This window comes from Paenibacillus sp. ALJ109b, from assembly GCF_010747435.1.
In the GTDB taxonomy this organism is placed as follows: domain Bacteria; phylum Bacillota; class Bacilli; order Paenibacillales; family Paenibacillaceae; genus Paenibacillus; species Paenibacillus taichungensis.
On sequence record NZ_JAAIFP010000004.1, the window covers coordinates 1 to 115,343 of the forward strand.

Annotated in this window: 103 protein-coding genes and 4 pseudogenes; 61 read left to right on the forward strand and 46 right to left on the reverse strand. The window is 41.8% G+C overall.

Annotation, left to right across the window (positions count from 1 at the left end):
- Positions 1 to 130: 130 nt before the first annotated feature.
- Positions 131 to 409, forward strand: a pseudogene (locus tag G3352_RS03080) (MarR family winged helix-turn-helix transcriptional regulator); the annotation flags it as partial.
- 501 nt (positions 410 to 910) lie between these two features.
- On the opposite strand, the gene G3352_RS03085 reads toward G3352_RS03080, so the two are convergent.
- The gene (locus G3352_RS03085; protein WP_163753687.1) at positions 911 to 1,186 is read right to left on the reverse strand and encodes a hypothetical protein; all 276 of its coding nucleotides are present in this window, start codon (positions 1,184 to 1,186) and stop codon (positions 911 to 913) included.
- Between the two features lie 404 nt (positions 1,187 to 1,590).
- Between G3352_RS03085 and G3352_RS03090 the strand changes: the two genes are divergently transcribed.
- The 3 genes from G3352_RS03090 (at position 1,591) to G3352_RS03100 (ending at position 7,780) form a co-directional block, all read left to right on the forward strand.
- On the forward strand, positions 1,591 to 4,050 hold the full coding sequence (locus tag G3352_RS03090) for a GH39 family glycosyl hydrolase (RefSeq protein ID WP_163753689.1): 2,460 nt from the start codon (positions 1,591 to 1,593) through the stop codon (positions 4,048 to 4,050).
- Positions 4,051 to 4,260: 210 nt separating this feature from the next.
- Complete coding sequence (locus tag G3352_RS03095; protein WP_163753691.1) at positions 4,261 to 5,493, forward strand: PTS sugar transporter subunit IIC; 1,233 nt, start codon at positions 4,261 to 4,263, stop codon at positions 5,491 to 5,493.
- Positions 5,494 to 5,512: 19 nt separating this feature from the next.
- Positions 5,513 to 7,780 carry a beta-glucosidase family protein gene (locus G3352_RS03100; protein WP_163753693.1) on the forward strand — a complete coding sequence of 756 codons (2,268 nt, stop codon included), beginning with the start codon at positions 5,513 to 5,515 and terminating at the stop codon, positions 7,778 to 7,780.
- Positions 7,781 to 7,839: 59 nt separating this feature from the next.
- Here G3352_RS03100 and G3352_RS03105 read toward each other — a convergent pair whose 3' ends face one another.
- From G3352_RS03105 to G3352_RS03125, 5 genes are all read right to left on the reverse strand, one after another.
- Positions 7,840 to 8,436, reverse strand: coding sequence for a class I SAM-dependent methyltransferase (locus tag G3352_RS03105; RefSeq protein ID WP_163753695.1), 597 nt, complete (start codon positions 8,434 to 8,436; stop codon positions 7,840 to 7,842).
- A gap of 34 nt (positions 8,437 to 8,470) precedes the next feature.
- Entirely contained in the window at positions 8,471 to 9,328 is an 858-nt protein-coding gene (locus tag G3352_RS03110) for a sensor histidine kinase (RefSeq protein ID WP_481856269.1), read from the reverse strand.
- A gap of 235 nt (positions 9,329 to 9,563) precedes the next feature.
- Positions 9,564 to 10,244 carry a response regulator gene (locus G3352_RS03115; RefSeq protein ID WP_163753700.1) on the reverse strand — a complete coding sequence of 227 codons (681 nt, stop codon included), beginning with the start codon at positions 10,242 to 10,244 and terminating at the stop codon, positions 9,564 to 9,566.
- An 89-nt stretch (positions 10,245 to 10,333) separates the two neighbouring features.
- Positions 10,334 to 10,900: a class I SAM-dependent methyltransferase gene (locus G3352_RS03120; protein ID WP_163753702.1), complete on the reverse strand. Its 567-nt coding sequence runs from the start codon at positions 10,898 to 10,900 to the stop codon at positions 10,334 to 10,336.
- A gap of 45 nt (positions 10,901 to 10,945) precedes the next feature.
- Positions 10,946 to 11,449, reverse strand: a complete 504-nt coding sequence (locus G3352_RS03125; RefSeq protein ID WP_163753704.1) for a DedA family protein — start codon at positions 11,447 to 11,449, stop codon at positions 10,946 to 10,948.
- A 317-nt stretch (positions 11,450 to 11,766) separates the two neighbouring features.
- Here G3352_RS03125 and G3352_RS03130 point away from each other — a divergent pair, with 317 nt between their 5' ends.
- On the forward strand, positions 11,767 to 12,240 hold the full coding sequence (locus G3352_RS03130) for an HIT family protein (RefSeq protein ID WP_163753706.1): 474 nt from the start codon (positions 11,767 to 11,769) through the stop codon (positions 12,238 to 12,240).
- 240 nt (positions 12,241 to 12,480) lie between these two features.
- Here G3352_RS03130 and G3352_RS03135 read toward each other — a convergent pair whose 3' ends face one another.
- On the reverse strand, positions 12,481 to 13,779 hold the full coding sequence (locus G3352_RS03135) for a hypothetical protein (protein ID WP_163753708.1): 1,299 nt from the start codon (positions 13,777 to 13,779) through the stop codon (positions 12,481 to 12,483).
- 368 nt (positions 13,780 to 14,147) lie between these two features.
- On the opposite strand from G3352_RS03135, the gene G3352_RS03140 reads away from it, so the two are divergent.
- Together G3352_RS03140 and G3352_RS03145 are read left to right on the forward strand one after the other, a co-directional pair.
- Positions 14,148 to 14,483, forward strand: coding sequence for a hypothetical protein (locus tag G3352_RS03140; RefSeq protein ID WP_163753710.1), 336 nt, complete (start codon positions 14,148 to 14,150; stop codon positions 14,481 to 14,483).
- A 367-nt stretch (positions 14,484 to 14,850) separates the two neighbouring features.
- Positions 14,851 to 16,350 carry an alpha/beta hydrolase family protein gene (locus G3352_RS03145; RefSeq protein WP_163753712.1) on the forward strand — a complete coding sequence of 500 codons (1,500 nt, stop codon included), beginning with the start codon at positions 14,851 to 14,853 and terminating at the stop codon, positions 16,348 to 16,350.
- 260 nt (positions 16,351 to 16,610) lie between these two features.
- Here G3352_RS03145 and G3352_RS03150 read toward each other — a convergent pair whose 3' ends face one another.
- Together G3352_RS03150 and G3352_RS03155 are read right to left on the reverse strand one after the other, a co-directional pair.
- Positions 16,611 to 18,374: a methyl-accepting chemotaxis protein gene (locus G3352_RS03150; protein ID WP_163753714.1), complete on the reverse strand. Its 1,764-nt coding sequence runs from the start codon at positions 18,372 to 18,374 to the stop codon at positions 16,611 to 16,613.
- A gap of 230 nt (positions 18,375 to 18,604) precedes the next feature.
- Positions 18,605 to 19,972, reverse strand: a complete 1,368-nt coding sequence (locus G3352_RS03155) for an MFS transporter (RefSeq protein ID WP_163753716.1) — start codon at positions 19,970 to 19,972, stop codon at positions 18,605 to 18,607.
- Positions 19,973 to 20,289: 317 nt separating this feature from the next.
- Between G3352_RS03155 and G3352_RS03160 the strand changes: the two genes are divergently transcribed.
- From G3352_RS03160 to G3352_RS03185, 6 genes and pseudogenes are all read left to right on the forward strand, one after another.
- Positions 20,290 to 20,601 carry a hypothetical protein gene (locus G3352_RS03160; RefSeq protein ID WP_163753718.1) on the forward strand — a complete coding sequence of 104 codons (312 nt, stop codon included), beginning with the start codon at positions 20,290 to 20,292 and terminating at the stop codon, positions 20,599 to 20,601.
- Between the two features lie 332 nt (positions 20,602 to 20,933).
- Entirely contained in the window at positions 20,934 to 21,575 is a 642-nt protein-coding gene (locus G3352_RS03165) for a hypothetical protein (protein WP_163753720.1), read from the forward strand.
- A gap of 268 nt (positions 21,576 to 21,843) precedes the next feature.
- Positions 21,844 to 22,285, forward strand: a pseudogene (gene fabZ, locus G3352_RS03170) (3-hydroxyacyl-ACP dehydratase FabZ).
- Between the two features lie 66 nt (positions 22,286 to 22,351).
- Positions 22,352 to 23,134, forward strand: coding sequence for an SDR family NAD(P)-dependent oxidoreductase (locus G3352_RS03175; protein WP_163753722.1), 783 nt, complete (start codon positions 22,352 to 22,354; stop codon positions 23,132 to 23,134).
- Between the two features lie 278 nt (positions 23,135 to 23,412).
- Positions 23,413 to 25,155 (forward strand): ABC-F family ATP-binding cassette domain-containing protein, encoded by a 1,743-nt coding sequence (locus tag G3352_RS03180; RefSeq protein WP_163753724.1) that lies wholly within the window; start codon positions 23,413 to 23,415, stop codon positions 25,153 to 25,155.
- A 789-nt stretch (positions 25,156 to 25,944) separates the two neighbouring features.
- Positions 25,945 to 26,415, forward strand: coding sequence for an NUDIX domain-containing protein (locus G3352_RS03185; protein WP_163753726.1), 471 nt, complete (start codon positions 25,945 to 25,947; stop codon positions 26,413 to 26,415).
- A gap of 343 nt (positions 26,416 to 26,758) precedes the next feature.
- On the opposite strand, the gene G3352_RS03190 is transcribed toward G3352_RS03185, so the two are convergent.
- Positions 26,759 to 27,631 carry a helix-turn-helix transcriptional regulator gene (locus G3352_RS03190; protein ID WP_163753727.1) on the reverse strand — a complete coding sequence of 291 codons (873 nt, stop codon included), beginning with the start codon at positions 27,629 to 27,631 and terminating at the stop codon, positions 26,759 to 26,761.
- 208 nt (positions 27,632 to 27,839) lie between these two features.
- On the opposite strand from G3352_RS03190, the gene G3352_RS03195 reads away from it, so the two are divergent.
- Complete coding sequence (locus tag G3352_RS03195) at positions 27,840 to 34,229, forward strand: rhamnogalacturonan lyase family protein (protein WP_163753729.1); 6,390 nt, start codon at positions 27,840 to 27,842, stop codon at positions 34,227 to 34,229.
- 128 nt (positions 34,230 to 34,357) lie between these two features.
- Here G3352_RS03195 and G3352_RS03200 read toward each other — a convergent pair whose 3' ends face one another.
- The 3 genes from G3352_RS03200 to G3352_RS03210 all read right to left on the reverse strand — a co-directional run bounded on the left by G3352_RS03200 (position 34,358) and on the right by G3352_RS03210 (position 37,626).
- Complete coding sequence (locus tag G3352_RS03200; RefSeq protein ID WP_240342914.1) at positions 34,358 to 35,761, reverse strand: serine hydrolase domain-containing protein; 1,404 nt, start codon at positions 35,759 to 35,761, stop codon at positions 34,358 to 34,360.
- 111 nt (positions 35,762 to 35,872) lie between these two features.
- Positions 35,873 to 36,922 carry a HAMP domain-containing sensor histidine kinase gene (locus tag G3352_RS03205; RefSeq protein WP_240342915.1) on the reverse strand — a complete coding sequence of 350 codons (1,050 nt, stop codon included), beginning with the start codon at positions 36,920 to 36,922 and terminating at the stop codon, positions 35,873 to 35,875.
- A gap of 29 nt (positions 36,923 to 36,951) precedes the next feature.
- Positions 36,952 to 37,626, reverse strand: coding sequence for a response regulator transcription factor (locus G3352_RS03210; protein ID WP_163753733.1), 675 nt, complete (start codon positions 37,624 to 37,626; stop codon positions 36,952 to 36,954).
- 372 nt (positions 37,627 to 37,998) lie between these two features.
- Here G3352_RS03210 and G3352_RS03215 point away from each other — a divergent pair, with 372 nt between their 5' ends.
- Positions 37,999 to 38,238 (forward strand): hypothetical protein, encoded by a 240-nt coding sequence (locus tag G3352_RS03215; protein ID WP_240342916.1) that lies wholly within the window; start codon positions 37,999 to 38,001, stop codon positions 38,236 to 38,238.
- A gap of 211 nt (positions 38,239 to 38,449) precedes the next feature.
- On the opposite strand, the gene G3352_RS03220 is transcribed toward G3352_RS03215, so the two are convergent.
- Positions 38,450 to 39,340 carry a hypothetical protein gene (locus G3352_RS03220; RefSeq protein WP_163753735.1) on the reverse strand — a complete coding sequence of 297 codons (891 nt, stop codon included), beginning with the start codon at positions 39,338 to 39,340 and terminating at the stop codon, positions 38,450 to 38,452.
- A gap of 593 nt (positions 39,341 to 39,933) precedes the next feature.
- Positions 39,934 to 40,485 (reverse strand): TetR/AcrR family transcriptional regulator, encoded by a 552-nt coding sequence (locus G3352_RS03225; protein WP_163753738.1) that lies wholly within the window; start codon positions 40,483 to 40,485, stop codon positions 39,934 to 39,936.
- 149 nt (positions 40,486 to 40,634) lie between these two features.
- Here G3352_RS03225 and G3352_RS03230 point away from each other — a divergent pair, with 149 nt between their 5' ends.
- Positions 40,635 to 41,555 carry a ketopantoate reductase family protein gene (locus tag G3352_RS03230; protein WP_163753741.1) on the forward strand — a complete coding sequence of 307 codons (921 nt, stop codon included), beginning with the start codon at positions 40,635 to 40,637 and terminating at the stop codon, positions 41,553 to 41,555.
- 497 nt (positions 41,556 to 42,052) lie between these two features.
- Here G3352_RS03230 and G3352_RS03235 read toward each other — a convergent pair whose 3' ends face one another.
- Together G3352_RS03235 and G3352_RS03240 are read right to left on the reverse strand one after the other, a co-directional pair.
- Positions 42,053 to 42,427: a collagen-like protein gene (locus G3352_RS03235; protein ID WP_163753743.1), complete on the reverse strand. Its 375-nt coding sequence runs from the start codon at positions 42,425 to 42,427 to the stop codon at positions 42,053 to 42,055.
- A gap of 530 nt (positions 42,428 to 42,957) precedes the next feature.
- Positions 42,958 to 44,244, reverse strand: coding sequence for a PepSY domain-containing protein (locus G3352_RS03240; RefSeq protein WP_163753744.1), 1,287 nt, complete (start codon positions 44,242 to 44,244; stop codon positions 42,958 to 42,960).
- A gap of 135 nt (positions 44,245 to 44,379) precedes the next feature.
- Between G3352_RS03240 and G3352_RS03245 the strand changes: the two are divergent.
- The 5 genes and pseudogenes from G3352_RS03245 to G3352_RS03265 form a co-directional block, all read left to right on the forward strand.
- Positions 44,380 to 44,628: pseudogene (locus G3352_RS03245) on the forward strand (aldo/keto reductase); the annotation flags it as partial.
- 792 nt (positions 44,629 to 45,420) lie between these two features.
- A complete protein-coding gene (locus G3352_RS03250; protein WP_163753746.1) occupies positions 45,421 to 45,582 on the forward strand; it encodes a hypothetical protein in 162 nt (53 codons plus the stop codon).
- A 60-nt stretch (positions 45,583 to 45,642) separates the two neighbouring features.
- The gene (locus G3352_RS03255; protein WP_163753748.1) at positions 45,643 to 47,142 is read left to right on the forward strand and encodes a monooxygenase; all 1,500 of its coding nucleotides are present in this window, start codon (positions 45,643 to 45,645) and stop codon (positions 47,140 to 47,142) included.
- 346 nt (positions 47,143 to 47,488) lie between these two features.
- Positions 47,489 to 47,974, forward strand: a complete 486-nt coding sequence (locus G3352_RS03260) for a MarR family transcriptional regulator (protein ID WP_163753750.1) — start codon at positions 47,489 to 47,491, stop codon at positions 47,972 to 47,974.
- Positions 47,975 to 48,151: 177 nt separating this feature from the next.
- On the forward strand, positions 48,152 to 48,817 hold the full coding sequence (locus G3352_RS03265) for a Type 1 glutamine amidotransferase-like domain-containing protein (RefSeq protein WP_163753752.1): 666 nt from the start codon (positions 48,152 to 48,154) through the stop codon (positions 48,815 to 48,817).
- Between the two features lie 133 nt (positions 48,818 to 48,950).
- Here the strand turns inward: G3352_RS03265 and G3352_RS03270 are convergent, their stop codons facing one another.
- Entirely contained in the window at positions 48,951 to 49,874 is a 924-nt protein-coding gene (locus G3352_RS03270) for a WYL domain-containing protein (protein ID WP_163753754.1), read from the reverse strand.
- Positions 49,875 to 49,991: 117 nt separating this feature from the next.
- Here G3352_RS03270 and G3352_RS03275 point away from each other — a divergent pair, with 117 nt between their 5' ends.
- From G3352_RS03275 to G3352_RS03285, 4 genes are all read left to right on the forward strand, one after another.
- A complete protein-coding gene (locus G3352_RS03275; protein WP_163753756.1) occupies positions 49,992 to 50,573 on the forward strand; it encodes an LOG family protein in 582 nt (193 codons plus the stop codon).
- 315 nt (positions 50,574 to 50,888) lie between these two features.
- Entirely contained in the window at positions 50,889 to 51,035 is a 147-nt protein-coding gene (locus G3352_RS30800) for a hypothetical protein (protein ID WP_181014158.1), read from the forward strand.
- Positions 51,036 to 51,396: 361 nt separating this feature from the next.
- Positions 51,397 to 52,626, forward strand: coding sequence for an MFS transporter (locus G3352_RS03280; protein WP_163753758.1), 1,230 nt, complete (start codon positions 51,397 to 51,399; stop codon positions 52,624 to 52,626).
- Positions 52,627 to 53,474: 848 nt separating this feature from the next.
- Positions 53,475 to 55,406, forward strand: a complete 1,932-nt coding sequence (locus G3352_RS03285) for a fructose-1,6-bisphosphatase (protein WP_163753760.1) — start codon at positions 53,475 to 53,477, stop codon at positions 55,404 to 55,406.
- Positions 55,407 to 55,551: 145 nt separating this feature from the next.
- Here the strand turns inward: G3352_RS03285 and G3352_RS03290 are convergent, their stop codons facing one another.
- Positions 55,552 to 56,445: a ketopantoate reductase family protein gene (locus G3352_RS03290; protein WP_163753762.1), complete on the reverse strand. Its 894-nt coding sequence runs from the start codon at positions 56,443 to 56,445 to the stop codon at positions 55,552 to 55,554.
- A 160-nt stretch (positions 56,446 to 56,605) separates the two neighbouring features.
- On the opposite strand from G3352_RS03290, the gene G3352_RS03295 reads away from it, so the two are divergent.
- Positions 56,606 to 57,190 carry a TetR/AcrR family transcriptional regulator gene (locus G3352_RS03295; protein ID WP_163753764.1) on the forward strand — a complete coding sequence of 195 codons (585 nt, stop codon included), beginning with the start codon at positions 56,606 to 56,608 and terminating at the stop codon, positions 57,188 to 57,190.
- A gap of 448 nt (positions 57,191 to 57,638) precedes the next feature.
- Here G3352_RS03295 and G3352_RS03300 read toward each other — a convergent pair whose 3' ends face one another.
- The 3 genes from G3352_RS03300 to G3352_RS03310 form a co-directional block, all read right to left on the reverse strand.
- Positions 57,639 to 57,926 (reverse strand): Dabb family protein, encoded by a 288-nt coding sequence (locus G3352_RS03300; RefSeq protein ID WP_163753767.1) that lies wholly within the window; start codon positions 57,924 to 57,926, stop codon positions 57,639 to 57,641.
- Between the two features lie 75 nt (positions 57,927 to 58,001).
- Positions 58,002 to 58,343, reverse strand: a complete 342-nt coding sequence (locus tag G3352_RS03305) for a nuclear transport factor 2 family protein (RefSeq protein WP_163753769.1) — start codon at positions 58,341 to 58,343, stop codon at positions 58,002 to 58,004.
- A 27-nt stretch (positions 58,344 to 58,370) separates the two neighbouring features.
- Positions 58,371 to 59,165, reverse strand: a complete 795-nt coding sequence (locus tag G3352_RS03310) for an SDR family oxidoreductase (protein ID WP_163753771.1) — start codon at positions 59,163 to 59,165, stop codon at positions 58,371 to 58,373.
- 175 nt (positions 59,166 to 59,340) lie between these two features.
- On the opposite strand from G3352_RS03310, the gene G3352_RS03315 reads away from it, so the two are divergent.
- Together G3352_RS03315 and G3352_RS03320 are read left to right on the forward strand one after the other, a co-directional pair.
- Positions 59,341 to 60,222 (forward strand): LysR family transcriptional regulator, encoded by an 882-nt coding sequence (locus G3352_RS03315; protein ID WP_163753774.1) that lies wholly within the window; start codon positions 59,341 to 59,343, stop codon positions 60,220 to 60,222.
- Positions 60,223 to 60,829: 607 nt separating this feature from the next.
- Complete coding sequence (locus tag G3352_RS03320) at positions 60,830 to 62,200, forward strand: MATE family efflux transporter (protein WP_163753776.1); 1,371 nt, start codon at positions 60,830 to 60,832, stop codon at positions 62,198 to 62,200.
- Between the two features lie 597 nt (positions 62,201 to 62,797).
- Here the strand turns inward: G3352_RS03320 and G3352_RS03325 are convergent.
- Together G3352_RS03325 and G3352_RS03330 are read right to left on the reverse strand one after the other, a co-directional pair.
- On the reverse strand, positions 62,798 to 63,643 hold the full coding sequence (locus G3352_RS03325; RefSeq protein WP_163753778.1) for an MBL fold metallo-hydrolase: 846 nt from the start codon (positions 63,641 to 63,643) through the stop codon (positions 62,798 to 62,800).
- A 119-nt stretch (positions 63,644 to 63,762) separates the two neighbouring features.
- The gene (locus G3352_RS03330; protein WP_163753780.1) at positions 63,763 to 64,032 is read right to left on the reverse strand and encodes a WGxxGxxG family protein; all 270 of its coding nucleotides are present in this window, start codon (positions 64,030 to 64,032) and stop codon (positions 63,763 to 63,765) included.
- Between the two features lie 151 nt (positions 64,033 to 64,183).
- Between G3352_RS03330 and G3352_RS03335 the strand changes: the two genes are divergently transcribed.
- A complete protein-coding gene (locus G3352_RS03335; protein WP_163753782.1) occupies positions 64,184 to 64,702 on the forward strand; it encodes a DUF3231 family protein in 519 nt (172 codons plus the stop codon).
- Positions 64,703 to 65,536: 834 nt separating this feature from the next.
- On the opposite strand, the gene G3352_RS03340 is transcribed toward G3352_RS03335, so the two are convergent.
- On the reverse strand, positions 65,537 to 66,142 hold the full coding sequence (locus tag G3352_RS03340; RefSeq protein ID WP_163753784.1) for a TetR/AcrR family transcriptional regulator: 606 nt from the start codon (positions 66,140 to 66,142) through the stop codon (positions 65,537 to 65,539).
- A gap of 192 nt (positions 66,143 to 66,334) precedes the next feature.
- Between G3352_RS03340 and G3352_RS03345 the strand changes: the two genes are divergently transcribed.
- Both G3352_RS03345 and G3352_RS03350 read left to right on the forward strand, forming a co-directional pair.
- Positions 66,335 to 67,114, forward strand: a complete 780-nt coding sequence (locus G3352_RS03345) for a nuclear transport factor 2 family protein (RefSeq protein WP_163753786.1) — start codon at positions 66,335 to 66,337, stop codon at positions 67,112 to 67,114.
- Between the two features lie 278 nt (positions 67,115 to 67,392).
- Positions 67,393 to 67,629, forward strand: a complete 237-nt coding sequence (locus tag G3352_RS03350; protein ID WP_163753788.1) for a DUF4367 domain-containing protein — start codon at positions 67,393 to 67,395, stop codon at positions 67,627 to 67,629.
- A 974-nt stretch (positions 67,630 to 68,603) separates the two neighbouring features.
- Here the strand turns inward: G3352_RS03350 and G3352_RS03355 are convergent.
- Positions 68,604 to 69,623: an alpha/beta fold hydrolase gene (locus G3352_RS03355; RefSeq protein ID WP_163753790.1), complete on the reverse strand. Its 1,020-nt coding sequence runs from the start codon at positions 69,621 to 69,623 to the stop codon at positions 68,604 to 68,606.
- Between the two features lie 144 nt (positions 69,624 to 69,767).
- Here G3352_RS03355 and G3352_RS03360 point away from each other — a divergent pair, with 144 nt between their 5' ends.
- Both G3352_RS03360 and G3352_RS03365 read left to right on the forward strand, forming a co-directional pair.
- A complete protein-coding gene (locus tag G3352_RS03360; protein WP_163753792.1) occupies positions 69,768 to 70,673 on the forward strand; it encodes a LysR family transcriptional regulator in 906 nt (301 codons plus the stop codon).
- A 536-nt stretch (positions 70,674 to 71,209) separates the two neighbouring features.
- Entirely contained in the window at positions 71,210 to 71,599 is a 390-nt protein-coding gene (locus G3352_RS03365; RefSeq protein ID WP_240342917.1) for an aminoglycoside phosphotransferase/kinase family protein, read from the forward strand.
- A 155-nt stretch (positions 71,600 to 71,754) separates the two neighbouring features.
- On the opposite strand, the gene G3352_RS03370 is transcribed toward G3352_RS03365, so the two are convergent.
- Positions 71,755 to 73,158, reverse strand: coding sequence for an MFS transporter (locus tag G3352_RS03370; RefSeq protein WP_163753794.1), 1,404 nt, complete (start codon positions 73,156 to 73,158; stop codon positions 71,755 to 71,757).
- A gap of 451 nt (positions 73,159 to 73,609) precedes the next feature.
- Positions 73,610 to 74,143: a YbhB/YbcL family Raf kinase inhibitor-like protein gene (locus G3352_RS03375; protein ID WP_076288791.1), complete on the reverse strand. Its 534-nt coding sequence runs from the start codon at positions 74,141 to 74,143 to the stop codon at positions 73,610 to 73,612.
- 179 nt (positions 74,144 to 74,322) lie between these two features.
- On the opposite strand from G3352_RS03375, the gene G3352_RS03380 reads away from it, so the two are divergent.
- The 6 genes from G3352_RS03380 to G3352_RS03405 all read left to right on the forward strand — a co-directional run bounded on the left by G3352_RS03380 (position 74,323) and on the right by G3352_RS03405 (position 81,369).
- Entirely contained in the window at positions 74,323 to 74,988 is a 666-nt protein-coding gene (locus G3352_RS03380) for a GntR family transcriptional regulator (RefSeq protein WP_163753796.1), read from the forward strand.
- Between the two features lie 473 nt (positions 74,989 to 75,461).
- Positions 75,462 to 76,544, forward strand: a complete 1,083-nt coding sequence (locus tag G3352_RS03385; protein ID WP_163753798.1) for a nucleotidyltransferase domain-containing protein — start codon at positions 75,462 to 75,464, stop codon at positions 76,542 to 76,544.
- Between the two features lie 211 nt (positions 76,545 to 76,755).
- On the forward strand, positions 76,756 to 78,729 hold the full coding sequence (locus tag G3352_RS03390) for an elongation factor G (RefSeq protein WP_205524684.1): 1,974 nt from the start codon (positions 76,756 to 76,758) through the stop codon (positions 78,727 to 78,729).
- A gap of 159 nt (positions 78,730 to 78,888) precedes the next feature.
- Positions 78,889 to 79,452, forward strand: a complete 564-nt coding sequence (locus tag G3352_RS03395; RefSeq protein WP_163753800.1) for a GNAT family N-acetyltransferase — start codon at positions 78,889 to 78,891, stop codon at positions 79,450 to 79,452.
- A 96-nt stretch (positions 79,453 to 79,548) separates the two neighbouring features.
- Positions 79,549 to 80,124, forward strand: a complete 576-nt coding sequence (locus G3352_RS03400; protein WP_163753802.1) for a TetR/AcrR family transcriptional regulator — start codon at positions 79,549 to 79,551, stop codon at positions 80,122 to 80,124.
- Positions 80,125 to 80,328: 204 nt separating this feature from the next.
- The gene (locus G3352_RS03405; RefSeq protein WP_205524685.1) at positions 80,329 to 81,369 is read left to right on the forward strand and encodes an NADH:flavin oxidoreductase; all 1,041 of its coding nucleotides are present in this window, start codon (positions 80,329 to 80,331) and stop codon (positions 81,367 to 81,369) included.
- 295 nt (positions 81,370 to 81,664) lie between these two features.
- On the opposite strand, the gene G3352_RS03410 is transcribed toward G3352_RS03405, so the two are convergent.
- From G3352_RS03410 to G3352_RS03420, 3 genes are all read right to left on the reverse strand, one after another.
- Positions 81,665 to 82,054 carry a winged helix-turn-helix transcriptional regulator gene (locus G3352_RS03410; RefSeq protein ID WP_163753804.1) on the reverse strand — a complete coding sequence of 130 codons (390 nt, stop codon included), beginning with the start codon at positions 82,052 to 82,054 and terminating at the stop codon, positions 81,665 to 81,667.
- A 261-nt stretch (positions 82,055 to 82,315) separates the two neighbouring features.
- A complete protein-coding gene (locus G3352_RS03415) occupies positions 82,316 to 83,275 on the reverse strand; it encodes a TIGR03571 family LLM class oxidoreductase (protein ID WP_163753806.1) in 960 nt (319 codons plus the stop codon).
- Between the two features lie 13 nt (positions 83,276 to 83,288).
- On the reverse strand, positions 83,289 to 84,500 hold the full coding sequence (locus G3352_RS03420; protein ID WP_163753808.1) for an MFS transporter: 1,212 nt from the start codon (positions 84,498 to 84,500) through the stop codon (positions 83,289 to 83,291).
- A 1,236-nt stretch (positions 84,501 to 85,736) separates the two neighbouring features.
- On the opposite strand from G3352_RS03420, the gene G3352_RS03425 reads away from it, so the two are divergent.
- From G3352_RS03425 to G3352_RS03455, 7 genes are all read left to right on the forward strand, one after another.
- Entirely contained in the window at positions 85,737 to 86,213 is a 477-nt protein-coding gene (locus G3352_RS03425; protein WP_163753810.1) for a heme-degrading domain-containing protein, read from the forward strand.
- Positions 86,214 to 86,337: 124 nt separating this feature from the next.
- A complete protein-coding gene (locus tag G3352_RS03430) occupies positions 86,338 to 87,180 on the forward strand; it encodes an aldo/keto reductase (protein WP_163753811.1) in 843 nt (280 codons plus the stop codon).
- Between the two features lie 119 nt (positions 87,181 to 87,299).
- Positions 87,300 to 88,094, forward strand: coding sequence for an SDR family NAD(P)-dependent oxidoreductase (locus G3352_RS03435; protein ID WP_163753813.1), 795 nt, complete (start codon positions 87,300 to 87,302; stop codon positions 88,092 to 88,094).
- A 743-nt stretch (positions 88,095 to 88,837) separates the two neighbouring features.
- A complete protein-coding gene (locus tag G3352_RS03440; protein ID WP_163753815.1) occupies positions 88,838 to 89,848 on the forward strand; it encodes an aldo/keto reductase in 1,011 nt (336 codons plus the stop codon).
- Positions 89,849 to 89,875: 27 nt separating this feature from the next.
- Positions 89,876 to 90,292, forward strand: a complete 417-nt coding sequence (locus G3352_RS03445; protein ID WP_163753816.1) for an SRPBCC family protein — start codon at positions 89,876 to 89,878, stop codon at positions 90,290 to 90,292.
- A 537-nt stretch (positions 90,293 to 90,829) separates the two neighbouring features.
- Positions 90,830 to 91,147, forward strand: a complete 318-nt coding sequence (locus G3352_RS03450; RefSeq protein WP_163753818.1) for an ArsR/SmtB family transcription factor — start codon at positions 90,830 to 90,832, stop codon at positions 91,145 to 91,147.
- Positions 91,148 to 91,960: 813 nt separating this feature from the next.
- Positions 91,961 to 92,287, forward strand: coding sequence for a hypothetical protein (locus tag G3352_RS03455; RefSeq protein WP_163753820.1), 327 nt, complete (start codon positions 91,961 to 91,963; stop codon positions 92,285 to 92,287).
- 129 nt (positions 92,288 to 92,416) lie between these two features.
- On the opposite strand, the gene G3352_RS03460 is transcribed toward G3352_RS03455, so the two are convergent.
- From G3352_RS03460 to G3352_RS03480, 5 genes are read right to left on the reverse strand one after another with little or no spacing between them, the layout of a single operon-like run.
- A complete protein-coding gene (locus G3352_RS03460; protein ID WP_163753822.1) occupies positions 92,417 to 92,713 on the reverse strand; it encodes a spore coat protein in 297 nt (98 codons plus the stop codon).
- Between the two features lie 11 nt (positions 92,714 to 92,724).
- Entirely contained in the window at positions 92,725 to 92,925 is a 201-nt protein-coding gene (locus G3352_RS03465; RefSeq protein ID WP_163753824.1) for a hypothetical protein, read from the reverse strand.
- Between the two features lie 31 nt (positions 92,926 to 92,956).
- Positions 92,957 to 94,093, reverse strand: coding sequence for a zinc-dependent alcohol dehydrogenase (locus G3352_RS03470; RefSeq protein WP_163753826.1), 1,137 nt, complete (start codon positions 94,091 to 94,093; stop codon positions 92,957 to 92,959).
- Positions 94,090 to 94,476: a spore coat protein gene (locus tag G3352_RS03475; RefSeq protein ID WP_163753828.1), complete on the reverse strand. Its 387-nt coding sequence runs from the start codon at positions 94,474 to 94,476 to the stop codon at positions 94,090 to 94,092. The genes G3352_RS03470 and G3352_RS03475 overlap by 4 nt, the downstream gene beginning before the upstream one ends.
- An 11-nt stretch (positions 94,477 to 94,487) precedes the next feature.
- Positions 94,488 to 94,730, reverse strand: coding sequence for a spore gernimation protein GerQ (locus G3352_RS03480; protein ID WP_163753830.1), 243 nt, complete (start codon positions 94,728 to 94,730; stop codon positions 94,488 to 94,490).
- Between the two features lie 189 nt (positions 94,731 to 94,919).
- Here G3352_RS03480 and G3352_RS03485 point away from each other — a divergent pair, with 189 nt between their 5' ends.
- Both G3352_RS03485 and G3352_RS03490 read left to right on the forward strand, forming a co-directional pair.
- Positions 94,920 to 95,201, forward strand: a complete 282-nt coding sequence (locus G3352_RS03485) for a hypothetical protein (protein ID WP_163753832.1) — start codon at positions 94,920 to 94,922, stop codon at positions 95,199 to 95,201.
- 329 nt (positions 95,202 to 95,530) lie between these two features.
- Complete coding sequence (locus tag G3352_RS03490; protein ID WP_205524686.1) at positions 95,531 to 96,643, forward strand: L-dopachrome tautomerase-related protein; 1,113 nt, start codon at positions 95,531 to 95,533, stop codon at positions 96,641 to 96,643.
- A gap of 151 nt (positions 96,644 to 96,794) precedes the next feature.
- Here G3352_RS03490 and G3352_RS03495 read toward each other — a convergent pair.
- A pseudogene (locus G3352_RS03495) lies at positions 96,795 to 97,325 on the reverse strand (MFS transporter); the annotation flags it as partial.
- Positions 97,326 to 97,813: 488 nt separating this feature from the next.
- Here G3352_RS03495 and G3352_RS03500 point away from each other — a divergent pair.
- From G3352_RS03500 to G3352_RS03515, 4 genes are all read left to right on the forward strand, one after another.
- Positions 97,814 to 98,134 (forward strand): PadR family transcriptional regulator, encoded by a 321-nt coding sequence (locus G3352_RS03500; RefSeq protein ID WP_163753834.1) that lies wholly within the window; start codon positions 97,814 to 97,816, stop codon positions 98,132 to 98,134.
- A gap of 71 nt (positions 98,135 to 98,205) precedes the next feature.
- Positions 98,206 to 98,547, forward strand: a complete 342-nt coding sequence (locus G3352_RS03505) for a DUF1048 domain-containing protein (protein WP_163753835.1) — start codon at positions 98,206 to 98,208, stop codon at positions 98,545 to 98,547.
- 216 nt (positions 98,548 to 98,763) lie between these two features.
- Positions 98,764 to 99,525: an ABC transporter ATP-binding protein gene (locus G3352_RS03510; RefSeq protein ID WP_163753837.1), complete on the forward strand. Its 762-nt coding sequence runs from the start codon at positions 98,764 to 98,766 to the stop codon at positions 99,523 to 99,525.
- Positions 99,526 to 100,275: an ABC transporter permease gene (locus G3352_RS03515; RefSeq protein ID WP_163753839.1), complete on the forward strand. Its 750-nt coding sequence runs from the start codon at positions 99,526 to 99,528 to the stop codon at positions 100,273 to 100,275. It begins immediately after the preceding gene.
- Between the two features lie 340 nt (positions 100,276 to 100,615).
- Here the strand turns inward: G3352_RS03515 and G3352_RS03520 are convergent, their stop codons facing one another.
- The 4 genes from G3352_RS03520 to G3352_RS03535 all read right to left on the reverse strand — a co-directional run bounded on the left by G3352_RS03520 (position 100,616) and on the right by G3352_RS03535 (position 103,997).
- Positions 100,616 to 101,527 (reverse strand): DMT family transporter, encoded by a 912-nt coding sequence (locus tag G3352_RS03520; protein WP_163753841.1) that lies wholly within the window; start codon positions 101,525 to 101,527, stop codon positions 100,616 to 100,618.
- 41 nt (positions 101,528 to 101,568) lie between these two features.
- On the reverse strand, positions 101,569 to 101,958 hold the full coding sequence (locus G3352_RS03525; RefSeq protein WP_163753843.1) for a Rid family detoxifying hydrolase: 390 nt from the start codon (positions 101,956 to 101,958) through the stop codon (positions 101,569 to 101,571).
- Positions 101,959 to 102,075: 117 nt separating this feature from the next.
- Positions 102,076 to 103,077 (reverse strand): alpha/beta hydrolase, encoded by a 1,002-nt coding sequence (locus G3352_RS03530; protein WP_163753845.1) that lies wholly within the window; start codon positions 103,075 to 103,077, stop codon positions 102,076 to 102,078.
- A 26-nt stretch (positions 103,078 to 103,103) separates the two neighbouring features.
- Entirely contained in the window at positions 103,104 to 103,997 is an 894-nt protein-coding gene (locus G3352_RS03535) for an MBL fold metallo-hydrolase (RefSeq protein WP_163753847.1), read from the reverse strand.
- A 258-nt stretch (positions 103,998 to 104,255) separates the two neighbouring features.
- Between G3352_RS03535 and G3352_RS03540 the strand changes: the two genes are divergently transcribed.
- The gene (locus G3352_RS03540; protein ID WP_163753850.1) at positions 104,256 to 104,801 is read left to right on the forward strand and encodes a helix-turn-helix domain-containing protein; all 546 of its coding nucleotides are present in this window, start codon (positions 104,256 to 104,258) and stop codon (positions 104,799 to 104,801) included.
- 617 nt (positions 104,802 to 105,418) lie between these two features.
- Here G3352_RS03540 and G3352_RS03545 read toward each other — a convergent pair.
- Entirely contained in the window at positions 105,419 to 105,778 is a 360-nt protein-coding gene (locus tag G3352_RS03545) for a MerR family transcriptional regulator (RefSeq protein WP_163753852.1), read from the reverse strand.
- Positions 105,779 to 105,899: 121 nt separating this feature from the next.
- Here G3352_RS03545 and G3352_RS03550 point away from each other — a divergent pair, with 121 nt between their 5' ends.
- The 3 genes from G3352_RS03550 to G3352_RS03560 all read left to right on the forward strand — a co-directional run bounded on the left by G3352_RS03550 (position 105,900) and on the right by G3352_RS03560 (position 108,668).
- Positions 105,900 to 106,538 carry a nitroreductase family protein gene (locus tag G3352_RS03550; protein WP_163753854.1) on the forward strand — a complete coding sequence of 213 codons (639 nt, stop codon included), beginning with the start codon at positions 105,900 to 105,902 and terminating at the stop codon, positions 106,536 to 106,538.
- 763 nt (positions 106,539 to 107,301) lie between these two features.
- Positions 107,302 to 107,568, forward strand: a complete 267-nt coding sequence (locus tag G3352_RS03555) for a CD3324 family protein (protein WP_163753856.1) — start codon at positions 107,302 to 107,304, stop codon at positions 107,566 to 107,568.
- A 125-nt stretch (positions 107,569 to 107,693) separates the two neighbouring features.
- Positions 107,694 to 108,668: a phosphotransferase enzyme family protein gene (locus G3352_RS03560; protein ID WP_163753858.1), complete on the forward strand. Its 975-nt coding sequence runs from the start codon at positions 107,694 to 107,696 to the stop codon at positions 108,666 to 108,668.
- 509 nt (positions 108,669 to 109,177) lie between these two features.
- Here the strand turns inward: G3352_RS03560 and G3352_RS03565 are convergent.
- Positions 109,178 to 110,068, reverse strand: a complete 891-nt coding sequence (locus tag G3352_RS03565; protein WP_163754738.1) for an alpha/beta hydrolase family protein — start codon at positions 110,066 to 110,068, stop codon at positions 109,178 to 109,180.
- A 131-nt stretch (positions 110,069 to 110,199) separates the two neighbouring features.
- Between G3352_RS03565 and G3352_RS03570 the strand changes: the two genes are divergently transcribed.
- Both G3352_RS03570 and G3352_RS03575 read left to right on the forward strand, forming a co-directional pair.
- Positions 110,200 to 110,709, forward strand: coding sequence for an SIKE family protein (locus tag G3352_RS03570; RefSeq protein ID WP_163753860.1), 510 nt, complete (start codon positions 110,200 to 110,202; stop codon positions 110,707 to 110,709).
- A gap of 166 nt (positions 110,710 to 110,875) precedes the next feature.
- On the forward strand, positions 110,876 to 111,016 hold the full coding sequence (locus G3352_RS03575) for a DUF2750 domain-containing protein (protein WP_163753863.1): 141 nt from the start codon (positions 110,876 to 110,878) through the stop codon (positions 111,014 to 111,016).
- Positions 111,017 to 111,611: 595 nt separating this feature from the next.
- On the opposite strand, the gene G3352_RS03580 is transcribed toward G3352_RS03575, so the two are convergent.
- Positions 111,612 to 111,812 (reverse strand): hypothetical protein, encoded by a 201-nt coding sequence (locus tag G3352_RS03580; RefSeq protein ID WP_024630061.1) that lies wholly within the window; start codon positions 111,810 to 111,812, stop codon positions 111,612 to 111,614.
- Positions 111,813 to 111,914: 102 nt separating this feature from the next.
- Complete coding sequence (locus G3352_RS30805; protein ID WP_205524688.1) at positions 111,915 to 112,103, reverse strand: hypothetical protein; 189 nt, start codon at positions 112,101 to 112,103, stop codon at positions 111,915 to 111,917.
- 601 nt (positions 112,104 to 112,704) lie between these two features.
- Here G3352_RS30805 and G3352_RS31030 point away from each other — a divergent pair.
- Entirely contained in the window at positions 112,705 to 113,025 is a 321-nt protein-coding gene (locus G3352_RS31030) for a hypothetical protein (protein WP_240342918.1), read from the forward strand.
- A gap of 172 nt (positions 113,026 to 113,197) precedes the next feature.
- Entirely contained in the window at positions 113,198 to 113,398 is a 201-nt protein-coding gene (locus tag G3352_RS03595) for an alpha/beta fold hydrolase (protein WP_240342919.1), read from the forward strand.
- Between the two features lie 301 nt (positions 113,399 to 113,699).
- On the opposite strand, the gene G3352_RS03600 is transcribed toward G3352_RS03595, so the two are convergent.
- Positions 113,700 to 114,488, reverse strand: a complete 789-nt coding sequence (locus G3352_RS03600; protein WP_163753865.1) for an SDR family NAD(P)-dependent oxidoreductase — start codon at positions 114,486 to 114,488, stop codon at positions 113,700 to 113,702.
- A gap of 224 nt (positions 114,489 to 114,712) precedes the next feature.
- Here G3352_RS03600 and G3352_RS03605 point away from each other — a divergent pair, with 224 nt between their 5' ends.
- Complete coding sequence (locus tag G3352_RS03605; RefSeq protein WP_163753867.1) at positions 114,713 to 115,096, forward strand: MerR family transcriptional regulator; 384 nt, start codon at positions 114,713 to 114,715, stop codon at positions 115,094 to 115,096.
- Positions 115,097 to 115,343: the final 247 nt, after the last annotated feature.

Below are 115,343 nucleotides of genomic sequence, written 5' to 3' on the forward strand. Positions count from 1 at the left end.
GATTGGCAAAATGTTGTCCTACATTCATCGTATTAACCAAAAAGAATTGGCTAGGATATTAAAACCATTTGATATCGGCGGGGGCGGGCACCACAATTATCTTAAGGCGATCTTGTAGAATCCCGGCCTCAACCAGGACCAGCTCACAAATGAAGTGAAGTTCGATAAAGCGACTACGACCCGTTGCGTCAAGCAGCTAGAGGATGCTGGATACATTTACCGTTCGGTGGACTCTCGCGATCGTCGTTCTTACCTGCTTTATCCAACGCAAAAGGCGAAAGATTTCGAACCTATATTGAAACGAATTTTGGATGAGTTCAGCCTTCAGATGACGAATTGTTTGTCCGAAAGCGATAAACAGCAGTTTGCCGATCTGCTGAAAAAAATTTACGACAGCAAACAGGGTTAGAGGGTCAAGGTCATAGCAACTGACGCGGATATTACCGGAAAGGAATGGACCATAACCAGAACGGGGTACCAGAAAATTGCCCGAGTGATTGCAATCATGATCCCGGATATGTCACTCGCAGCCGTGATTTGCCTGATAACCAGTAAACCAAGAACGGCTGAGACAATAAAACATTGAATCGATCAAGGTTCCTGCTGGTACACTTATAATCGTAGCTATCGAAATGCGTCCTGTGGATATAGCTACTGCCCGCCCCATTTTGTGTTTAAACACCAAACGAGCGCCTGTTGCAATAGAGATAGCCTAAAATCCGCCCGCACTAAATCCTAAAAGACTTTGCTTGAGTTGAGCTTCTGGCGATAAGGTATTATGCATGATGCAAAGTATTCTTCGAATTCAACAAAACTATGTATCTTCATTATCGTACTCAACATGAATTCAAACACAACACCACGAATAAGTGTCTCAGTATTTTGATTACTCCGCCTCTTTTAATTTGCTTTACATAGCAGCAGTTGATTCAGCTACATTGTTTTTCTTTGTAAGCGGCTTTTTCCTCATTGTTCGATCATATAAATAAGGTTTTCCGTGATATTCCCATGCATTCTTTTGCTTCTCCTTTTTATGTATATCAACTTTTATCTCCAAATTAGCAACATGACTCTGGAATTCAGAAGCAATTCGTTTACACCATTTTAATCCACTTTCTTCAGAGGCACTAAAATGAACGCGTAAAAGAAATCCGTTAACCGTTAATTCAAACTTAAATAAATTCATATTATGTAATCCTTTCTAAGTGGGAATATAATCTAGAACAAAACACTATAACTACATAATAACAGGAACATACGTTCTGTAAAAGTGGTATTTATATTAGCACTTAATTATTGAAAATAGGAGCATCACTATTTTTCATACTTATAGACACTTTGGAGGTCGATGGGTTGGGTTGATGGTCAGACGAAAAGTGGACTAGATTGTATGAGGGAATAGCGGGTTTTACTTTTGAAAATCAACATTATTTATCATGCCTTTATATTGATTCTATAGCACAGATGCTTACGATTAGGTGTAGTCTTTTGTTTTATTGTAAACGCTATGTCTATAATAATTTAATACGAGGGGAGGAGAAGTCGATTCGTTATCTATACGAGTTTATACAGCATCAGGACGACCTACCCATGAAGCTCTTTGTAAACAGCGTGAAACATGTTGATTTTCATTGGCATAAGGAAGTTGAAATTGTGTATGTCCTTCAAGGCTCAATCATCATGTATTTGGATCAAAAGCAATATACGCTTCATGAAGATGATGTAATCGTGGTAAATAGTATGTCTGTCCATAAGATTGAACGGACCAATCAAGACAATGTACTTCTGACATTGCAGTTCGGTCCAGAATTGTTGAACACTAATGCGTTTATCTCCTGCAATTCTGCTCTAAATAATGATGGGGATAAATTACGTTTAACTAGCATCAAACAAAACCTCGCTCAAATGGTATGGGAGATCAACAAAAAAACGAAGGGTTATCGAAGCTACACATTAGGCAGACTGCAGACGTTATGTGGATGCCTTTTGCGATATTTTTCCGATGGGACGAATCTGGATGTAGAAGAGAGCAGCAAGGAGTACGATTATAAAAGACTGAACAGGGTCCTTGCGTACATTGACAGCCACTTCAGTGAGAAGATTACGCTACAAGACATGGCTGCTTCCGAGCATTTGAGCTTGCATTATTTCTCCCATTTTTTTACGGATAAGATCGGAATCCCCTTCCAAAAATACTTGACGCTCATTCGCTTGGAGAAAGCCCAGGCTCAACTGGCAGGGAGTGAGAAAAAAATTTCGGAAATGGCGCTGGATTGTGGTTTCGCCAATGTAAAGCTGTTCAATAAATACTTCAAAGAAAAGTACGGTTGCACGCCTGGCTCCTACCGCGAAGCTTCGCTCGCGCCAGAATTCCCTAATCCGAACCAGAACCGAAAGCCCAAAACGTACGAGGAATCTTCAAGCGGAGATTATTATGAGATGGACACGTTAAACGCGATGGGATCGTTGTATCGGTATCTGGACGAGAAAACGGAAACGCAGCAGGTGCTGCTTCCACCAACGAAATCCCTGATGGAAGAGCAACACCTGATCGAGATACGGAAAGACCACACGACAGTAGTTTATGAGAAACACTGGAATATGACCATGACTGCAGGCAGAGCTGCAGAAGGTTTGCGCGAAGATTGGCGGATGCAGCTGATCGAATTGAGGGCACGAATTCCGTTTCGTTACATCCGGTTTCATGGCATATTCAATGATGAGATGATGGTGTACAGCGAGAATGAGGATGGAACACCAGTCTACAATTGGTCTTACGTGGACAAGCTCTATGATTTCCTATTGGATCAGGGGATCCGGCCATTTGTGGAGTTAAGTTTCATGCCGAGCCTACTTGCGAGGTCTAATGAAACGATATTTCAGTGGAAAGGGAATATCAGTCCACCGTCCGATCCCGCCCGGTGGGAAGCACTTGTAAGTGAATTCATTCGCCATTGTTTGAATCGATATGGAGCGCAAGAAGTGAAGAAATGGTATTTCGAAGTGTGGAACGAGCCTGACCTGGCAGGAGTCTGTTGGGCAGGGAGCAAGGAAGAATACTTTGCTTTTTATGAATCCACCGTTTGTGCCATCAAATCGGTGTTGATCGAACTGAAAACGGGAGGCCCTGCCATGGGTTATGGCTCCCTCTGGAACGATACTTGGACTGAAGAGTTTTTGGCATATTGCCAAAAGCGTGAAGTGCCCTTAGACTTCTTTTCGTTCCATATTTATTCAGAGTATCCAAAACTTAAAATAGATAAAGATCGTCTGACGAAGATTATGCCGCCTTCTTTTTATAAGGAAAGCATTGAACGTTTACGGAAAAAAATGAATGCGTCATCGTATGGCAATGTTGAGCTTCATGTGACGGAGTGGAATTTTTCACTGTATGACCGAAACTTGCTGCACGATACGATGTTTATGGCTCCTTTTGTTATCTACCACACCATGAATACGCTTGGCGACGTAAAGGCGATGGCTTTCTGGTCCTTTACTGACGTATTCGAAGAAAGCATTGTTCCTGCTTCTCCGTTCTACGGAGGATTTGGTCTAATCAATCGTGACGGGCTGAAAAAGCCGGCTTATTATGCGTTTGAGCTAATGCAGAAGCTGGGGGACGAGCTGCTTGTAAAGGGAAACGGTTATGTCGGAACTCGAAAAAGTGACGGAAGCATGCAGTTTCTGTTCTTTCACTACGTACATGTAGATCAGCTGTTTGCGAGTGGAGATTGGTCGGAATTATCTGATTCATCGCGTTATGACGTGTTTGAGGAAAAAGGAATCAAGGCATTCGAACTTTCGCTACATATGCTCTCAGGAACGTATAAATGCACCAGTTATCGACTGGATCGGGAGCACGGATCAGTATTTGACGAGTGGATCCGTATGGGTTCACCAGATTCTTTAACAGCAGAAGAGATCTCCTATTTAAACGGCAGAAGCGGTCCGGTAATCCGCTCAGAAATCGTGCAGGGTGAACATTGGCGCAGAGAAATTTTGCTCCCGCCGCATGGTATAACGCTGCTTACCCTCGATCGGCAGTACTAAATAATTGTGCAATCTTCAACTGAAGGCATCCTTTCCGAAAGGAAGGGGTGTTTTTTGTTGTTTAATTCCAGCAGAAGCAGACAAGATAGAACTAAAGGCATGAAGAGGACAAAAAACGAACCAAGATGCGGCAAGTTACAACAAGAAAGCGTTAACATAAAAATTTATACTATGGTTATGGCAGCTAAGAGGAAAGTAGGGGGAGTTTGGATGAAGCGTTTTATGAAATGGATGACAGAATCGTTTGCGCCCAGATTGGAGGCGTTTACGAACAATATTTGGGTTTCGTCGATTCAAGAAGCGATCATGGTCGCTATCCCGATGATTTTTATCGGTTCGATCATTACATTAATTTCGATTTTGCAGGATTTCATTCCGGGAATGCCGGACCTGACACCCATAACGACATTCAGTTTTGGTTTGTTGGGTCTGTTTATTGCTTTTTTGACGCCGTATGTAGTCATGGAAAAAAAGGATCGCCACAAAATTAAGCTGCTTGCGGGGATGTCTGGGGTCTCCCTATTCGTTATGCTTCTTAATCCGAGCGTGAATGATGATGGGACCATTCAGTTCATCCTTGAACGATTTGGTCCTTCCGGTATGATTACGGCGCTTTTGGTGGGGGTATTTGTTGCGCTTGTCATGAATGTATGCAATAAATTCTCGTTTTTCAAAAAAGGATCATCTCTTCCCGAGTTCATCATGGATTGGTTCGACTTTCTCGTCCCGATTGCTTTGGTGTTAACTTCTGGATGGTTGCTCGTATACCAGCTTCATTTCGATATCTTTGTACTGATCGTAAGCGTGTTTGAACCCATCAATGCCATGGGGCAAAGCCTGACTGGGTTTGTATTGTTTAACTTCATCGGGGTTGTTCTGTATTCCTTCGGCGTAAGTCCATGGGTCATGACACCGATCTGGTACGCCATATGGATACCTGCAATCGAAGAGAATGCCGCTCTTGTCGCAGCAGGACAAGATCCAGTCAATATCAACACCTTCGAAACCTTCTTCTCCGGCTGGCTTGGTATTGGGGGAATGGGTGCGACCTTGCCACTCGTCGTCTGGTTCCTGCTGGCAAGATCGAAAAAATTAAAGTCTGTCGGCAAGGCGACCATTATCCCGTCCTTGTTCAATATTAACGAGCCAGTCGTGTACGGAGCACCGATTGCTTTCAATCCGCTTCTCATGGTACCGATGTGGATCAACGGACTGATCACGCCGATTATTGTGTATTTGGCGTTAGATATGGGTTTTGCAAGAATTCCGAGCCAAATCTTTCAATTGTGGTATACGCCAATCGGACTGTCTACCTACATTATGTCTGGCGTCAACGGACTCATTTTGCTGGCGATAATCCTGCTGATTGTATTCGTTGTCTGGTTCCCGTTTTTCAAACTATATGATGCTCAAGAACTGAAAAAGGAACAGGAACAAAACTGATTAAAAAGGATGGATTGACATGAACAAATCGATTAATGAATTGCTTACGGAAATGACTCTTAGCGAAAAAGCCTCAATCTGCGCGGGATTAAATATGTGGATGACCAAAGGAATTGAGCGGTTAAATATCCCGCCCGTTCATATGTATGACGGAACTAACGGGATCCGTAAAACGAACAGTGACGAAGAAATGGGCATCACGACAGAGAACGTTCCCGCGACCTGTTACCCTACGGGTTCTGCGATAGGCTCCTCTTGGAATACGGATTTGTTGTATGAGGTTGGAGTCGCGCTAGGTCGTGAATCGAAGGCCATGGATGTCGAGTTACTGCTCGGACCGGGAGTCAACATGAAAAGAACACCGCTTGGCGGAAGAAATTTTGAGTACTATTCGGAAGATCCATGTTTGACGGGTGAACTTGGTGCATCATTCATCAACGGTATCCAAAGCGAGGGGGTGGGAGCTTCACTCAAACACTTTGCTGGTAACAATCAGGAGTTTGAGAAAATGGTAACCAGTTCGGAAATAGACGAGCGGACACTTCGCGAAATTTACCTTAGTGCTTTTGAACGTATCATCAAAAAATCTGATCCATGGACGGTTATGTGTTCCTATAACTTGTTGAATGGAACGTATACAAGCGAGAACGAACATCTGCTGAATGACATTTTGAGAGAAGAATGGGGTTACGAAGGTGTTGTCCTGTCCGACTGGACTGCCGTTAATGACCGGATTCGCGGCCTGAAGGCTGGACTTGATCTTGAAATGCCGGGTCCTGCTCATTACAATACGAAAGCGATCGTGGAAGCCATTCAGAACGGGACTCTTTCCGAAGAACAGCTGAATCGGAGTGTTGCCCGAATTTTGAAGCTGGTCGAGCGCGTAACGAGCAACCAAGCCACAGACTCTTACGGAGATCAAAACTATCATGCCCTTGCACGTAAAGCGGCAACCGAAAGTATTGTCCTTCTGAAAAACGAAAACGCGATTCTTCCGCTGCAGCCGGATGCGATCTCGTCGATTGCCGTGATTGGACGGTTTGCCAAGAAACCCAGAATTCAGGGGGCAGGCAGTGCAAAGGTAACCCCTACTAGAGTCGACATTCCTTGGGATGAAATAAAGGAGCTGGCCGGAGCCTCGGTAACATTGGGTTACGCTCAAGGTTACCCGGAGGATGACTCCATTCAGGAAGACTTGATTAAAGAAAGTGTATCTTTGGCCAAGAACTCCGATGTGGCAGTCCTGTTCGTTGGCCAACCGGAATATGCCGAATCGGAGATGCGCGATCTGAAGAGCATCGATCTTCCGGAGCATCAAGTGAAGTTGATTCAGGCGGTTGCAGCGGTTCAGCCTAAGTGCATCGTGGTAACAAGCAGTGGCTCTGCTCTTGTCATGCGTCCGTGGGTTCAGCTTGTGCCTGGTGTTGTTCATTCTTGGTTGTCGGGCCAAGGGATGGGTAGAGCGATCGCAGAAGTATTGTTTGGACAGGAGAACCCGTCAGGCAAATTATCCGAGACCTTCCCTGTGAAGTTGTCGGATAACCCGTCCCATATGCGGATTCGGGGAGAAAACGGCAAACTGTATTATCGCGAAGGTTTATTTGTAGGCTACCGTTATTATGACCGTAAAGAACTTGCACCGCAATTCCCGTTCGGTCATGGTTTGTCCTACACTTCGTTTTCATATATGGACCTCGAAGTAGCTCAAGTGGATAAAGGTGTTACGGTGTCCTTTCAACTGAATAACACGGGCAAGCGAAAAGGGAAGGAAGTTGTTCAATTGTACGTGCACGATGAGGAATGCAATTGGACCCGTCCAGAGAAGGAATTAAAAGCTTTTGCCAAAATCGAGCTTGAGCCAGGCGAAAAACGCAGAATCGTCTTTGAGCTTGAAGAGAGAGACTTCTCATACTACAACACCAAGTATAACCGTTGGGTTGCAGAGAGTGGATTTTTCCAAATCGCACTGGGTAGCTCATCCAGAGACATTCGGATCACCGAACGTTTGCATTGCAACTTCGGAAAGGAAGAAGTCACGTTCCACAAGTTCAGCCTGCTCAGCGAATGGTTGAGCGATTCTGCGGCAAAAAAAGTGTTAGAAGAGTGCCTGGATGAAATGAACAAGCACGTCACGGACAAGGTGTATCTAAACGAAGAATTCGTTGGATTCTGGGAGGACTTCCCTGTAGTGAAATTGTTCCAGATGTTTGGGCAAAATTGGATGATTGATCGGTCGCCTGACGAGGTGATTCAAGAACTTATTGCTCGTGTTGAGAAGGCACGGTAATGTTAATTTCTTTAAAAACCATCTTTTTATAGATGGTTTTTTTACAACGCTTCGTATGGTTAGTATACTGATTCCCTCGTTTCACTGTGTCCTTCATCTTTCTTTTTACGACAAGTATACACAAAAATAGGAGGGAAGCTGAGGGGCACAAATTTAATATTCTCAATATCGAATAAGTCAGCCAATCGTTTCTTCATATGAAGTGAGTACTGGTATAACACTAAAATCCCTCCAGGTCGGAGCGCTGTATGCATCTGTGAGAGGATGTTTTGTTTCATTTCTCTGGAAAAATTAAAAAAGGGTAGTCCGCAAATGATACTATCCAACTGATGCACATGTTCTTGATTGATCCTTTTCAAAAGATAGGATGCATTCGAATGGAACATGAATTCAGGATATGTTTTCTTCAGATTACTCCTCATTTTGGGGTCTCTTTCAAATAAAAACACGGTTGCAGATTTCGGCAATTCTGCTTTCATAAGACGTGTGATAGCACCTGTTCCCGGCCCCAGCTCTGCAATGGTTTTAACTTCATCCCATCGTACAGACTGGACGATTTTATGGGCTAGAAATTTGGAACTGGGCAGGAGACTGCCTACTCGTTTGGGGTTCCTCAGAAATCCTTGCAGGAAAAGAAGTGGTTCGGATGTTTTCATCGCGGTATCCTCCATAGTTGAATTCATTGATGTATCACTTGATGTTGGAAGGCAAGTTTAACTCGAATGTAAATACGTTATGCGTATGTTGAAGCGTTAAGGTACCCTGATGTAACTCCGCAATATTTCTTGCAATCGAAAGACCCAAACCAGACCCCGTTTGAATACCTTCGCTGCTTCTTGAATAATCAACTTTATAAAAGCGATCAAACAGCTTATCTTTTTGCTCTATTGTGAGTGGTTCACCTTTATTTTCGACTTTAATGGTAATGTGCTCATGACGTATACTCATTCGAATGTGAATCGCACCAGGTTTCACAGAATACTTCAGGGCGTTCATAAGAAGATTATCGATGGCCCGAGCAATCTTATCACTATCCACGCAGGCCATAACTGGGGCATCGCCAATCTCTTTCTCGATATGAATACCATTCTCTTGAGCTAAAGGTTCAAATTCAAACAACAACTGGTCCAATAGCTGATATAGGTCAACCTTTTTCAAATCCAATTGGGTATCCACTGAGGTTAGACGTGTGTATTCAAATAAGTCATCGAGCAGCTTCTTTAAATGCGTTGCTTTGTTATGGGTGTTCTGGATGAAGCGGTTATACTCTGCTTTGTCTTGAAATGATTCTGTTCTTAGAAGCTCAATATAGCCGATTATGCTGGTAAGCGGTGTGCGCAGGTCATGTGAAATGCCTGTGATCATGTCCATTTTGGATTTCTCCAGCTCACGCTCCTTAACCATCTGCAGCTGCAACTGTTCAGTCATGTGATTAATGTTGGAAGCGACTCTCCCAAGTTCATCTTGTCGACTAACGGGCACTCGGTAGTCCAGATTTCCTTCTGAAATGAATTGCAATCCTTGCTCCAATGTAATGAGATCTCGCACAATTTTTCGTGTGGAAAACAAAAAAATTAACGTGAAAATTACGATGAAGATTGGTGTTAGAACATAAGGAAAGATGTAGAAAAGCGAGGGCCATTCAAATCTTTCACTAATTTTTGCGGCACCTATGATCAACATATTATTTACACCTACAGAGCCAACAAACGAAATCAATAAACTGATCAACATTCGATATAGGATGTTAAACTGTATCTTTTTTTTAAAATGTGGTAATCGTCTAATCAAGTTTATAACCCACTCCCCATACCGTTTTAATATACTGAGGTTCTCGTGGATTCACTTCCAGTTTCTCTCGCAGATTGCGAATATGGACCATAACCGTATTATCCGAATACCCGTAAGGTTCTTTCCATACGGTTTCGTAAATCTTTTCGGAGCTGAATACTTGTCCGGGATGGCTGGCAAGCAACACCAGAATGGAAAACTCCAGTGGAGTTAGTGGAATGTCATTCTCCTTTAACTTCACTGAATGTTTACTTTTATCGATGACAAGGTCCTTGATCAGGATAAGTGAATTGAATTCTGCTTTGCCAATCAGTGTTTGACGTCGTAGCTGAGCCTTAACGCGAGCTAGTAATTCTAACGGGTTAAACGGTTTGACCATGTAATCGTCAGCACCGGTAGTCAGGCCTGTAATTTTATCAATGTCCTCTTCTTTGGCGGATAGCATAATAATGGGAGAGGTTGATACTTCTCTTATTTTGAAGCAGGCTTTGATTCCGTCCATAATGGGCATCATGACATCCAGTATAACGAGCTGGACCGATGTAGTTTTAATAATATTTAGTGCTTCTTCACCATTAGCTGCTTCAATGACCTGATATCCTTCGTTACGTAAATAGACATGAATGACATCACGGATGTCGGGTTCATCATCAACAACGAGAATGGTACTCACAATCCAACACTCCTTTTATGACTGTTATAAATAAAATTTTACATCCTTATAAAGAGGATAATATCAGTGTAAACCATAGCCTGAGTTGTTTAAATTGTTTCCTTTTTGCGACAGACATAAACGAAGGCAGGAGGGACATTCAAGGGCACTAATTCTATCTTTTCGATGATAAACTTTTCGGATAGTGTTTTTTTCATTTGAAGTGAATATTGAAAGGCGATAAATAACCCCTCTGGTTTGAGCGCCTTATGGATCTGGTCTACCAACGTATTCCTTAATTCAGACTCAAAGTTGAAGAAAGGCAACCCGCTAAATACACAGTCCAGTTTCTCAACGCCCTCTTGCTTCATGGATTCCACTAATCGGGAGGCATCTGGATAACAGGGGAATGAAGGGTATTCAGTCTTCAGATTATTCCTCATCGTCTCGTTCATTTCAAACAATAACACTTGGGTCGAATCTTGTGCCTGTTGATGAATATAACGAGTGATGGCACCTGTGCCCGATCCGAGTTCGGCGACAGCTTTTACGTCTAGCCAAGGCGCTTGGTTCACCATTTTGATAGCGAGAAACCGGGAACTGGGTATGATGCTGCCAACATGTTTTGGGCTTTGAAGAAAGCTTTTCAGAAATAAAATAGGTTCATTGGAATTCATGTTTGTGGTTCCTCCGTATATGTGATGGTATGTTATCAAAATCGATTAGAATTGTAATAAATGAAGCATTGATAGAATGGGAGCGCCGAAGTAGATTCCCGCTGTAAAATACGTTATGGTCCAAAGCAAAGCACTGGAATATGAAACGAGAGCAAATTTTTGATACTGAACGCCGCTCAGTCCAATGACCAGAGGGAGAACATATCGCACGATTGGAATGAATAAACCGATGCACATCGCCCAATTGCCACTCTTATTCAGAATCAGTTCAGCCTTAACGAAGTGTTTATTATATTGAAATCTCTGTTTTATCTTGGGTCCAAATAACTTCCCTGCAAAATAAGCAAAGGTAATGGCGGTTATTAGTCCTGTTAAAATGCAGAAGTATGTGATACATGAGTTGATAACACCCGTGTGACTCAAAATAGCACCGCTGATAATCGTGATCTCATTTGGAATTGGAATCCCGAAAGGGCCTAACGAAAAGGCAAAATAAAAAATCAGATATCCATACTGATGTAGTAGCTCTAAGATCGTATTACTGATCATTGTTTTGCCTCCTCTCTTGTCGATATAGAAATCATAATGAAAAAAACTTAGGAATTAATAAGCATAATTCTGAAGAAAATCTAAAGAATACATAAGCAAAGCGAAACTACGGTACGTTCAAGACAAAAAAGCCTTGCCAACTTACTGGCAAGACTTGATAAGGTGGATATATTCCGGAGCGGTGATCAAGAGAGCCGGGCATGACGGAATAAAAACGAGTCTAGATTGATTATCAATGTTGAGGATAACGCAACGAACAGAAGTTGCCTGCGTATAATGGCTGGTTGGAAAAATATGAAAGGAGTGGAATGAGAAAGATGACAACATCAATTTCACATAAGCCCGAAGGATACGAATGTCCATTTTGTTGTGTTTGGGGTATCGAGCGACCTAATCAGGGAACAAAAGAAAGGGATATCATCTATCAGAATGAAAAGGTAACGGCATTTATAGCGAGCAAATGGTGGCCAAACAATAAAGGACATGTTCTTGTCGTTCCTAATCAACATTTCGAGAACATCTTTGACCTTCCAGCGGATTACGCTGGTGAAATTCACCGCGCTGCTCAGCTTACAGCATTTGCAATGAAAAGTACATATGGTTGTGAAGGGATTTCTACGCGGCAACATAATGAGCCCGCTGGTAATCAAGACGTGTGGCATTATCATCTCCATGTTTACCCTAGATATATGAATGATCAACTTTATCTGTCAAAGGGTTCTCCATCCGATCCAGATGAACGCGCTTTCTATGCTGATAAGTTGCGTTCTTGGATAAAGGAAAACATTTAAGATCTGGCAGGCGAATGATAACTCTAGTAGGAAATGAATCTGAAATTACGTGGGCCCTACAAGAGAAAAATAAGGTTCTTTCAGTAAGCTAACAGGAAACGATATCTCAATAAAATTAATGAGCAGTCTGCAGTTCTGCAGGCTGCTCATTTGATAAATAAGAAACGACGTATGACTTCCCTCATGAGAAGGGGCTAGGCATACATCGTTAAAATGGGGGAATACTCCAGCCTGCATATGCTACTCTAGAACGTATTTGGCAATGGTTTCACTCATGTGGATATAGAATGTATTTGCATCGTGAAAACGAACATCGGCTTGGTGAAAAAGTGCGTCATCGATTACAAAAGAGTTTTTTATTTTTAGTGTATTAGAGTCCAGAATATAGTAGGCGGCTTTCTTAGGCTCCGGTTTAGATGAATCATACCAAGCTTGTGTTTTGTCGACGGCTCCGAAGACAATGCTCTGATCATTTAGTCGTTGTAACAGTCCTTGTGCAGGTAAATCAGTAAACGTCTTGGTCGCAATCAATTGATTGTTAGTATTGTACAGACTAAGCTTATTTTTCTCTTGAATCAGAAAGTTATTTCCTAAGGATACGTAAAAAGAATCGTACATATTATGCGCATACGTTGTACCGAAAACGGCATTCTGTGCTGGCTTAGGCAATGATCTGATCCATTTTTGTTCCCCGTTAGGCTTGTAGCCGTGCAAGGTTTCCACTTCCATCTTTGCATCGTAAATGGGAACAATCACAGTTCCGCCACTTAGAACTTCAAAGTCAGCATGCACAATATTGACGTGATCCTGCGGTTGGACAGCGGAAATAATCTTCTTTCCTGTAGGAATGGAGTAAATATCAATTGTCGTCGTGTTTCTCGGAGCATCAGAATTTAACAATCCGACGTAGTTCCCCTGAATATGTCGTACGTGGCCAGGAAACTCCCTTTTGATAAGCGTCTTGCCTTCCTTTGTATAAAGAGTAATCACACTGGTGTCTTTTGTGAAAGTAACCACGGCTATGCGCCCATCTTCTAGGACATTGAATTGAAAGTGCTCTTTGAATGTTTTGACCCAGCGTGGCTTGTTATTTGAATCCAGAGAGATCAACTGGTATACCTTCTTGTTACCGGAATTTACCTCATCGAAGTAGTAGACGTTACCGCTCTGATCTATTTCAAACGAATTGTAGGGCATAGGCGATTTATGAATCCACTTCTGTTTTCCAGTTTTGTCGTCTATCGCTAATAAGGAGTGTACGGATTTAGTTTTGCCGGTAGAGCGATCTGACTGATACAAGAATGTATATGCAGTTTGAGAGTTAGTCTGTTCTGACACGATAGGGTAGACGATATTTCCTGTGAAATAATAGTTCTTACTATGTATTTGGGTTGTCGTATCGGTAGGTACGTCATAGGTCCACTCTGGCTTTGGAAGTTGCTTGTAATCAGAAGCGAGAGTGGGGATAGGGGCTAAGGAAATAGTAAGGAACGCTGTTAGAGTAGTGATTAAAAGTGTAAGTTTGGTGATTCTTTTCATGATATGAGGTCCTCCTAGTCACGATGTAATGGCTGATATTCTTCTGAAAATTGGATGATCTTGTCTGGTTTATAGCTTGTCGCCACATCAATGGGAGATGTACCTCTTAAATCAGTGACATGGATATTTGCTCCGCGATCTATTAAGTACCTCTAAATATCTACTGGTTCTTTGCATGGAACCACCTGTTTGAAATAGTTCCATAATACAGCTAAAATCTTAAGCGAAAACTATTAACACTACAATGTTTATTTACATTCCTCCTTACTTTTGGTAAAATCAACCTTTCAATTATAACATATAATGTACATGCTTCCCCAATCCGGAACAAAAAGTGGTGATGATTAAAAAGAGGAGGGCAATGTAAAATGGAATTCAAATTTGGGGACGTTTCTATTCTTCTCCCCCCTTTATACATTACAATTATCGGAATCATTATTTTTTTCTTTTTAGTAAGGTGGAGCAAGCAATTAGAAACAAGACGTTTTACAGTTTTCTTTTACTTTTTGATCAGTACTTCCATTATTCCAATTTTTTCTCGCTATACAACAGAAGGTGTCTTTCAGCTGTGGATTCCCTTAGGATTTATAGTGATCTTTCTGTACTTGTTTCGCAGAGAAAGATATCATCCATCTAAAATGAAAGCGAGTATTTTAGGACTTTCCGTAGCAATATACCAGTTAATTCTTCAATATGTCGGATAGATTTGATATTTCTCCTCCACTATTAAGGCTCGTAAAAGCGATTATGTAGCAATAATTCATACATTTTAATGGGATGGATTGTTTGTTGGATAATTTCCGAATTGTGTATAAGTACACTGAAGAGAAAAAGGCATGCACTATCCTGTGTATGCTTGTCGCAGGACAAGAGCATTATTACATTCAAAGCCGCTAATTATAGCGGCTTTTTTGATTTAAGAAACTAAGTTCCTATCCAAAGATGAGCACAGTTACAAGGTAGAATTACAAATTTGTAAGGTAGATGTAAGTTGAATCGATGGCTTAGGTCAACCTACCAGGATAATATTGGAACAAACAAAAACAGAAATTTTCTAAAAGGAGAATCGAGATGAGGCTGTTTGAACTGTTGCTTTTATTGTCAAACATCGGCTTGTTTGCATTAACATTCTTATTAAAAAAAAGACGGCGTACGGTATTCATTGCAAGCGGGATCACCACACTTTTACTGATCATTCATTGGACCGTGGAAGGATACAGAGTTCAGCTATTTTTCCCATATTGCATAACAATCATTTTTTTAGCCACTTCAGGTTATAGCTATTTTAGAAAAAACGGCCCCAAAAAAATCCCACGATTCTTGTTGGGTTCAGCTTATACCGCTATAGCAATAATGCTGGTCGTAACAGCGGGTCTTATGTATGCTTTTCCAGTAGTATTTAATCTACCTGAACCGACAGGCGAATTTAAGGTAGGGACGCAAACTTTTCATCTCGTGGATACAAATAGGGAAGAGAATTTCGACAAAGCCAGAGATGGTAAGAGAGAGTTGATGGTTCAGGTATGGTATCCGGTTAAAGTTAGCGCCGACAAGTACGCTCCCTTTATTCCCGATACTCCAATTTTACGTTATATGGCCGCGAACTATGGCCTTCCTGAGTTTACTCTTCAGCACTTGAAGTACGTTTCCAGTCATTCTTATTCAGGGGCCGAAGTCTCTTCTGCTCAGACTTCATATCCGCTGATCCTTGCGAATCCCGGCTTTGGCTCGTCCAGGTTCCTCCATACGTCGCAAGCTGAGAATCTCGCGAGCCACGGATATATCGTGGCAGTGATTGATCATACCTACAATACATTTGCAACCGAGTTTCCGGATGGTCGAATCACGACCAGCACAACCAACGACTTATTCTCTTCCGATGATGATTACCGAACGGGAAGAGAAACTCGCGACAAGTTGGGAAAAGTGTTAACCAGCGATGTGGCGTTTACGCTGGACCAATTCGAGCTCATCCAATCGGGACAGATTTCAAGTCCTTTAAAAGGGAGGATTGATCTCGGTCATGTCGGGGTGTTCGGTCATTCTATCGGCGGAGCGACGGCCTACGACGCTTCTTTCGATCCACGAATCACGGTCGGAATAGACTTGGATGGAGGGCTCTATCGACTGCGTGACAGAGAGGATCTGAGAAAGCCGTTTTTGTTCATCAACTCTGAAAGCTATTTCGAAGAATTAAACAGGGTGATCAATAATCGGGTCTACACAGATGCAGAGCTTAACCGTATGGGATCAACAAGAGAGTGGATGGATCAAGTAACGGAAGATAAAAAGTTGGAGCTTGAACGGATGCGCGAAACGGTCGACGAAGGAGGACAAATCCTCTATATCGAAAATACAGAGCATTTGAATTTTACCGACGTACAGTTCATTTCTCCGGTTTTCAAATTGCTGGGCATTACAGGAAAGATTGCGCCAGAAAGAGCGAACTCCGTTATCAATGCTTATATGCTGGATTTCTTCGATATGTATCTGAAAAATCAAGGTGGGGACTTAATAAAAGGACCGGATAGCCGCTTTCCGGAGGTGAAGTTCGCAACCTCACTATTATAAATTACGGAACAGGCTACCGATTGTGAAATGCATTTACGTACAACTAGCTCTTCTTCTAAGACCAAAAGTTTTGCGATACCTATCCCATAACGCGACTATTTGGCTTTTGAAGAGACCTTCTTAATAAAACTGCAATCATTCCTGAGCCACCAGAATTTTTGGGATTGATCATAACCATATGAGTGTTTGAGGATGCCTCAAGGTAATTAGATAAAGCAAAACCCCGCCGTCTGAGTCAGCAGGAGCGGGGAGCTTCATTATTATGAATCTGATTTACGGAGTTCGATCTGAAATTGATCAGAATATGATTTGAGGTTCCCTGCAAGGCTGGCGAGCTGCCCGGAGATGTTCGACAATTCGTTCGCCGACCGCTGCTGCTCCTCAGCACTTGCCGTGACTTCTTCGGCCATGGCTGAAGTTTCCTCGGTTGCGGAAGCAATATAGCTCAAGTGCTGCTCCACTTCCTGACGAATAGAGTGCATATCCACCGTACGGCTTTCCAAACGTTGAGCCAGCTCATGCACTTCGTTCGATAAGCGGCTAACCTGTCTGAACGTCTGGAGGCAATCAGCGATCTGTTCTTCCTGTTCCTTGACCGCCACCATATTCGCATTAAAATGACTGCCCATACGATGTATCTCTTGAACAAATGAACTCAGGATCTCATCAATCTCCTGGATCGAACGTTCGGATTGCTGAGCGAGCTGTCCCATTTCACCAGCAACGACGGCAAAGCCTCTTCCCGCTTCGCCAGCGCGGGCTGCCTCGATTGAAGCATTCAGCGATAGAATTTGAGTTTGTTTTAAAATGTTGTGTATTTGTCCGCTAATGGAGGAAGCGAGTTCCGATTGAGTCGTCAGTGAACTGGAAATTTCCTGCTGATGCTCGACGCGCTTCGCATTCTCTCGGCTCTTTTCAAGCAGAACCTCATGTTCATGTGTAACTTGTATTTGCACGGCAGATAACTGCTCTGAAGTATGGGTAAACTGTTGCACATATGAACCTACTTCATCCATTATTTTGCCGAGACTCTCTGAGTGCTGGACGGATTGTTCTGTCTCTTCGGCCTGTTTCGTAGATCCTATGGCAATTTCTTCGATCGCTCTGGAAAGTTCTTCGGTCTGACGCAGGTTCGTTTGAGCCGTTTCCGCAATATTTTTCGAGGACTGCTGCAAGGTATTGGATCCTTGCTGTATTCCAATCAGAATGTTCGTCAATTGGGCAACCATGACATTTATCAAATCACTGATGTCACCGAGCTGATCGTTTGTCATATGTTTGGACACGACTTTGAGATTCCCATCAGCAACCTGTTCAAGGCTTGACTTAATATCGCGCACTTGTCCGAGAATGCCCTTTACTACGAATAGCATCATAACCAAAGAAAGAACGAGTACAACCACAAAAATCGGGATAATGGTCCGATAAGCATTATTCAAGGATGTCGCGGAGACTTGATTCACTGCTTCAGCAGAAATATCAATGCCCAGATAGCCAATAACAGTACCTTGCGAATCCTTGATTGGTGTAAAGGAGGACAATAGCTGTCCCCAGGTTGGATCATCTACAATGCCCGTTGTGACGACTTCACCGCTTAACAAGCGTTCCTGAATCTGGGGGTTAAATTCCATTGCAGTTCCGTACGGGCTGTATTCCTTATCGTCCCAATCCGCTCCATCGACGGTGTAGATCCACCCGTCTGAAGTTTTGTTATACATATAAACATATAAGGCTCCCGATTGAAGCCTAACTTTAACGAGTTCGTCTCTAAGACTTTTGTATTCGTTGCTCTCCTCCGAAGCAGTAGAGGATAATGTCTTGATTAATTCCGATTCCTGGCCTAGTTGAGAGGCAGTATTCACTGCCAGCTGCTGATTGTTATGCTGTATGGTCATTAATGATGCATTTTCACTAGAGTCGATGGTGGTCCACATGATTAGACCGCCCATGGCCAGTAGCGGAACCAGAATGATCAAATACAGTTTGAACCTTAAATCCATTTTTTTCTTGCGAGTCTGTCTCACGTTCTGTTCCCCCTTGGAAGTAGTAAAATAATATGGGTTATTCGTATAACCCCATACTATTTATCGTAAAATTGAAGAGGGAAATGAAGACTAATTCTAGATTTATATATACATATAGGATGATGGGCAGCACAATAAGCGTGAAGAAGCCTCCAGAACCATTATTGAAATGGATTTGGAGGCTTCACGTTCTAATTAATAAAGCTCCGGAAAATCCCTAGAGCAGTAAATCATTGACGATTGCGCTTGTACGACAGGGTGAACAGGAGGCCGCCAAACGTCATGAGCGCAATGAATATCAGCATCATATTGCTGTAAATCGCGCCTGCATGACTGGTTACGGTCGTGTTTATGGGGGAGTTTAGCCACGGCTTCGTCAGCAGTCCGCCGACACCGGCAATGCCAATACCTTCAGCAAGGAAACAGGCGAAGTTAAGCATGCCCATTCCGGAACCCGCTTCATCCGGCTCCAGTGTCTTAGCGACACTTGCCGAAATGACCGTTTTTACAAACGAAAGACCGCCAAAAGTCAGGATCATCGAACCTGTAATAAGCCAAGGCGCTCGGTCTGTGTAGAAGAGTACGATCAGAAAACCGGCGAAAATCATGCCAAGTCCGGACAACATAACGGCGATATGGCCCCGACGGTCAGCCAGTGTCCCACCGAGGATCCCGAACAAGATGACACTCAATGTGCCCGGGAACAGAATCGCGCTTCCGATGAGGCTGGTCGGCATATGATATACCGCTCTCATCAGATAAGGCACCATGGAAAAGAAACCGGCGATCGTGCCGAGCAGCAAGGCGCCGGTGAGCACACCGGTAATATATCTTTTCTTCCGAAATAGGAATGGTTCTAGGAACGGTGCCTGTTGCCGGCGGATGTGAAGAGCGAGAAGCCCGAACAGAAACAGACTTGCAGACAGGTAAAGCCAATGGTAAAGCGTCGTGAATAGCGCAAACAAGAGAATACCGACGGATAGCAGAATGGCCCCGGTAATATCGAATGATTTTTTTTCCGAAGTCTCGTCAGGCAGTGTCCGTAGTACAAAAGGAAGGGTTAGCAACGACAGCAACGGTAGTGCGAATAACAAGGACCAATGAATATAGTCGGAAATCGCACCTCCGATAACAGGGCCGATTCCCTCCCCAAATGCAACCACAGAGCCAATCAGGCCAAACGCCTTGCCCTGTTTTCCCGGTTCGACAATCTTGACGATGATTACCATAATAAGTGATGGAACTGCCGAAGCCCCAGCTCCCTGAAAAAAACGCGCGATCAGCACACCCGGATACCAGGTATGACATAGTAGGCCAGCAATCGAACCGAAACCGTAGATCAGCATACCCAATAATAGCAGCTTTTTCATGCCTGTATGTTCCGATATCTTGCCGTACACAGCGATGCCAATGGCAAAGGATAGGGAGAAGCAGGTATTGGTCCAATTGGCCGCAGATGGTGCAATATCAAAATAAGCGGCAATATCCGGCAATGATACGTTAAACATGGTTTCGTTCATAACGCTGAAAAACGTTAAAATGCTCAGCCAAAGGATGAATCGTGACGCATGAACTTCATTTTGATGTAACACTTGCATATAACCCCTTAAGATAAAGGGGAGTCGCAGTTTATAGGGTCAATTATGCGTCTTCCCCTAAATGTTGTACCCTTACAGAATTGTTTTGCCGCATGATATAACACGCCTCCAAATATGTGAAATAAAAACATTAAACCAATACGATTTTATCATACGATGTTAAAATACGTAAGCAATATTCATTGTTATGAATCGGCGATTTCTACGGAGGCGGTGGTCTGGCCGTCGAGGTGTTTCGGACAGTCGTTTACGATAATCATTTAGTTACATTAAGGTAGCAACGTTCACCAAAAAAATGATTGGGGTAGGTGGCAATCATGTTTCGTGAGTTTTCACATGAAGATAGGGTCATATTTGAATTGAAAGCCGAGGATTATAATTATGACCACATCATTCAGGCAATCGACTACATCTGTCCAGATGAATATAGTGAAGTAGAAATTACGAGTTACTATGAATGTTTAAATTTTACCAAAGACCAGATTGAAGTTAATTTTAGTTATGTATTTGGAAGTCCAGAGCTATATCAATTTGAATTGTTTCCATATGGCTCTCATTCAGTAGAAGATTTGAGTCAATTAAGAGTGTGGTTACAAGTAATGGAGCAATATTTGAAACAATTAAAGTGAATTAATCCAACGTATGATGTGGTATTTAACGAGAAAACTAGAATCTTTACTTCAGAAGCAACGCAACAAACGAGGCAACTTGGAAGCAATTAAATATTAGAGCGAGTAAAATTATGATGAAAACGAAAAATTAGATAGACGGTCTCGGGTGCAGAGACAGAGAGGTATTCTTACACTTTCTATTAGAGAAGTGTCGTTTTCACCATATCAGTTGAAATTATATTTTATTGGTGATATCAATATTTATTCCCTAAATTTATACAAGGAATAGTTATAATTCTGATATAATAGATACTTCATGATTTAGATGCTGAAGGGAATGATAGATGAGAATGAGTAGGTGGAATGTTGCGTTTTATTCCGTTGTATTTGTATTTGTGCTGGTGATGTTGTGGAATGAACAACCTGTTTTTCTTATAGTAGGAACGGTGATGGTCGCCACACTTATTGCGATTACGATTCACATTTTGTACCCAATGGCTTGGGAAACCCGGATGGACCGTGTGGAAGTTTTTTTACGTAAAAATCATCATACGCCCTATATTTATATTTATTATGTGACTGCCAACAGACTTGATGATGAAGTCGATATCACGATGGAGAAACTCATAAAACAGACGACGAAAAAATCGAGGCAAGCGATATATCAGGCTGCTTTCGGTGCTTATCGAAAGGACTTGACTGCCGTTCGGCAAGCGGTACTCCAGATGCGCAGATCAGATTTCCGTACATATTACGAGACGTTTTTGCTTTTGGAGGAAGAGAAGAGTGAGCAAGCAAGGGAGCACCTGAAATCGATTAGAAGACAATGGATGCGATCTGCGCTTCTTGCTGAAATAGAACGCCAAGCGGGTCCTCGCGAATTGGCTATCCAGCACGCTACGGAAGCGATGAATGCCTCCAAAGGTGTCGAGCGCTACACGCTGACTAAAGAATATGAAAGGTATTATGCAGTTGAGCAACAAGCACAATAAATGAACTGCAGTCGTGGAAGGCGTTGTAGTTATTAATGGAGTAATGGTGTAATTTATTTTAAGGTCGAGATAATGTCGATGGACAAGAAACGGTTCAACTTTGAAAAAGTGGCAATTTTGGAACTATCCCTTCGTTTGGCAAGATAAGTCCATCTAATTGTAACACGATATCTGTTTCTTTAAGCTAATGGGCAGGATAGTATAATAATGTATGATTTCTCCAAATGACATTAGAATGGTTATAAGCCAATAATAGAGGAGGAAATCCATGCTTGATATTAATCAAATTAAAGAGCTTGTTCCCCATAGATATCCCTTTCTTTTGGTCGATAAAATCTTAGAAATTGTTGAGGGGAAGAAAGCCGTTGGAATCAAAAATTTGACTTTCAATGAACCTTATTTCCTTGGGCACTTTCCCGATTATCCTGTCATGCCTGGAGTCTTGATTGTAGAAGCACTGGCACAGGTGGGTGGTACCGTTATGTCCAACGTAGAGAGCGATAACCATAAGATGGGTTTACTGACTGGTATTGATAATTGTCGGTTCAAAAAAGCAAGTAAAACCAGGGGATCAACTCCATCTTGAATTCAAAGTGACCCGAACCAAGGGACAGATTGTTAAAGGAACAGGTATCGCAATGGTAAACAATGAATTGGTTTGTGAAGCAGAAATTATGTTTGCATTTAATTCTATTGAGGCATTTAACTAACGGGAACGATAGTTGAATATAACCAGTTTAGTTCAATTATTGGAGACAATAAGGGAGGAAATACAAATGGATTTAGGGTTAAAGGATAAAATAGCACTAATTACAGGCGGCAGCAAAGGGATCGGGCTAGAGACAGCAATTGTTCTAGCATCGGAAGGTGCAAAGGTGGCAATCGTCGCACGCAACGACGAGGCGCTTCAAGCTGCGGCGAAACGTATTAAGCAAACTACAGGGACAGATGCACTAGTTATCTCTGCTGATATTTCAGTAGAAGCAGAGGTGCGAGGTGTGGTGGAGCAGACTGTACAGCATTTCGGTGGATTGGATATTTTGATTAACAATGCTGGAGCGGCTGCGGCTAATCCGTTTGAAGGGGTTAGCAGCGAAAGCTGGTATTCAGATCTGGATTTGAAATTGTTAGGAGCAGTCCACAGTTCTAAGGCAGCAGTTTCTCATATGCGTCAAAGAGGTGGCGGTTCCATCCTTAATGTGACGGCGATTGTAGGGAAGACACCATCTGCATCGTCTTTGCCAACATCAGTCAGTCGGGCGGCAGGACTTGCACTAACGAAGGCCATGAGCAAAGACCTCGCCAAGGACAATATTCGTGTTAACGCCGTGTGCATCGGTCTAATCCGTAGCGATCAGATTGAGCGGATGTGGAAGGCTTCAGCACCAGAGCAGAGTTGGGAGGAATTCTCTTCCAACCCCATTCACGGTATCCCACTCAAGAGAATAGGTCAAACAGAAGAGGCGGCAAAAGTGATTGCTTTTCTTGTGTCGGGTGCAGCCTCCTATGTAACAGGAACTGCCGTGAACATAGATGGTGGTACATCCACTGTATTATAAAATTGTAGAGGTATATGTTGAAAAGCGTGACTCAAAAAAATGCCCTAAATGAGGGCTTTTTTTGCTTGGAAATTAGTGGCGAGGGACAAGAACTTGTACTGATTGATTCTGAAAATCGTTCAACAAGCCACCATTCTATAGAAAGTATTAGAATTTCGTAGTGAGGATAAGAGAAACAATGGATTGTACTTGGTGGTAATCAGTGTTACTCTAAAAGTCTGTGTTCGACAATACATTACAAAATACTCACCATTTTAGTTATAAAGAAAGGTAACACTATGATAAAAGTTGATAACTTATCCTTCTCGTTTCCACAAAAAGAACTATATAACAACATTTCATTTACGTTTGAAGAGGCACAACATTGCGCTTTTATCGGAACAAGTGGCAGTGGGAAAAGTACACTGATCGATATACTCATGGATCCTGAAAGATATTTGTTCGAGGGCAAGTTAGAGATAGACCCGGATTGCAGAATCGGGTATGTGAGTCAGTTCTCGCAAGTAGATAAAACGAAAGAAATGACCGTTTTTGAATATATCGGAGAAGAATTCATCAAGATACAAGATGAAATCTCAGCCCTTTATGCGGAGATGGCCACCACGTCGGATATGGATTCGCTGCTAGAAAAGGTTCAATTGGCGTTGGATGCTTTTGAGGCGATGGATGGGGATAATTTCGAAAACACTATTAATAAGCAGCTAAACCTGGCCAACCTCATGAAGCTAAAAGATCTTAATGTATCCGAATTAAGCGGCGGGGAATTCAAACTTATTCAAGTGATGAAGGAAATGCTTAATCGTCCAGACTTAATGATTATGGACGAACCCGATGTATTTTTAGACTTTGAAAACCTAAATGCACTTAAAAAGCTTATTAATTCCCATAAGGGAATGCTGCTAGTTGTTACGCACAACCGATATCTATTGAATCATTGTTTCAACAAAATTATACACCTTGAAAACACAGAGATCCAAGAGTTTGACGGGCGATATATCGATTATAACTTCTCACTGCTTCAGACTAAGATCGAGCTGCAAGAAATCGCGGTTGCTGAAGCTGAAGAAATTGAGAGATACGATCAGATCATCGACAATCTTAGAGAGATCGCCACGTATAATTCGGAAGCCTCCAGAGGCAGAGCGTTAAAAGCCAGAGTCAAGTTTCAAGAGAGATTGGAAGCGCGTCGAATAAAAGAGCCATTTGTCGATATCAAGCAGCCGAATATCAGTTTTGGTATTGATAAAGAACTTGAAGACACTACTGTTATAAACGTCAATAATTATAGCGTTTCCTTTGACGAGTTGCTTTTGGAAAATGTGAATTTCGAGATCAAATCGACAGATAAAGTAGCCCTGATCGGTCCAAACGGTACCGGGAAAACGACTTTACTCCGAGAAATCTTTAAAAATAATCAGGATTCCATTGAAATAAATGCTGATGTTGTTAACGTGGCGTATTTATCTCAGGTTCAAGGCGAGATGCTAAAGGATTCCAATACAATATTAGATGAATTCATCGAGGCTGGGTTTGAAACTTATGATGAGATTAGATCATTTATTTCAAAATATGGCTTTGAAGGAGAAATTCTTGATCAAAAGATAGAGTCTTTATCTGGCGGAGAAAAAAACATGCTTCAATTGGCTAAAGTTTCTGCCAGTCAAGCAAATGTATTGCTTCTTGATGAACCGACAAGCCATTTAGATATCTATACACAAATCGCATTGGAGAAAGCTATTGAGGACTACAAAGGTGCGATTCTCATGATTTCTCATGATTTCTATTCTGTTGTTAATGGTATGGATTATGTTTTAATTATTGAGGACAAGACGATTAGTAAAATGAGTATACTAGAATTTAGACAGATGATTTATGCGAGTCATTTTAATGAAGACTATCTAGAAACTGAACAAAAGAAAAAGTCTGTTGAAATTAAAATAGAATTGGCTTTAAAAGATACTAATTTTGAACTTGCAAAAGGTTTGGTTGATGAGCTGGAAGAGCTGATTAAGTTGCTTTAATTACAGGTCTCTGATTGAAATGATTACAAGAACATTATTCCATTGAAAGTCGCTATTTTAGCGGCTTTTTTTTATTTTATCGGTACAAGTTCGTGTCCCGAGCTAACGGTGATTGGCTGCTTTCATTCAATTAAAGGGCAGGTTATTGTAACTTTCAACTTTTAGTTAACGTATAATTTAAACAGGATTCTAGACATGAATACATTCAATGGAGGGGCTAGATTGAACAAGTATGTGTTACATATCGTTGCAAGTGTAATTTGTATATTGACACCTGCTGTCGGTCTCTTATATGGTTTTTGGGATAGCCACCAACCCAAAATAGGACCTGTAGGGGACGGGAAACCGAATTATCCTACAATACCTCAATGGATATCTATTGTCTCTTCTTTTATCTGTGGAATAGTTAATCTACCTCTTGCCATAATTCGATACAGACAAAACATAAAGCCTAATAAAGATATTAAAAGTTAATGCCTGTTACGCTAACGGGATAATCCTCAATAAGCTATCAGGCGGGTACGTTATAGTAAATGAAGCAAAATTATATACTTGACTCTAGTGCATTATAGTGGGTATTATTTCCATACATTGATGATTAGGAGAATAGACGATGTTAATTTTAGAATTAAAACGATCTCATCATCATGGAAAGCGTTAATCCATTCCTTTAATAATTTGGGATGGGTTAACGCTATTCGCGCTTACCATCCTGCGATATGCAACGCGCAGGACTTAGGTCTAGCGCGTTTTTTTATTTTTTGTTACAAAAGAAATGGAGGAGTAAAAATGGCAATCGTGACAGATTCAAGAGGTAATATTTTTTTGGAATTTATTAATATCGAGTATGATAAGGTCACAACAATTACACTGGATGCACCACTAACACATGCTCTAATCGTGGCGAAGTACCAAGGAAAGTATCTCTTCATGCATAATAAGTGGAGAAAGAATTGGGAACTGCCGGGAGGTATTATTGAAGCTGGAGAGAATGCTCAACAATGTGTAATTAGAGAATTATTTGAGGAAACCAATCAAAATATTGATACGGTTGAATTCAAAGGTTTAATGAAGTTTAGACTTCAGCCAAGTTTTCATGGACCTGAACGGACGGAGTATGGAGCTCTGTTTGTGGGTGAACTGTACCAACTTGATGATTTTGTTGAAAATGATGAAGCTTCTTCAATTATCCTTTGGGACGGTACATCAGAGATTGGTGATATCGCTGAAATAGATAGGAAGTTAATTGAATTCGTGTGATACGAACATGGCCTTAAACTTACCGTTACATGCAGCGTGGAGAACCAATCGGTATCTCAATGGATTGCCCGCATCATGAAGAACGTGACAAAGAAGTAATTTAATCCGTGATTTCTCTTACATCTCAGAAAATCGAAATGTTCCTTATGAGCAACTCAGATGAAGAGAAAATAAAGCTGCAAAAGTCGGGTGATAAATATGTGTAAAATTGAACCTTTAATGTCGAGATACAAAAGACATTGTTCCACTTAAAGTCGCTATTTAGCGGCTTTTTTTATATATGAACGAAGCCGAAGATTAAACTTGAAGAGCTTGAAAGATTCCTCGCAAATAGCGAATTTGGCTATTCATAATAAATGGCCTCGTAAGGAAACTCTAACTTATTCATGCGATACTCTTTAGGCGACATGGACATATATTGCCGAAAAACTTTGCCGAAATAGCTGGGACTCTCAAAGCCGCATTGTTGACCAATTTGGGAAATCGGGAGTTCCGTTGTACGGAGTAGTCGGATTGCAACCTCAATACGTCTGTCTTTGAGATAGGCTAGCGGTGATGTTTTCTCGGATTTCTGAAATAACCTGCACAAGTAGTGTTTATTGATATCGCAGTGGCTGGCCAGCAGATCCAGCGTTAATGGAGCTGCATAATTCTCTCGGATGAATTTTTTACATTTCTCGATCGTTGTTATTGAAAGCGCACCGATATCCTTCTCTGCATCCCGACTCGTCTGCACTAGGATAAGCAACCACCGATAGATTTGCTCGGACAAGCGATACTTGTCCGTAACTTTCTCTTGATGAATTAAATGGATAATTTGCCATAACTCTTGAATCAAAGGAGAGTCCGCGTTTCGTCGAATGACATGTCCCTCATTATCATGGATCATATCCCAAATTCGGTTGGCTTCATCCCCTCGAATGTTTATCCATATAAATTCCCATGGTTCGTTGTTCTCTTGCTTATAGTAATAGCAATGTTCTCCGGAGATTTTAACAAGTAGTGCATGTCCCTTCGGTAAAGGAATCGTTTGATTTTCAATATCCAGATAACCCTGACCATTAAGCGTGTATTGAAAAACAACATGCCCCGGGTCCGGTCTATTGTCACTTGGACAACGATATTCCTCGCTTGAGACGATCTGCCATCCAATAGAGTCAAGTGTCATGATTGATGTATCGTCATTACGAAAAGCATAAGAGACCGTATGAACCATACTTTCATCCCCTGCCTAAAAAAGTCAATTATATTATATAATACGTCACATTTTTTAGATTGTCTGTCTTTTTTTAGAGCTGTAAGATAAATGTAAGCGGTAACATAAAAAAAGGGGGTGACTGCAGTTTGTGTTCATTTGACAACCAGAAGAGCAGATCGAACTTGTGATTCTAAAATGATTTTTTCGATAAGGAGGACTTAATCCGATGAACCGAAGAACTGTTTCCATCCAGAAATCGATATTTGTATCTTTATTAGCGCTCCTTATGGTTATCTCACTGGTCATACCCCCGGCGCCTGTGCGTGCAGAGTCACCAAGTAGCAGTAGCCTACCGGGTCGCCAAGGAGAATATCTTAACCGGGGTCTGGTTGCGGTTCTTGTAGACAACGGTGTTTTTTTAAGCTGGAGGTATTTAAATAATGATCCTGATGATATCTCTTTCAATATATATAAAAACGGAACCAAAGTGAACGCATCGCCCATAAGCGACGTGACGAACTATGTGGACACCACTGGTTTCGACAGTTCGCAGTACCAAATATCCACTATCGTTGCAGGAAAGGAGCAAATGCTGCCGGAAGTTGTCTCGGTCTGGCATAATGATTATCTGCCTATTCCGCTGGATAAACCGGCCGACGGTCGGACCAAAGACGGTGGAACCTATACGTATTATGCAGGTGACGCATCTGTAGCTGACTTGGACGGCGATGGCGAATATGAAATCGTCTTTCTGTGGAGTCCGAGCAATTCCAAGGACAATTCGCAGGCAGGTTATACCGGCAATGTCTATATCGATGCCATCAAAATGGACGGTACGAAGCTGTGGAGGATTGACCTGGGCGTTAACATCCGTGCCGGAGCTCACTACACGCAATTAATGGTGTATGACCTTGATGGCAACGGAAAGGCCGAAGTTGTGGTCAAGACGGCGGACGGTACGAAGGACGGCCAAGGCACGGTCATTGGCGACGGCACGAAAGATTACCGTAACGAGAGCGGATACATACTGTCAGGGCCTGAATATCTCACGCTGTTTGACGGTGAGACTGGCGCAGCCGTATCCACGGTGAATTATGATCCGCCAAGAGGAAACGTCAGCGATTGGGGTGATGGCTATGGCAACCGTGTAGACCGTTTCCTTGGTGCGATTGCTTATCTGGACGGCACAAAGCCAAGTGTCATAATGAGCCGGGGTTATTATACCCGCACAGTGCTTGTTGCTTATGATTATGTTGGTGGGGAACTCGTCAAGCGCTGGACTTTCGACACAAACGAAGCAGGAAAACAGTATGAAGGACAGGGCAATCATAATCTAAGTGTGCTGGATGTCGACAATGACGGAAAGGACGAAATCATGTTTGGCGCTCTAGCCATAGACGATGACGGCAGCTTGCTGTACAGCACCGGCCACGGCCACGGCGATGCCATGCACGCTGGTCAGCTCGATCCAAACCGAGAGGGCTATCAGATGGTAAGCGTGCATGAGCATTCAGATGCTGCATACGGACTGGAGATGCGCGATGCGGCAACAGGTGAAATTCTCTGGGGGGAGAAAACAGGTTTTGACACCGGTCGCGGGATGTCGGCGGATATTGATCCGAACTATCCGGGATACGAATCATGGGCCACAACCATTACCAATGGGCAGAGCGTTCCCGTAACCAATACCTATTCGGCTGCCGGAGAGGCTATCTACACGGTGGACGAAGGGCCCGAAACTGCCAATTTCGCCATCTGGTGGGACGGAGATCTTCAGCGTGAGCTGTTTGACCATGAGTGGGATAACAGTACAGCCAAAGGTATTCCTCTCATTTATAAATGGGATTACGAAAACAAAAAGCTAAATGAAATCTTCCGGGCGACGGGCACATTAACGAACAACCATACCAAAGGGAATCCGGCGCTTCAGGCGGACATTCTGGGCGACTGGAGAGAGGAAATTCTGCTGCGGAGCGAAGATAGTTCAGAGTATCGTCTCTATACAACGACCATTCCTACAGACTATCGCATCCCTACGCTGATGCAGGACCCTGTGTATCGACTTGGCGTAGCCTGGCAAAATGTAGCCTACAACCAGCCGCCTCATACCGGCTTTTATCTTGGAGCGGAAGCTATCGCATTCCCTAAAGCCGATTTGGCGCTGACTCGCGAAGCAGAAATGCCCGAGCCGGTCTATCGCTTTAATTTCGGAACAGAGACTGCGTCGGGAAGTACGAATATACAGGATACGCTCTACGCGCAAAATCCGGGATACGGCTTCAAGGATACAACCGGTGTTACCGTAGGAGCAAATGAAGTTTCGGTTGCGACAGGTACGACATTTGCTGTTGACCTGCCAAACGCCAACTATAAGGTTACGCTACGTTTGGGCAACGATACGCATGACTCAAACGTCGGGGTCAAATCCGAATTTGTGCAAAAGCTCGCCGTAACGAATGTGGCAGCCGGAGCACCGCTGGAGTATTCCTATGATGTTGCATTGGTGGATGGACAGCTCGATTTCTTATTCACCGGTACAGCCATAGACATCCAGGACATTCTCATCGAGAAATATCCGGAGAAAGTGGCCGGTGCGGCAACAACGATCTATATGGCTGGTGATTCAACCATGCAATCTTACAGTGAAATGCAGGCTCCTCAAGAAGGATGGGGCCAGCAGTTCGGACGTTATTTCTCGAATGGGGCAGTCATCGTGAATGATGCAATCGGTGGCCGAAGCAGCAAATCGTTTATGGTAGACGGTCGTCTGGATACGATTTTGCAGCGAATTAAGCCGGGGGACTTCTTCTTCATTTCCTTTGGTCATAACGACGCGAGTGTAGGTATACCGGATCGGTATGCATCACCGGAGGACTATAAGATTTACTTGGCTCGTTATGTAAACGGTGCCAAACAGCGCGGCGCTACACCGGTATTGCTCACTCCGGTTGGACGCAGAGATTTCAATACGGTAACTCAGGAATTCAACGTCAGCTTCCCGGCATACGTGCAGGCTGCCAAAGAAGTGGCAGAGGAGCTTGACGTGCCGCTAGTTGATCTCAGTGAGTTAAGTATTGCGTACTACGATAAAATTGGTAATACAGCTACGGAGAAAGTATTCCTATATGCTAATCCGGGTGAATATCCAAAATACCCGAATGGGATCAACGATAATACCCATTTCAGCAGCTATGGTGCGCAGAAAATTGCCGGACTCGTTGCTGGTGCGGTCAAAGACATGGAGCTGAGCATTTCATCGCTGGTCATCGACCCGGATATTTCCGAACCCGAACCAGAGCCGGAAATCCAGCTATATGAGGAGAATTTTGAAGGCGATGCTGCCGACTACCAGTTTGCGATGGTTAATGCCGCAGGTATTGCAGGAACCATGACGGGTACGGTGGTTGAACAGTCTGGAAATAAGGTACTGTCCGTTACGGGGTCAGGATCGGGCAATCGGGCCAAGGTATTCCGTCTGTTCGATGCCGTAAACGGCGATCAGGTGAAAGTGAACTTTGACTGGCAATCCGGTAATGTGAGTGCCTATCCGTCAGAAGGTCATCTCACGGTCCAGGATTCTAACGAAAATGCCCTTTTCACGCTGTATACGAAAACCGGAAGCACGAAAATTCATTATTTTGTCGGTGCATATAATCCGGACTACGGTACGGGCGATACGGCCATCCCCGAAGGGGGAACGGCTACAGAGATTTCCAAGAACCAGTGGGTCGATGTGGATGCAACCGTTAATTTTGCCAAGAGAACACTGGATCTGACATTGACGAATCTGGCGGATCCGACAGTTACACAAACGATTTCAGATATCCCGCTGAGTTCCGGTGTATATGCGGACAACGTCAGAGCCATTCGGTTTCTGGGGACGAGAAAAGGCGGCGGAGGCACGCTGAACTGGACTACGCAGATCGACAACGTGCGAATTGAAGGCACAGAGCTTCCTTCGGAGGGTGGCGATCAAGCTGCCTTAATCGCTCTGTACGATGAGATCAAAGCACTTGATCTGTCGGAATATACAGAAGCATCGAAGGCCGTGGTAAACCGTGCTTTGGCAGCTGCAGAAGCGATATTCAATACGGAAGCCACCCAAGCTCAAGTTGACCATGCGTTTAACATGTTAACTGTGGCGAAAGATTCATTGACAAGTGAACCGGGCGAAGAGATTAGCGAATACAAATTTGATTTTGGTTCAGGCGGCGCTGCCGAAGGATACACCAAGGTAGATGCCAAAAGAGCGTACATTGAAGGCAATGGGTATGGCTTTGCCGATACTACGCTAACCAAAGATGAGAACCGGGAAACCGGGGATGCGCTCAAGGAGGATTTCACACGGGTAAACGGCACCTCCTTCCTGGTGGAAATGGAGCCGGCCAATTACCGGGTAACGATGACCATCGGGGATGCCCAAGAATCGACCAGCGCGAATGTCGTTGTAGAGCAGATGACGAAGCTGCCGCTCACAACCATTGCCAAGGGAGAATTCAAAGAAATTACGTATGACATTGCTCTGATCGATGGCGTCTTTAATTTCGACTTCACCGGAAATGCACCGAAGATCAATGCACTGAAGCTGGAGCGCCTGCCAGATAACAGCGCAAGCGATGAACCTGTAATTTATTTGGCTAGTGATTCCACCGTGGCCAATTACGCGGAGAATTATCGTCCGCAAGCGGGTTGGGGCGAAACGTTGGGGAGATATTTTGATCAGAATGAGGTAAGCATTGATAACCGGGCAGTTGGAGGATTGAGCAGCAAAACCTTCCTGGTCGGCGGATATCTCAATGATATTTTGCTCGACATTCATGAAGGCGATTATCTGTTCATGCAGTGGTCTCATAACGATTCTACGCCGTCACGTCCGGAGCGTTATCTTACACCCGAGCAGTTTAAAGTATATTTGAAAGAATACATTAACGGTGCTGTGCAGAGAGGTGCAATTCCGGTTCTGGTCACGCCAGTGAACCGTCGCGATTTTACCGGAGAGGTGCTGAACAAGAGCTTCCCGGAATACGTGCAGGCGATGAAAGAAACGGCGCAGGAAACGGAAACACTCATCATTGATCTGAATCAGGCCAGTTGGGAGCATTTCCAGGAGCTTGGCACAGAAGGAACCAAATCGATATTCATGTGGGTAGGTACAACAGAGGACAATACGCATTTGCAGATGAACGGTGCAATCAAGGTAGCCGAACTCGTGGCACGTCTTGTGAAAGATTTGAATATGCCGCTATCTGATTTTGTCACGCTGGAAGGGGAGTCACCTGATCATGAAGCCCCGCATACTACGGCAACTGTGGAAGGAGAATCCCAGAACGACTGGTATACGACTCCAGTACAAGTAACCTTCACAGCAACCGATGAAGATTCCGAAATCGAAGGGACCTATTATCAAATCAATGGTGGCGAAACGGTGAGTGGTACGCAGTTGACCCTAACTGAAGAAGGAACACATACCATCACCTACTGGAGCGTCGATGTTGACGGTAACAAAGAGAGTGAACAGTCTTTGTCCATATCCATTGATCTCGTACCTCCAACCATTGAAATTCATGGTCAAACCGAGTACACCATTGATCAGCACGTGGAAATTGGCTATACAGCCTCCGATACGGTATCCGGTGTGGCAGAACCGACGGGTGTGCTCCTGGACACTCCGGCGTATACACTGGAACCCGGCCTGAACCAGGTTACGGCAACCGTCTCCGATTTGGCTGGTTGGGAACAGACGATAGAATATAGTTTCGGGGTTATTGCTACGTTCGACAGTCTGATCAATCTGACCAATTCCTTTGCGGATGAATCGATAGATCCTAATGCCGGTATTCTTGCTGATCAGCTTGCGAACACCTTACAGCAAGCCAACCAGGCAGCAAACGATCATGAAGGAGCAAAGGCGCGTCAACTGCTTGCAGCCTACGGTAATGATGTTCAAGCAGCTAGAGGAACCGTATTTACGGATGAGCAGGCAAATGTACTGCTTAAGTGGGAAGAATGGCTCAAGCAGGCAACCCCACTAGCAAACGGGGCCCCTGGCACTCCGGTGTTATCTGACAATAACGGTTACGACACAGGGCTCAAAGACGGAGACTACACTGTCACGATGAATTTGTGGTGGGGCAATAACGGCAATCAGTTCAAACTGTATGAGAATGGTGAATTGATCAAGGAAATTGCTTTGGTCGATCAATCCCCATCCGCTCAGTCTGTTAAAGTTGATATTACTGGAAAGAAAAATGGCACCTATATTTATACCGGTGAATTGATCAATGCACTGGGTACGACTATGAGTGTTCCGCTGACAGTCGTCGTCACGGATGCTTCCCCGGGGCAATCTGTTCTGTCGAACGACAACTGGGACGGTGACGGTAACTTTAATGTCACCATGAATCTGTGGTGGGGAACGAACGCAACCGTATACGAACTTTACGAAAATGGTGTTTTGATCGACACCCAATCGCTGCAAGCTCATACGCCGAGTGCACAGTCTGCGGTTACTGCAATCTCTGGAAGGGTACCTGGAATCTATGAGTATGAAGCTGTACTTCGTAATCCTTCAGGAGAAACCAAATCATCCAAATTAAATGTGACAGTACGAGAGTAAGCTGAAATGTTTGAGGCATTCCATTAACATTAAGTGATTAGAACCGAAGTAAGGTAAGCATATAAAAAGTGCTATTCCTCATCATTTTGAGGAGTAGCACTTTTGTTTTTTTTGAGAAATTGAAACGGCTATGCATAGCCGTTCTTTTTGTTCTTAACATAGATGTAATAATAGCAAGCCAAATGCACGAAATTGACTAACGACCATACAACAAGCCATATGATTGGAGACGACAGGGTAGTCCAGATGCCGAACCAAGGCAGCACACGTCCTCCGCCGATAAACGTCACCAGAGGGGATAGGGACAAGAGAACTAGAATCGGGATCAACCTTCCGACAGTAATTAGAATCAATTTGCTGATCGTTAGGCGTTTGTTCCTTCTACGGATGCGAAAATAGGCATGCACGCCCCATATAAGGGTAGCCAGGATCAGCGCAATTATTATTGTTTCCATATTTTTGCCGTTCAGAAAAGAGATTGTGGGCTTCTCACCCCTCATTATATTCGCGATTCCATCGATAAAAGCCGAGTAATCCACAAAAGCATTTAATCCGGAATTAAACATCACCGCGATACCCAACTGATCGTCCAAATAAACCATTTCTTCCGACTTGTACGTCCAGAAAATGCCGCTATGGGAGATCGTTCGGCGGCCGGACTCGTCTTGGTCTGCAAGCCAGCCTATACCGTACGGACCGATGGCTCCAGCTGTATGATATTGTTTCATCAACGCAGGGGAAAGCAAGCTGCCTTGATATTGGGCAAGCATCCATAGGGACATGTCTTCCGCAGTTGAAACAATGCCGGCGGGGCCATCAATGAACCAAAGCGGTTCCGATTGACCTATGGAACGTCCCAAACTCAAGTAATGTCCTAGCGGAATTGTTTTATTTTCATAGATTTGCTGCGTCGTGGTGACGCTAAAGGTATGGTTCATTCCTAACGGTTCAAAAATATTTTTTTTCAGGTAATCCGAAAAGAACTCACCGCTGACGCTCTCCACGAGGTTCGCCAGCAATACGTAATTGGGATTATGATAGCTGTAGGCTGTTCCTGGGTTATGGGCAAGTTGAACCTTATTTAATAATCGGTTCGTCTCATTCAGCGATTGGAATTGCGGATTTCTCGTCATATCGGGATTTACTTTGTCATTGAGACCACTGGTCTGATTCAATAAATGACGGATCGTGATGTCAAGAACACGGGGATCCTGAGGAGAAAGCTCTGGAAAATAGGAAGCGTAAGTCGCATCCAGATCAATCATGCCTTTGTCCGCCAGCTGCAGAACGGCCAATGCGGTAAAGGACTTACTTAACGAAGCAATAGGAAAAGGGGTGTCTTCCGTAACGCTTTGCCCATCTGCGAATGTCCCGTAGCCTTTTGCGTAGAAGACCTCATCGTTATTTGCAATCGCCAGTGAAGCAGCTTTAATGTGATTGGCTTTCATGCTCCGATTCATATATTCGTCGATCTCCTGCAAGACTTCTGTCCTGTCTCTGGCTTCATTGGCGGATACGACGTTTCCCCACATGGTAGATAACAACAATAAGCAGCTAATTGTGATATACATTCTATTTCTCAGTTTTAACATGATAACACTCCTTGAATTCAAGATAAGGAAATGCTATCAAATAATTTTCAACTATTTATCAACTTGGGTCCCAATACTTACCGTCACGCTTCCGCCGCCGTGAGGTCCGTTTGCGACCTGGAGACTTCCTTCATGTTTTTCGCAAAACGCCTTGCAAATGTAAAGACCCAACCCGCGATGTTCAGACGAATCCCACACTTCGCCACGGTAAAAAGGGAGTACAGCCTTAACCAGGGCTTCGTCCGAGAAACCAGGACCGTCGTCTGAAACGGTAATTTTCATCGTGCCTTCCTGAAGGTCATAACGAACGTTCACTTGACTGGATGCGTATCTCACCCCATTGGAGACCACATTTTCGAAAATCTGCATGACAAGATAGGGATCCACATGTATTGAGGCATTATCATATTTCAAAGAAGAGACGAAGCGTATACCGAACTGCCTTGCTATTTGTTCGCCGCTGCTATCCAGTAAAGTCGTCAATGAGATCGTATCCATCGACTTGAAGTTCAACAGGACATCCTCCAGTCTCTGAATCGAGTTCATGGCCTCGGCATAGCTCTCCAGACGCAAGATGTGAAGGTTCATGGTATGGATCAGGTCCAACACCTTTTCTTCCGATAACTTCTTCTCAGGCAGATAGGTGGCGAGAAACTCAGCGTTTCCTTTCAACACCGACAGGGGGGTTCTCAGATCATGGGCAAAAATCGCATTGAGCTGCTTCCGCTCCTCAACCGAACGCCAGAGCGTCTTTACGTTTTTCTCCAACTGTGAGCGCATGTTTTCAAATACCGCGATTAACTCGCCCATCTCGTCCCGGCTGTCATAGGAGATTCTGAAGCTTAGATCGTTGGCCGAAATGCTTTCGGATGCTTGCTTTAATAGCTCCAGCGGACGTTTTAGTTTCCATCTGTAAAATAGAACTGCCATGGTGACAATTCCAGTGGCCACAGTTAGAAGCACAGCCGCGACGAGGGAGGGCAGCACCCAATCCGTTTCTCCAAAACGCAGCCGCAGGTTCTCTGCCCAGGAGAACTCTATGGTTATGACGACCAGCACAGCAATGAGCGTGACCACGCACAACAGGATAAAAGACTGCAATAAGGTAAATCGCTTTAGCAGCAGCCTATTCATGAGCTTGGCCATTTGTATCCGACTCCCCAAACTGTTTCGATTCGGTTATCGCAGCTGTATTCCTTTAATTTGGAGCGAATACGCCGGATATGCTCCGCGATCACGCTGCTGTCGCCTTGATTGTCCATGCCCCAAATCGTTTCGTACATGCGTTCTTTTTCGAAAACCATGCCGGGATGCGTGGACAGCAATTCGATAATGTCGAACTCTTTTTTGGCCAGAGAAATTCGCTTCTCCCGGTAGTAGAGTTCCCGGGCTGTATAGTCAATGACCAAGTCTTCGTTAAACCTTACCGAGGATTTGCTTTGGATTCGCTGTTCCCTGCGCATATGAGCTTCGACCCTGGCCCCCAGTTCGTGAATACTGAAAGGTTTCAGGATATAGTCATCGCCTCCGGCCCGAAATCCGGCTATTTTATCTGCATCTTCGATTCGAGCCGTTAAAAATAAGATCGGGCAAGAGATGAAGTCACGAATTTTCTCGCACAATTGAAGGCCGTTTTGCTCAGGCATGTTGATATCTAGCAAAACGAGATCGGGTTGTTGTTCCACTTTCCGCAGCGCCTCCCGGCTGTCCTTGGCCGTCATGACAAAATATCCGTTTATTTCAAAGTAATCGGTCAGCAACTTTCGAAGATCTGCTTCATCGTCCACGATTAGTATTTTAGGCATCAATGCTCCGTCTCCCATATCTAAATGTTTGCATTCAGCATAGCAAAAATCTTCAAGCAATGTAATCTCCATTGAAATCGGATTTTTTATTCAGAAATCAATGAATATCCGGGAAATGGGTACAACGTTTTGATGGAATAGAAAAAGGTCCCATCCATTCTTCTGGCACGTTTACGCGAAAAGGCCGTCTTCGATAAAATTAACTCTGCAGAAGTCATGCAGCGGTTGATGAGATACGGAGTGGAGGCGGAGGCCTGGGTTCACAGATACTAGTATTTATACAATTCATATTATAGAATATTAAATAGAGGGAATTATTCCAAATATGGGTTATAATATTCTTGGGTGGAAGATACAATACTTTGAATTTCTATGAACAAGAGGTGGAGAACAGCTATGAAAAATAGAAACATAACAGGTATTGTAGTGGCCATAATTTATTGTGTTGTTCTTTATGTTTTTTTAACTGATGCCCCCACTGGTGAAGCTCCAAATAATCCTTTTTGGGTTTATTCATTGTTTCCACTTGGAGTTGTTGTAATTACGTCTCTTTTTGATTATGTGATCAAGTTCGATTTCTTCAGAAAAAAGAAGAGTAGTAGAAAAAAGTAAAGAATGAATGGTGTGGCGGGACAAGCACATTGTTCCATTCAAAGTCGCTATCATAGCGGCTTTTTTGTTTTAAGAAACCAAGTTCATGTCTCAATCTGAGGACAAGCACATTGTGTCAAGAACTTAAGCTGAGCCGTACCACAAGTGAGTTCAAAAATAATGGAGTGTTGAGGAAGGCCACCCGGACTCACGCTGCATCAGAGGCGTAAAATCAAGATTCCGGTGCGGCGTACTTCGTTACGTCCGGCTCGAATACCACTCCAATGGATAAGTCCAGCTCCACATGGGTGGTTCCGCGAACATCGGTCAGCACCAGTATGCGCGAGCCAACGACGGGAACGCGGTCGGCGCTGGTACGCATGTGCGCTGAGACGATAATAGGAGCATCGTTGAGGATATAGCTTACCTCGACCGTGAACATCGGGAAATTGAAGAGCCAGCGGTTAGTGAAGTTCACGGCAGTCAATGTCCCTGCGAATGACGAACCCTCCAAGCGGAGGCGCTGGATGTCCGCCTGACGTCGCGCGGCGTGGGCGATTGAGCCGGGTAACTGTACGAGCATGATAGCCGCCATAAGGGCGAAGCCAGCTCCGACGATGGCGCCGAGCTCTGGCGGGATCGTCGGCGACGTCGCTATGGCTGCGATGTCGAAGGGCCGCGCCGGATTGCTTGTCAGCGTCCAGAGCAGGAGGACTCCCGCCCCTGTAACCAGCCCTCCTGCGATCGCTAGTGTCGCGAAAAGGCCGGCGACCCTGGTCTGTCCGAACTGCTCGACTGCTCGCGAGTACACTCCACCGGTTGCACCGATCGCGAAAAGCAGCAGCACCACGGCAATGCTCACCGTGACCGGATGACCGAGGAAAATGCTGATCGCGGGTGTCGGCGCCAGACCGAGCAGTGCTCCGAACGGAACGGAGCCCGTCATTGCCCACAGTGTAGCAGCTGTGAGCAGCCATGGCAGTATCGGAGCCGCACGTCCGACACGACGTCCCGGCCGGAGCATAGTCATCCTTCCGTTCCTGTCCATGGTGGAGAACAACGGCATCGTCTCAATATGTTTTTGCTGCCCGTGCTTCTGTTGACCCTCCGCAGCATCCCTCATTGGCATGGCCCTCCTGAGGAAGATAATTTAAAAGCATATATTTGATAAGGGAAAGATGAGTAGTTGTTAGCGCTATCACAATCTAGGTGCCGTACTAAAAAGTTCAAATTTCTATTAACTTTATATTTAGCCATACACACCTTCACCTCCAGAAATTCTTGTCTATATTTTATCACCTATACGTTGTCTACTGTAGATAATCAATTCAAAACAAGGAGCAGATCAATAGTGATATCTGACTGATAAAAGGTCAATGTGATGGATTAAAAGAATATCTCGAATAAGCCATTCATAAGAAAATTAGAGAGAAACAACATCAACCTATAGGAGAACGATAGTTGTATAAAGCGAGATCAAAATCAGGGCCATCCGGCGAAGGGTGGCCTTTAACTTGCCGTTACAGACAGCCCGGAGGACCGTAGCACAAAAAGAGGCAATTTCTCTAAAGAAAAAACTTGGAGAAGTCTGTATTTACAGAATGCGGACCCTTAAGAGTAGGTTAGGTCAGTCTTTATGGAGTAAAATGTGTAAACAACTTATGCGCGCTTTTTTTTATTGTTATATAACATATGGATTTGGTTTGAATGACAGACTCATTCTTTAGAATAGGGCGTAATCCCTCTTGAATATAGGTTCTCCACTAACTTGAAAAATTCTTCTGATGATAAATCCTTTTGACGCTGGATCCAAAGACGGAATAAAGAAAGAGAAGTTGTCAGGTAAAACTCAATGAAGTATGGCGTTAAGGAATGGTTTTGCGGAACGTTTAATTCCAATTGATGTAAAGTAATTTCTTTTTTTAAGCGTTTTAAAAAACGCGAACTTCCATAATCACCCAAAAGGGCATTCAGAACCAGGAGGTGTTCTCTGTTATCCAGACAATAAAGCGTATCTTGAACCATATTCATCGAGAGCTCTTTATTCGCCATTTCTTTTTTCATGTCATTGAATAAGTCATTTTCAACAGAGTCTAACAGTTCGTAAATGTCAGTAAAGTATTGATAAAAGGTGCTGCGGTTATATCCCGACTTATTCGCAATTTCCTGAACCGAAATTTTCTCAATCGGCTTTTGGCTATATAACTCACAAAAAACTTCTATAAACTGTTGTCTTGTTTTCTCCGTTATTTGGGGTTGCTTTTTCATGTTTTCCTCCTACTAGCGAATAAGAATATCATCCGACAAATAATAAAAAACTGATGGTTGATCAAGGAATAATAAAGATTTACAATCACATCATACAACATGTTGTCGGATAATCAAAAAGTAAATGTTAATAAGTAGGAGTGGTTTATATGTCAGCAAAACAAGATAGAATTTTAATTTTTGGTGCAGGTGTCATCGGGAGCATGTACGCAATTAAGCTTATTGAAGCAGGGTTTGACGTTACCCTGTTTGCACATTCGAATAGATTTAAATCATTAAGAGAAAATGGCCTGCAATATAAAGAAAAAGATAAAGTTAGATCGATACAAGTGAATGTCCTTGATACGCTCGAAAATGACGATATATACGATTTTATTTTCGTTACCGTTCGTTATGATCGGTCCGAATCAGCGTTGTTAGCGCTAAAAGATAATCAAAGCAAAAATATAGTTACGATGACTAGTAATTCAATTGGATTTTCTTCGTGGCTGGATATCGTCGGGGATAGACTTTTACCCGCTTTTCCAGGCTTCGGCGGACAGATTAAAGATGGAGTATTGCATGCTCGATTTCTACCAAAGTTTATAGCGGCAACTGCTTTTGGAGAAATTAATGGTGTAGTGACAGAACGCATAGAAAACCTCGCAACATTATTTAAAACAGCAAAGCTTCCTTACGTTATTAAAAAGGATATGCAAGCGTATCTAATCACACATTCCGTATCAGACATTGCCATGTTAAGCTTTTTGCATTCTGAGAATAAGATCATTGACAATAACACTGCCAGAACCAGAAAGACTGCACGCAAAATAACAGTCACTTTAAAAGCGCATCTAAGGGCAATACAAAAAGCTGGCGTTTCAATTGATCCACCAATGCTTAGAATGGTACTTAAAATTCCAAACATATTTTTGGATCTTTTCTTTATGACATGGCTACGAACTAAAATGGTAAGGGATATGATGTTGCCGGATTATGCGAATAATGCTAACAATGAGATTGTGCAGCTAAGTAATGATTTAATGAAATTTTTAAGTCAAAATGATATCAAATCGGAAATCCTTGACTAAATTAACCGGAAACCATAATTGAACAACAACAGCGGCAGTCTAAGACTTTATTTTCACAGAACATCAATTATCTGTTTTGCCCAGTTGTGAATCCTACAAGGTCAACTATAACTGAAGGATTGACAGCAAAATTAGTGAAGGATCAATGGTATTCAAAAAAGATATGAAATTACAGCTTCTCTCTATTGAAAACGAATCTTCTGTTCATAAATTCTATAAGAATCTTAGGAATCTGAGATGGATCGAAGAATTGAGATTGAACAGAAGTCGATAAAGCTGCAAAAGTATGAAATGAGACCAGATTAAATACTCGAAGTATATCAACTGAAACTGTGATCTCAATTGAAATGGATAAAACAAGCTCGACAAAAAGCATTTTAGCAAATAAATGCAGATATATTTTCTTTGTTGCAAAACTCAGTGCTTGAAGTATCTAGAGGAATTGCAACGGTAAATCACCCTGTATGCGGATTGATCCGCATACAGGGTGATTAATTCTAGAAACAGCTAAACGAGCTGATTCGCTGCAGATCAATGCCGCTGTACAGCCAGAAGAAGCCATTCCAGCGGAAACCAGCCACCGAATTTCTGCCGACAAATACCGGGAACATCCAGAAGCCGGGACCGCGATTCGGCCAAATATATGTGTAGCGAAACAGACAGCCGGATATGGCTCTTGGATCTACCGCAAATAACGAAACGGGTTGCTGTGGAATGAATGATGGTGGCGGCCCGGTAGGTGCTTGCATGCCTTGTGGTCCGCCGCCTCCACCCCCAGGGAACGATGGAGGACCAGGCATTCCACCGGGTCCTCCGGGACCCCCAGGTCCGCCAAACCCTCCGCCAGGTCCAAAAGGAGGTAAAAATGTCATATAACATCACTCCTGTTCATTAGTCTAGTGCATTGTATGTAGACAATTGAGCAGGGGAATGGGTGGGAGCCCATAGAAGGGCGCTAAATTGGTCATAACCCTGTCGAGTAAAAAAGACACGCTCAAGCTGAGACCGTTTATCCTTGGGCGCGCGGAGTAATGAATGTGGGCGCATATTAATTTAGAATGGGCGTGTTGTATTCATTTTCATAGAGGAGTAGAGTGTATTGTGCTGGAAGAGGCTTTGTTGGACTTCTGGAATGTGAGCGGGAGGTGGATCGGGGTGATGATTAGCGGCTGTGATATCACACCTGAGGAATTGCGTTGCAAGGCGCAATGAAGGACAGCGACACATGGTATCTAATCGGTATTTTGCCCGTAAATTCACTAAGCTAACGGGCAGGTTTGTTGAATTTTAGTTGCGGAGAACCGTAACACAAACTAAAAAAAAGTGTTGGCTTTACATCGGCACACAAAAATCTAGGCTGCCCGCAGCGAGGTGTTTATGGGGTTGCCTAGTTTTGTAGTGGTTACAGGTTGTAATCAATGCCTTCGCCAGCGCCTGTGCGGGCGTTTACGTATACGTGAGAAACGCCTTCGATCCCAGTGACGGGAAATGCATATACGAGCTTGTCGTTGTGGAGCTCCAGCTTAGGCTTACCCGAGACGTTTACTTTTGGGCCAAGCTTCGCGGAGGCTTGCTCCTCTGTCAGCTTCGGGTGAATTGGGAAGGTTTTATTGTAATAGGAATAATAATTAGACGCATCAAAGCTCTTCAACGCACCGGTACGGCGATCAAATTGCCATACGACTTTCATCTGCGGAATGGAAACTTGCTCCCGGACCGGAATATACGTGAGATAAATGGAGGTTTCTTTTATCTCTTTCGCTACTAAAGTCAGACGTTCGGCAGACCAGCGCGCCATCCAGGTGTCCGCAACCGCGATAACCTGCATTAAGTCCATAGATTGCTCTACAGCTCCTTTTTCGGAGATTGAGCCCTTGCGTCTCACTTGGAGCACGTGTCCGCTTTTACTCAGTGTTGCAGTATAGGAGCTAGTTGGTTTTCCATCGGTGTCCGATAACTTGAAATCCATGACTTCTCCGAATTGGGGGCTGCTCCCGCCAGAGGCCATGTGGACGATTTGCTTACCTGCTCCTTTATTCCAAGGCTCGCCCATGAAGATTTTCGCTTTGGCCGCAAGCTCCGTAGCCGTATAAGTGGTTTCACCGGCGAAAACGGTTCCTGGCTTCGGAGGTATGTAAGGATTCTGGTTGTACAGAAATTCGTTAAAGGCTTTATTGCCGTGCGTGGACACCGAGTCGAGTTGAGACAAAGCCTCTTCCATTTCGGTCGAGATCTGTTGTATATCTGATAAAGAGGAATCAACAGCTTTCTTTCTCATCTGATCGAAATACGGTAGGGCGGTCCTCGCGAACGTTCTCAAACGCTGAATTTGTTCTAATTGATCCGGGTTGAGCGATATTCCCTTCTCGCTGGCGGGATAGGCCAAGTAGCGGCTGCCGTCCGTGATGAACGACTCATACGAGGACCAAGATGGAAAGTTCATTGTAGCGGATGCGCTCCTTACATATTGTAAGATATCATTGGCACTTTCAATCGCAGATTGAAGGGCTTCTTGCCGAACTGTAAACGTAGGTGCCGCAAGGGACTCCGCAAGCGCATAGTCGAATTCGCGCAAGTAGATCGATTGCATATGCGACCAGTATTGCGTATTACGCTGTTGTTGCTGCTCCCATTGTCGATTATTCTGATGCTCCCTATAGCTGTAATACGTGCCCGCTAATGTCGTCACGCAAAGCAGGCCAATGATGGATTTGGTAAGAACATTCATGTCTATTAAAACTCCAGTCTTTGTCTTCATAATGCTTATCCACTTTAACAAAGATGAGAACACAGTTTAATGAGTAAATATTGCCAATGCAAATCACTAGCCGAAATTGATAACAGTCTAAAACGGCTTGGATCGGACTCCGTCGATTTGCACCAGATTGATCGTTGGGATCTAATACACCAATCGAGGAAACAATGGAGGCTCTTCACGATTTAGTTGAGGCGGGAAAGGTTAGGTATATCGGGGCATCCTCCATGCTGGCATGGCAGTTTGCCAAAGCAGCATGTCGCGAAGTGCAATGGCTGGACACGTTTCGTTTCCATAGAAAAGAAATTATATTTTCTTTCCCTATCATTACAAGTTAATGAAGTGACGCAGGCACCCCGCAAAAATCTACTTTCCACTGAAAGAAGAGGAACAAAATGGATGGTAACAGCGGGGGTCATACTTGCTCTTATATCATTGATAATTTTCATTTGTGCAACGTCTCCTTGGATGTTATATCTCGCAAGGGCAGTAGAAGGGATTGCTTTAGGATTTTTTATGGGGACAAGTAATGCATTATTATTACACCACACTTCCCAGCAGTATATAAAACGTTCACTCGCAGGACTTTTACCGGCACTAATTATTTTCGAAACCATTGTTACATTAATCGGTGCAGGTATTATTGCAGTTCCGAAAATTTCAGAACGAAAAAAAGTATCATCAATGTAGTGTCTGAGTCTTTTGATTAATGATATCTGTGCCTGTAGCCATGTCTCAGGGTGGTATTATATCAAGTACAGAAAAAGTCTGCTTCTCTACCCAACGGAAATGATTATTAAATATAACAAGAAAGTAGCCGAACAACTTGATCGGCTGCTTTTGTTGATCTAACGCTAATCTACTATTGAAGTCGCTATTTTAGCGGATTATTCTGTTTCAAGGTACCAAATTCTATTTCCCTGCCGAGGAAAGAACGCAAGTCAAAGCTTAGAATATTACTTCATCATTTTAGATAATATTGTTTCAATCAAAACAATTTACAAAGTTTATATTGTTTAAATCTAATATTGATGATACTATAATTTTGTTTCGTGCAAAACAATGTATAGTTTTTGTTTTGTATAAAACAATAAAAAAAGGAGGCAGCGCATGGAAAGAATAAATCCGAGTACCGTCACACAAACAGAGACAGATCTCATTTCACAAATCGTCATAACCGCTTCTCCGTTAGCTTTTATTTCCGGACAAGTTGCTTTCAACGAAAAAGGCGAGCTACTCAAGAAGGATGACTATCTGTTTCAGGCAAAGTAAGTCTTTGCTAAATTGGATGCAATTGCATCGATTTTCAACTAAGAGAGGAGAAATATGAAAATGAATTATGATGTGATTATTATTGGAGGGGGACCTGTCGGCATGATGTTGGCAGGGGAACTCGCTTTGGCGGACGTCAAGGTTTGTATTTTGGAGAAATTAGAAGATACCACCCCATACTCTAGAGCACTTAGTATCCATCCTCGTACAATAGAAATGCTGGACTTGCGTGGTTTAAAAGCGGAATTGTTGAAGATCGGGAAACCGTTACCGACCGGGCATTTTGCAGGCTTGGAAACTCGGTTGGACTTTACGGTCATCGACTCTTCATCCAACTATTCATTGTTTATTGCCCAATCCGAAACCGAAAAGATACTGGAGCGCAGAGCCAGAGAGCTAGGTGCAGAAATACGGCGAGGAACGGAAGTATCGTCCATCTCATCAAATTCAGAATATGTAGAAGTGGTAGCCACTGGAACTGAAGGGGAAATGACATTAACAGCAACATATGTGGTTGGTGCAGACGGAGCCGGAAGCATTGTACGTAAACAGGCGAACATTCCTTTTAACGGAACGGATACAACACTTACTTCGGTCCAAGGCGATGTTGTGCTTAAACGCCCGCCTGCAACGAATGTCGTTTCCAGCTTTGACGAGAACGGAATGATCATGATCGTTCCTGTGTCTAAAGAGTTGCATCGTGTAGTTTTTATCGATCCGGATCGAAAATCTATTCCTAAGGATACACCGGTCACGCTGGAGGAACTACGCTCGGGAATGCTCCGCATGTTAGGGGATGACTATGGGATTTCAGATCCGTACTGGATGACTCGCTTTGGCAATGCTACCCGACAAGCTGACCGCTACAGGGAGGGAAGACTATTCCTTGCAGGGGATGCTGCTCATATTCATTTCCCTGCCGGAGGTCAAGGTATGAATGTAGGACTGCAAGAGGCTATGAATCTCGGGTGGAAATTGGCTGCGGAAGTGAAAGGATGGGCACCAGAAGGGTTGCTCGATAGTTACCATGAAGAGCGTTTTCCCGTCAATTCAGCATTGCTTAAAAATACACGTGTACAAACGCTGCTATTTGGTAACGATTTTTCATCGACTACGATCGATCTGCGGAGATTGATATCCAACTTATTGGAAATTCCTGAAGCAAACTACCGCTTAGCGAGTCAAATTGCAGCCGTGGATGTTAGCTATAAAGTGCTAGATACCGTTTCTGAACATCCGTTAAATGGTCGCAGACTTGCAGAGATCAAACTGCGTAAGGATAACGGCGATATCTTCAGCAGTTACGAACTTTTCCGGGAAGGCAAATACATATTGCTAAATCTCGTTAATGATCAACTCGTGGAAGGCATCACTCGCCGTTTGCCCAATCATCATTTCACATGTGTTACTGCGATATTGGCGGAACCAGCCCTGGACTGGAACAATGTGCACACAGCAATGATTCGTCCGGATGGATATATCGCATGGGCAATTTCCGATCAAGAAAGTGAACTGGAACAATGCATTAAGGAAGGTATTAAGAGCATCAGCAAAGGGTAATTTTTTTACTCTTATTGTTTTGTGAGAAACAAAAAATGTCCGGAAGCCTCTGAATCATCGCTTTCCGGGCTTTTTCTATGTGAGGTGTTGATATGAGAAAAGTTCTGTTTTCTTACCTTACACTCGCAATGTCAGCTACGTTTTGGGGCGCAAATTTCAATGTGGGGAAAATAGCTTTAGCCGTGAGGAGTCCCACCCAAGTTGTTCAAAGCCTTGGAAGCAACTAATCCCATTATTTCATGGATATTTTGGTCTATAAGTTTCCAATAATAAGCGTATCAAATGTTTTTTGCGAAACAATTATGTATAATGAGGAGAGATATGCGAATAGAGGAGACCAAAGAAAATGCAGCCAATGGATCATTCTAAACAATGGATTTTTAAAAGCTTTATTCATCTTATGAGTCAACAGGACGTAAGGGAAAGCAAGTTATCCGTCAGAATGAGTGAGGAACTACATAAATTCGAAAAGGAATTTGGCGAAAAAGTGAATTTGACCTTGTCGGAGATTCACCTCATCGCATGTATCGGAGATTTCTCACCGATTAATGTCACCTCCATTTCAGAAAAAACGGGATTAACCAAAGGGTCCATCACAAGAATTAGCAAAAAACTTCTAAAACTGACCTTGATTAAAAGACAGCAGATTAATGACAATAAAAAAGAAGTCTATTATAGTTTGACTTCAAAAGGCCAAAAAGTTTATGTTATCCATCATCGAGTCCATCAAGAAATTGAAGAACGATTCATGAATTTTCTAGATAAATATACTGCGGATGAACTTGTTTTTGCGAGCAAGTTCATCCAGGATTTAAAAGAGTGGGATTATTGAAAGATGTACGCCTGAATCGCCGATAAAATAAATGCCCATAGAGCTGGATTTATGAAAAGTGTACAAAGGTGTGTAAACGAAATGACTGAAGAACCGTTCATCTCTTTCTAGCGTGTATAATATGTTTTATCGTTAAGAATGGATGAATGTAAATAGTACATATGGAGGTAAGTAAGTTTGAGTACTCACTACTATTTCAGTTGGTTTAATAATTTTTTTCCAGAGAAGCTGGTCCATTGTTTGCATGAGGATATAACAAACAGAAAATCGCTTGTTATGATTAGCGCTGATCCGTCTGGTTATACAGGTGAGCAAATTAACTTTGATGATGTTTCTGAATGGACATGGTTGAATCAGGCTAATATTATTTTTGATGAATATCATTTCATTGATTACCGCATGCAGAAGGAAGAGGCCCGGCGATTCATTCAAAACGCCTCTGTCATTTTTTTATGCGGTGGATATCCTGTTTTACAGAACGATTTTTTGACGGAATATGAATTATCGGATGTTATTAAGAACAGCAATGCCGTTATCATTGGTGCCAGCGCCGGTGCGTTAAACATGGCTGCAAAATGGTTAAGCTTGAATAACACGGATGAAGTAGAAACAAGTACTATTTATGATGGTATTGGCTTTGATCAATTTGCCTATGAATCTCATTCTCAACGTGACTACGCCACGTTTGTTCAAGGCTACCTGTTCCCCTTGTCTGAAGAGATTGATGTTTATGCGGCTGAACAGGAGAGTGTTGTGCGTGTAAAGGATGGCAAAATAGAAATAATGGGTCCTGTATATTTAATTTCCCACTCCAAGATTCAGAAATTGGTTGAGACGCTCTAATCAGGGTGGGAAAACAATACAAAAGTGTGTTATATCTGATCACAAAAGCCTCACCATCCCATAAATGTATATTGAAAAATTGATACAACTTGCGCCAATCTAGAAAACTTAGATATATACTTTTACCGATTTTCTAAGTGGAATAGACTTTGTAAATACCCTCAATTCGTTTGGTTAACTCGCTTCTTACATGTTCAGGCTCGATACATTCGCATTTGTCCCCAAAGCTAAGTAAATGAGTATATCCATGGTCATTTGCAATGAAGGGGAACTTTGCTATCCAATTAGCACCTTCATAGAAGCGAATGTTGTTCTCTCCACAGTACTCGCTCATATAAGGAATAAGTGATTGGTCAAAAAGCAGAGTTAAATGTATGATTTCTTTCTCCGTTATATCTAAAACCTCGTCTTCGATTTGTCTTTTCCTAAATGTATCATGGTGAGTAACAAGAGAAGAAATGCGGGAAACCTTAAACATTCGGAATCCCCCTTTCTCTGTACAAAATCCTTGCATATACCACACCGAATTCTTCAATACTAGTCGGCAAGGCTCAATAGTGAGTTCCAAAGGAGTCATACCTTCAAAAGGATCTAGATATTCAAATGTAATTAAGCGGTCCTCTTCAATTGCGGTTCTAATTTGCCCCAATTCAGGTGGTTTGACATGAGTACTTCCGAACCAAGGTGAAGGATCAATTGCTATTAGTTTATCTACCAGTCGATTTTCATCTTCCGAGATCAAAGATTTCACTTTAGCAATGGCATTCAAGACTTCATCGCTAGAAACAGTTGAATGAATACTGTTTAATCCAAGTATTAAAACTAATATCTCTGCTTGCGTAAAGATCTTCTTCTCAAATTTGTAACGTTCCATAATACTGAAGCCCCCATTCACACCAGGGGAAGAGGTGATTGGAATTCCGGCTTTGGTAATAGTTTCGATATCTCGAAAGATTGTACGAGGAGTGACCTCAAACATTTTCGCGAATTCAGAGGAACTCACTTTTTTACGTTCTAACAAAAGTAACACTATCGATAAAATTCTTTCAATTTTCACGGAGATCCCCCAAAATTTTTAATCTAATTATAATTATGACATAAAGATGTCATAGTTTCACCTGTAGTATATAGAAAGTATGAAGCATTTAACAAAAGAAATGGAGAAAATGTATTTATGAAATCAATCGCTGTATTCTGTGGTTCCAAAGAAGGAAAATCTGCAATTTATAAAGAAGCTGCAATAGAACTGGGTCATGAACTAGCCAGACGCGAAATCACCTTGATTTACGGAGGCGCTATTACTGGGCTCATGGGAGAAGTTGCTGATGCAGTGTTGGAAAAAGGGGGCCGTGTAATTGGAGTGCTTCCTCATTTTTTACAGACTCGTGAGATTGCGCATAAAGGTTTGACTGAACTTATTATGGTCGATTCTATGCATGAACGGAAAGCCAAAATGGCTGAATTAGCAGATGGATTTATTTCACTCCCAGGCGGGCCAGGGACATTGGAAGAATATTTTGAGATATTTACTTGGGGCCAGCTTGGCCTGCATCAAAAGCCCTGTGGTTTATTGAATGTTAATCAGTACTTCGATCCCATTGTATCCATGTTTAATGTTATGGACAGGGAATGTTTCATGCAACCGAACGTTCGTGATATGGTCTTAATAGATCAAACTCCGGAAGGGATGCTTAATCAATTCTCAATGTATAGTGCTCCTCCTGTCAGAACGTATCTCACAGCAAAACGTACTTGATTAAATGAAGCTCTCCAAACCAACAAAAGTATGCAGTCAAAGGTGCCTTTGCTTAGTCTACACCTTTATTTTCCGAGTCTAATTTATTTTATTTGAACACAAGGAAAAAATCCTTTTACAATCATTGTCAGTACGTTATAATACAATCACCAGGTGGATTACTCAACATAAAAAGTTAAATATTGTAATTATTTAGTGAGTTCCACCATGTAAATTTAGGTTGGATTCTCTCCCTTTCACAGTCATGGAGTCACCCTCGGCTCGTCATAGTCTTGAGCCGCTTATTACATAATAGATATCGGAGGAGGTGTGGTTATGGTCAAGAAGAAAATTTCCAAAGCCCTCAGCGCAGCTTTAATCGTTTCTATGCTGGCTACTGGCGTGATCGTCGCTATCCAAGGTAAAACAACGTTAGAGGTAGCGAAGTCAGCAGGGGATAAAAAGGTTGAAGTTATTAAATAAGTGAGACCGTACTATGCAGAAGCTAGGTGCGAAAGTCAACGGAATCAAAAGACTCCAACAATGGTAGCAACTAAAGATGAAGTGCTCCCTGCTAATTAGTATGAGATGAATAATATCACCATTATAATCAACACAGTCACCATCATTGATGGTGGCTTTTTTTGTTTTGTAGAGCGGGTGCAGCCCTGGCAGGAAAAAAATATTTTTGGGAGACGCACTCTGAAAATTCAGTCTTTAGTATGAGGTGAACGATGATGAAGTCCGTATAATTAGGAATTGAAAGGAGAGTCATATCTAACTAAAATCGGCATCATTCGGGACAAATTGGAGGTTGAAAAGATTGGATAGGCACGAAAAAAGCATGAATGCACCAAGCTTGTTTCGCAATCGGTTCCTGCAGACGATTCTATTATCAAGTGTGCTCCTGCAGGTTGGCATTTGGGTACGTAATTTCGCTATTCTCCTGTACGTTGCGGAGAGAACAAACAATGATCCATACGCCATTTCGCTAATCAGCGTAGCCGAATTCGCACCAATTTTTGTTTTTTCATTCATCGGAGGTACATTTGCTGACCGCTGGCGGCCGAAGCGAACGATGATCTGGTGCGATTTATTATCCGCGGTATCGGTATTCGTAGTACTTCTGACCATACATTACGGTTCTTGGCACTCCGTTTACCTTGTCGCATTCATCTCAGCTATTCTTTCGCAGTTCTCTCAACCTTCAAGCATGCGTTTGTTTAAGTATCATGTGCCGGAAGAACAGCTCCAGCAAGGGATGGCTCTATTCCAATCGCTGATGGCCATCTTCATGGTGCTTGGTCCTATGCTCGGAACCTTCGTTTACAGCACGTTTGGTCTTGAAATATCGATCGCTGTCATGGGCTTGGTTTTTCTGCTCTCTGCACTCGTTCTTATTCGGCTGCCAGAAGATCATATGCAAGCTCAAACCGTCCCTGTAAAAGGGCAGTTCCTCAAAGAATTCATTGAAGGCTTCCGCTATGTTTGGCATAGCCAAGTACTGCGGATGCTCGGACTTGCGTTTATTCTCGCGGGACTGGCTGTTGGCGTAGCCCAAGCGCTCAACCTGTTTATCGTCACGGAGCGGCTGGGCAGAAGCGAGGAGTTCCTGCAATATCTGCTAATGGTGAATGGTGCAGCTATGTTGATTGGCGGTGGAATCGTAGCCGTCTTCGCCAAGCGGGTTCCGCCGCAGATTCTTCTTGCGATAGGTATGATCGCAGGCGCAATCTGCACAGCAATTGTAGGGTATTCGACAAGCGTTTCGCTTACCCTAACCGTTCAATTTCTGAATGGACTTGTTTTCCCTTGCATTCATATTGGGATCAGCACAATGATTCTGAAATGGTCAGAGGCTTCGATTGTCGGCCGGGTGAATGGGGTACTGAATCCGATGTTCGTTGGCATGATGGTCGTATCCATGTCTTTCGCTGGCGCGTTAAAGGGTGCCTTTTCGCTGGGGACGATCTATGGTGGTGCAGGATTATTATTTCTTCTTGGCGCATTGGTCATGGTTCCGATCATGAACCAAAAAGCGCCGGATAACACACATCTTGCACAAGAGACATAATTTCGGATATTTATAAGATTTTAATGAGAAGAGCCGACCATGAAGAAGGGATCGGTTCTTCTTCATTCCTTGGTGGTTAAGCCTCCAGTCTCATACCGGTAAAAATGGTGATCGTTGTTTTGCTGGAAATGGCCGCTGAGAACTTTGATGGCTTCGTCATTTCAGATTATAGAAAAATACAGTAAGAACTTCAATAAAGACGAATAATGTCGAGGGACAAGAACATATTCCCATTGAAGCTGCTATTTTAGCGGCTTTTTTGTTTTATCGGAACAAGTTCATGTTCCAAGGAACAGACAAGAACTTGTGGGAAACGTTAGTCCAGAAGTCGATTAACTTGACCGGCTGCCTTTTGTTCAACTAATAGGAGGTACTATATCTTTGAAGGAAGACCAAAGTTTTTGGGGAGCCAATGATGCTGGTTGAGAATTTAGACTCGCTTCTTTCCTAATCCTGTTTTCAAAAGTTATGGACAGATAGAACACAATTCATATTTCAAAATAACTACGGAACATTGTTTAATTCATAATCACTATTATAGTTAGGGTATTGAAAGTTTTAAGCTGCGGGATATTACGTGAGTCAGTGGGCTTAAAATGAGGAACTCCAAAATACATCCCTTAATGAAATTTGTTCATATATGAGAAACTGGAGTATGATGGGGAAGGCAGTGCTGATAATCACCATATAAATAATTTTATTTTTATTGTTAACCATACAGGTAAAGAGTTACCAAAAAACTAATGTTTTTCTTTTAGCTATTGTTCAAAAGGATTGTCCTTGGAGCGATATCTTCGAGCCTTAATGACCTATACATCACTATACTTCCTTGAAGGGGGACATCTGTTTTGGATGAGCAGTTTCTAGATTTATTGGCCGAGAAATATGATACGGAAGAAAAAATCATAACAGAGATCATCAACCTTGAAGCGATCTCCAATCTCCCGAAGGGAACCGAGCATTTTGTCAGTGATTTGCATGGGGAGTTCCAGGCTTTTCAGCATGTACTAAGAAACGGTTCGGGTACCGTCAAAGAGAAAATCAAAGAATTATTCCGGGAGGTTTGGACGGATCAAGAAATCAATGATTTTGCGGCGTTGGTTTATTATCCGGAAGAAAAAATACAGCTGGTTATAGGGGAACTGTGCAATAAACAGGCTTTGAACCAGTGGTATAGACAAACGATTGAACAAATGCTTAAGCTTATTTCTTATGCCTCTTCCAAGTATACGCGCTCGAAATTGCGTAAAGCTCTGCCGGAGCAGTATGTATATATTGTAGAAGAGCTTCTATACAAGACGGATTCGACCAACAATAAGGATCCTTATTACGAGGAAATATATCGGCAAATTATATCCTTGGGCCAGGCGGACAAGCTCATTATCGGCCTTGCTTATACGACCCAGCGCCTGGTGGTTGACCATCTTCATGTGGTTGGAGATATCTATGACCGGGGGCCGGACCCCGATAAAATTATGGATACGCTAATCAACTACCATTCTGTAGACATTCAGTGGGGGAACCATGATGTCCTCTGGATCGGTGCCTTCGCGGGTTCTCTGGTCTGCCTTGCGAATATTATCCGGATCTGCGCCAGATACGACAATCTGGACATCATTGAAGATGTATACGGAATCAATCTACGCCCACTGCTAAACTTGGCGGAGAAATACTATGAAGACAATTTGCCCTTTAGACCTAAGCTACAGGCTGGCCATAGCGTATCGGAGCAGGAAATTCTGCAGATCACCAAAATTCACCAAGCCATTGCCATGATCCAGTTTAAACTTGAAATCCCGATTATCAAAAGACGCCCATACTTTAATATGTCTGAAAGACTTTTGCTGGAGCAGATTGATTACGACAAAAATGAAATCAAAATCTGTGGTAAAACGTACCTTCTGGAAAATACCTGTTTCGCAACCGTAAATCCGCAGAAGCCTGAACAATTGCTGGAGGAAGAACGCCAGGTGATGGAAAAGCTGCTGTTCTCCGTTCAGCATTCCGAAAAGCTGGCCAGACATATGAATTTTCTCATGAAAAAGGGTAGCCTTTATTTAAAATACAACGGGAATTTGTTAATCCACGGCTGTATTCCTTTGGATGAAGAAGGAAATATGGAAGAAATGCAGATTGAAGACAAGACATATGCGGGCCGTCAATTGATTGATGTTTTTGAAGATTATTTACGTTACGCCTTTGCGCATCAGGAAGAGACAGAAGATCTGGCGACGGATATGGTATGGTACATCTGGACAGGGGAATGTTCCTCGCTCTTTGGAAAGAGAGAAATGACTACTTTTGAACGGTATTTTATCCAAGATAAAGAAGCACATAAGGAGAGAAAGAATCCTTACTACCATTTACGTGAAACTGAAGAGATCTGTCGAAAAATCTTGTTGGAGTTTGATTTGAATCCGGATCATGGACATGTCATTAACGGCCACACGCCAGTCAAAGAAAGTCGTGGAGAGAGCCCTGTTAAAGCAAACGGAAAAATGATTGTGATTGACGGCGGTTTTTCCAAAGCCTATCAATCCACAACGGGCATTGCCGGGTATACCTTGTTGTTCAATTCCTTTGGCATGCAGCTCGTCGCTCATCAGAAATTTAATTCAAAAGAAGATGTGTTATGTAACGGAACGGACGTGTTATCTGTAAAAAGATTGGTGGACAAAGAACTGGAGCGGAAGCTGGTGAGGGAAACCAATGTCGGGGAGAAGCTGCTGCAGAAAATCTCAAAATTAAAGGATCTACTAGAATATCGCTACATGAAATGAAACGATTGCTAAAAGTACACACCCGGATCAACCGTTTGAGTGCAATTTGACGTAGACGCTCGTATTGGGCAGGGAAGTAATAATACCCTGCCTGTGCGAGCCTTTCTTTTTTCACAGAGCGATTTAACACGAGGCCTATGAGATGTCATCGCCGGGAGGATATCATTTTATGAAACATCTCGTCTAATAACATTATTTCCGCTTTTTGGCTGATGGCGTGGTTCCCAAGCTTTACATCAATGATGAAGTCATTGCTCAGCATCTGGCGGTAACGGGAAATAATATCGTTGTCAGGCAATTCTCCCATTTCCTTCGTTTCGGGTGGGATTACCGGAATTCCAGCTTGCTCTACCAGATGAATGTTTTGTTTAATATCTGCGGCGATCTTGCTTAACGTGCTTACACTTCTTGCTGTATCTATATCTACCATTCCGTCATTCGTATAGAAGTGCTTGTTGACGATCGCGAGCGCAGTATGCGAAATATGGAATGCTTGAATGTCTTTTTGGATTTCATAATGCAAATCCACCGATTCAAATATTTGGGCAAGCTCTTTCACTCTTTCGGTTGTCAGTCCATTTATTTCACCAAAAATGGTTCCTTGATGTTTTTCGGAACCGAATTGGGCGTATAGAACATCTTCTTTGATGTCTCCACCGGCACCAGGGAAGCCCGGAAGTAAGCGATCTCCCACGATTTCAAGCCAAGAATCATATCCAATGGTGTTGGTCAAGGTGACGATGGTCTTGCTCCGATTATGCTTGATCGCAGACAGGGCAGATTCGGCCTGATCATATCGGACTGGGACCAAAATGAAATCATAAATATCGTCGTTATCAAGCTTTTCTATCGACTTGATCGATATTTGCTTTATCGTTCCATTATCGTTGTATTTCAGTCCGTCCCTTTTTAGTGCCTCCATTCTCTTTCCTCGTGCAAGTATTGTGACGTCTAGTCCCGACTGTGCGAATCGGAGTGCATATACACTGCCAATCACGCCGGCGCCAAATATCAAAAGTCTATGTGGTCTGGTGCTCAATATGATCCTTCCTTTCAAAGAATTATTCACAGATTGTTTAAGCAACACCTGTTTGATAAGATAATAATATCGCATGCTTATGATTTCAACCGGCAGAGTTAGTGGAAAGTTGCATAGGCAACACATTGTGAAAATTGATGTTTAACAAGGAGATTTAGTAATGGTAAATCAGGAAGATCCGAGGGTGTTGCGTACACGACAGTTAATTAGAACCGCGTTCAGACATTTGTTGCGGAGAAGGGGATTTGATGCAATCACGATCAAAGATATCGCACAGGAAGCAACCATTAACCGCGCCACCTTTTATGCCCATTTTGAAGATAAATACGCTTTGCTTGACGAAGTCACAGAACAGGCTTTTCATGAGATGATTCCTGAGCATGTGGCGAATGCACAGGAGTTTACGGATGAAATATGTGACCAGTTGATCTTGCAAACACACCAATACATCGTAGATTTTTACCGGATCTGCAGAATAGATTCCAATTCGATGGCTAAGCTTGTCGATGAGAAAATAAAGAAAATGTTGCAGCAAACTATAGAAAGCATTTTTTTGAAAGGGGATACCCACCATGAGGTGAACAAGCATCATATAAAAATTGCGGCGGCCATGACAGGTTCAGCGATCTATGGCGCTGCGCATTATTGGTTAAATGTCGAGGAAAAGGATCGAACCGATGAGCTTGTAGACATTGTTCGTCTCTATGTAATGAACGGCCTGGGCTGCAATCGTAAATGGCGATGAATACAAATGAAAAACGAAACTGGTCAGATAGGAACAATGGTGTACCATAAGTTACACACTTAGATTTGGCTACATAACGAATGATGGATGATGTTGAAAAAAATTGTAAATTTAACAAGGGTATGTTTTTCTCGTACGCTCAACGATGATCGGTTGTCAAGGGACAAGAACATATTCCCATTGAAGTCGCTATTTTAGAGGCTTCCGGTATAAGTTCGTGTCCCGAGCCAAATGGAACAATGTACTTGTCTTTTACGACAAGTACATTGTTCCATTATCGATTAGATGATTATCTAAATAACAAGTACATATAGATAATACCTCAGAAAACACCATGATACATGACAGAGAAAATTGATCAGTTGGTTGACCTTCATTTTAATGATTTCGCAGTCACTTTATTATGCGTAATTATTATAGCATTTGTCCCATAGTTTGTTGCAGCACATTATGTTTCGTAGCAAACCGATGCTAAGCTGTCTAATACACCACCGATAAATATGCTGACTTCTTGGTGTAAAGGATCTACCAGATACGTTTCCATATCCGTTATCGATGCAAATTTTGTGATCAGCATGAGATCGTAAGAAGATGAATCACGACGCATGTCTATCTTGACCTGCATATCGAGTAAGGTTGCGATATTTCCTTTCATTTTAAGGAGGACTTCTTGTGTTTCCTCAATTTTTGTATCGGAAGAGTCTTTTAGTCTTATAAGCAAGTGGTTAATTATCATGAGTATTTACCCCCGTTATAATTAGGATTTATATATAGTGGCCTTAGAAAATTCCCAAGGCCTTTGTGGTTATCTTTAGAAAATGGATAGGCTGACTATTTTATCGTCAACAATAACGAAATGATAATTTAATAATAGTGGATCGGGTAAACCAGTCTTGTCGTAGGTACCATCCAGCTTGCAAGTTAGCACAATTTCTTCACCCATTTTTTTTGCTGTTGTTGGCTCTAAAGTTACATTCGCCGCGAAATGGTATTGATCACTCCATTCTCGGATCGCCTGTTTGCTATTTCGCTTTTTTCCTTCATCCAATACGACGGCATTTTCGGAAAAACAATTTACGAACTCTGCAGGGTCTGGCTTGTTAGATGCAGTAATATATTTGCCGATCACAGACGGTAAATGATTGAGATCCATATTGTTCTCTCCCTTTTATAATGATAATTAGATTGTAGGAATTGTTCCCCCATCTATGACATATTCACTACCTGTAATGGATGCTGCTCGGTCTGAGACCAAAAATGCAACCAGTTCAGCGACTTCTTCTGGCAACCCTGGCCGACCAATTGGAATACCTCCGAGTGAACTCATAAGTTGTTGGAGTGCACTTTCTCGATTTCCGGTTTCCGTTGCGATCCGATCAATTAATGCGTCAGCTGCTTCTGTCTGAATAAACCCGGGAGATAATGTATTTATTCGAATTCCCTGAGGAGAAAATTCATTCGATAATCCTTTGCTATAATTAGCCAGCGCGGCTTTTGCAGATGCATAAGCCAGTGTAGTTTCATATAAAGGCAAACGTCTTTGAATGGAAGTGAAATGAAGAATAACGCCTGAATTTTTTTCTAACATAAGTGGAATTAAGCCGCGATCAAGTCGAACTGCTGCGAGTAAATTCCAATTTAATGCATGAAGCCAATCCTCATCACTCAATACAAGTGCGCCTCCTGGTGGTGTGGTTGATCCGCCTACGCAATGGACAATAATATCGATACTTCCAAGTTGCTCTTTTACTGCTGTAATTACTTGCTCTATACCTTCAGGTGTGGCGACATCTGCTTGAACAAATTTGACCGAATTCGGCAAGTCAATAGATCGAGAACGGGCAGTAGTAAGGACTGTAGCTCCGCCGTTTGCAAGCCTTCTTACAACAGCTTGTCCCATTCCCTTTGTTCCTCCGGTTACAAGGACCTTCTTACCTTCAAATTCTGATGCAGAGAACTCAAATTCTTTATGCATATCTATTCCTCCTAGTGATGGTATTCGATGCTTAATTTAAACTCGCTCTGTTCTTTAACCTTGATGTATTGATCGAGAGGAGCTAAAACTAATACTACACTTGCTACTTTTATAACGTCCAATTTATTATAATAATGAAATTGATGAATAATATTAATATATAGGGGATATTTTAATGGAACTTACACAATTAGAATACTTTATGACGGTTGCGCAGCTTGAACATATGACCTTAGCTTCCAAAACACTCGGGATTACTCAGCCAGCGTTAAGTCATGCAATTGCCAAGCTTGAAAACGAAATAGGAGCCCCTTTATTTGAGCGAAATGGACGAAATATAAAGTTGAACCGAAACGGTACCATGTTTTCTAAATGGATTGGTAGAGCGCTACAAAATATTGAAAATGGCCTAAAGGAAATCGAAGAGTGGTCTAATCCGGATACGGGTGTGATTACGTTGTCTTATCTAAACATTCTCGGTGTTGAATTGATTCCTAGCCTAATAAGGAGTTATCAATTGGAGTATCCCAAAGTGCGGTTCGAATTGACACAAGGGAACTTAGGGGATATTGATGAACATTTGGAGCAAGGATTTTCGGATATTATGATTACATCGAGGGAATCCACTTTGGATAATCATCACTGGATGACTGTTCAAAATGTTCCTTTATACATTGTTGTTCCCTCTCAACATCGTTATGCAGATTGTAGCGCTCTTAGTTTGGCAGAGCTGTCTGGCGAACCATTTATTGGATTGAAAAACAACTGCGGATTAAAGGCGACGATTATGTCCCGGTTCCGACACACCGGATTTGTTCTTGCTTCGGCTTATGAAGCGGAGGACCTGATCACTGTAGCCGGTTTTATAAAGTCGGGTCTTGGTGTATCCGTATTGCCTAAGACGTTGGGTTTGATGTTAGATGAATTGGTCTGGATCCCAATCATTGATGAAGGTTGGTACTGGGAAATCGGGTTGAAGTGGAGAGAAGATCATCATATTTCCCCAGCAGCCAAAAGGTTTATTGAATATGTTGAAACTTTACATCAAGTAGAATGAATGCCGAAATTTTTAGTTTTCTAGATTACGTTCAATTGTGAGATTGAAATCATTAAGAAGAGCATTAGAGAAACCTCTTTTTAAATGGCAGACAACCATTCAAAGAGAGGTTTTTGCAATGGAGATCCTTACGAAATTATCTATTCATTAGACGCTCTATTCTTGCGTATTTAGCATTCTAATATTTTGTGAGTATATGGGGATTAAACATGCACTTTAGAGGCTGTTAAACGCGTGATAGAACCTTTAAAATCGATGTTTTACATAGGTGTTTATTGTGTTAATCTATATTCATTGATTCGAATCCAACATTATATTAATCGATTAATCTATGATAAAAAGTGCTCCATTTCATTAATGAATAAGATATTAGGAGGAACAGCGTGAATTTAAAGATCACAAGAACAGTGGATGCGCTTACCATCAAACAATATCCAATGTAAGTAGTTATCCTTTCACATCCCATAGGAACAGTACGTCAAAAAAATGTATTTCCCTCTAATTAGTTCATATAACAACAGTTTTGTGCTATTTAGTGCTCTTATTTTATGATGGCTTTTGAGCATTATTAACATTTTCTAAATATCAAAAAAAGGATGTCCATGTTATGAAAAATAAAATGAATTACCGTTTTACGAATGAAAGTATCCCTAAGCTAATTTTTTGGTTAGCTACTCCGGCCGTCATAGCTCAGTTAATCAATGCCATGTATAGCGTAGTTGATCGAATGTTCCTGGGTAGAATGGAAGAAGGGGGAACACTAGCTTTATCGGCTATAGGTGTATCTTTTCCGATTATAATGTTAATTTCAGCGTTTGCAGCTCTATTTGGAACTGGTGGTGCTCCTTTAGCTTCTATAAAAATGGGAGAAGGGGAACATAAAAAAGCGGAAGAATTGCTTGGTAGTTGTTTTTCTATGCTACTAATAGCATCCATACTAATAACAACTGTGTTTCTTCTATTTAAGTCACCATTCTTAACACTATTTGGTGCCAGTCATGAGACTTTGCCATTCGCCAATGAATTTTTAAACATTTACCTTTTTGGAACTTTAGGGGTACTCATTTCTCTGGGATTAAATCCGTTTATTGCAGCACAAGGTTATGCTAAAACAGCCATGCTCACGGTATGTGTTGGTGCGGTTGTGAACATTATCCTCGACACCATTTTTATTTATGGTATGAATTTGGGCATTAAGGGTGCTGCATGGGCTACTGTTATTGCACAATTTATTTCGGCGATTTGGGTGTTAGGCTTTTTAACATCCAAACGTGCCCATTTGCGCTTACGCTTATCCAATATTCGCATCAACCTTAAACAAGCAGCAAGCGTCCTTACGCTGGGGCTGTCTCCGTTCATTATGCTATCGACGGAAAGTTTAATTCAAATTGTATTTAACACGTCTCTCGCCAGATATGGTGGTGACATGTATGTTGCGGCTATGGGGATTATGGGAACGCTGATGCAGATATTTGGGCTATTGCTGTCCAGTTTTGCACAGGGCGCACAACCAATCATTAGCTATAACTACGGAGCTCACGATTATTCACGAGTAAAATCCACAGTTTCATATTGTAGTATTATTTGTGCTGCTATTGGCTTGTTGATGTGGGGTATAGCGATTTTTATACCGCAGCTACCCATTAGCCTGTTCACCAACGATCTAGAGCTTATTGTACTGACGGCTAGACTAATGAAAATATTTTTCCTAGGAACATGTATTTATGGTATTCAATTAGCCTTTCAACAGATCTTTATTGCCTTGGGACAAGCTAGGGTTTCTATATTCATCGCGATTTTGCGCAAAATTATTCTGCTCATTCCATTAGTACTCTTTCTCCCAAATGTTATTAGTCCGAAAACGGACGCAGTTATTATTGCTGAGCCCATCGCAGATTTATGTGCGGCAATTACTTGCTGTGTTTTATTTGGAGTTACCATTCAAAAACTTTTAAATGATAAATCAACTAAATCTTGAATGGATTGACTGCTCCTTGAAGAAGGGGGTTATAAATAAGAATTGAAGAGCCCTCAGACTAACGCCTCTTTATTAATGAATGGTGTATTCGCTCCAATTGCGGGAAAAGGCTTAAATTTGGACCGCACATGTTAATCTTCTCGAGGGACAAGAACATTGTGTTATTTCGGATTAGGTAGTTATCTATTTAGTTATATGATGGAATGTCGATTAGAATATTTAGCTGTTTCATTAAGCTAACGGTCAGTTTACAGTAATGAATGCCCTTGTCATGAAATGCTGCTAAGCGGCAACAAAACAATGCTGGACCATGTCCCTTCCTATAGGTGGCCCAAAACTTTGCAAAGCCAAAAACGGAAGTGAAACTAAGTCTCTTGCTCAAAATAAACACTCAACGATGATAGAAATTTGATATTGCATATTGCATTCATTGAAAGTCTTGATGTCATGGGATATTTGTTCCATTCAAAGCCGCTATTATAGCGGCTTTTTTGTTAGAACCGATTTTCTGGCATACCATCATTTGAACATTCAAAATCATAATTGCAAAAGCAAAGTGGTTTGGATAACGGATTTGCACCTTTATCCAAAAAAAAATTAGTTAACGTACCTTCCATAATCGGGTATGGCAATTTGGTCAAATTCATTAACAAGTTTACTCAGGCTTGTTGTTAGCACCTCACCGGACATCGGCAATCCATGACCCGTTACAGCAACTTTGGGCTTTAAATCCTCAAGTTTAATAACAGATTGCTTTGCAGCTTCCCAATCTGTTGTTAAATAGCGAGGGGGGCCGCTGATCTCCAATTCCTGAGTAAAAACTTTATACATATACTCTTGTTTTACAGTAGTAAAAGCATCCCCTGCGATTAACGCTCCATCGCTTTCCCGAAATAACGAAATATGACCAGGAGAATGTCCTGGTGTATGAATCCATCTAAACCCTGGCATATGGGGTATAGTCCCGTCTGAAGGTAATGTTTGTACGCTGCTCCCAAGGTTTATTGGTTCATTTGGAAACGATGGGGACATTTTAGCTACCAGACCACCTTCAACCGTAGGGTCTGGTTCCGGGTATGATTTCTGCCCTGTGAGGAATGGCATTTCCAATTGATGCGCATAAACCGGAACTTCCCAGTGCTTGACCAGTTCTATTAACCCGCCGACATGATCAAAGTGTCCATGGGTCAAAATTATCGCTTTGGGTCGGCTGTTTGGACCAAAACGTTCCTCGATGACCGAGATTATTTCATTTGCTGACTTTGGCATTCCAGCATCAACTAAAACCAACTCGTCAGATTCTGGGTTACCTACTAAAGAGATATTAACGATTTGGATAGTGTGGCAAAATAGATCAGGCAATATTTCAATCCCTACGCCACTTTTTACTGAAGTTACGGGAATAAATTTATAATCAGTTCCATAATTCAACTCTTGTTTCATTAAACCATCCTCCTTGAACTTTTTGCTGCCTTATCCCCACGACATTTTAATTCGTTCCTTTAAAAGAGCTCTGCCACACTGGCAGAGCTCTTATATTCAAATGATGCGAAGTTCCAAAATTAGCGATCAGAGTGATCAGATACTCTTTTACGCATGCCAGCTAGACCTAGTAATCCAAGCAAGCCAAGCCATCCCCAGTCCATACGGTTATCGTTAGCTGTTGAATTTGCTCTTACAGTGTTTGGGTTATTATTGGTGCTGTTGTAATGGTAAGTGTTATTGTCTCGTCCATCAACCGTAGCTTCATTTACATCGTGAGCTGACGCAGGAACAGCTAAAGAAGCCAATAAGAATATTGAAACAACTGCAGTGGTTAATTGTTTTTTCATAAAAAATAGCCTCCTCAATATTGTGATGAATTTAATATCCCCCATAATAATTTCATTATTCCATTATGAATTTATGATTGTGTTGAATATGTTGTTATTAAATTTGGGACTATATATCCGGTGGAAAATAAATTTAAAAGGAGTGTTTATGATGGGAATATTAAGTGGAAACCCCAAAAATGAACCTATGCATTATGGTGAAATCTTCAGTGTATGGCAATGTTCAACAGTTGCGAAAGGAGCGCTTTCCTTCTACCAAGCATTTCTAAATCATGCAGGAGATAAGGATTTAAAGAAAACATTAGAAGCACTGATTGATCAAGCAAAACTTGAGATTAAAGAGTGTGATACTCTGCTAACGGATAACGGAATTGCGCCAACGCCAGCTTTACCAGAAAGACCTCCAGTAAAACTTGAGGATATTCCTGTTGGTGCGAGATTTACTGATCCGGAGATAGCGGCAAAAATTGCATCGGATACTTCGATGGGGTTGGTTGCTTGTAGTCAAGTTATGGGGCAATCGATTAGAGAAGATATTGGAGCCTTATTTGCAAAATATCATGTCACGAAAACTGCTTTAGGCGTTCGTATTCTTCAGATGAGTAAAGAAAAAGGTTGGCTTATTCCTCCGCCTCTTCAAGTGAAAAGACCCGAAGCAGTTGAGGCTTAAAACTACTCAATCCTCTGCGACTGAGTAGTTTGTAAAATTTAAAGTGCTAATATACAAGAAACTCATATATTCAAATGAATCCCTCTGTACGAGTTGTGATCTCGAACCTCCCGCTGTGCAGGCGGGGGGAAGGGGATATGAGGATGCTTAAGGCCAAGAGGAAGAAGACGGACAATGGGGTTGCTCTGGTATAAAAAGTAGAGTGTTGGATATAATTTTATGGGACTCCCATTTCCTAAGGCCTACCGTTTCATTGTAGGTAGGCTTTCTTCTCTATGTCCTAATTCAAAAGTTTCATTATTTACGTGATGTGGTTCTAATCACGTACCAAACCTGTCCACAGAGGAACAAGAGTATTCCTACACGTTCGAAGTTACCGAACCAAGCTATGCGAATACACGAATTGTTTTTGACATGGGCAACATTACATTTCAGGTACGGAAGACAGTGATACGACAATTACGTTGTCCGATGTCACCCTGATCAACCTGGGGCCAGCCAAGTAACCGAATGCCTAAAATAGAGTAATGCTTGACTGCTTTTCTCAAAGGATATATCTGTATCACAAAAAAAGAATCCGGGTGTACCTGGATTCTTTTTTTGTTGCCTAAACGCCGGTGTGACGGAACCAAGCCATAGCCATTTTTTCTTATTATTTGATTTTGATACCTTAGTGCTTCTGGAAAAAATCTATAGAATGCATGTGTCGAGGGTCAAGATCTTGTTGCCGTAAAGGATAAGAACATGAACCGAATACCGATTTGACACATGCCTAATTAAAATCCGACTGCTATTTCATTATGCTAATGGGCAGAATAGCGCCCCTCGCTAATTTTATTCTTCGACGGGGATGCCAGCAGCCTTCAAATGCCCATAGGTAACAATTCTACTAAACTGAGATGAAGCTTCTTTTGAAGGAAGAGGCTGATCATTTTTAATCCACCAAATGACAATCCCCATGAAAGCCGATACGAGATATTCGAGTAGCAATTCCTTGGATATCGCTAAAGGAGCATTTACCTGATCAGCATTCCACCCCTCGTTTAATTTATCTTTAATGATATTCTCCATTTTTGCTCGAAACTGATAGATTCTCTTCTCTTCAACTAACATGGCGTAGTAAAAGGTAGTGTTAAGAGAAATATGTTCCAGTACAGTTTGCATGACTGTATCAAGTATAGAAATGCTGAACGGATTCATGCTGATGGGACAAAGTACGACCGCATCCTTTAATTCGCTCAATAATTCATTAATACATGTATCTAATAGATCGGGTTTATTTTGGTAGTGAAGATAAAATGTATTTCGATTGATCATAGCCCGATCGGCAATATCCTGAATCGTTATCGCTTCATATCCTTTTTCCTGAATAAGCTCATAAAACGCCTTTCGAATCGATTGTTTCGTGCGAAGTATTCTTAGGTCGGTTTTCTTGTTCATTATTTCTGTCTCCTTCAATTTATTTTGAGCAGTTAAGCGACAAAGTTTGTTGAGATGTCTGTTATCCTTCAAAACTAAAAATATTGAATATTGAGCGTAAAATTACCCTCTATTATAATGAGCTGTAGATAAATAAACAACATAACGTTCATTATTTATCTAATGACTATAAACTTTTAGGAGGATATACAAATGATATCAAAAAACCAAAATGAGCTTGTCCATAAGGCAATCGCTGTTCTGGAAAGTTTTGAGAGCGGCAATCCTGAAGCAATTACAGCTTACGTTCATCCAAAGGAATATATTCAGCACAACCAAGGTTTATCCGATGGTCGTGCAGCCATGCTTGGTGCACTTGGCCATTTAAAGGAAATTGGTACGAAGGTAAGTGTTAAGCGTGCTTTGGTCGACGGAGATTATGTGGCACTTCATTCCGTATATGAGTTTTTCGGCTCCAAAATCATCATTGATATTTTCCGTTTTGAGAATGGACTGATCGTTGAACATTGGGACAATATGCAAGAGATGGTGGAAAGGACACCCAGCAATCATACGATGATAGACGGACCGGTCACGATAAAGGATATCGACAAGACGGATGCCAACAAAGAATTTGTCAAAAGCTATGTTGAGAACATCTTGCTTGGGAAGAACACTGGCCTGCTTGCCGCTTATTTTGATAAGGATAACTACATTCAGCATAGTCCACATATAGCAGATGGCCTTTCGGGCCTCCATGCTGCATTGCAGGCGCTGAAGAAGAAAAACATTGAATATGAATATACTTATGTCCATCAGGTGATTGGACAAGGTGATTTTGTTCTTACAGTGAGTGAAGGTCTCTTCGACAATCAACCTACTGCTTTCTACGACATGTTCCGCGTGGAGAATGGAAAGATCGCCGAACATTGGGACGTTATCGAGGCCATGCTGCCTGCAGAAAAACGAAAGAATTCGAACAGCAGATTTTAAGTTTGGTGCAGCTGAGTCGCAAGAAAGACATCACTGAATTTAGTTATGGTGATGTCTTTGGCATTTGAGTGATAAATTTTGACTTCTTTATATCCATTGCGATTAAGTGAACTTGCGGGACAGTTATATATTAAGGTGAGCCTTTTATAGATGAACATTGCAAGGTTGATCATTAACAATATGTTCATTATAAATAGACGAGGAGTAGCGGATCATGAAACAAAAAATGACGTGGCTGGCAGTGGCAATCGTCCTGGTCGTGTTGATTTATTCGTAAAGTGACCATATTCCAGGACGATCAGGCTAAAGCCGAGAAGCTGAACATTCAAGGTAATGAGGTCTATTATATTCAATCCGATACCAAGGATAGGGAAACTACTTCAGTTACTTACCATCGGATTGGATGGAGGGACGATCACAATCATTTGTTGTATGAAATATCCAATAATGCAGACAGCAATCTAGGGAAAGAGGATCTGGTCAAAATAGCTGAAGAGGTGCTTACATCTCGTTAGTGTTCTAAACAACAAAGGGATAAACAAGCACTTTAGACATTGGTTCTGCTTTACTGAAGTGCACTAATTTGGTTGTTAAGATGGATGGAGTTAAACTTGCCTCCAAGGGGAATTTTTCATGGCTAAAGAACTACAAACTTTCAGACGCCGCTACAGCAGTCTGTCAAAACGACTGGGCATCCTTCGGGATGCTTTTTTCCTTTGTCTTCATATGAAGAAATGTGAGCGAGTTTAAGTCCGGCTCAACGGTTTAAAAGATGAATCGACCTCTTAGACCAATGGAAGCCTTATTTGAAACAGCAACAGCAACAGATACAGATGAAGTACGTACCTAGATTACGCCAGATGAATTGTTGTGGGGGGTAGCAAGCCTCTGCACGGCAGTGACAACGTCGATACAGTGCATACGAAAAATATTGTTTCGCTTCTTGTAGATGGGTTGCGTTACCGTGCGAACCGTTAACAATCCTTTCTTTTTTTGCGATAAATTGATCAGAAACGCACTAGTAAAGCTATCCAACACATCCTCTGGCGGGTGGAAAGGTTTATTAGTGGGTTCTAAGAAGGATCTATGCTTAACAAGGTGAGACAGGTTTAAATCTGGAGAATAAAGTGGTTTTATCCGTTTCAACAAGAATCGCGGGACAATAACTTGTACCGATTACCGAAATGGGCAATACAATAAAAAGGGACTTAGCGAAAATAGATGGAATCACTATCCTAAACATTGAAATCTGAAAATTATCGATAAAAATAAATTTAATGTTTTTTGTTTGATGAAGAGGATTAAACTAGAATTTCAGTGTTCGCTGAATTCGTTAAAGCAATTACGATCACAGAAAAAAAAGGTCAAACCAGTAAGTACTGGTGACCTCAAATACGATCAGACAGGTTATTAATTCATGAAAGAAATAACCGGGCTAAAGAACAGTGAATCTTGCTATGCCTGACAGACATCCAATGCAAGTGACGATCTATACTTTTGTGCTAAGTGACAACAAGTGTTTTAGATTGTCATCAATAAATTGATTATCGGTACTGTTGATTCCACGACCGGCAAAATGACCCCAGAGCGATTGTATTGGGTTAAAAGTAGCATTAGGAATACGCTCCGCTTCATATTCATTATCGTCCGCTGTGCAGAAGAGATCCGTGCTCCCGGGCATGATGCAGGCAAGAGCTTTTATGCTTTTAAGCGCTTTATCGAAATCTCCGTTATAGGAGGGGTTGGCACTAATATCTGCATGCTGGCCTGTCCACAACATGGACAGAACATTATGCGGATCCATATTCATAAAGCTATTTTCCCAGACACCAGCTACAAAATCCTCCAATGATTCAAATCCCATCTCATGATAAAGTTCCTCTCTGTAAAACGCATGCGATAATCCCCATCCCGCGTAGACCCGGCCAACGGCGCGCATGTCTGCAGAAGTTAATTGGTTTAGTTTACTTGAGTCGAACCCGACTGCAGATAACAGTGAAGATTTTACACCTTCCAGCACCACATATGTGTGAGGCCATGGTTTGGCGATGCCTCCGAAAGGTGCAATTCGTTCGACCATCTCTGGGTAACTTGCACCCCATTGAAATGCTTGAATGCCGCCCATGGACCATCCGACGACGAGAGCAATCTTCTGAATGCCGAATTTTTCGGTCAGTAGTTGATGCTGGAATCGTACGTTGTCATAGATGGTTACCTGGGGAAAGTTAGCCCGTTCGAATGGATGCGGCGTGTTGCTGGGAGAGGATGAAAGCCCATTACCCAGCAAATTTGGAACGATAATAAAATATTTCTCTGGATCAAGTGCCATCCCGCTGCCAATGAGCCATTCATTTTGAACATGCTGATCTCCAAAAGCCGTTGGATAGACAACAACATTATCTTTCTGTTCATTTAATTTTCCGTATGTTTTATAAGCAAGAAAAGCATTTGGTAACGTCACTCCTGATTGTAAGAGTACATCACCCAAGTTAAAAATTTCATAGTCCATCGTATAGTCGCTCCCTTCAAAATGAAAAACCACATGTTCAGTGTGATCTCTTGTACTCAGTATAGAGTCGTGGTACTCTCAATAAAAGTGAATAGAATTCAAGATAGTATTCAATAAAATTGAAAGATGAAGGGAGAGCATCGGATGGAATTGCGCCAACTGAATACGTTTTGCACGGTTGCAGCAACATTAAATTTCACGAGGGCAGCAGAAGTGCTGAGTTACGTTCCTTCCAACGTCACGATGCAAATTAAAGCATTGGAAGATGAGCTAGGTGTTCGCCTCTTTGATCGGTTGGGCAAGCAACTCGCGCTCACAACTGCGGGTAAACGCTTTTTAACACACGCCCAAGGCGTTCTTGAAAAAATGGACGAAGCTCGTAGTGCTGTCCATGATAATGAGAAACTAAGTGGTACCTTAACGATAAGTGCGAATGAGGTTATTTGCTCCTACCGGCTTCCACCTGTCTTCCAACGGTTTCGTTCGCAGCATCCGGGAGTTCGTCTAATCTTCCGCTCAGTTCCGAATCAAGAGCTCAAGCAAACGCTCTTTGAGGGAACCGCGGATATTGTTTATATGTTGGATGAACCCATTCGCTCGAGTGGACTTTCCGTGGAACCTTTGCTCGAAGAACATTTCCGATTGTTAGCGGCTCCAGATCACCCACTCGCAAAGCGAACAATGCTGCAGTTGGAAGATTTTCATGGAGAAGTGTTCCTGACCAATGAAAAAGGTTGTCCATATCGAACGATGTTTGACCGGTCATTTGAGAAAGAGGGCATTGATAGCATCACGTATCTAGAGTTTCAAAGTGCTGAAGCCATTAAACAATGTGCGATCTCGGGAATCGGTATCGGTTTTCTTCCTGAAATCGTTGTAGAAGCCGAAGTTGAACGCGGGAAACTTGTTGTTCTTCCATGGCGAATTCCGGATTTGCGGGTGTATACACAGATGTTGTGGCATAAAGACAAGTGGCTTTCACCAATCATGTTATCTTTTATAGAAACAGCAAGGGAAGTTTTTCGTTTACAGAATGAGAATAAACCGTAAGTTGGACTATTTTTCATGCTTTACCACTAATTATTAGGGATAATCTGGAGTATTTCTCTGATCAAGTTGTCAGTTATCAAATGAAAATCTACCAAAGGCTTGATGTGGAGATTCTTTCCTGGGTTCTTGAAAAACTAGTCATGCAATTCAGTGATAATTTCTTCTGTTCTGGTTAGAGGTAGCAGGGAAGAGAGCAAAAAAAATTAGCGTACCATCTTGGAAAGAAATTGAGTAGATAGTTCGTCCCACCGTACAAGAACTCTAAAGTATTATCATAGTTTCTTATTTCTTATTTATAGATTAACGAAAGCAAGTTGAATGATCAGCGGTAGTCTGGGATTTTTTTAATCCCAAACTGCCACTGTTTCTATATACAATTGAATAACTAACTTGGAATTGATCGTATCCTTCCCAAATTAATACTCCAACTGGTTCCGCACCGTTAGCTTTCTCAATAAGCTTTTTACGCTCATTTAAGAATTGCCCATGTCACACATCGGAATGAATTATTAACAAGAGCGGAACTAGATTTTATCATGTTCCTGGCTGATCGCGGAATGAAAGTAGTGAGGCCCATTCAGTCTTTATCAGGGGATCTGATTCATATCATTGACGGGTCCTTTGTTGTGACAGCTTTTGAGAAAGCACCCGGCAGAAATGCAGTAATAGCCGAGGAGAGCAATACGTTTTATGAGAATATCGGTCAAATGGTCGGGAAAATACATAAGTTTTCACTTCATTATTCGTCCCAACATTCACGCTATGAATGGAATGATAATGCCCTATTAGCCTCATTCAAGAAGTATTGTCCGTTAGAATTACACGATAACTTTGATCGTTTAATTACTGAAGTTAGCGCTAGGATGGCCTTTAAACTTGCCGTTACAGACAGCGCGGAGAACCGTAATAAGTGTGATTCTAATTAACAGCATAGAACCTAAGAGTTATAGATTCTGAGCAAGAAGAATGTCTTTTATTAACTTTAAATAAACTGCATGCAGATTTTTTTGATTAAGCAGGCTAGATTTGATTATTGATGTTATCTAACCCGATCTGACCTAGCATTTCTATATTACTGTTACTAAGTAACTGGTTCGCTATTCATCTTTGCGTCCTTAACCATTTTACCTGTTCGCCTAAATTGGACATAATATAATGCAGCTACGGCAACGATAAGAATGGGAAGTGTCAGGAAAATATTGCTATATACAAAAGTTGCACTGTTTTTGGGAATCGGATTTAAGCGAATGGCCGATGTGCCCAGATCTAGTATCTTGCCGATAACAGCTGTTGATGTAGCCGTAGCAATAAAAGTGACCATGGAGAATAATCCCATCCCTACGCCGATATTCTCTTTTGAGAGTGTACGTGAAACCGTGTTTGACATTGCAATTTGCATGAACGATTGACCAAGAATACCAAAAATAAGAAAGATCGCAATAAATACTGGCGACATACCAACGACTGAAGACAAAGAGAGAAAACCGATAATAAGAAGTGCAGCTGCAGTAAACACAAGGAAACGATTTCCCTTATCATCTGCTAATTTACCGCCTTGTCGACCCAAAAGCGCGGCCATTAAAGACGACGGCAGCATAACTATTCCGATGAAAACCGGTGACAAGTGGTTTACAGAAGAAAGTAGCTGAGGTGTAATGAATGGAAAGGCAAAGCCAATCCCGATCATGACGAAAGTAATAATTAGACCGAATGAAAACGGTTTGTTTCGAAATATGGCCGGGTTTATGAAGGGGTTTGGAGTATAGCGTATACGTAGTACGAAAAAAATGAAAATAAGAATCCCGCCTAAGGCAAGCCAAATACTTCCGTTTGTTAAAGCCAGTAACAAAATGGCTACGGTACTGGCCAGAAGTATTCCGCCAATATAATCCATTTTTCCGGAAACTCCCTTTTCATCATCTAAATATTTTCGATACATCGGCAAAGTAAGTAATGATAAAAGCGAGATTACAAATAGTACCCGCCAGTTCCATGTACTGCTTACCACGCCGGCAATGATCGGACCAATGGCTAAACCCAATGAAAATCCGATTGCAACGGTACCTAATGCACGACCGCGCCTTTCAGATGTAAAGTAACGAACTGGTACAATCATAGAAATCGCCGGAATGACTGATGCACCAGCTGCCTGTACAATTCGCCCCACAATGACCATCCAATATTCACTAGCCACTAAGCCGATGACAGACCCAATTGCAAAAAGTAGTAGGCCAAACGTCAATAAATTCTTCAAGCTGTATCTGTCAGTCAATTTACCGTAAGTTACTGAGCCAATTGCGTACACAATCATATAGCCTGTGATGATCCAACTCGCTTGCGATGAAGAAATTTGAAATTGTTTACTGATATTAGGGAGTACAATATTAAACATGGTTGCATTCATGACGGATATGATGAGTGTAAAGACAAGTAAACCAAGTAATAATTCTCCTTTATTTTTTTGAACGCTATGATTGGTTTGCATTGGAATGCCTCATTTCTATAGGATAAAACTGTATTGATGAAATAACGAGCCTGTATTCCTTTGACGATAAAATTTTTATCTGATTAAGCCGACAATGTAATGTTTTAAATACTTCGCTGACAGAGATGGTCAACGCTAATTTACTGAAAAGTCCTCAATTATGAGGACTTTTCAGTTTTTCTGGATATATTTTAAATTTGACTTTGTTTTTAATCTTGCTCCCACAGCCGCAAATGACGGTATGCTTCAAAATTATAATTGGCTGCTGGCAATTGGGGCACACATAATGATGTGGGTGATCTTTCAGCTTCACCACTTCCTCCGTACTTGACTCCGCATTGCATGGAGTACTTTGCTTTTCAAACCTTGTTTGTGCAAAAAAAAATCGTAAACACGGATAAGATACTCGGGATTTTTCATATCATTCTTTCCTATGCTTCAACATCTTGGTTTACTTGATTTCCCCTGTTGCCATGAGAACTGCTCTCCCTAGCGTATGACTCAGCATGGTGAATCCAAGGAGAGCTGGCGTGGAATTAGGGGCGACACTAATATTTTCGACGTCCAGCGCATGAACGACAAAATAATATCGATGAGGACCGTGTCCCGCTGGAGGCGCTGCACCGATAAAGCGTTCGAGTCTCAAATCATTCGGTAGTTGCAGGGAGCCTTGCGGCAAACCGCTAGAATACTCGTCACCTGCGCCTGTAGGTAGCTCGGTTACGCTGGCAGGGATGTTGATAACGGCCCAGTGCCACAACCCCGATCCAGTTGGGGCGTCCGGATCATATGCAGTTACGACAAAACTCTTTGTCCCGTCGGGTGCACCCGACCACTTCAAATGGGGCGAGAGATCTTTACTTCCCTCTAGTGTTGACATCTCCGAATAATGCTGGGTCGGTAGAGGATGTCCCTCCATAATGTCATTACTCTCCAACTGAAAGACTGCTACTTCTGGCAATTTGGAAAATGGATTGTTGTTCATTGTAAATTACCTCCTTTTATTTTCATTTTCGATAATACATCAAATAATCGATTCTGTAAACTATAATCGTTTTTGTAGTTTACTATCGAATTTAATGTTTGTTTTTTATTGATAACGGTGTAAACTATCTACATACAATTACGTAGAATTATTATGCGTGAGAAGGAAGGTGCTGCTTCATGGCCAAAAGGAATGGTTCGTCCACCTTAAGCGAGAATGTCAGGAAGAAACTACAATCCGATATTTTGACTGGACAATATGAACCAGGCTCTCCATTAAAAGTTTCGGAATTAGCTAAAGGTTTCGAAGTATCAGTTGCTGTTGTTCGCGAAGCGTTGACGCGATTAGCGACTCAGGGTCTGGTACAGCAAAATCCTAACCACGGATTTTCAGTAAAGACGGCGTCGGAAGAAGAACTGAACAACATCATACAAGCGAGGTTAATCAATGAATCCGAAGCTTTACGTCTATCCATCGCCCATGGTGATCTCACATGGGAATCCAATGTAATTGCCGTGCATCACAAGCTATCGCAAACGGCTGAGTACAAGGAAGTGAATGAAAAGCTTGTTGTCCGCGAAGAATGGTCTGAGATTCATCGTCAATTTCATTACGAGCTTATTGCCGCGTGTCCGAATCCAGTTCTCTTGGATATCTGCAGCAACCTTTGGGATTTGAGCGAATTTTATCGACATTGTTCCCCCCCGCAACAGCAAGTCCGCGATGGACTCGCTGAACATAAGGCATTAGCAGATGCTGTTCTTAGCCGCGATGGTGAACGTGCTACACAGATCTTTAGAGCACACATCCAACTAACCGCAGAGGTCTTATTCGACAACCAATAAGTTGTGTATAAGATTCAAAAGTTTACGTCGAAACTTATCGGTTACTTGGGGAATTGGATAGGGACGAGGATACTTAATATTCGCATTAGCGATTTCTTGGTTAATCTAACTATTTTCTATGGAGGTGAGGCTATTGAAAACAATCGGGGTAGGCACACCTAAAATGGGGCGAGAAAACACACAGCAAAAGTAGGGTCTCTGCTCGAAACGCTGAGATCAAATCCTTGTTTCGTAATGGAGTCAGCATAGAGGAGTTGGCGGGTCAGTATTTCTTGTCCTACGAAAGCATAAAGAAAATTGTTTATAGTAAGAACTAATGAAATCCGCTAAATCGTCATATCGACGGTTTAGCGGGTTTTGTGCAAAGTTAGATTAAATCAACTTATACATAGTAACCGCACGTCTACATCGATAAACTCAAGTTAAGGTTGTTGGGATGAAGAACGACCTGCTCATACGAAGGGGTGTAAAGAATGAACGAAATCATGAAGAAGAAGCTACTGGGCAAAAATGAACTGCTGATTAACATGGTTATCGAACGCGCAAAAAGAGATTTTCTAGACGATATCGCCATTATTGGGCTTACTGGTTCATTTAGCACCGGGGACTTTCACGAGAAGAGCGATCTTGATTTGATTATTATCAACAATACAGAAAAGGGATGGGAAATATCCGATTGCTTCATCTTGGATGACGTTGGATATGACATCTATTGCACGCCATGGGATTCAAGAATACAAGAGCAATCCACATTAGAGAGTCCCAACGTATCGAGCCTAACCGAGCTCAAAATACTCTACTATGCTAAACCTGAGGATTTGGAGAAATTGAGTGACTTCAGGCAAAAAGCTCTTGATGCACTTGCGAGCCCGATAGGAGAAGCGTGTCTTAATCGAGCAAAAAAATGGATCGATCTGGCTAAGCAAGCATACAGCGATACGATGCTGGGTGAAGATATCGGTTCAGTGCGACATGCATCTGCCGACGTTCTGTACAATCTAGTCAATGCCTTGGTCAGTATGAATAACACGTGTATCAAACGAGGAATCAAGCGATATTTGGAAGAGATACGCTCGTTTCGCTATGTTCCGGATGATCTCGAATCCTTATACATGTCAATCATCGAAGCTCATACCATTGAAGATATCCGAATAGCATCATTTAAAATGTTGAATAGCGTTACAAGGTTACATAGTACGATGTGCGATAACTTCATTGTTAAACCTGCACCTAACTTTGATAATCTGAGGGGAACATACGAAGAATTATGGTGCAACTACTACAATAAAATCTTGAACAGTATTATAACAAATGATGCTTCCTACGTCTTTCTTTCGGCCTTTGGAGCACAAGGGTATCTTGATGAAATGGCTGTGGAGAAGGGGACCAAGAAATTTGATCTTATGCAGTACTTTGATGCAAGTGATTTACCAGTAATGGAAGAGAAGTTCCTTGAAGTGATGGATGAATATCTAAACGAGTATGATAAGGTCGGCAGAGAAGTCAAACGTTTTACAACTTTCGAGCAATTACATGACTATTATATGAATCGATGACCTATCCTATAAAGGGCCGTGAAGAATTAGTTTCTTTACGGTCTTTTTCATTTTGAGTTTATCTAGATGGATAACGAATCTTGAAGGTTTGTAATAAAATTCATAAAAAGTATAATAAGAGTATTACATATAAGGAGCGTGAATAGTATGCGAAAAAATACTATGACTATACAAAAGGAGAATAATATGAAAATAAAAAGGATGATAACGATTGAGAAATATAAATATAGGGATTCTTGCGCATGTAGACGCAGGAAAGACGAGTTTAACTGAAAGATTACTTTTTGAAACGGGTATCATATCTGAAATCGGCAGTGTAGATAAAGGAAATACGCAAACAGATTCTATGGAAATGGAACGACAACGAGGAATTACCATTCAATCTGCTGTCGTCTCTTTTGCGGTTAATGATGTGAAAGTGAATTTGATTGATACACCAGGTCACCCCGAATTCATCTCTGAAGTTGAGAGGGCTTTACGAGTATTAGATGGAGTCATCCTTGTCATTTCATCTGTCGAAGGTATTCAAACTCAGACACGAGTTTTGATGAAGACACTTGCTAAATTGAAAATCCCTACAATCTTTTTTATCAATAAAATTGATCGTGTGGGTGCTAGGTACGAATCGTTACTAACTGAGATCCATGATAAATTGACACCCCATGCTTTAGCAATGGGCTTTGTTTATAATATCGGCACATCAGCCGCGCATATGGAATTGTTCACGGAAAACAATCAGAAATTTATGGAGGGCCTAGCAAATCGTTTAGCTGATAATAATGAACGCTTTCTCGAACGATATCTTTACAGCGCTAAAGACTTAACCCCCGATGACTTTGAATCAGAGTTTCTAGAACAGTTCAAGCAAGCGCAGCTTTATCCGGTGCTATTTGGTTCAGCAATTACTGGTGAGGGCATTCCCCATTTGATTACAGCTATCCAGAATTGCAATTCTTCCGTTCATTATGAAAATACTCCTTTTACAAGAGGGAAAGTTTTTAAAATTGAACGTGGAAAAAACGATGAAAAGATCGCTTACGTACGAGTTTTCTCTGGTGAAATCAAGATACGTGAGAGTCTTTCCTATTATCGGATGAATCAAACAGGAGAAATTATCAAATTCACCAACAAGGTCACGGGGTTGAAACACTTCTTTTCTGGAAAAACAACAGATGGAACAATCGCTGCAAGTGGAGATATCGTAAAGATTATGGGGTTAACAGACTGCCAGGTTGGCGATGATATCGGTGTTCCTTCCAATGAAACGACTGAAACTCTGTTCTCGCCGCCTAGTTTAGTAACAACGATCAAAGCCTCTGACGAAAACGAGACCATTCATTTATTCAGAGCATTGAAAAAATTAGCCGAACAGGATCCATTTATTCATATCAAACAGAATTCTCGTCAAAGGGAGCTATCTATTCATCTTTATGGTGAAATTCAAAAAGAAGTGATTCGGGATCAACTGAAAAAAGACGCTCAAATCGATATCGAATTTCTTGTGACACAGCCTATTTATATTGAAAAGCCTATCTTTACAGGGGAGGCAGTTGAGAGGATGGGAGACAAGGGAAACCCATTTTATAGTACTGTAGGCTTTCGTATTGATCCGAATCCTCGTTCAACCGGTATTGAATATCATCTAGAAGTAGAGCTCGGCTCCCTACCTTTATCGTTTCATAAGGCAATTGAAGAAACCGTCTATGAGACGCTTAAGCAAGGACTATATGGTTGGGAAGTTTGCGATCTAATCGTGACACTTACGGATACCGCCTATGCAAGTCCAGTTAGTACAGCTAGTGATTTTCGAAAATTAACGCCTCTTGTGTTAATGAGAGCACTAACTGAAGCAACTACTCAAATTTATGAACCCATTCATCGGTTCGAATTAGAGGTTCCGGCTAATTACCTAAGTAAAATTTTATTTAAACTAACTCAAGCCTCTGCAACCTATCAGGATCCAATTCAGAATGACCAGGTATTTATGATATATGGCATGATCCCGATTAAGAATATTCAGTCATTTAAGAACCAACTTCCGGGTTGGACCCAAGGGGAAGGTGTATTGCTATCCGAATTTTATGGCTATGAGCCCTTCGATGGTGAAGTGCCATCATGTACAAGATACGATCATAATCCATTAAATCGGAAGGAATATCTCTTACATGTCTTGAATTCGGTGTAAGCTGATAAAGCGAGTAAAAAGCAGCATACAAGTGGTGTACACTGCTTTTTCGTGGACTCACTTATAAAAGAACTAGACAGTAGAGTGCCTCTACAAACGTTTAACAGTGTTATTAGCAGAGGCGGGATTTGTTATGATAAAAATCTGGAGGCGAATGAGATGCTAGAATTAGAGTTTACTACTATAGAGGAGTGGGATGAAGCATTGTGGGAGCGGATGGAGCGAATCTATCATGAGGCTTTTCAAAGCGGTGCTAAGACAAAAGCGATTCTTCGCAGTATGCTGGACCGGGGGATTGGTTATTTACACACGGGCGTGCATCATGTAGAAGTGGTTGCGATGGCTGTTACTGGACTGGAGGGGAAGGCTGCGGACCGCATCCTGATCATCGATTACCTCGCGGTTGAACAGAAGATGCGCGGGTTGGGCATAGGGACCTGGATGCTAGAGCAGCTCAGAGCCTGGGCGTTAAAGGAACACGGGATCAAAGGTATGATTATCGAGGCGGAGTCCGGGACAACGGAGGCTCATCAGGAACGCATTCAGTTCTGGCAACGCAACGGGTTCATCCTGACCTCCTATGTCCATCAATATAGAATGGTGCCAGAGCCGTATCAGGCAATGATGCTGCCACTGGATAGAAGCACGCATGTGCCTGATGATGGTGAAGCACTGTTTCGTTATATCAATGCTTTTCACAAGGTTGCTTACCGGAAGAGTTAGACTGCATTCAAGGGACCTGCAGGAAATTTCCGTAGAGATTAGGATGTAAAACGATTTATTATTGACTGCATGGTCAATAACTGATATATTAATCTCATGAGCAGACCAAGAGAATTTGATGTCGATCGTGTATTACACCAGTCTATGGAAGTGTTCTGGAATCAAGGCTTCAAAGCAACTTCTTATGAGGACCTTACGCGTACTACAGGAGTCAAAAAGCAAAGTTTGTATTGTGTTTTTAAAGACAAGCGATCGTTGTTCCTGAAGGCGCTGGCACTTTACCGTGAACAGGTTATAGCGAAACTGAAGGAGATTGAAGCCCTTGATTCGTCTCCCGGTGATAAACTGGATGCCTTACGATATTCCCTTTTAGATGATGAAACAGGCTGTCAAGGGTGTCTAATTGTGAATGCATCACTCGAATTCGGAACAGATGACGAGCAGGTCACACGCGAAGCTGAGCTCATGGTAGAAGAGATTCAACTGGTATTAGAGAAGATCATAAGTAGTGGCCAGAAACAACAGTTAATTTCCAACCGGTATACGAGTATAGAGCTTGCATCTTATCTAAATAACACCATTCTTGGTGTGAGAGTTATGGAGAAATCAGGTTCATCCCGTGAACAGATCGAGACGGTTCTGCGTACTTCATTTGGCATGATCATGTCTTGATCTTTTTTTTGTGAAATTCTTGACTGCGAAGTCAAAAATAATTTAAGGCGGATTAATACACCACGAAACCTTGAAGGAGGTGGGGCTTTTCGATAAAAATCGTGTATTGATTCATTTGGAAGTAACGTCTAGCTGTTAACCAGGCTGGTAGCTGTTTAACATCTCCTAGGTCAACTATATAAAACGAAATATGTGGAGGTTATTATGAATTATTCTCAATCCATAGAAGCATTGTTCCAACCTATAGAGTTAGGTCACTTGAAGTTATCCAATCGGATCGTGATGGCGCCGATGACGCGTCAATTTTCTCCGGACGGTACCCCGGGGTCAAATGTTGCGGGCTATTACCGCCGCAGAGCAGAGAACGCAGTGGGGCTTATTGTGACGGAAGGGACAATAATTAATCATCCGGATGCATCCAATCAAGCCGATGTGCCGCACTTTTATGGCGAAGCTGCAATGAATGGTTGGGCACATGTTGTATCTGAAGTACATGAAGCTGGCGGTCGAATTATTCCACAGATCTGGCATATGGGAGCCAAAGGTCATGTTAATGATTATTCGGAAGCTGAGATTGCTACAATCGTTCAGGAATTCGCACAAGCAGCCTCAGAAGCAAAACGCGTTGGGTTCGATGGTGTTGAAATCCATGGAGCACACGGCTATCTGATCGACCAATTCCTGTATGAGAAAACCAACTCTCGTACGGATCGTTACGGTGGAGATATGATGGCTCGCACACGTTTTGCAGTTGAAGTGATTGAGGCTTGCCGTGAAGTAGTGGGACCGGAATTCCCGATTGTACTGCGTTTATCTCAGTGGAAGACAGATGATTATCAGGCTAAATTGGCTGAAACACCGGAATTACTGGAGCAGCTTCTCGCACCGTTGGTTCAAGCTGGAGTCGATATCTTCCACTGTTCCACACGCCGTTTCTGGGAGCCGGAATTCGAAGGGTCTGATCTGAATTTTGCTGGATGGACCAAAAAACTGACTGGCAAACCGACAATCACTGTTGGATCGATTGGTCTTGATGGTGACTTTACAAGTCTGTTCACAGAAGGTAAAGGCGCAAGTAACGTCGGTATCGATGGATTGGTACAACGACTTCAGAATGATGAGTTTGATCTGGTTGCTGTAGGACGTGCTCTTCTAGTCGACCCTGAATGGGCTAAGAAAATTCAAGAAGGACGTACCGATGATCTGGTTCCATTTACAAGAGAGGCGATGACCGTACTTACTTAATTGCAGTTATACTCATTAGGAATATGTATCTTATAAAGAAAAGCAGTGGCAGACCAAGATTAGCGGTCCACCACTGCTTTTCTTTGTTTCCAGTTGCTGTTGAACCTCATATTACAATCCGCCCAATCTTAAAAAAGAAGAGGGCTGCTTTTTTTTCTGTAAAAGTTCTTGTCCCATGTAGAGGACAAGAACTTGGTTCCTTTGATATCTTTTATCAAAGAAACCATCATTCGGTTTTACTCTTTGTACTCTTGAAAGGAGTGCGACTCTAAGCCTATTGCAAATAATGATAACTCTAAATTATTTCAGTGATTTTCTCTCCAGAGAATCTACTTTCTAGTTCTTCTATATTTAGTAATACATTTTTATGTGGGTATTTAATATCGATGTGTTTCTCTCCCCAATTGCAAAGCGCGTCTAAAATATCTGAAAGGGTTAGCCCATACTCAGTTAGTGAGTATTCAACTTTGGGTGGAACTTGATTATAAATTACTCTACGAATGATACCATCTTTCTCGAGCTCTCTTAATTGTTGTGTCAGCATTTTTTGTGTGATACCAGGCATCAAGCGCTTTAACTGCCCTGTTCGTCTTGTTGACTTAGTTAAATAACATAAGATAACGACCTTCCATTTTCCACCAATTACCTCCAAGGCAGCTTCTACAGGAATATTATATTTAATCATATTGAGATCCTCCCTAAGTTTAATCGGTGGTATCAAGTTCTTAAAGGACAAATCTACTGGTTTTAAGCAGAGTATCTTGCTCGTTTTGATCTATATCTATCTGGCCAGCCAGAGTAACCCTGCTGGACCAGATTTTATTCGAAAAAGAATCTCTAATAGCTCTTGTGGATTCCCCTATTATATGCTGTAAAAATCAAGATGTTAGTGAACTGGACCACATTCAATCAATGGCTAGCCATTGATTGAATGTGTTAAATTCTTTCAAACCCTATTTTCAAGTGGTAGAAAGTGAGGCAATACGTATTCTCCTAATTCATGAATGACCTCATCAGCTGGTCGAAGACTGTCAAATAGAGCAAAAAAGAGATGATTAACCCCGATCTTTTTATATATTTTAAGAAGCTCTAACAATTTATTGCGTCCGATTCGAAAACCCAACCGAATGGGGGTGGCGTCTTCATCGGGATCCTCTGCTAAATCAAGATGCATAGGCATAGTGAAAGGGCGAAATGCTGATTGATATTGTCGAGCTGCAGACTCTCGCCATGCATTAATAACTTCTAACTGTCGTAGTGGTGCCTGTGGGTAATACATCCATCCGTCACCGTTCACTCCAAGCCAGTCCAAATCTTGCTGGGCAAAGCCGGTTATCATTGTAGGAATTCTTTGCTTGAGTTTCGGTACGAGTGTCGCTTGCTCAATATGCCCATAACGAGAGTCGATTGTAGGATAATGCTCATAAAGTGCCTTTTCCAGATAAGATAACCCTTCGCGGAACTGAGCGCCCCGACTCAGATGTTCGACTCCTAGCCCTTTAAAATCAGCCAGCCTGTCTCCGGAAGAAACACCCATGATCAGCCTTTCGGGAAAAAGCGATTCGATGGTGGCAACTTCCTTCGCCAGTCTAAGTGGGTGGCGAAGAGGGAGTACCAATGCAGAGGTTCCAATAGCGATTTGTTTGGTCTGGCTAAGCAAGTGTGTCCCGAAAATCAGAATATCATAAATCTGACCGACAGCAGGATCCCCGAAGTTGGGATCTTCCAATATAGCGTCTCTGAGCCACAACGATGTAAAACCGTATGTTTCAGCAGTTTGAGCTAACTCAATTTGATGTGCCATCGTCGGCGTTTTCATATGATAGTTTTCTAATGGAATATGAAGACCGAGCGTTAATTCACCTTCTCTGTATGTTCTTTGGTAAGCTTGATGATGCTCATACATACAAACTCTCCTTTCATGATTTTCTTTCTAACTTGGCAGAAATACCTGTGAGTACGATTGCTAGGATAACCATTAGAGCACCAATCCAAGGAGTATGCACAAGCCCCATAGAATCAATGACTATCCCGCCGATTACCGAACCCAATGCAATTCCGATATTGAATGCTGCAATATTAATTGCTGAAGCAACTTCGACAGCTGAAGGGGCGTACCTTTCAGAAAGTTGAACAATGTTTAACTGCAAACCAGGTACGTTCATGAAGGCAAATAGCCCCATTAAGATGACACCAATGACACCAGCCACTTTAAATGGTGCGAGGAATGTCAAAAGGATTAGAACTGCCGCTTGAACAACAAACATCCAAAATAGTGCACGTATCGGATTCTTATTGGCAAACTTCCCTCCAATTGAGTTACCAAATGCAACAGCAACACCATAAGCGATCAAGATGATATTAATCATCCCTTGGCTTACCCCGGTCACATCGTGAAGAAGTGGGGTTAAATAAGTAAAAGCGACAAATGTGCCTCCATAACCGAGGGTCGTGATCAGAAAGCCCATAATCAATCGTCGATTTGTGAGCAGTAGGAACATATCGGAGAATTTGGCTGGAGGAGATTGTTTCAGATTTTTAGGGATCAGTACGGCACTGGATATGATCGCAATAACACCAAACAATGCAACACACCAAAAAGTTGCTCTCCAGTCAAAGACTTGGCCGATAAAAGTCCCCAAAGGAACACCAGTAACAATAGCAATAGTAAGACCAGTGAACATGAGTGCGATTGCACTACCTTTTTTTCCTGGAGGTACTAACTGAACAGCAATCGTCGCTCCAATAGAGAAAAAGACGCCATGAGAAAATGCTGTGATAAAACGTGCAATTAAGAGTACTTCAAATGACGGTGAAAGTGCTGCGACAACATTACCGATAATAAAAACTACCATCAAAGACATAAGCAAAGACTTGCGACTCATTCGATTGGTTAGAGCTGTGAGTATAGGAGCTCCCACAGCAACCCCAATCGCATAACCTGAAATAAGAAGACCAGCCAGAGTGACACTGATATTTAAACTATTGGCAATGGATCCAAGAAGACCTACTGGAACAAACTCAGTTGTCCCAATGCCAAATGCGCTAATAGCAAGGGCAAGTAGTCCCCAGGAGCCTGACTTTGACTCTGCTTTACGCTGAGATGCTGGCTTATCAATATTTTGATTCATGATTCCTCCTGAAGTTAATTTATTTTGAATAGAAGTAAGCTTAGCGTTCCTTCGCTTCATGAGTGTCAGTATATAGCCATTAAATTATTTTGATAAGTACGTACTTTTTAGTTATATAGGTACTCAAAGGTACCTATTATCTGAAGGAGAGTGTAAATGGTAAATAGTAATATCAATCAAAAATCACACCTATCTGTCCGTATTAAGAAGTCTAGTATGATTTGAAGTTTTGTTATATTTAGCAGGGTATGGGGAATTGATTAATTTATGCTTTACTAGGCCAGGTATGGTGAATTGAGTGACATGTCCGCAAAAGTTCATGGGATACTCATGAGCATTTTTCATTGAACATTAGGATAATAGCGATATCCTAAAATCTTGAATAGAAGACGACTAAAAATCACTATGCGAAACATCCACCAATGACGGCATACTTAAAATGGCTCGTTGTTATTATAGTTTTGAGCGATGGATCAAGAAGTGTCGTCGGGATGTTACTATTGCACTGCAAAATAGCTGGCATTAAGAATACGGCAGTTTTCTTTAGACGTTAATAGAGTGAAAGACCATAGACTAACCAAAACTGCTGCTCGACTAGCTCCTCTACGTTCATTGATGCGTCTGAATAGGATTCAGTTCATTGGTCTATTCTTGATATCGATTGCACGCTGCTTCAATAAGATTTTTGAGAGTTACATTTGCCTACTTCTTTCGTTATATGCTGTCACAAGACTGATCTGATCCATTACAAAGGAGTTCAGTATCAATTGAATACCTTTATTTGCGGAGACCGCTTCTGAAAAAGGCCAACAGACACTTTTAAGTACCTATAGCACTAAAAAGTACGTACTTTTAATATGTATTGTCATGTAACATAATATTTCTTGCCGGCAAGGTTAGACAAAATTCGAATAGTAACATCATTAGCGCTAATGGTTTGGTTATATTTAAATCCATGAAATTTTCTCTCTAAATTTAGATGTTCATGGTTTGCTTACAACAAAAGGTTTTGAAATATTACTTGAAGCTCGTAATGCTTTCACCTTATTTACATGGTCATTAGCCTCTAAAATCGCTAGGGATATCATTCCGAATCTATCTGTTTTAAAACTAAAATATTATACAATTTTGAAAATTCACTCTAAGTAAGCTTATGAATTGCAGCTTTTAAAAACTTAGCGACTTGTAAGATTTTGATGATTAAAACAATATGCATAATCCATGAGGAGAAACTTTATGAGCACCACATATTTTGAACGAAAAATGGAAAGTATTAAAAAAGATGAGATAATGCTGCAATTCACTTCTTTTTCTAACGAAGATGCCCTTCTTTTAGGTTTATCGATTGTTGAATTGGCCAAACAAGCACGAAAACAAATTGCCGTAAATATAACAAAAAATGATGTTCAATTGTTCCACTATATGATGACGGGAACAACTCAGGAAAATAATGAGTGGATCCAACGGAAAAAGCGGATAGTTTCAATGTTCGCTCATAGCTCTTATTATATGCAAATGCAATGCGAAATGAGTGGAATGTCATTTCATGAAGTACATCTTCTGGATGTTAATAAATATGCAGCGTATGGCGGAGCATTTCCTATTATGCTGAAAGACACTGGGATAATTGGGGTCGTTACGGTATCCGGATTAACCCCTGAAGAAGATCATGAATTGGTTACAAAAGCAATTCGTTTATTTTTAGATAAATAAAGTTCTTGTGGGATCCCTATAAGATAGAGCTAATCAATTTTGTTCAAAGATATGTAATCCAAAGCAGATGGATAGCTTTTTTCAAACAAATTAATTCATGTAGATAATATAGGAGGAATTTTCAGTGATAAATAATTTACAAGATACAATTACTCTACACAATGGTGTAAAAATGCCAGGATTCGGTCTAGGAGTATTTAAAGTAGAAGAAGGTCCAGAGCTGGTAAATGCCGTTAAAGTAGCCATCAAACATGGTTATCGTAGTATCGATACAGCAGCGATTTATGGAAATGAAGAAGGTGTAGGTCAAGGCATCCGAGAAGGACTACAAGAAACTGGTATCTCAAGAGAAGAGATATTTGTCACTTCAAAAGTATGGAATGCAGACTTAGGATATGAATTGACCATCGCAGCTTATGAAACAAGTCTAAAGAAACTGGGATTAGAGTATTTAGATCTTTATCTTATTCACTGGCCAGTTGAAGGGAAATACAACGAAGCGTGGCGTGCATTAGAAACCCTTTATAAAGAAGGGCGGGTAAAAGCTATCGGTGTAAGCAATTTCCAAGTTAACCATCTCGAAAACTTGATGAAAGATGCAGAAATTAAACCCGTGATCAATCAGGTGGAATGTCATCCACGTTTAACACAAAAAGAGCTTCAAGCCTTTTGTGAAAAACATGGTATTCAACTAGAAGCTTGGTCGCCATTAATGCAAGGTGAACTATTGAACAATGATGTTTTAACAAAAATCGCGGTTAAATATAATAAATCTGTAGCCCAAGTGATTTTACGCTGGGATGTACAGAATGGCATTATTACCATTCCAAAATCAATCAAAGAGCATCGTATTGTAGAAAATGCTGCTATTTTTGACTTCGAACTAACAAATGAAGATATGAAACTCATCGATGAATTGAATCAAAATCACCGTGTGGGTCCAGATCCTGACAATTTTGATTTTTAATTAGTAGTAAAGAGCTAGACACATTTAGTTTGTCTGTCTAGCTCTTTTTTTATTAATAAATACCTATTACTCTTTTTTCACCCTTTGCAGTGTCAACTCAATATATGGAGGAATGTAAAATGAAATTGAATTTACAAGGGAAAATCGCACTTGTTACAGGATCAACTGCAGGTATTGGCAAGGCTATTGCCTTCTCATTAGCCGCTGAGGGTGCTACGATTCTTATTAATGGACGACGGGAAGAAAAGGTGCTTGAAACCATCAATGAAATTCAGAAACAATACCAACAAGCCACTCTAAAGCCAGCTGTTTATGATTTAGGAACGGAACAAGGCTGTCAACAGATATTCAATGAATATCCAGAAGTAGATATCTTGATCAATAATTTGGGCATATTCGAACCCGTTGATTATTTTGACATACCAGATGATGATTGGTTTCGTTTTTTTGAAGTGAACATGATGAGCGGTGTCCGGCTAACTCGCTCATACCTTAAGAAAATGATTCACAAAAAAGAAGGCAGAGTTGTCTTTATTGCAAGTGAGGCAGCTATTATGCCATCCCAGGAAATGCCTCATTACAGTGCAACAAAAACCATGCAATTGTCTCTTTCCCGTAGCTTAGCAGAGTTATGTAAAGGTACAAATGTCACTGTAAATACAGTAATGCCAGGCTCAACTCTAACCGAAGGTGTAGAGACAATGTTAAATAGTCTTTATCCGAATGAAAACTTAACAATGGATAAGGCCGAAAAGCGTTTCATGAAAGAGAACCGCCCTACTTCTATAATAGAACGATTCATTCGTCCAGAAGAAGTTGCACATTTTGTTACGTTCTTAAGTAGTCCACTTTCCTCAGCTATTAATGGCTCTGCGTTGAGAATAGACGGTGGATTAGTACGTAGTGTGTTCTAAAAATAAAGTCTACAAGTAAAAATATGGACTTATTCGTATTCGTTATTTATCCATCTTTGAGACGGTATATTAGCATAGCAGGAACGATTAGCCTGTCTAATTCGATATGATCCTATTAAACTTATTCATCAAATGAGTGCGTTCGCTAGGCGTACAGGCTCTCATCTGCCGCGCCGAACTGGAATCCCCAGAAGAGATCGACGCCATGTTTGATACATTAGCAATGGTCAAGTCATCGATGCCGACGGTTGCCTGATGCTTCTCGCTTACGGGTCGTACGGCGGGTAAACCGTAGAAGTTCCTGAAAACTATCCTTAACTTGTTCTATCCGAATACCAAACTAAACATGAAAGACACGCTGTAAATGAATATAATGTCGAGACAATCTGTTTTTAAACGTTTCAAGCTTAGTTCGATAGAGCGTAGGGGGGCGTTCGCGCTGTAGTCTTAGGTTGACTAGTGATCCTAATCGCGATGCTCGGAGTTTGGAATTTCATTTGGGTACAACTAATGCTCTTAAGCAGATACTGAAAAAAGGTTACTTATTTCAGCGGAATCTGAGCAACAGGGGGTCCTATATTACTTTTTAGTTCCTATATTACTTTAAAGTGCGTACTATTTTTTTCTGTTTAGATGTTTCATAATCAATTTTGTCAGACGACGAAATGACATTTGTTAATTTTGTATGTCAGTGTTTTCTGACATAAAGAATTTAAATATAATTTTAGGAGGGTTTATTATATATGAAAAATATACTGCAAGGGAAACTAGGTTTTGGTTCTGCACCGCTAGGAAATATGTACCGCGATATCCCGGAGGAAGAAGCTATTACAACGGTAGACGCGGCTTGGGAGAGTGGCATTCGTTACTTTGACACAGCTCCACTTTATGGATCTGGCTTGGCGGAGATGCGTCTTGGTGAAGCGTTGTCGAAAAGAAATAGAGATGAGTATATCCTAAGTACAAAAGTAGGTCGAATTATTTCGGATGAATTGGAAGATCCATCTACACGCAATCTTGGTGAAAAAGGCGGTCTTTTCGAATTTGGTCGTAAGAATAAAATTATTAATGACTATAGCGCAGATGCAACTCTTCGCTCCATAGAGGATAGTTTGAAACGTCTAAAAACAGATCGTATCGATTTTGTATATATTCATGATGTAGCACAGGACTTTTATGGTGATACGTGGATCTCGCAATTCGAAGTTGCGCGAACAGGAGCGTTCCGAGCGCTTACGCGTTTGCGTGAAGAAGGTATCATTAAGGGTTGGGGGCTCGGAGTAAACCGAGTTGAACCCGTTGAACTCTTGTTGGAATTGGAAGAGGTAAAACCCGATGTAACTTTGTTGGCTGGACGTTATTCCTTGTTAGACCATGAGCGTGCACTGCAAAGACTTATGCCTGCAGCTGTAAAACATAATATGGACATTGTCGTTGGAGGTCCGTATAGCTCAGGTGTTCTTGCTGGAGGAACTCACTACGAATATCAAAAAGCTTCACCGGAAATCATGGCAAAAGTTGAGAAAATCAAAAGCATTGCAGACCGTCACCAAATCAGCATCAAAGCGGCTGCTTTACAATTTTCCCTAGCTAATTCGGCGGTTGCCGCCGTGATACCTGGTGCAAGTAAACCAGAGCGGATTGCAGAAGATAAAGCTGCTTTGAACACCGCAGTTCCAGTAGCGTTTTGGGAAGAAATACGCGAACAAAAACTAGTAGCGCCTAATGCACCACTGCCAATCAACACTAAATAAAAAAGGAATAAAGAGGGGGAAACCAAGATGGCACAAACGACTACGTCAATAAAAATTTCTGCTTCACCTGAAAAAGTATGGCAGTTACTAGGAGGCTTTGACTCTCTTCCAGACTGGTTGCCTTTTATCCCAAAAAGTGAAGCAAGTGAGGGCGGACGTGTACGGCGTCTGACTAACCTTGATGGTGATGCAATTGTAGAGCGCTTGGAAGTATTCAATGATAAGGAGTGTTACTACACCTATTCAATTATGAAAGCACCTTTTCCGGTTACTGATTATTTATCCACAATCCACGTTATGGAAGGTACTGATGGTGAATCATCGTTGGTAGAGTGGTCTGGCAGTTTCACGCCTGTAGGTGTTAGTGACGATGAGGCTATTGACCTGTTCCATGGCATCTATAAAGATGGTTTAGAGGCATTACATCAAGCATTTCTTGATTGAAGATTTATTAAATAAAAAAGGAGTGTATCAAAGTCCGAATTGGAACTTTGATACACTCCTTTTAGGTTTGTTACAAGACAAGAAATTACATACTTAGAAGTCGGATAGCCAAAAGCTTTTTTCGATATCAGAAAAAAACAAAAACTATTGATTAGGGATCGCCGAGGGAACCTATTGGTTTTCAAGTTGAAGTTGTTGCACTTGATTCAGGTAACTTAACTACTCGATCTGTCGCGGTTTACAAGACCGTAATATTGCCTGGCGAAACAGGGGTAATCCCCTGTTTTTCTCATGTGATGGCCTGATTGACGTAAAGAAAAGAAACCCATGTCTCAAAAAGACAGGGACTCTCGCCAATCTGAGGATAGGGGGTTCCCCTTCCTTTTTTTCTGTATGCTCAGGTGTTTTTTTGTCCTTTCATCCCCGATACATCGGTTGTTGTTTGAATATCAAAGAATGATGAACGAGTTAAAGAATATATCTTTAGAGGAAATGGAACGTGATCATAGTCGTTATCCCATAACTAATATGTGACCCATGACAATACCTAAACATCCACCAACTGAAAGTTTGCAGTTATCAAAGGTACTTCATGCACTAAGTGACCCAAATAGACTAAAGATTGTTAAAAGCATAGCTAGTAAAGGTGAAGAAGTGTGTACGTATTATTCTTACGAATTTAACATTTCAAAGTCTACTGTTTCACATCATATTAAAAAATTAAGGGAAGCGGGGATAATACGTGTTCGTGTAGATGGATCGCAACATTTTTATTCTATTAGAACGGATGATTTAAACAAAAAGTTTCCTGGATTATTGGATTTTATTTTCTCCGTCAATCCAGGAGGTTACTAAATTTTGAGACAAAGAATTGTATCAAATATGTCGATCAATACGTAAACAGACTATGTTTAGCAGCCGCCATGGCTAAAACAAATGAAAATTTCAAAGTGGGTAAAAAAAAATACGAAAGGCCAAAAGCGCGTGAACTATCGCTTTTGGCTTTTTTTAATTCATAACAATTACGAAGCTAACGGGCAGATTTACGTGACTTCCAAAAGTCAGAAAGGGGCAAAAATGTGAGGATGTATTCTAAAAGCAATAATAGAATATTTATTGGTATGATTTTTGTCCAAGGACAAGAACTTGGTTCCTTTGCCGAAAAGGACAAGAACATTGTATTATTGCGGATTAGATTGTTATCTAAATATTATCATGACAGAATTAATGTGGCGAGATAAAAGCACAAATCGCTCTCTAAAGGCAAAAACTCCATTCCATTGCTGAAAAGAGTGGGAACATGATATCAATGTCGAGTATACAACAATGAATTTGTTAGGGAAGATCAATCTGCATATTCCGAAAAACCTTTGAAATAGGCAGAAGGGGTACAATGCAGTTGGTATTCTACCGTGTGATCGGTCCCCCAGCAATAACTGCTCATTCTGATACATGTTAAATTTCTCTGCTAATCATCTTATGTCTATTTTTCTTAATCTCTTGTTTCTCCTGAAGTAACAGGTGATTGTTAAACTTAATTGATTTAGCAATATTATCGAAATCACCATAGATACTTTCTAAGTTCACACCTAGAAAAGGAAGTATCGACGAAAGAACTCATATCCCTTTTTAAAATAAACAGACAGAGAGATAAGTGGGATAGTTGGCTTGACGGTAAGCCAACATGGAGATTTATTAGGCGTACCCATAAAATACAAAAATCAAGTATATTGTGATAAAAATTATTGTTCATTGCCGATAGTCCCTGAAAGAGAATTTAATGCAGATGTTAATCCCAATCGAAGAGAGGTAATAGCACAAATTGACAGGAAATGGATGAATGGTACTGTGTTACATTATTTTTTCTTTGACAAAGAAACGGATGGTGAATATGTATTCATGACATCAGATGATGTACTTGACGGAAAACTTTTGCTTTTGAGAATCAAATGCCCCTCCACTTTATTTTGTGGAAGGGGCCAAATTCAAAATTAAGAGCGTCGTCTTTAACATGAACTAATTTGACTATACGGGATTTTTTCTTTTCTCTGAAGTCTCTGGATAAAATCAAAAAAGATCCTGAACCATTGTACTTAAAGCATATTGCTGGAACGGAAAACGGCTTCAGGACGGAAGGTTCATAGCGGTCTGAATGTTTTTCAGATCGAGCTGGATTTGCTCTGGAATATGGTAGGGATGGTATAAGCCACTCTGCATCATGTAAGTGGATATCTTTTCATAAGAGTCTATGGCCTCATCGAGCTGTTTCATCAAAATTTGCTTGATTTCTGGGGTGGCACATTCGGTCACGGCCATGGCGTAGTTTCTGACACCGCTCTTGGCGTTCATCAAAAAATCCATTGCGATGACGTCATCGGTCAGCGTATGAAGCCCTGTCATGTGTTCTAATATTGGGTTCATTTTTTTATCTCCTATAAAGTCGCTTTAGTCAGCACTTCACCGAGCTCCTGAAGCTGCTGTTGTGATAATGATGCATCTTGTTGCAAAATTTGCTTGAGCTCCGGGTTGGTAACTAGAGCTTGCATGGTCTTAGATTTAGTCATGCAAACCGTCTTGAACGCAGCTATTTCATGCACCTCGAGCATCTCATGCAAAGCGTAAGTGGAATTCATTCAGATTGTCCTCCCATGTATCTATTCATATTCAAGGCTTTAAGATGACTTTAATGCAATCGTCCGTTTTCGTATCGAACACTTCATAGCCCCGCTTGGCCTCGCTAAGCGGAATAACGTGCGTAACAATGTCGCCAGGGTCCACTTTGCCAGACGTAACCAACTCGTACATATATGGCATGTAGTGAATGACCGGAGCTTGTCCGGAACGGATATTCACGTTTCGCTGCATGATGTCACCGAGCGGGAATCCGTTATAGCGTCCGCCGTATACCCCAGTGACTTGAATGGTGCCGCCTTTGCGGACCGCCTGAGATGCAATGATAAATGCGCTCATGGTTCCGCCTTGCAGTTTCATACCACTGGCTAGAAATTCAAGATCGCTCATCTTGCCGTCCATTCCTACCGCATCAATCACGACATCGGCGCCACCTTTGGTCATTTCCTTGAGATTGTTTCCAATATTCTTATCCTGTTCGAAGTTCACGATTTCCACATTGTTCGTTCGCTTCGCATGCTTTAAGCGGTAATCGACATAGTCGACGGCTATGACCCGCTTAGCTCCTTTCAGCCAACAGAATTTCTGGGCCAGGAGTCCGACCGGACCGCAGCCGAGCACGATGACTGTATCTCCATTCTTTACGCCGGCGTTATCTACGCTCCAGAATGCTGTAGTCATGGCATCGGCAATCAAGCTTAGCTTTTCGTCCGGTTGTTCGCAGTTTTCAGGAATCTTAAAGTGGGTAAAATTGGCGAACGGGACCCGTAAATACTCGGCTTGCCCGCCAGGATATCCGCCCGTCGTTCCAGAGTAGCCGAAATATGCGCCCATATCCCCGTGTTCGTTTGAATTGTCACATTGGCTTTCCAGCTGATTTTTGCAAAAAAAGCATTCTCCGCATGCGATGTTGAACGGGATGATCACACGATCGCCTTTTTTTACCTTTGTCACGCCAGGACCTACTTCTTCTACGATCCCCATCGGCTCATGTCCGATGACATAGTTCTCCTGAAGGTTAGGGATCATCCCGTGAATAAGATGAAGGTCAGAACCGCAAATGGCGGTACTGGTGATCTTTACGATCATATCGTCCGGTTTCACAATCTTCGCATCAGGCACCTCTTTGACCACGACATTTTTAATCCCTTGATACGTTACCGCCTTCATGCTTTATGTCCTCCAATATGCTCATCTGGGGTCCGATCAAACATCCCTTTACGCGACGTATCATCCGGGAACAGATTCATCTGCCCGATCATCACCGTATTTTTCGCCGAAAGCTGGTCGAGTTGGTACTGTTCATTTAGCTCGTAAGGATGGAACCATTTTTTGCGAATCATGAGCTCCGAGATTTCTTGGTGCATTGCAATTCCCAGCTTAAGGTGATTGTGCAGCAGGGCTCTTACATCAGGTGAAGCCGTTTCCGTCAGGGCGATGGACAAATTACGCACACCCTCCTTGGCACGAATAAGAAAGTCCATGGCAAAAGTCATGTCAGCCATTTCCGGCATATTTAATGAATTAATCGGATCTAAATAATCGGTATTCATCTGAGTTCCCCTTAATGTGTTATAGGTGTCGGATTATTCGGAACGGGTGCTTGGAAAGGAGCCCTTGCATATATTGCTTGCAGCTCAGCGATCTGTTGTATGGATTGAGTTACGTCTTTCTGCATTAAGGCTTTTAGCTCTTGGTCAAAGACCAGGCCTTGCATAAGTTTCGACTTAGCGAGGCAGAGCGTTTTGAAGTTTAACGCTTCATGCAGTTCCATCGATTCGTGCGGCGCTAGCGTTGGATTAGCCATTCAGAGATGATCACCTCCTTTTTTCATCAACGTTAGATTTTCCAAAGCATTGGATCTTATACTAAAATGGAATGCCTGAGAAGTAAGATCCGAATATTCCCATGCAGTCGCATGGATATAAACAAAATCTCAACCCCATACTTATTTCTGTTTAAATGAATGATCTTACTCATGGAAGGAGGACTCACGGTGCCCAATAAAAACAAAATTGATCTAGCCACCGAAAATGCAAGAAAAGCGGCAGAAGGTGCACTTAACTCGAGTGGTAATACGCTGGAGCAGCATGCATCTAACGCGGTTTCTGAGGTGCAGACGGCTTTAAATCAGGCAATAAGCTCGATAAGTGAATCTAATGCGGCAACCAATTCACAAGCGTTGGAGACAGCCCGGCAGCAATTGACCCGAGCAGAGGAATTTTTAGATCAAGCGATAACTTCAGCCAATGCATTACGTCTGCCGGACCAACAATAAACAGTTTGTTTGGCAGAGATTGGCTTTCTTTTTCGTATAGAAGTGGAGTCAGGCTCCCTAATGTCGAGCTATGGTCGTCTGTCTATATTGAGTAGACGAGGCGGATGATATTTCCTGAATTTACGCCGATACTCTCCGCATGGGCAAACGAACTGCGTTGACGCTCGTAAGAATATATTTGCCATAGACACGCAGAGTGACCGTCAGAAGGCTTCGGCTTGTGCCGAAGCCTATTTTTTTTGAGATGTTCAGGTTAGAAAAAGAATGATTAAGAGCCAGGTATTAGAAAATGCCTTGAACATATTATAGGTAATATCTATTCAAAATAAATGTTTGGGGAGGATATCATAAAACCTATGTTGCCAATGGAAGAATATTTCGGTAAGTTAGAACTCGTTTATTCATTTTATGGGGCTATGCCTACAGGTGTTAGTTTGTCAGAAACCGGGCGTATCTTCATTTGCTTCCCGAAATGGGGAGATGACGTTAGATTTACGGTAGCGGAAATTGTTGAGGGGCGGTTGCAGCCTTATCCTAATTTAGAAACGAATTTGATAAACCCTTTGAATATCACTATGTCCTTCATCAGTGTCCAAAGTGTTGTTGCAGATGGAAGGGGAACCCTGTGGGTACTGGACACGGCTGCACCAAATTTTTCTGAGCCAATTAAAGGAGGGGCAAAATTAGTCGCGGTAGATTTAGAAACAAATACAATAAGAAAAGTATATACATTTACAGATGATGTAGTATTGCCGACAACGTATCTGAATGATGTCCGATTTGACTTTCGTGTAGGAAAAGCAGGTTACGCATATATAACGGATTCTTCTTCTAATGGTCCAGGTGCTATTATCGTCGTAAATTTAGAAAACGGAAATGCGTATAGACGGTTGCATGGAGCAAGCTCAACCTCACCCGATCCGTATTTTGTGCCGAAAGTGGAAGGTAAAATTTTGATGAATCGAAACGCGGACGGTTCGACATCTCCCTTTCGATTGGCCTCGGATGGTATAGCCATTTCCCCTGATGGAAAAATGTTATTCTATTGTCCATTAACCAGTCGCCAGCTATACTCGATCTCAACAGAATCGTTAAGAGACAGAACGATACCAGATTTTAAGTTAAGTGATCTTGTGCAGTATTGGGGAGAGAAGGGTGCATCTGATGGGATGATCACGGACGCAAAAGGTAACGTTTATGCTGGAGATTATGAAAACGATAGTATTCGAAAGATATTGCCGAATGGAATCATGGAAACCATCGCCCATGATCCCCGAATTTTATGGCCAGATACGTTTTCTATTGGTCCGGATCAATACTTATATGTAATTGTGAACCAATTACATAGACAGGCAAGATTTCATTATGGAAAAGACCTGCGACAAAAACCGTATAGTTTACTTCGTATAAAAATTGATGAATTACCCGCTCCTACCATTTGATAAATATCCGAGGAACGATAACTTATTAATAATGCATAACAGCCGATCATTCGATCGGCTGTTTGTTTGACAGCTCTCTTAATGAACAATCAGGACATGGCAACTGGACAGATGAATGATATCCGTTGTAATTCCCTCAGACATGGATCAGTTAATGTTTAGCCACGTCTACTAATCGGTTCCAAGCTGCTCCCCATCCAACAATAAATAGCACGATCGAAGCGCTAACCAAAATAAGGAGCGGTAGTGTCCAACTGTTTGCTGCATCATGCAGATATCCGATTAATGCCGGACCCATTGCTGCTAAAAGGTATCAATGGACTGCGCCATGCCTGACAACTCTGCAGCTTGATGAGCATCTTTGGTAAGTAATCCGAAAAACATTATCGACAAACCAAAAGCGAACCTCCTCCAATCCCTAGGGTGATGATCCACAAGAGGAAGATACTTGGACTTCCATAAAGCAACCCAAGTGTTCCAACCAAAATAAAACCGATGTGATGCCAATTAACGAACGTTGACTAGACATACGGCCAGTAAGAACAGGAACGATAAATGTAAAAGGAAGCAGCGCTAACTGCATAATCGATAGAAACCAGCCGGATTGACTGGAGTTCATGCCTTGTTCTTTTAGGATTTCAGGCAACCATGTAAGGAGCACATAAGAAATTGTTGATTGAATCCAAGAATGGCCGTTCCAAGATACAAATTAATTGCGCTAGATAATGAGCGTAGTACAATGCCAATCGTTAAAAATATAAGGGAAATCAAAATGATAATCTCCATCCCAAACTTACGACCTAACTTAGGTACAAGAGATGATAATTTGTTTATTTTCATCGATTTCCATATGTATTCGCCCTTCTTCACAGCACTTGTGGTTTTGTATACTGTCTTTCACATATCTTTTCAAAATTAGACGAATGAACAAGGGATGATTTATTTAAACCAAGGTAACTTTGTATTTGAATAGATGAATAGTGAGCGTTGCACAAAAAAATTTAAAGGTAGTTGACATCCGTTGCTACTCAGTGTTACGATGTACTGGTAATAAGTAATACTAAGTAGGGTTCGGTTTCCCAATTGAGTAATAATTTCCCCCGGAACTGTGTTATACCGAATATAAGTGAGACTGATTAGGGGAGGGACAAATTAGAGGAGGATCTGAACATGGAAAATTTAACTGAAATGCTGAAGGGGTCGCTAGAAGGCTGCGTACTGGAAATTATCAGCCGCCATGAAACCTATGGCTATGAGATTACCCGCCAATTGAACGAGCTTGGGTTTACCGAAGTAGTGGAAGGGACGGTCTACACCATTCTTGTGCGATTAGAAAAGAAAAAACTGGTGAACATTGAGAAGAAACCTTCAGATATGGGGCCGCCCCGCAAATTCTACTCGCTTAATGATGATGGTCGCCAAGAACTCGAACTATTTTGGGAAAAATGGGATTTTGTAACATCTAAAATCAACGTCTTGAAGTCAATCTAACATCATAAAATATTCCGCACCAACATTTTTGGAGTGTCTTGTTGGCTTTATAAAAAAGGAGGAGAAATAATATGATGGAATTATTCAAAAAAATGATTGGTGATAAAAAAGAGTACAAAATGATGATGGCACGTGTTGAAGTACTACCGGAGGATTACCAGTTCGTATATAAGAAAATTCAAAACTACATGTGGAATTTCGCGACGGGTAACGGGATGGATATGCTTCACATTCAGTATGAGTTAATCGAGTTGTTCGAAGCCGGTGCTGCGGAAGGCAGACAAGTGCTGGAAATAACCGGGGAAGATGTGGCGTCTTTCGCCGACGAACTAGTCGCAAACGCTAAAACCTATGTCGCCAAGTATCGGGAAGATTTGAATCAGAGTATCAAGAACCGATTGGAAAAAAAATAAATTCAATAGATTATTTTGACTGATTAGCTGGTTACAAATGTAAATTGACGCCTTCGCTATTCAGTTAAATTTTTACCCAGTACTAAGTGATACGTGTTATCAGTCAGACTTAATAGTGTAAGGAGTATTGTAGTCAATCTAGCTCAGCAAGGTACTGGACCATATTTCCGATTTTCTCAAGCACCCTTGCTGCGCATTTTATAAGGAGGAAGAAGCATGAGTGATGCAGCGATATCTGTAAAAGGGTTGAAAAAATCCTTTAATGAAAAGGAAGTATTACAGGGGGTGGATTTTGAGGTGCGGCGTGGCGAAATTTTCGCACTTCTGGGCGCCAATGGAGCCGGCAAGACAACGACGGTCAACATCCTTTCTACACTAATGAAGCCCGATGGCGGGCAAGTAGGGATTTGCGGCTTTGACGTCCAGCGTCAACCGGATCATGTGCGCCAGAACATTAGCTTGACAGGGCAGTTCTCAGCTTTAGATAACATGCTCACCGGACGGGAAAACCTGATGATGATCGCCAAGATGCGTGCTGTATCCAATCCAGCTCAAGTCGTCGACAATTTGCTTGCAAGATTCAGCCTGACCGATGCGGCAAACCGTCGGGTAGACAAATATTCCGGTGGGATGAAGCGTCGGCTTGACATTGCCATGAGTCTGATCGGTATACCAGCTGTCATTTTTCTCGATGAACCAACGACAGGGCTTGATCCCGAAGCGCGGATTGAAGTCTGGAATACCGTCAAGGAGCTTGCCGGCGGCGGCACGACCATCTTGTTGACAACCCAGTACCTAGAGGAAGCAGAACAACTGGCAGACCGTATCGCTATCCTGCATGGAGGAAAAATCATCACGACCGGTACCCTTACTGAACTCAAAGAGCTGTTCCCGCCTGCGAAAGTGGAGTACATCAAGAAGCAGCCGACATTGGAGGAAATTTTCCTAGCCATCATTAGTAAAAAGGAGGAGCTGTGAATGAAAAACATAACAGGGGTGTTACTGGAGCGTTTAATGCGAAACATCATGCGTAGCCCGGATACAATTATCACCGTAGCGATTACGCCGATTATGATGATGCTCCTGTTTGTCTACGTATTTGGCGGCGCCATAGAGACAGGCGCGGACAATTACGTCAATTATTTATTGCCCGGAATCTTGCTGATGGCTATTGCATCCGGCGTCGCATATACTTCCTTGCGGCTGTTTACGGATGTAAAGAGCGGGTTGATGGCACGTTTCATCACTATGCCGATCAAGCGCTCCTCGGTATTGTGGGCTCATGTGTTGACTTCGCTTATTTCCAATACACTTACTGTGGTGGTGGTTATCCTTGTCGCGCTGTTGATGGGTTTCCGCTCCAGCGCTAGTATTTTGGATTGGCTCGCGGTAGCTGGGATACTAGCGCTGTTTACGCTGGCCCTGACTTGGCTGGCGGTCATTCCCGGATTGACAGCAGGGTCTATGGAAGGGGCGACAGCCTATTCGTATCCGCTGATTTTCCTGCCGTTTATCAGTTCGGCCTTTGTCCCGACTGAAACCATGCCTAAAATTGTCCGTGCGTTCGCTGAGAACCAACCAGTGACTTCAATCGTGAATGCGATTCGTGCCATCTTGTATGAAGGGTCTGTTGGTAACGATATCTGGATTGCACTTGCCTGGTGTGTCGGCATTATGGTCACCGCTTATTTCTTCGCCAGTAAAGCATTTAAACGCCAGTTAGGGTAAGTTGAACGAGAGAATGGATTAGGGTTATTCATAAACACACCAAGGTTGATACGACCCGGGTCAAGAGTTGTCGAGGGACAAGAACATGGTCCCATTGAAGTCGCTATTTTAGCGGCTTTTTTATTTTATCGGTACAAGTTCTTGTCCCAAGCCAAGGACAAGAACTTGTACCGATTGCCGGAATAGACAAGAACATATTCCGATTTCTGATTAGATGCATATCTAAACATTTAGCGAATGTACTTAGAACTCATTAAGTACTATAATACATGAAAATGTTTACATTATTTTGGAACAACTGACACGATGAGACGTAAACACAGCTTTTATACGGCACTCATCATCCCTTTTCTGTATATGGTGTTAACACATTGTTATGAGAATTATTTATTGATGAACTCCCCAAAGTAGAAAGAACTACTCCGCTTACAATGAGGATGGAACCACCAGCTTGAGAGAAAGTAATCGGGGCGCCGATCATGAAGTATCCAAGGACCATGGCCACGAATGGTTGAAGATTCAGAAAAACGGATGCTTTGGCAGCGCCAACCTTCCGAATTTGATTGTTCCACATGATTGCACATAAGCCTTGAATGAGTAGAGCAGAACCGATTAAGAACGCCCACCACCCCAAGGAATGAGAGTTCTGCTCATAAGGTTCGCGCCATATTGCCAGCGGAAACACGAGTATGCAGCCCAGGAATGTTGAATACGCAGTTGCTCCGAGTGCATCCATTTTTTCTGTTAGCTTTCTCATTAGGATAGTAGAACCGGAGAATGCGAGCATGCAAATAAACATGATTCCCATACCTGTTGTCAGTGATACATGTAATCCTCTACCTTGGCTGACTACGAAAAAAACTCCAATAAGTGCAACCAGAGATCCTAATACCATACGCAGAGTGAATGACTCTTTTAAAAAAAGTCGCGCTAGCAAAGCGGTAAATATAGGAGAGAGCGATAAAATAAGCGAAGCTGTCGTTGCATCTATCGTCTGCAATCCTGTAAAGAAAGATACCTGGTGTAGCAACATCCCAATAATAGCGAGCGGAATTAAGTAAATGATATCCCGTAAAGTCAATCGAGTCATACGTTTGGACAAGATCAGATGGCCAATTAGGAACATGGAGGAGACGGCAAGGCGGTATGCGGAAAGATGCATTGCACGAAACTCATGCAGCAAGAGTGAGCCGAATACAAAGTTGCTTCCATAAAGAGTCGCACAAAGTAAGAGCAGCAGATAAGTTCGCAATCCAATGCGCCTTCTTTCGAAATTTGACTAATCCAATAGCCTTATTGGTTAAGCTGTCGTTTGATGGCAATCAGTTCGATCTCGATGTCAGCGCTACGTGGTAGCTTAGCTACCTGTACGGTAGTTCTTGCGGGATGATGGTTACCAAAATAGTGACTATAAACCTCATTCATTTGCCCGAAGTGATCTAGATTCGTCATAAAAACGGAGGTTTTCACAACGTCTTCCAGGGTGAAACCAGCTTCAGATAACACGTTCTGAAGGTTCATCAGGATCTGTTGAGTTTGTGCAATGATGCCTTCCTTTAATTGGCCTTCAGCATCGATCGGGAGCATTCCAGATGTGTAAATAACATTTCCGTTAGCAATGGCTTGCGAATAAGGGCCGATTGCCGCCGGCGCTTGTGTGGATGTAATCATAGCATGATTCATGGTGAATTTTCCTCCTTTAATGAATACAGAATTATTGTCGTTTTTGTTCGTTTAATAAAGCATCCGCAGCAATAAGCTGCGGATGTCAGATTGTATTGAAATCCACTAATCGCGTTATTATTGACCCGCTGGTGTGTAATTCTCGTCTAGAAATGATTGAACAGCTTGGAACGCTTGAACTCTATTTTTCTCGAGCAGTACCATATGAGTACCTTCTCCGATTTCCACCCAACGGCGATAAGCAGCTCCAGTTAAGGAAGTAAAGAAGTTTTGTGCCAAATCTATCGGTACATCGATATCCCACTCCGCATGAATGAGGAGTACAGGTACGGTGATATCTTTTGGTTCATAGAAGGCTTTGCCAACCGTCCAATATTCACGTATGTCTAGAATCGGTCCGTTGGTAGCGCGAATATGCTCAGGGTGTACGGTCTTGTTATTAGGATCGGAGGCTAGCGTTGCTTCAACCCATTTTTCAAACCAACCCTCAGGGAGCAAGCTGTCACGTTTTCCTTCAGGAGCAGCACTTAACCAGCGTTCTTTAGTACTGCCTGCGGGTACAAGGCGGTAAGAGCCAAGCGGGCCGCCTGTATCAATAGGGATTGGTTTGTTGCTCAGCCACTGAGGAGCAATAAGAGTTAACTTGTTCACCTTGTTGTTATTACTGCTTGTATATGCCCCGGCTACGGTACCGCCCCAAGACATCCCAAGTACATTGACCTTCGATAGATTGCGGTGCTTTAGGACGAAGTCTACGGCTGAGCCAAAGTCACGAACTCCGGTTTCTGTACGAACAAGTGGAGGATTCTGATCAGCAGGTTGCTCCATTTCTGGCGGCCTTGTGGATCCACCATAGCCACGAACATCTACTGCATAGACGTCATAACCATGACTAGCGAGGTAATCAAGGAAGGTGAAACCGTCTAGCTCCACATCATATAGGCTGCCAATTGGATAAGTAGCACCATGAACCATGACTATTGTTTTCTCATTAGAGAAGACAGTCATAGATGCAGGACGTTTATTAAGGACCGATAGCTCAATACCTGGCGTATCGCTAGCTATGTTAAAGTTCTCAGATGCGATGGAGATAGATTTGTTGAATGTGTTGTTAGACATTATATTTTTCTCCTCTCTTCGATGTATTAGATAAAGCGCCAGTTGAAGCCGTCTTCGCTTCGGGTGACGTATCCAGCTGAACTCTCTGGAAAGTGCGTACTAAAATAAATAATCGGACGATCGGCAACATATTCCAAAGCCCAGCGGCGCGAAATTCGGGCCTGATCGCCAAATTCACAGTACATCGAATTCCAATCCGGTCTCATAACTTGGAATGGGTGATGCATGATATCGGCACCGAACAAAGCTTCTTCACCACCCGATGAAAGACGAATGGACATTTGTCCAATGCTGTGTCCTGGAGTCGGAATAAATGTAAATAGTTCTAGAAACTTTCCGCCTTCAGGACTGATAGTTTCCGCCAAGCCCGCCTCAACGATAGGAAGTACACTTTCTTCGTAAACATTGAAATTTGCTTCATTTTCTTTGTTATGGCTTGCTTCGCTGGAGTAATACTCTTGTTCTTTAATAGGAAACACGTACTTGGCATTCGGGAAAGTCGGTATCCACTTGCCGTTAACCAGCTTCGTATTCCAACCGACGTGATCCACATGCAAATGAGTCAGTAGCACGTAATCGACTTCTTCTGGAGTAACGCCTGCCTCTTGAAGTCGCTCGAGATAAGGTAGCTGCAGATTGGCGAGCTCCGGATTCAGTGGCAGGTTTTTATCATTACCTGTAGCTGTATCTATAAGAATGGTATGATGGGGTGTCTTCACGACCCAGGTGCCAATACTCACGATGAGTTGCGAATTTTCGTCAATCAATCCCTCTGGGAAGAATTGTTGATTCTCTTCTAAAAAAGAGGGATCCCACGTACCGGGGAAATAAATTTCTGGTGGAACACCACTGATTACCATTTCGGTGACTCGGGTAACAGTAGTATCGCCTACGGTGTAAATCTTAGGTAGCTTAGTCATATGGCTAATCACCCTCCTTCAAAATTTCGCTGGAAATGAAATGCTATATTTTAAAAAAAACTATGTGTACATGTCCCGGGAACGTATTTGCACATCAGCCTTGTTAAAATCTTAATCCAATAATGTTGTTAAATCAACGTTTTTACACCGAAATTGAACCACCGTAAGAAAGCTTGCTATTGCTAGATATTTTAATTATTATCAAAATATAAATTTCGCTGAGAGCGAAAAAATTCAAATGTTCAGGAGAAATGAAAGATGAATTCTATAGGCGAGGTCATTAGAAATACCCGAAAAACTCAGAAATTAACTCTTAAAGAAGTGGCAAAAGCAGGATCTATCTCATTATCTTTTCTCAGCGAAATTGAACGAAACAAAGCGAATCCGTCGATAAGTGTCCTAAAACGGATTGCCAATGCGTTGAATGTGAATTTTACTGATCTATTTGGAGAGAAAGAGCAAAGCATCGTTGTGAGAAAAAATGAACGTAAACCGTTGGTACATTCTGAAGGCTCACGTATTACATGGTATTCCCTTAGCGAGGGAAGTAGAAATAAGATGGGACCCATCTTGGGGGTGCTTGAAGAAGGTGCGACTTCTGGTGATGTTGGTGTAGGACACAGCGAAGGAGAGGAGTTTTTGTATGTCCAGTCTGGTTGCCTGGAGTTTATGCTTGGGAATGATAGATATACGTTAGAAGAGGGTGATAGTATATATTTCGATGCCAAGACTCCGCATAGCTATAAGAATGTATGGAGAGGTGAGACCCTGGTGATTGCCGTGTCGACGCCTCCAACTTTTTAGGTTCAAGCTTATACAGGCTGAAGGTATTGCTGAAACCAAGAAAAAAGGGTAGGACTTGGGATGACCACAAATGAATCTGAATACACTTTTTACAAAGTTAAGAAGGAATATGAGCGCTCAATCATATGAAAGGCAGGGCAAGCATTAGAAAGTATCGCTCCTGCTGTACACACGAAAAAAAGAATACACAATAAAAACGGATTCTTTTTTTGGAATTGGAACGAAATGGAAACGTTGCTACAGAATGGTTTCACAAGCCATTTCAAACACGCGTTTTTTTCTAGAGTTTCCTATCCTAAAAAAATCACTTTTCCCACTTACTTACGACATAGTTAGATGAAGATGGTCAAATATTGAGAACAACGAAAAAAACAGCGTTAGCCTAGGGCTTGAAAAAACTCTTAGTCTATCGCTGTTTTTGCATTAAACCGGCCAGCCTTTTTGCATAAACCTCTATACCGTCCTTTGAGGAAACCAGGATGATGTCATTATTGAACAGCCAGCTTTTTATGAAACATCTTGTCCAATAACAGCATTTCTCCTTTTTGGCAACGGCATGATTCCCAAACTTTACATCAATGATAAAGTCATTGCTTAGAGCACCTGGCGGTATGCAATTAACATTTTGTTTGGAAATTTGCTTTTCCTTCCAATATTGCATGCAAGAATTTTTTCGACTTTCTCAATCTCTTCTGGAGATCTTCCATTTCTTTGATTTTTTGTTCAACCATTTTTTTCTTTGCCTCATAGCATAAGTTTAGTCGTTCATTTATTAGCAAACTTAATTCTTCTATAGAAAAGTCTACGGATAAAAGTGCCTTTACATCATCCAGAAATTCAACAATCTCCTCAGTATAAACACGATAATTATTTACATCCCTTTTAACGAATCTGTCCGGAATTAGGTTTTTACGTTCGTAGAATCTCAATGTTGATATAGGCAGACCCGTTAATTTTGAAACATCGTTTATTTTCATCGATGTGACCTCTTTATTCATTGTTGCTATAAACCTAGGTTCATAGTTCATAATACGGATATGATAACGAACGACACACATCCTGTCAAATAAATTGAACGTTATCAAAAGGAGAGATACTATGTTTAACCATATTCTAAATAACGATTTCGCAAGTGTAGTCAAGGGACGGCGTTCTGTGCGTCATTATGATGAGAACATAAAAATATCGAAAGAAGAGATGAATGAAATTATTTCGGAAGCCAGTTTGGCACCATCCTCTGCAAATATGCAGCCTTGGCGTGTACTTGTGGTTGATACTCCAGAAGGAAAAGAAAAACTAAGACCTCTTGTGCGTTTCAATACAGCACAAAACGATACTTCATCGGCCATGTTAATCATTTTTGGTGATACCGAAAGCTATTTATACGCTGAAGAAATCTACAATACAGCTGTGGAACAAGGAAAAATGACAGCTGAAGTACGAGATCGTCAACTCGGAGCCATTCTATCGATGTATCCGACACTACCAAAAGAAATCAAAGTTGAAGTTTCAAAAATCGATAGCAGCCTCTTTGCCATGCAGTTAATGTTAGTGGCTCACGCACATGGGTATGATACGAATCCAATGGCAGGCTTTGAAGCTGATCAGATAGCAAAAGCATTTGATTTAGATGAAGAGCGCTATGCTCCTGTGATGATTATTTCAATAGGAAAAGCGATGGAGGAAGGTCATGAGTCCGTTCGATTAAGCTCTGACAAGATTACATTTTGGAGATAACCATTTATAAGCTTGGTTTGTATTAAATTTATAAGATTGGATCGATCAGATATGGTGCTCGACAAAGCAAAACCGATGTTGGTTGTAGGCGGTACATGAACGCAAGGGGTCGGCATACTGCGACGAAAAAATCGCTGATACATTGTCTATGGCAGGTTCCAGCGAAACCGCGTCGGCCAAGTCCCCTAGGATCAACTCTGCCCCCTGTGCAGCCATTTGTCGGGCAATCGCAGCTGTCCAAAAAGTCCTTAAAATAAAAAGTTGGGCGGGAAAATTTAAGTTTTCCGTCCAACTTAAATGTCGCGGGATAAGAACATTGTTCAATTCAAGTCGCTATTATTTTTGTTTCAAGGAACCAAGTTCTTGTCCCAAGCTAAGGACAAGAACTTGGTTCCATTGCCGATAAGGTCAAGAACATTGTGTCATTACGGATATTTAAACAGTTAAATGATGGAAATCAATTCGCGTGACAAAACCAGAGTTATCGGGGTATTTATGCAATGCAGGAAATAGTCGAGAACTAGTGATTACGAATATTTGGGAATGCGTTACATTTATAATTTTGGGAGGGAGGGTTTCAACTGATGGGAAAATCCACAATCTGCTCCATGCAAAGTCTGTTCTATAAACAACGGCGGTTGTTTGTATGGAGCAAGAACGAACGAAATTTAACCGCTGAATCATCTCTGGCATGATGTTTACTGTTTATAGAATGACTTTGCTCCCTTAAATTTTTGAAAAAATTTCAAGGAGTAGAGCTAACATGAAATATGTAAATGCAGACAATATCTTTCCGGAAGAGTTGCTAAAAGAAATTCAGAAGTACATTCACGGCCGCATGGTTTATGTCCCGACCCCTGAAAAATTGCACAAAAAATGGGGAGAAAAATCGGGGAGTAGAGAACAGCTAAATCTAAGAAACGAAATGATCCGTCAAAAATATTTCAATGGAATGTCGATCGGTGAACTCTCGAATGAATTCGGACTTTCATACGAAAGCATTAAGAAAATCATTTACTCTAGAAAATAGATTTACTTGTAAGTCACATCGAGCTTTCTGATGTGGCTTTTTGTGTAGAATTTGATTCTGAATCAAATTCAGTATATTTTCAATCAGCACCTTTTGTTACCATAAAAATAAAGGGGAGAGGTTATATGGATAAACAGATTAAACTACTATACACACAAGATATATTGAGACAATCCGCGCAATGTTTTGGAATACGTGAAGACTCCATTTTCGAATTAAATGGGTTTCAAAATTTCGTTTATTCCGGGGTTATTGGAGATCGAGAAGTTATTTTAAGAATTGCCCATGTCACACATCGGAATAAATTATTAACAAGAGCGGAACTAGATTTTGTCATGTTCCTGGCTGCTCGCGGAATGAAAGTAGCGAGGCCCATTGAGTCTTTATCAGGGGATCTAATTCATATCATTGACGAGTCCTTTGTTGTGACAGCTTTTGAGAAAGCACCCGGCAGAAATGCAGTAATAGCCGAGGAGAGCAATACGTTTTATGAGAATATCGGTCAAATGGTCGGGAAAATACATAAGTTTTCACTTCATTATTCGTCCCAACATTCACGCTATGAATGGAATGATAATGCCCTATTAGCCTCATTTAAGAAGTATTGTCCGTTAGAATTACACGATAACTTTGATCGTTTAATTACTGAAGTTCGCGCTCTACCCAAGGAGAAAGATACGTACGGTCTTATTCATGGGGATATCAGCCCTGGCAATTATCTCAATGATGGGGACAAAGCCTTTATTATTGACTATGACGACGCGGAATATAGCTGGTTTGTTTCTGATATTGCTACACCATTACTTTATGAAATCCCTATTCCGTGTGTTGTGTCTGGAGATGTAAGGAAGGAGATTGCAAAGCGTTACTATTGCAACTTCTTAAACGGCTATTGTAAGGAAAATACTGTGAGTCAAAGTTGGTTAAACAAAATCCCATTATTTATTAATTTAAGGCAAGCTAGAGTATTAGCCGCGTTCTATAGAAGCAGAGATTTTAACGCTCCTGATTGGAGCGAATGGGATGAGCAAGCCCGACGCTTCTACTATGAAAATTTGTTAAATAACACTCCCTATATTGATATGGACTTTTTGTGTTAACGGGTACGATACGTTAACAAAGCCAGAAAAGGATGGCCTTTATATAATGGGGGACATCACGCTAATGTCGAGGAAGAACATGGTCCCATTGAAGTCGCTAATTTAGCGGCTTTTTTATTTTATTGGTAGTTCTTGTCCCGAGCCAAGGACAAGAACATAGTCCGATAACTGATTAGGTATATATCTAAATAATGTACATATGTAGTTAAACGCCCAGTAAGTACCATAAAATGAGCTTTGAAGCTGTTCGAGCTGGTGGGGTTATCAGTCTTGTTGGTGTAACGCATTATGAGGAGTTCTAGTTGGTTTTGTAAATCTTGTTGGCTTATGGCAGCCAACACCAAAATCGATCATAAATGGAGCAATTGTTGCCCCACATCTGGGATACGGATCGAATGATTTCATCCCTCTCTCGCTGTATATTATCCTTTAGGTTATAGACGTAAAGTAGATACGCTCCATTACCAGTAAGAGGTGGCTAAAGGAGCGTATCTAGCTCTTGTTAAAGTTTACTTGGATTCAATTCGACCGATTGGATTTGTATCTTCTGACAAAGCCTTTTGAACTGCCGACCAGCTGTCATGTTCAATATCGAGCGCATGACAAAGATAAGCCCATGAGACCAGCTGAATTAAGGCGACATGTTCAGGATTTTCATCTGTTGTTTCCGTAACCTCATAACCTGGGATTCCGCCAAGTGAGTGTTCTGCACCGAATAGGGTGAGCAGGCTCTCGGCTCCTGGGCTAAAGAAGTAGGGGGCGGACATCCATTCCGGGCCGCGGACGGTCAACTGATACTTTTGCGGGGTGTAGTCCTGATCCCCGACGATCACAAGCGTGGGCGTGGTCATGTGCGTGAAGCTCACGTTCAAGTGCGGCATATTCTCGGCCGCGAACGGTGTCAGGTTGTCTCCACCTTGTCCAGCGGTGGCGAACAGCACGCCTGCTTTGATACGCGAGTCGGACAGGTCCACGTCCTTTTTAGTTTCTGGGTCGAGGACTCGCAATCCCAAGAGATTACCCGCCGTTTGGCCGCCGAAGGAATGGCCAGCTGCTGCTATTCGACTTCGGTCAGTGCGTCCACTGAGGCCTGGTACGGCAGATTCAATAAGGTCTAAATTATCGAGGATTCGCTTCATGTCCTCAACTCGGTAACGCCAAATCCGTGATTTACGAGGATCGTTATGAGTAAGGCCAACCGTTCTCGAATCGAGGAACGTAGGTTGAATGACCACGAAACCGTGAGCAGCCCAGAAGTCGGTCAGAGGGCTATAGCCGTCAAGCGAAGATCCATTACCGTGTGCGAAAAGAATAATTGGCAAATTGCCTCCAGTTGTTGGGGCGGATATTTTCACTAACAAAATGAGAGAACCTGTCGAGGGACAAGAACATGATTCGATTGCCGATTAGAAGTATATCTATTCGATCTCTTCCTGCTAATTCATTAAGCTAACGGGCAGGTTAGCGTAACTAAACTTGCTCATTGCTCGTTTATCAAGATATAGGGCAACCGTATTCAAGGAGGTATATAATGAGAAGATTTGTATTGATGTTTATTTTTGCTTTCGCATTGGCTGCTTGTGATAATTCTGATGAAGATCTACCTGTTACCCAAGATGATCAGGGAATTCAGGATCTTCAAGCGGAAAACAAGCAACTTAAGGCTGAATTAGAAGCGGCTCAGAATACTTTGAATGAAATGGACATGAGTACAGTTAGAGGCCCTTTGAATGCAGCATTCAGAATAATTGACGCTATGAATAATAAAGATTACAAAGCCTTAGCAACATTATCTGTCCCTGAAGTGGCGTGGGATAATCAGGACGATACGTATACTTTACATGATGATGAATCTAAGCAAAATGTTTCTCTCTTATCACCAATTGGGTTAGGGAACCTAGAGTATCGCGGATTTGACCCAGTGAGTGAGAATGAGGTTCAATTATTTCTGGCAAAAGTAGATGATGGAAATGTTGCTATCTATATTGATTTTGTGAAAACTGGGGATCAATGGCTATATAAAGGCCATTTAACCAATTAAACAAGAGAAACATATCAAAATTCAAAAGATATCGTTCAACTTATGGGAAGCGACAGATCAATAAAACCAAAGGAGCTAGTGGATCAACATGATCGGCTGCCTTTATTTAACTACGGGCAGGTTAGCGTGGTATATTTAATTTAAAGTTCTAACAAGGAGGCCGCAAATGAATTCGATAACCTCGAAAGAGTTTGCAGAGTACTGTGCTCATGAAGAGTGGTCAAATTATAAAGCACATTGTATCTCATTAGACGAGTTCATTAGTGACTGGTTACCCAATATGGTGGAGGATCAGCATAAGCTGTAGATCTTTTGGAACAGAGATGATTCTGCAGTTCTTGAGATTCAAGTGCTACTAAATGATTTAGAGAAGGCATCAAATTGATTGCTGCTGATTTCAACTAGCGGACTGACAACCGGGATCGTTGCAGAAATGCTGACGATCCTTTTTTGTATATGTTTACGTATGAGTACTTAAATCACGAAAAGGGCTCCTCCGTAGACCAGGACGCCCCAAGTGCGGGTCAGCGATCACGTACCTGGATATAAAGGGAAACAGTGGGTGTTGCCCGGCAGGGTAGCTTGAAGAAAATGAACCGGAGAATGTTGGGCGAATCGATCAGATTTATGAGATGATCAAGGTCATTTGTAAGATATTTGAGGTTAGAGCCGGATACAGCTCAATAGAAACAAACTCTATATATCTTAAAACAGAAGATTCTATTTTCTGGCATGGGTGCTTGTAGGGGAGAATGCATGTTGGAGGAGATATATTTCATTATTTTCTGAAGATAAGCAGAAAAAAGGCATCTCATGAAGGAGATGCTTTTTTTCTTGAGTAGAAACATTGTTAGGATTGCTACTGGGTATCATTCGTCCTAAATCGAGAAAGTATAAATATATTACTCTCTTTTTTCATTATCTAATCGCCGACGAAATACCAAAGCCGAAACAGCAAATATAATAAAAGATAATGTTGAAGCAGCAGTAACCATCTTCAACACATTTCCTATTGGGGGGTTAAACAACAGAGCAATTGAGATGATTAAAACGGCACCTGTTAAACCCATTCCCAAAATCGAGATCGCTAAAATCTTGTTCATCAAATCACCTCACAGGTAAATTGAAACATGCTACTGCTCCAGTGATACCACCAGCACCAAGAACTGCATATGCACCAATACATGCAGCACATATCGGAGCAGTCACTGTGTCGGTACTGCACACGAACCACCGCACGCAACCGCAATAATATTAGCCGCCGTACCACCAATGCCAAGCACTGCTCCAAGGCAACATGCCACTGCGCCTACACTCTGCGGTTGAATTCCAGAGTTAACTGGCTCTTCTGCAAGCATTTCTTCATTTGTGATATAAGGTCTGTCAGTGTCCACGGATTTAACAACTGATCCATTCAAATACGTCTCAACTCGAAAGTTTCCTGCGTGCTGTAACACTCAAATTTGGAGATAAACTTAAACAGAAAATAGACAAAATCATTAATACTGGCAAAAAGACCTTTTTCGCCTTTAACATAGTAAACCTACTATTTTTTTATATTTCGTCATAATATTTATTCTTCAAGATTGATACCGTCTGTGCGCAATTGCTTAGATACCAGTTCGATAGCATCTGCATATTATAACAAGTTTTGAGGATTTCCCTCACATATAGACACACCGTAGGAAGAAATTCCACATATAAGTACGAAAACCCGTCTCTAAATATCTAAATAGTATCATGATGAAGATCATGTGGCGAGAAAAGAGCGCATGAATTTAAGAATTCGCTTGAATAACGATTTTTTGTATCTTGAACTAGTTTTTTTCGATCAAAGGCAAGAACTAGTTCATCGTTGAAACGGTTAATGTTGATAAGAAAATCTTTATCTGTTCCATTAAGCTAACGGGCAGGTTAGCTTAGTTACTTCACGAATAAATTAATATATCATAAATAATAGGTTGGGAACTATGAAAATCCCTGAGAGGTGAGTATGTGAAAGAGGTAATTAAAAACGTTCTACTGGGTACTGTAGTTTTTGTGGTTGGTTTTGCCATTATTTTTGTTCTTACAAGCTCCGATATTGAAGCTGAACTGACATATTATGCTGGTATAGCATATGCTCTTTTATACTTAGCAAGTGTTATATCTGTTTGCACCGCACTACTCCTTAAAAAGATGACTCATGAAAGTGCATTCAACTTAGAAGAAGCACAAAATTGGCTTAACAGACATCTTAAAAGATATGAAGAGTCAAGAAGATGTTTCCATTTCCGATTAAATGAATATCTAAGTGTAGTAATGAGTCTCTTATGAGCGACTAACAGGCTAAAGGATGGATTATAATCAAGAGACCAACTTCAAATTTGGGAAGTATCTTCATTGGAACTGTTGTGCAAAACTAATGAATAAATTAAGCGGTCCTCACGACAATGAACTCCTGATGAAACATTGGTACTATCTGTTGAAATACTTCAATAACTGATCAATGATGCAACATAAAATTGAAATACATACGGATAAGGAAATTGCGGAGTTGAAAAATAAGACCCTGTTCCTGATCGGTGAATACGATAGATTGTCGAACTATTCAAAAGCTATAAGGAGACTTAAAGACAACCAGATGAACTACAAAATCATCCCTGATGCAGGCCATGCAATTAATCATGAACAGGCTGATCTGATCTAAATAAGGAGGTTATTCGCTTTTTACAATGAACGAGCTACAGCCGAGAGAGGGAGCAAATGATCGTTATTCTGCTTTAAAGTGTGTTTTTTATACTGATGGGAAGTAATAGCACAATAAGAACAGAGAAGAAGCCGATCATTGTGATCGGCTTCTTATTAGTCCTCCGATGAAGAGGTACAAGAATATTGTGTCATTCCCGATTAGATTATTACCTAAATAGTTTAGTAATGGAAATTATATTGCGTAAATAAAGCGAATTTACATAAAAAGTCGCGGGATATCATTGTGTTCCTATGAAAAATTAAATGTTTTGACCACCAGAGATTTCGATTCTCTGTGCATTTACCCATCGATTGTCAGGATCGAGTAGACTGGCAACTGCAGGACCAATGTCGTCAGGCACACCCACACGACCAAGTGGAACCATTGAAGCAAACGCATTATTGTAAGCTGGCGTGTCACGTACAGCTCCACCTAAAAAATCGGTTTCGATTGCACCAGGGGCAATCGTATTAACAGTTATACCGCGGTGGCCGAGCTCTTTTGCCATATAGATGCTTAGAATTTCTACTGCACCCTTAGCTGCCGAATAAGCTGAGAAACCGGGATAAGAAACACGAGTAAGACCCGTTGAAAAGTTAACGATACGACCACCATCTGCAAGAAGCGGCAGTAACGCTTGAGTCAAGAAAAACACGCCCTTTACATGCACATTGAACAAGCTATCGAATTGGGCCTCTGTTGTTTCGGTAAAGCTGATCATTTCTCCATGACCTGCATTATTCACCAGATGATTAAAAGTAGCGCTGCCCCAATTCGTTTGTAAAATAGAACCAACCGTTTCAGCAAAGTCAGCGAAGCTGGATGTGTTTTCTATATCAAGTTGTAGAGCGATCGCTTTTCGTCCCAGAGCTTCGATCTCAGCAACGACTGATTTTGCTTCTTCTGCTTGGCTACGATAGGTCAAAATGACATCACCACCATGACGTGCAATGTTAAGGGCAGTATTACGGCCAATTCCTCGACTACCGCCAGTGACGATTGAAATAGTGGTCTGTGTAGCTTCATGTACGAAATTTTTCTTTTCCATCTTCATGTATCCTCTCAAAAAATGTTTTTTTATTTTACCTTGCTATCATAGTCTGTGAAGTTCACTTTAAGTCAAAGGTTTTTTTTGAATAATAAAAGAAGTATAATAAAACCTGATTTAATCATAGATTTCTTCATTTTTAGCATAAAATTAGAGAATCCAATTAGTGAAGTTGAAGGATTTTCTTTAAAGTGTACTTTAATAGGAGGCGACGAAATTTAATTATGTTGACTATAAAAGAAGTTACTGAAATAACGGAAATAGCTGCACACACCCTCCGATATTACGAAAAAGAGGGATTGCTCCCACATGTTAAAAGAAACGAAAATGGAAAGCGATTATACGATGAAGAAGATCTAAGTTGGATATACTTTGTTACAGCACTTCGGGCAACAGGAATGCCTATTGCCCAAATTCAACAATACGTTTACTTATACAAAGAAGGGGACTCCACAATTTCAGAACGAAAATTAATGATGCTCAATCATAAAAAAGATATCGAACGAAGTATAAGGGATCTCTATTTTAACTTGGATAAAATAAATTATAAGCTTGCTCTATATGATGTTCTAGAATCTCAAATTGAACGAACTAGTATTAAAATTTAGGATTAACATAAGAATTAGCGGTAGATATCTTTATTACAAAGTTCTGCGTGGTAACCAAATATGATGGTTAAATTTAAACTTCATGGTTGAGTGCGCTCTTCAGAGGCGCCCCGCCAAAAGGGGCGTTTTTTCGTTTCTTTTTATCGTTTTTTAGGGAAGTTACATGTACAGAATACATAGTAAACAGGTGTAGGAATCGAAATGAAGCGGTACGATTGATGGGAAGTTTTGAGAATGTCTATAATAC

What these genes read in the sequence shown, in the direction of transcription:
- G3352_RS03085 (WP_163753687.1), bottom strand. Translation starts at nt 1,186, where the DNA reads ATGAATTTATTTAAGTTTGAATTAACGGTTAACGGATTTCTTTTACGC.
- G3352_RS03090 (WP_163753689.1), top strand. Translation starts at nt 1,591, where the DNA reads ATGAAGCTCTTTGTAAACAGCGTGAAACATGTTGATTTTCATTGGCAT.
- G3352_RS03095 (WP_163753691.1), top strand. Translation starts at nt 4,261, where the DNA reads ATGAAGCGTTTTATGAAATGGATGACAGAATCGTTTGCGCCCAGATTG.
- G3352_RS03100 (WP_163753693.1), top strand. Translation starts at nt 5,513, where the DNA reads ATGAACAAATCGATTAATGAATTGCTTACGGAAATGACTCTTAGCGAA.
- G3352_RS03105 (WP_163753695.1), bottom strand. Translation starts at nt 8,436, where the DNA reads ATGAAAACATCCGAACCACTTCTTTTCCTGCAAGGATTTCTGAGGAAC.
- G3352_RS03120 (WP_163753702.1), bottom strand. Translation starts at nt 10,900, where the DNA reads ATGAATTCCAATGAACCTATTTTATTTCTGAAAAGCTTTCTTCAAAGC.
- G3352_RS03125 (WP_163753704.1), bottom strand. Translation starts at nt 11,449, where the DNA reads ATGATCAGTAATACGATCTTAGAGCTACTACATCAGTATGGATATCTG.
- G3352_RS03130 (WP_163753706.1), top strand. Translation starts at nt 11,767, where the DNA reads ATGACAACATCAATTTCACATAAGCCCGAAGGATACGAATGTCCATTT.
- G3352_RS03135 (WP_163753708.1), bottom strand. Translation starts at nt 13,779, where the DNA reads ATGAAAAGAATCACCAAACTTACACTTTTAATCACTACTCTAACAGCG.
- G3352_RS03140 (WP_163753710.1), top strand. Translation starts at nt 14,148, where the DNA reads ATGGAATTCAAATTTGGGGACGTTTCTATTCTTCTCCCCCCTTTATAC.
- G3352_RS03145 (WP_163753712.1), top strand. Translation starts at nt 14,851, where the DNA reads ATGAGGCTGTTTGAACTGTTGCTTTTATTGTCAAACATCGGCTTGTTT.
- G3352_RS03155 (WP_163753716.1), bottom strand. Translation starts at nt 19,972, where the DNA reads ATGCAAGTGTTACATCAAAATGAAGTTCATGCGTCACGATTCATCCTT.
- G3352_RS03160 (WP_163753718.1), top strand. Translation starts at nt 20,290, where the DNA reads ATGTTTCGTGAGTTTTCACATGAAGATAGGGTCATATTTGAATTGAAA.
- G3352_RS03165 (WP_163753720.1), top strand. Translation starts at nt 20,934, where the DNA reads ATGAGTAGGTGGAATGTTGCGTTTTATTCCGTTGTATTTGTATTTGTG.
- G3352_RS03175 (WP_163753722.1), top strand. Translation starts at nt 22,352, where the DNA reads ATGGATTTAGGGTTAAAGGATAAAATAGCACTAATTACAGGCGGCAGC.
- G3352_RS03180 (WP_163753724.1), top strand. Translation starts at nt 23,413, where the DNA reads ATGATAAAAGTTGATAACTTATCCTTCTCGTTTCCACAAAAAGAACTA.
- G3352_RS03185 (WP_163753726.1), top strand. Translation starts at nt 25,945, where the DNA reads ATGGCAATCGTGACAGATTCAAGAGGTAATATTTTTTTGGAATTTATT.
- G3352_RS03190 (WP_163753727.1), bottom strand. Translation starts at nt 27,631, where the DNA reads ATGGTTCATACGGTCTCTTATGCTTTTCGTAATGACGATACATCAATC.
- G3352_RS03195 (WP_163753729.1), top strand. Translation starts at nt 27,840, where the DNA reads ATGAACCGAAGAACTGTTTCCATCCAGAAATCGATATTTGTATCTTTA.
- G3352_RS03200 (WP_240342914.1), bottom strand. Translation starts at nt 35,761, where the DNA reads ATGTGGGGAAACGTCGTATCCGCCAATGAAGCCAGAGACAGGACAGAA.
- G3352_RS03210 (WP_163753733.1), bottom strand. Translation starts at nt 37,626, where the DNA reads ATGCCTAAAATACTAATCGTGGACGATGAAGCAGATCTTCGAAAGTTG.
- G3352_RS03215 (WP_240342916.1), top strand. Translation starts at nt 37,999, where the DNA reads ATGAACAAGAGGTGGAGAACAGCTATGAAAAATAGAAACATAACAGGT.
- G3352_RS03220 (WP_163753735.1), bottom strand. Translation starts at nt 39,340, where the DNA reads ATGAGGGATGCTGCGGAGGGTCAACAGAAGCACGGGCAGCAAAAACAT.
- G3352_RS03225 (WP_163753738.1), bottom strand. Translation starts at nt 40,485, where the DNA reads ATGAAAAAGCAACCCCAAATAACGGAGAAAACAAGACAACAGTTTATA.
- G3352_RS03230 (WP_163753741.1), top strand. Translation starts at nt 40,635, where the DNA reads ATGTCAGCAAAACAAGATAGAATTTTAATTTTTGGTGCAGGTGTCATC.
- G3352_RS03235 (WP_163753743.1), bottom strand. Translation starts at nt 42,427, where the DNA reads ATGACATTTTTACCTCCTTTTGGACCTGGCGGAGGGTTTGGCGGACCT.
- G3352_RS03250 (WP_163753746.1), top strand. Translation starts at nt 45,421, where the DNA reads ATGGAAAGAATAAATCCGAGTACCGTCACACAAACAGAGACAGATCTC.
- G3352_RS03255 (WP_163753748.1), top strand. Translation starts at nt 45,643, where the DNA reads ATGAATTATGATGTGATTATTATTGGAGGGGGACCTGTCGGCATGATG.
- G3352_RS03260 (WP_163753750.1), top strand. Translation starts at nt 47,489, where the DNA reads ATGCAGCCAATGGATCATTCTAAACAATGGATTTTTAAAAGCTTTATT.
- G3352_RS03275 (WP_163753756.1), top strand. Translation starts at nt 49,992, where the DNA reads ATGAAATCAATCGCTGTATTCTGTGGTTCCAAAGAAGGAAAATCTGCA.
- G3352_RS30800 (WP_181014158.1), top strand. Translation starts at nt 50,889, where the DNA reads ATGGTCAAGAAGAAAATTTCCAAAGCCCTCAGCGCAGCTTTAATCGTT.
- G3352_RS03280 (WP_163753758.1), top strand. Translation starts at nt 51,397, where the DNA reads ATGAATGCACCAAGCTTGTTTCGCAATCGGTTCCTGCAGACGATTCTA.
- G3352_RS03295 (WP_163753764.1), top strand. Translation starts at nt 56,606, where the DNA reads ATGGTAAATCAGGAAGATCCGAGGGTGTTGCGTACACGACAGTTAATT.
- G3352_RS03300 (WP_163753767.1), bottom strand. Translation starts at nt 57,926, where the DNA reads ATGATAATTAACCACTTGCTTATAAGACTAAAAGACTCTTCCGATACA.
- G3352_RS03305 (WP_163753769.1), bottom strand. Translation starts at nt 58,343, where the DNA reads ATGGATCTCAATCATTTACCGTCTGTGATCGGCAAATATATTACTGCA.
- G3352_RS03310 (WP_163753771.1), bottom strand. Translation starts at nt 59,165, where the DNA reads ATGCATAAAGAATTTGAGTTCTCTGCATCAGAATTTGAAGGTAAGAAG.
- G3352_RS03315 (WP_163753774.1), top strand. Translation starts at nt 59,341, where the DNA reads ATGGAACTTACACAATTAGAATACTTTATGACGGTTGCGCAGCTTGAA.
- G3352_RS03320 (WP_163753776.1), top strand. Translation starts at nt 60,830, where the DNA reads ATGAAAAATAAAATGAATTACCGTTTTACGAATGAAAGTATCCCTAAG.
- G3352_RS03325 (WP_163753778.1), bottom strand. Translation starts at nt 63,643, where the DNA reads ATGAAACAAGAGTTGAATTATGGAACTGATTATAAATTTATTCCCGTA.
- G3352_RS03330 (WP_163753780.1), bottom strand. Translation starts at nt 64,032, where the DNA reads ATGAAAAAACAATTAACCACTGCAGTTGTTTCAATATTCTTATTGGCT.
- G3352_RS03335 (WP_163753782.1), top strand. Translation starts at nt 64,184, where the DNA reads ATGGGAATATTAAGTGGAAACCCCAAAAATGAACCTATGCATTATGGT.
- G3352_RS03340 (WP_163753784.1), bottom strand. Translation starts at nt 66,142, where the DNA reads ATGAACAAGAAAACCGACCTAAGAATACTTCGCACGAAACAATCGATT.
- G3352_RS03345 (WP_163753786.1), top strand. Translation starts at nt 66,335, where the DNA reads ATGATATCAAAAAACCAAAATGAGCTTGTCCATAAGGCAATCGCTGTT.
- G3352_RS03355 (WP_163753790.1), bottom strand. Translation starts at nt 69,623, where the DNA reads ATGGACTATGAAATTTTTAACTTGGGTGATGTACTCTTACAATCAGGA.
- G3352_RS03360 (WP_163753792.1), top strand. Translation starts at nt 69,768, where the DNA reads ATGGAATTGCGCCAACTGAATACGTTTTGCACGGTTGCAGCAACATTA.
- G3352_RS03365 (WP_240342917.1), top strand. Translation starts at nt 71,210, where the DNA reads ATGTTCCTGGCTGATCGCGGAATGAAAGTAGTGAGGCCCATTCAGTCT.
- G3352_RS03370 (WP_163753794.1), bottom strand. Translation starts at nt 73,158, where the DNA reads ATGCAAACCAATCATAGCGTTCAAAAAAATAAAGGAGAATTATTACTT.
- G3352_RS03375 (WP_076288791.1), bottom strand. Translation starts at nt 74,143, where the DNA reads ATGAACAACAATCCATTTTCCAAATTGCCAGAAGTAGCAGTCTTTCAG.
- G3352_RS03380 (WP_163753796.1), top strand. Translation starts at nt 74,323, where the DNA reads ATGGCCAAAAGGAATGGTTCGTCCACCTTAAGCGAGAATGTCAGGAAG.
- G3352_RS03385 (WP_163753798.1), top strand. Translation starts at nt 75,462, where the DNA reads ATGAACGAAATCATGAAGAAGAAGCTACTGGGCAAAAATGAACTGCTG.
- G3352_RS03395 (WP_163753800.1), top strand. Translation starts at nt 78,889, where the DNA reads ATGCTAGAATTAGAGTTTACTACTATAGAGGAGTGGGATGAAGCATTG.
- G3352_RS03400 (WP_163753802.1), top strand. Translation starts at nt 79,549, where the DNA reads ATGAGCAGACCAAGAGAATTTGATGTCGATCGTGTATTACACCAGTCT.
- G3352_RS03405 (WP_205524685.1), top strand. Translation starts at nt 80,329, where the DNA reads ATGAATTATTCTCAATCCATAGAAGCATTGTTCCAACCTATAGAGTTA.
- G3352_RS03410 (WP_163753804.1), bottom strand. Translation starts at nt 82,054, where the DNA reads ATGATTAAATATAATATTCCTGTAGAAGCTGCCTTGGAGGTAATTGGT.
- G3352_RS03415 (WP_163753806.1), bottom strand. Translation starts at nt 83,275, where the DNA reads ATGTATGAGCATCATCAAGCTTACCAAAGAACATACAGAGAAGGTGAA.
- G3352_RS03420 (WP_163753808.1), bottom strand. Translation starts at nt 84,500, where the DNA reads ATGAATCAAAATATTGATAAGCCAGCATCTCAGCGTAAAGCAGAGTCA.
- G3352_RS03425 (WP_163753810.1), top strand. Translation starts at nt 85,737, where the DNA reads ATGAGCACCACATATTTTGAACGAAAAATGGAAAGTATTAAAAAAGAT.
- G3352_RS03435 (WP_163753813.1), top strand. Translation starts at nt 87,300, where the DNA reads ATGAAATTGAATTTACAAGGGAAAATCGCACTTGTTACAGGATCAACT.
- G3352_RS03440 (WP_163753815.1), top strand. Translation starts at nt 88,838, where the DNA reads ATGAAAAATATACTGCAAGGGAAACTAGGTTTTGGTTCTGCACCGCTA.
- G3352_RS03445 (WP_163753816.1), top strand. Translation starts at nt 89,876, where the DNA reads ATGGCACAAACGACTACGTCAATAAAAATTTCTGCTTCACCTGAAAAA.
- G3352_RS03450 (WP_163753818.1), top strand. Translation starts at nt 90,830, where the DNA reads ATGACAATACCTAAACATCCACCAACTGAAAGTTTGCAGTTATCAAAG.
- G3352_RS03460 (WP_163753822.1), bottom strand. Translation starts at nt 92,713, where the DNA reads ATGAACCCAATATTAGAACACATGACAGGGCTTCATACGCTGACCGAT.
- G3352_RS03465 (WP_163753824.1), bottom strand. Translation starts at nt 92,925, where the DNA reads ATGAATTCCACTTACGCTTTGCATGAGATGCTCGAGGTGCATGAAATA.
- G3352_RS03470 (WP_163753826.1), bottom strand. Translation starts at nt 94,093, where the DNA reads ATGAAGGCGGTAACGTATCAAGGGATTAAAAATGTCGTGGTCAAAGAG.
- G3352_RS03475 (WP_163753828.1), bottom strand. Translation starts at nt 94,476, where the DNA reads ATGAATACCGATTATTTAGATCCGATTAATTCATTAAATATGCCGGAA.
- G3352_RS03480 (WP_163753830.1), bottom strand. Translation starts at nt 94,730, where the DNA reads ATGGCTAATCCAACGCTAGCGCCGCACGAATCGATGGAACTGCATGAA.
- G3352_RS03490 (WP_205524686.1), top strand. Translation starts at nt 95,531, where the DNA reads ATGTTTGGGGAGGATATCATAAAACCTATGTTGCCAATGGAAGAATAT.
- G3352_RS03500 (WP_163753834.1), top strand. Translation starts at nt 97,814, where the DNA reads ATGGAAAATTTAACTGAAATGCTGAAGGGGTCGCTAGAAGGCTGCGTA.
- G3352_RS03505 (WP_163753835.1), top strand. Translation starts at nt 98,206, where the DNA reads ATGATGGAATTATTCAAAAAAATGATTGGTGATAAAAAAGAGTACAAA.
- G3352_RS03510 (WP_163753837.1), top strand. Translation starts at nt 98,764, where the DNA reads ATGAGTGATGCAGCGATATCTGTAAAAGGGTTGAAAAAATCCTTTAAT.
- G3352_RS03515 (WP_163753839.1), top strand. Translation starts at nt 99,526, where the DNA reads ATGAAAAACATAACAGGGGTGTTACTGGAGCGTTTAATGCGAAACATC.
- G3352_RS03525 (WP_163753843.1), bottom strand. Translation starts at nt 101,958, where the DNA reads ATGAATCATGCTATGATTACATCCACACAAGCGCCGGCGGCAATCGGC.
- G3352_RS03530 (WP_163753845.1), bottom strand. Translation starts at nt 103,077, where the DNA reads ATGTCTAACAACACATTCAACAAATCTATCTCCATCGCATCTGAGAAC.
- G3352_RS03535 (WP_163753847.1), bottom strand. Translation starts at nt 103,997, where the DNA reads ATGACTAAGCTACCTAAGATTTACACCGTAGGCGATACTACTGTTACC.
- G3352_RS03540 (WP_163753850.1), top strand. Translation starts at nt 104,256, where the DNA reads ATGAATTCTATAGGCGAGGTCATTAGAAATACCCGAAAAACTCAGAAA.
- G3352_RS03545 (WP_163753852.1), bottom strand. Translation starts at nt 105,778, where the DNA reads ATGAAAATAAACGATGTTTCAAAATTAACGGGTCTGCCTATATCAACA.
- G3352_RS03550 (WP_163753854.1), top strand. Translation starts at nt 105,900, where the DNA reads ATGTTTAACCATATTCTAAATAACGATTTCGCAAGTGTAGTCAAGGGA.
- G3352_RS03555 (WP_163753856.1), top strand. Translation starts at nt 107,302, where the DNA reads ATGAAATATGTAAATGCAGACAATATCTTTCCGGAAGAGTTGCTAAAA.
- G3352_RS03560 (WP_163753858.1), top strand. Translation starts at nt 107,694, where the DNA reads ATGGATAAACAGATTAAACTACTATACACACAAGATATATTGAGACAA.
- G3352_RS03570 (WP_163753860.1), top strand. Translation starts at nt 110,200, where the DNA reads ATGAGAAGATTTGTATTGATGTTTATTTTTGCTTTCGCATTGGCTGCT.
- G3352_RS03575 (WP_163753863.1), top strand. Translation starts at nt 110,876, where the DNA reads ATGAATTCGATAACCTCGAAAGAGTTTGCAGAGTACTGTGCTCATGAA.
- G3352_RS03580 (WP_024630061.1), bottom strand. Translation starts at nt 111,812, where the DNA reads ATGAACAAGATTTTAGCGATCTCGATTTTGGGAATGGGTTTAACAGGT.
- G3352_RS03595 (WP_240342919.1), top strand. Translation starts at nt 113,198, where the DNA reads ATGATGCAACATAAAATTGAAATACATACGGATAAGGAAATTGCGGAG.
- G3352_RS03600 (WP_163753865.1), bottom strand. Translation starts at nt 114,488, where the DNA reads ATGGAAAAGAAAAATTTCGTACATGAAGCTACACAGACCACTATTTCA.
- G3352_RS03605 (WP_163753867.1), top strand. Translation starts at nt 114,713, where the DNA reads ATGTTGACTATAAAAGAAGTTACTGAAATAACGGAAATAGCTGCACAC.